Below are 115,343 nucleotides of genomic sequence, written 5' to 3'. Positions count from 1 at the left end.
AACCTTGTGCATGATAAGTTCCCGCCTTTTTGAGACTCTCTCATTATTGCTGGAAATAGGTCATGCATCCGCATGCACTATTTTCATAATGCAATGCTTAAACATATTGATTGATCAGACCAACAAAGATTGTGTAGGTACGATTCGCTTTTTATCCACTAGTGATTAGGCCTGCTTTTCGATTCGACGATCCACATATTCCATATAGCCACGCCCTTCAATTACGCGTTCTTTATAGACACCTTCATAAAAATATCCACCCACATAACCATCGCCAATCCCATAAAGCATAGGGGTATCGACTTCACCTTTTAAACGAATCTCAATCTGCCCTTCCATATTTTTTACAATCCATTGAAACTGATAAGGCAATTTGATAATACGTCCATCTTCAGCCACAGCTAAACGGGACTGATAACTCAATACTTCAAATTCGGCTATTAGTCTTAAATGGTCGCTCTCAAGATTTCTGAGAAAAGCCTTATTCACTACTATTTGTCCATCAAAATGGGTTTCATTGAGTAAAAGCTGCGTGTGTTTATCTAAAGAAATAATATGATAGGTACTAAAATCCAGTGGAATCTTTTGATTTGAAAGATGAGAGGAGGAATTGAATGCCGTACAAAAGGAATATTCAAAAGCGCATAAGCCTGAAATTTTTTGCATGTCACCCTGATAATGACAATAGCCTTCATAATGAGACAATAAACTAAAATGATCAAACATGGGCGTTTGAACAAACCATGAAACTTGATCTGCATTCTTTAACCGAATATCAAGCTTAAACTCAGACTGTCGTACCACGACATGATAATCTGGATACGCTCCTTCTATCGTGATGTCTTTGCCCACTTTAAAAAATGGATTACTGGCAGAAGACTGACTATTTTGTGGAGTCGAATAACTTTGGAAATGTCGGGCCATTTTTGCAGCCGTGCCGGCCACGATCATGGCATTGTCACCCAAATCGGTTTTTAAAAATGGATCAGACTCAACTGCGTCATTCCCCGATGAACTTATAATCGAAAGAAAAGTGAAAAAATGATGCGGTGCGGGTAAATCCGGGATAATAATTCCGTAACGGCTCCAGCCGCGCTGTTGAGCCCGATGTTTAGAGTCCAAAGCATATTCTTGAAATAAAGATTGTTTAGATGAGATAGCAGGTGTGTCCAGCACTTTATGTAAAGGCTTTATAAAACTCATTAATGCAGGCCATTGATTAAACATCTTATTGTTCTCTTTTTTAAGGTGATTTCCAATACGCTTGAAATCATCTTTATTCATTTTTTATACCTGCTTATAAAATACCTAGATTTGTTGGCAAACTTTTATTGAGAAAAATCTAATTTTTAGACAAAACATGACATTTTTAAATGGCACTCTCACAGCCTGTTCCAGCACGAACAAAAAAAGGAGCTCAAATTTGAACTCCTTTTTTTCAACTGTCAGACCAGTTCAGACTCAAACATTCGGCTGAACTTCTGTCGACATCACTTCTTTTTTCTTATATTTGAACACATACACCACCGCCAAAATAGCAAGCCAGATTGGAACAAGCACCACTGCTGGTCGCATATCAGGGGTTAAGCTCATGATCAGTAAAATACCGAAGATAAAACCGATGGTGAGATAATTACTCCAAGGACTAAAAATGCTTTTAAACTTGGTCATATGTTGCTGCTGTTGCATGGCTTTTCTAAATTTAAGATGCGTCCATGAAATCATTAACCAGTTCACCACCAAAGCTGCCACTACCAGCATCATTAAAAACTGGAATGCTTTGCCTGGCATCAAGTAATTCACCACCACACAAAGTGCTGTCACGGAAGCAGAAACAATAGCTGCTGCCATTGGAATCCCACGACGATTAACCTTTTGCAGGATTTTAGGTGCATTTCCCTGCATTGCCAAACCATGTAGCATACGGCTATTACAATAAATACAGCTGTTATAAACTGAAATCGCCGCAATCAGCACCACAAAGTTCAAAACATTTGCGACACCATGGCTATCCAAGGACTGGAAAATAAGAACAAAAGGACTACCACCTTCCGCCAACTGATTCCACGGAAATAAACACAGCAATACGCCAATCGCACCGATATAGAAAATCAGGATACGATAAACAATCTGGTTCACCGCTTTAGGAATGGTTTTATCTGGATTTTTGGTCTCAGCCGCAGTAATACCAATCAACTCAAGACCACCAAAAGCAAACATGATCACCGCCATCGCCATAATAAAACCATGCATGCCGTTTGGAAAAAAGCCACCGAATTGCCATAAGTTTGCAACACTCGCTTGCGGGCCTGCACTGCCAGAGATCAATAAATAAAGTCCAAAACCAATCATGCTCAGGATGGCAATAATCTTGATACAGGAGAATAAGAACTCAGATTCTCCAAAGAAGCGGACATTGACCAGATTGATCCCGTTAATCAGTAGAAAAAAGAATAAAGCCGTGATCCATGTGGGTAGCTCGGGCCACCAAAACTGCACAAAGGTACCAATCGCACTCAGTTCGGCCATACTGACCAGCACATAAAGCACCCAATAATTCCAGCCAGACATAAAGCCAGCCATTGGGCCCCAATATTTATTGGCAAAATAACTAAAGGAACCACTCACTGGTTCCTCGACCACCATTTCACCTAAATGGCGCATAATTAAAAAAGCAATGACACCTGCCAATGCATATCCAAGTAGAACCGACGGCCCCGCCAATTTAATGGTTTGCGAGATGCCTAAAAACAATCCTGTGCCTACCGCACCACCTAGCGCAATCAACTGAATATGCCGATTGGATAGACCTTGTTTTAACTCATGTTTATTGTCTACATCCATCACTTAACTCCAATGTGTGTGTCACATCCTGTACACCTTTATGCAGCGTTAGATCCGAAGCCAATTACTCGGCTTCGAACCTCATTCGCTTTCTTATCAATTTATAAATTTGAAGACTTTCCTGTCTTCTCAATGAACTAGAACGAAATCACTTTTTGATAGGGGATCTTTTGAGAACGCTGCTTGAGAATTTCATAGCCACGATCCCCATAGTCAAAGCGTGCAATCACCGAAGCAAACTTCTTCAGGCTCAATGGCGCATCCATTGCAGGAAGCTTTAATTCGATAAAAGTCAGACCATCAAACTGATGCATCATGTCCAAGGTCTGCTTAAGTTGGCCTGCTGTTTCAACCACACAGCTCTTATATTGATGTTTGCCATTAAAGACACCTGGGATTTCGGTATAGTGCCAGTTTTGAATATCGTTATAGGCTGCATTTTCCCCCATGATCAAACGTTCGATGGTATAACCGCCATTATTCAATAAGAAGATAATGGGTTTAAGCCCATGACGGATAATGGTTGAAAGTTCCTGTACGGTTAACTGGAACGAACCATCACCAATAAACAGAATCTGACGACGTTCTGGTGCAGCCAATAAACTGCCGAGTAAAGCTGGTAAGGTATAACCGATCGAACCCCAAAGTGGCTGGGCAATATATTTAGCTGTTGCAGGTAGCTTTAAGCCTGCCAAAGCTGAGTTCGAAGTACCGACCTCTCCGATAATGACATCATCTTCTTTAAGAAAATCAGCGACCGCATTCCAGAGAATGTCTTGACTGAGCTTTTGCTGTTCTGGAACATCGATGACTTGTGGTTGTTGTTTTTCTAGAATGGGTTTGATGAGTTTGCGTGGCGCAACTTTCTTATTCAGTTCAACCAAAAGTTGTCCAATCTCAATGCCTGGATAATCCTGACCGAAAATCGTCAAGGCATAGGGTTTGATTTCAATATAATTTTCGGTGGCGATCTGATGGGTAAATACGCCCGTGCCCACATCAGAAAAACGTACCCCAACACCAATCAGGCAGTCGGATTGCTCAATGGTACTACGAACATTCGGCTGGCTTGCGCCACCAACATACGTCCCCACATAACGTGGTGAACCTTCGTCCATAATATTTTTCGCGGTGAGCATGCTGGCAAAAGGAATCGAACATTTCTGCGATAAATCATTCAGCAATGAGGTCACCCCAAATACTGACGCTTCATTATCAATTAACAATGCTGGATTTTTAGCAGAACCAATCACTTCACACAGCTTCGCCACAGCACTTTGTAGCAGCTCAGGCTCAACCGCCGGATAAGACAAATCCAACGGGCGATCTGTCACTTCAATTTTGACGTGGGTAATATCTGAAGGCAGCTGGATATGAACTGGGCGACGATCAAGAAAACACTGACGTAACACACGATCAATTTCAAATGCAGCATTGGCAGGCGTTAAACGCGTCTGTGCCACAGTGAACTCTTTCATACAGTTCATGATATTGTCGTAATTACCATCCACCAATGTGTGATGTACCAAAGTGCCCTTCTGAACCACATGCAACGGTGGAATACCTGAGATATGCACCACAGGAACATTTTCGGCATAAGCCCCTGCAATACCATTAATCGCACTTAAATCGCCCACACCATAGGTAGTGGTCAAGGCTGCAAAACCGTTGATCCGTGCATAACCGTCTGCTGCATATGCAGCGTTTAATTCATTACAATTACCAATAAATTCGAGTTGTGAGTCCGCTTCAACTTGTTCGAGATAGGAAAGGTTAAAATCACCAGGTACGCCAAAGAGGTGCAGGATACCCATTTGCTTAAGACGAAGATTTAAAAAGTCACCAATTTCTATGAACATCACTCTATATCCTTTGAGGCCATTTTTATTCCATAGAAAAATAATATTTCATCTACCTTTTAGATTTCGTGCATAATGAAAACGCATTTTAATAAAAATACAATATTTGTGTATCATAAAAGGATTTTATGCAATGGATAAGTTCGACTGGCAAATCATTCAGGCATTACAAAAGAATGGACGGCTCACCAATCAGGAAGTGGGAGATTTAATCGGTTTATCTGCTTCTCAGTGTTCCAGACGACGGCAGCTACTGGAGCAAAAAGGCGTGATTCTAGGTTATGCTGCGCGCATTCACCAACAGGCTTTAGGTTTGGAGGTGACAGCGATGATCCATATTAATCTGCGCATCCATGAAGCCAAGTCACAACAAGCATTTCAGGATTTGATTGAGGCAGAAGACAATATTCAGGATGCCTTTTCAATTAGTGGCGATGCTGATTTTATTTTAAAAGTGGTAGCGGAAAATCTGGAACAGCTTTCCCAGTTTGTCACAGAGCGGCTGCTATCTTATGGTTTTATTGGACATATTAAATCTTACATTGTGTTAAAAAAAATCAAGGAACAGAATCATTTTATGAGTAAAGCCAAAAGCCATAGCTATCACCCTGCGACTTAAGTCGAGCGATAGCGAGCATCAATAAAAACAAAAAGGCGGATATCGAATCCGCCTTAAAATTATAAAAAACTTAAACTTTATTGATATGCAGCGTTTGCCCAATGGTATTTTCCATTAACCCTTCCATACCAAATTCGGCACCGACACCAGACATTTTCCAACCACCAAAAGGTGCATGCGGTACAATTTCAGCATGGGTATTAATCCAGACTGTGCCGCATTCAAGCTGCGCTGCATAGAATTGTGCTGCTTTCAGATCACTCGACCAGATGGATCCACCCAATCCAAATTCACTCGCATTGGCGCGCGCGATCGCATCATCAATGCTGGTATATTTGAGAATCGGCAACACTGGGCCAAACTGCTCTTCTTGTACGACGCGGCATGTTTCATCCAGTCCTGTGAGAATAGTCGGTGCAATAAAATAGCCCTGTTCAGGTAATGCTTGATCACCCGATAAAGCCTTCGCGCCCTGTGTAATCGCATCAGCAATCAAAGCTTTAACTTTCTGATATTGCATCTGGTTTTGTACTGGCCCAAAGGTGGTTTCAGATGCCATGCCATCACCAAGGATTTGTGCATTGGCAATCTCAGCAAGTTTTTGTGCTAAAGCATCATATTGGCTTTCATGTACATATAGACGTTTTAAGGCAGCACAGGTTTGCCCTGCATTTAAAAATGCGACATTAAAAATACGTTGGGCAATCTGGTCGAGATCTGAATCTGGTAATACGATACCCGCATCATTACCGCCAAGCTCTAGCGTTAAATGTTTTAAGGTCTTTACTGAACCAGACATAATATGTTGGCCAGTTTTGGTCGAACCAGTAAAAACAACCTTTTTTATGTCTGGATGGGTTGATAGTGCTTCACCTATTTCGCCATCACCAACCACTATCGAGATAACACCTGCTGGCACTTCTTGCTGAATGATTTCACACAGCTTTAAAGTGGCTAAAGGTGTAAATTCAGAAGGTTTATTGATGACCACATTACCTGCACGTAAAGCAGGCATGATATGCCAGACGGCAATCATCAGCGGCCAGTTCCACGGCGTGATTGAAGCAACCACACCTAAAGGTTGATACTGACGTTCAATACGTTTCTGCTCGCTATCTTCCAAGACATCCACGGGTAAGTCCAGACTTGCGGTATAACGTGTCCAGCCAATCGCACCCTGCACTTCCATTTGTGCCAATGCCAATGGCTTACCTTGTTCCAATACTACCAATTCAGCCAAAGTTTCAGCGTGCTTTTCTATACCATCGGCAATTTTGTTGAGTATATTTTTACGTTCTTCATGCGGACAACGCTGCCAGCTTTTAAATGCTTGCTTTGCCGCAGCGATCGCTTGATTCACCTGAGCAACAGAAGCTTTGGCACAACTTGCTGCAACCGTGCCTGTTGCAGGATTAATAATATCAAGTTCACCTTGTTCACCTAAACAAGATTGACCGTCAATAATAAGTTTAAATTCGTTTTGCATATTCAATTGTTGCATGCCTTGTTCCTTCTGTTCATTGTAATCATGATTTTTGTCTTATCGAACCTACGCTATAGGCCGTAAGTACAAAATGGATGACATCTATCCATCAAAATATTGAGCATCTATCACTACAATATGGAATTTGTGCACCACAGTTTATGCATAATTATTTCTGATTCAGATTCAAAATGCACAGTTTGTGCATAACAGCTACATTTCTCTACTGAGTTATCATAAAAAACCATCGTATCGGCTGTAGACATGATTGATATGAAAACGAGGCTCAATGAATATTCATGTGTCATATCAATAACAGCCTATCTCCAACCCTAACTGCATAATTTAAGTTCAGATCCAGTGTTCTAAAAGTAGCAACACATCATTCAATTAATTGAAATTTCTTAGAACGGCTGGCTTAGTTATATTCAACACAAATGAGCCAGAAGATAAGAAGATGAACAGCAAAGTGATCGCAAGCTTTAATCCTATAGATTTACCCGTGCATATGACTTTTTCAGAGCATGATTGGCAATTGCTTGCTCAGCACTGGTATCCGATTGCGCTCGCCCGTGATATTTCGGAACAACCAACGGCAGCCATGTTGCTCGATATGCCATTGGTCATCTACAAAATGGGAGATGAACTCATTGTTGCAAAAGATGTTTGCCCACATCGTGGGGTGCCGCTGAGCCTTGGGCATCATGACGGTCAAGGCATCGTCTGTCGCTATCACGGATTACGCTTTGGGCATGAAGGTAAATGCAACCGTATTCCAGCGCATCCACAGCATAAAATTTCTGATCGCTTCCATTTAAAAACATATGCTGCCACTGAAAAGTATGGACTGATCTGGTGCTGCTTAGCAGCTGGTCCTGATGATAAACCTGTCATTCCTGACATGCCGTACTGGGATGATTCAGACTATCAGCAACTGGTATGTCCGTTTGTAGATCTGAATTGTTTTGCTGGTCGTCAGTTAGAAGGATTTATTGATGTCGCTCATTTTGCTTGGGTCCATCCTGATACTTTTGGCGACCCTGACGATGTTGAAGTGCCAGACTATAGCACCACAGAAACCAGTTATGGATTCAGTGCGGATTATATCAGCAGTGTCGGTCGCTATCCGATCGGAACAGCGCAACGTGGGCAAGACAATTTTAACTGGCTCCGACATTTTGAAATCAGCCTGCCTTTTACTGCAACGCTCACCATCCATTTCCCAAATCAAAGCAAACAGGTGATCATGAATGCCGCGTCTCCCGTAAGCGCCAGACAAACTCGGCTATTTGCACCAATCTGCCGTAATTATGACAAAGACTTACCTGTTGAGGATGCCTATACCTTTAATTTGCAAATTTTTGAAGAAGATCGACTCATTGTCGAAACACAGAAACCTGAATATCTGCCTTTGGATTTATCGATGGAAGCTCACTTTCCCGCAGATCGTAGCTCAAGCATGTATCGCCGACTTCTAAGGAAAATGGGATTCAATCCAATGTTTGCAGCCTAATCCATGCTTAAATTTAATTTTAATCCGAAATAAAAAAGAGGCCCTGAATGGACCTCTTTTTTATTTCGATGTATCTGCCAGACTGAAATTAATCAATCGCTGGAACATAAGTTCCCGCAGCAATTGCATCTTTAATACGATCAGCTTCTGCAAGCACAAGTGCCAGCAAGTTCTGAACGTTTTCAAGCGTTGCAACTGGACTTAAAGTGGTCATTTTCAATGATTGAACATTACCAACTTTAGTCACACCAATATTCGCTTCACCACGTGCAAACAGTTCATCTGCAACGTTCTGGTTCAAGCTATCGATGAATTCAGCAGGATAACCTTCTGGTACTACACGGAACAGAACTGAAGCGAATTGTGGTTCAACCAGCAATTCCAAACCTGCTGTTGCTTTAATATAATCAGCAACTTCACGTGTTAATTTCACACCATGATCGATCATTGAACCATAAAGCTCTTCGCCTAATGCTTCAACGGTCATCCATAATTTCAATGCATCAAAACGACGAGTCGTTTGCAATGATTTAGATACAAGGTTAGGTACACCGTGTTCTTCATCATAAGCAGAGTTAAGATATTCTGCTTCATAATGCATAAAGCGATAGTTGGCTTCGTCTTTCAACAAGAAAGCGCCACAGCTAATGCTTTGGAAATAATGCTTATGGAAATCAAGCGTGATTGAGTCTGATAATTCAATACCATCTAGCATTGCACGATGGTCATTTGAAAGAATCAGTGCACCGCCCCAAGCTGCATCAATGTGCATCCATGAACCATACTTCGTGGTAATGTCACGGATTTTCTTGAGTGGATCAATCGCACCAGCATCTGTCGTACCCGCAGTTGCAACAACACACGCGACGATTTTGCCTTCAGCTTGAAGATGCGCCATGGTTTTTTCCAGTGCATCGACATCCATTTGTGCATTTTCATTCACAGGCACAGTCACAACAGACTGGAAGCCCATGCCCATCATCGCCATGTTCTTTTGCACAGAGAAGTGTGCATTTTCAGAACAGATGACTTTGACGTTTTTCATTGCATCTGCCGGGATGCCATCACGCTGAACAGACCATGGCTTGCCATTTTCGTCTTTCCAGTTTTTCGAGATGCACCAGTCACGTGCCAGTAATACACCCATCAGGTTTGATTGCGTACCACCAGAAGTGAACACACCCGCCTGACCTGCACCATAACCCACTTTTTGACGAAGCCAGTCAATTAACTGTACTTCCATCAAAGAACCCGCTGGGCTTTGATCCCATGAGTCCATTGATTGGTTGGTCGCATTGATCAACACTTCCGCAATCTGGCTCATCACCATGGTTGGGCAGTGTAAATGTGCAAGTGAATGTGGATGATGTACTTTCAAGCTTTTGTTGAGGAAAAGCTCAACCATACGTTGTAACGACTGCTGTACACCCAAGCCTTCTTTTGAAGGAGCAAAAGAGATTGCTTCGCGCAAATCCTTGATGCTGCCACCGGTGTACATTTTGTCATTTTGCAACCATGCTGAAACGGCATTTACCGCCTCGCCCATTGCTGACTGATAGTCAGCAATAGATTGAGCATCATTGCAGAGTAACGCTTTACGATGTTCTGCAAAATCAACCATGAATTAGCCTCGTACTGCTTTTAATGCTTCAGCAATCGCTTTCTTGAAGCGAGCAATCACTTCAACACATTCGTCTTGGTTGATGATTAACGGGCAAAGTAAACGAATCACTGTACCGTTACGACCACCCTTCTCAAGCAATAATTTATTGTTGAAACATGCGGCTTGAATCGCTGCTGCCAACTGAGCATCTGCAGGATGAGAACCCATATGATCAGCAGGTTTACGCTCATCAATGATCTCGATACCAATCATCAAGCCACGACCGCGCACATTACCGATACATGGGAATTCTTGCACAAGTTTTTTCAACTCAGCTTGTAAGAAATCACCACGCTCTTGCGCATTCTGAGCAAGGTTTTGCTCTTTGATCACTTGAAGTGATGCCAAACCTGTACCCATTGCAAGTTGGTTACCGCGGAATGTACCCGAGTGTGTACCTGGCTGCCATGCATCAAACTTACGTTTAATACCTAATACTGCAAGTGGTAAGCTACCACCAACCGCCTTAGACATCACCACAACATCAGGCTCGATTCCTGCATGTTCAAAAGCAAACATTTTGCCTGAACGTGCGAAACCAGCTTGAACTTCGTCCAAGATTAAAACGATGTTGTGCTTTTCAGTCACTTCACGGATTTTTTTCAACCATTTTACAGGTGCAGTCACAACACCACCTTCACCCTGAATCGCTTCAAGAATGACAGCAGCAGGCTTGGTTACACCGCTTTCAACATCTTCAATGAAGTTTTCAAAGTAGTATGTCAAAGCATCAACACCCGCTTCACCACCTAAACCAAGTGGGCAACGATATTCATGTGGGTATGGCATAAACTGAACGCCTGGCATTAAGCCATTCACAGCATTCTTCGCAGACAGGTTACCTGTCATTGCAAGCGCGCCGTGCGTCATACCATGGTAGCCACCAGAGAAACTAATCACTGAGCTACGACCCGTATAGGTTTTTGCTAATTTAATTGCTGCTTCTGTACCATCTGCACCTGTTGGGCCACAGAATTGTAAGCAATACTCTTCTTTACCGCCTGGCAAATAAGCCAGCAGCGCTTCAGTAAACGCATCTTTTAAAGGAGTCGTTAAGTCTAAAGTATGCAATGGCAAACCACTTGCCAATGTGTCTTGAATACTTTGAATCACCGCAGGATGATTATGGCCTAAAGCCAATGTTCCTGCCCCAGCTAAACAATCAAGGTACTCTGTACCTTCAACATCAGTAACCCAGCAGCCTTGTGCTTTCGCTATCGCTAACGGTAATTTACGTGGATAACTACGAACATTTGATTCCATCTGACTTTGGCGAGTCAGATAATATTCGTTGGTTGCATTAGCGGCAGGATTTACGGAAGTAACGCTCATATCGAATTACCATCTCTGATATGGGTGAAAGAAATAAGTCTGGTGACTTGCGGTCGTTTGACTCGGTGCTTTTTAGAATCTAGTGTAGACACTTGTTTATATCTTTCAACTAGGAGCGAGATGATACCTAATTTTGCAAGAAAATAAACACTTTTTATGCCTGACAGTCATCTAATCTTATTGAAAAAATGTATCATTCCAATAACTATGATGAATTATGATCATACTATGTGACAAGCGGAAGAAAGTAAGCTTTTTTAAATCCCACTTCCATTTTTAGATAAATGGTCAAATCAATCGATCTAATTAATTAATTTTTAAAGTTTTTCACTTTATTTTTCTGTTGCAAAACACTGCTAATCCCTTACAAAGTCACCACAAAATATGCAGAAGTTCACCATCAGTTCTTTTTAATATCAAATCTGTAAAAAATAAATTTTCAACATCAAATTCTAAGGAAAATTTTATGCGTACTTTAGCACTTGCTACATTGATGATCGGAGCTGCACTCAGCCCAACTCTTTTTGCTCATGAGACAGAGAATTTGAACTATAACATTGTAAATATTCAGGCAGATGCCTCACGTCAGGTCGCAAATGATGAAATGCGTGCCGTACTCTTTATTGAAAAAAGCAACAAACAACCTGCTGAACTATCAAACCAGATCAATCAACTGATGAATCAGGCGCAAGCAATTGCACGTAAATATAATCAGGTCAAGGTCGAAACAGGTACACAAAGCACCTACCCTGTTTATGACAATGACAGTAATAAGCTGAAAGAATGGCGTGCCCGTGCCGAGATCCAACTTGAAAGTAAAGACTTTAAAGCAGCGAGCCAATTGATCAGCGAGTTACAGCAAACCTTCCAAACGCAATCTATTAACTTTACCGTGTCTGATGAACAGCGTAAAAAAGTTGAAAATGAGCTGATGATTGAAGCATCGAAAAACTTCCAGCAACGTGCTCAAGCGATTACCCAAGCATGGAATAAAGGTCAATATAATCTGGTGAGCTTGAATCTCAATACCAGTAACTATTTCCCGCAACCGATGATGCGTGGTGGTGGTATGGCTAAGTTTGCGATGGCTGAAGCTGCACCTGCACAGGATATGGCTGCTGGTGAATCAAAAATTACCGTCAGCGCCAACGGTTCGATCCAGTTTAAATAATCTGTCTTTTCAGTAAAAACCGTGCTCAAGCACGGTTTTTTGTTGTTTGAAATAGCCAAAAATACCTTTAGCAAAAAAACAATGAACTTAACTCATCTCATAGTTATAAGTGATAATCGTTCTTATTTTATTTCTTTAAATAAGCGATTAAGATTCGGGGAAATTTACAGCATTTGCTCATCTTATGAAACCTGTCACCAATTCTGCTGCATCTAAGAAATTTCAGCCCTCAACCCTAAGCCTCACCATCGCTATTCTATGTAGTGGAGTTTCTCATACAACATTTGCCAATGAAGAATCCCCTGTTGAAACTCAAACACTTGCAACGATTTCTGTTAAAGCTCAAGGCAACTGGCTGGAAAATGCCAATGCAGAAAAGGTACAGCAACATGCAGGCGCACGCAGCATTATTGATCGTAAACGCTTGGATGAAATCGCAACCACTTCGATTCGTGATGCATTAAAACAAATTCCAGGAGTTCAAGTTCAGGACAGCAATGGTACAGGCGGCAGTGATGTTTCTTTAAATATTGGTGTGCGCGGCCTCACCTCTCGTTTATCGCCTCGCTCCACTGTGCTTATGGATGGTGTCCCGCTTTCTTTTGCACCTTATGGTCAACCACAATTATCTTTAGCCCCTGTGTCTATGGGTAATATTGAATCTGTAGATGTGGTTCGCGGCGCGGGTTCTGTTCGTTTTGGGCCACAAAACGTGGGTGGAATCATTAACTTCACAACACGTGCCATTCCACAAGAGTTTTCGGGCTCAGTGGGTTTAACCACTGAGTTTGCAACAGGAACTGACCAACTCAAATATACGCCTAATTTATTTATTGGTGGTACTTTAGATAATGGCTTAGGTTTGGCCTTACTCTATTCGGGTACCAAAGGTGATGGCTATCGTGAAGCCAATAATAAAATTGATATCGATGATGTCATGTTAAAAACTGCCTACCAATGGACCGATCAGGATGCAATTGCTGTCAATCTTCATCATTATGAAGGCCGTGGCGAAATGCCAGAAGGCTTAACTACAGCACAATTTGCCGACAATCCTTATCAATCGAATCAAAACCGTAATTATTTCGCCGGTCGTCGCTCTGATATTTCTGTCAAATATAGCCATAAAGATGAACTCAATAACTTTGAAGTCTTGGGCTATTACGTCGACTCTTTCCGTACTAGCGATTTAGAATCTATTTCAGATAATGGCACAAGTCGTATTAGCAACTCCCCTCGTGACTATAAATATTTTGGGATTGAGCCCCGCTATTCACGTGCCTATAGCTGGGGCAGCATGGATAACGAAGTCACTGTTGGCTATCGTTATTTACAAGAAGAAAGCTCTGAGTTTTCAGGACGTACAGATTCATACAATACCATTACAGGTACTCCAGGCGAACGTATTGCCAATACCACCAGTGAAGGTGGCACCAAAGCCCATGCAGTATATATTGACAACCGTTTTGGTATGGGCAATTGGGTCGTTACTCCGGGTGTTCGTTTCGAGTCGATTGATACTCATAATGATTTCACTGCCTATCAAAAAGGCGTTGCAATCAATACTGTTCATCCAAAAATCAGATCAGATGAATTTTTACCAAGTTTAGCGGTACTTTATAAAGCCAACGAAAACTGGAATATCTTTGCCAATGCAGGCGTTTCATTTGGTCCGCAACAATATAACCAGTTGGTCACCACCAGAACAATTGATGGTAACAATACTGCGGTTACGACATTGGATGGCTTACATCCAGAAAAATCTAAAAACTATGAAATCGGCACCAAGTACCTAGGCAATGGACTAAGTGCTGAATTGACTGTCTTCTATTTAGATTTCGATAAAGAATTGATGTTAGAGCGACCTGATAATATCGGGACAGGAATTTGGACAGATTTAGGTGCAACCAGTCATAAAGGCGTTGAGACTGGGATCAGCTATGATTTCGGACAACTTGCAGATGTACTGGAAGGTTTCAAAGTCTATGGTAACTATACCTTTACCAAAGCAACCTCCGAAGCAGGAAAATTTGAAGGTAAAGATCTTCCCTACTACTCACGCCATGTAGGCAATTTAGGTATGGCTTATCAAATAGACAACTGGTCGGTCAATGCCGATATGTTTGCCCAATCGAAACAACATGCCCCAGGTTCAGGTGATATTTATCAAATTGTAGAAACCGCGGATGGTCGTACAGGTGATATCCCAGGTTATTCAACCTTTGCGGTACGCGCGGGTTACAATTTTAGTAATCAGCTTAAAGGCTTAAAAGTTGCAGGCGGTATAAAGAACGTGTTTGATAAGCAATATTATACCCGTTCATCAGATTCAACGGGCGGTAAATATGTGGGTCAACCACGAACCATTTTCTTGCAAACCTCTTATGATTTCTAAATAAAAGAAAGCCGAACTTTTGAGTTCGGCTTTTTATTTGCACATGTCATCGCAAAGTTTTTTAATTACAGCAACGTAACTATTATTTATTCATTGCAAAATAATTTTCCAGTTCAGTCAAATCGGGCAGTTCATCAAATGCCACCCGCATTTCAGATGCTTTTGCCCAACTGACTGCCGAATTCTTACAAAAATTTAACTCAAGTTCAGGTGTAAATTCTTCGAGAATGAGCCCCAAAGGAATCCACATAATTTTTGGATTGATAGCCAGTGCATTAGGAACAGGTGAACCACACTGTTTGCAAAAACAACTGGTAAACCCAGTATCCTTGATATAGGTTTGAATGAATGGTTCGCCTTGCTGCCATTGAAATGATTGTGCTTGAACAAAAGTGGATGCATTCGATGCAGCCCCACTCTGCTTACGACAAAGACTACAATAACAACGATACATCATTTTGATATTTGTCACAGAAAACTGAAAGCTCACTGCCCCACACAGACAAGCCCCTGTAAATTGTATCTTCTGATGGTTTGCTCTCATCAATGATAATCCTGATTGTTGTTATCTGATTGAGCTTGACTCAAATGTTGTAATGAATCCCAAGCTGCTTGAGCCAAAGTCTCACGATACACTTTGGGATTAGTTACGACTTTTCCAGAGAGCCAAGCGCGGCAATAACTTTCAGTTGCACCAATCACCAAAGACATCATTAGCTCTGTTGGCACTGATTTTAATAAACTGGCATCAGCATAGTTAGAAATATAGCCAATGATGTTTTGATTTCTGAGTTTATTTTTGTTATTTAAGACTTGTCGATATTCACCCTGCCGTACATTCAGATGGGCAAACAAAAGAAATTGCGCAAACTTGGGCTGATCAGAGACCCAGTCGGTATAACTATAAATCAGCGCATAGAGTAGTCCTTTGAGTGATTTTGCTTCTTTTAAGTATTGGTCACGCAATAGTGCTTGATCATCCAACGCAGCAAACACCAGTGCTGCAATCACCCCTTCTTTATTCTTAAAATGATGATAAATCGCCCCCACGCTACTGTCAGATTTGTCACGAATCATTTCAATACTGGTGGTGTCCAAACCATATTCAAGAAAGCACGACAAAGCATCCTGCAAAATCTGTCGTTTTAATAAAGACCTGCGTTGTGGATATAAACGTTCTAATAATTGCTGAGCTGCCTGCATGCTTTCATCAAAATAACCAATAATCGGAACTATTGTGTATGACTTGACCATAGCTTGTAAACAGAATTATATTCTGTTTAAGAATTTAATTCTGTATCAGGACATTTAAAATGGCAAGCACCTTAGATTTATGGAATAAAGTATCGGTCTTACCTGCTGGTAAATGGACATTCACCCGAATGTTGTGCCTTAAAGCACCGTATTTCAGCAGTATCTCTCCCTTATTTGAGGAGCTAAAACCCAATTCCTGCAAAATTAGTATCAAGAAAAAACGGAACGTGTTGAATCATATTGGTACGGTACATGCGATCGCGATGTGTAATATGGCAGAACTTGCGGGTGGGACCATGACTGAAGTGACAGTACCCACAACCCATCGCTGGATTCCCAAAGACATGACGGTTAAATATTTAAAGAAGGCTGAAACCGATCTGATTGCGATTGCTAGCCCTGTTTATGAGCATTACGATTGGGACAAAGCTGGTGAATACTTGGTCAATGTTGATGTATTGGATCAACTCAATGAAAAAGTTTTCCACGCCACCATTACCATGTGGATTTCAAAAAAGAAGAAATAAAATAAGAAAGCCCTGACATTGATCAGGGCTTTGTTTTAACTGAACAGTTTACTTTTTAAATGGCAGTGCATATTTAAAAATACGCCCGACCACTTCACCAAACTGTTTCACAAAGCTGGCATTGTTATAATTCAAACCATACTTTTCACAGACTGCCTGTACTTTAGGTGCAACCTGACGGTAGCGGCGTGCAGGAATATCTGGGAATAAATGATGCTCAATCTGATGGCTCAAATGTCCCGTTAAAATATGAAAGGCTTCTGAACCCGTCAGGTTTGATGAACCGCGAATCTGGCGCATATACCAGTGTCCACGACTTTCATCCTGCAACACAGCTTTAGGGAACACCTCGACATCTTTGGTAAAATGTCCACAGAAAATAATACTGAAGGTCCAGACATTACGGATTCCGTTTGCCACCAAATTGCCTGTAAATACAGGAATCGCAGAAGGCCCTGCAATCAAAGGAAAGAACACATAGTCCTTAAACATTTGCTTGAGGATTTTCTTCTGTGCAGGCTGCCATTCACGTTTAAATTGCGCGATGGTTTTACGCTTATACAATACTTTGCCCAACTCCAGATTCTGGATCGCTACGCCCCACTGGAACAATAAGCTAAATGGCACAATATACATTGGTTGAATCAAGGTGAATTTAGACCAGCGTTGTTCTGGAAATAAACGGAATACCCCGTAGCCCACATCATCATCCATACCTTTAATATTGGTATAAGTATGGTGTTTGTAGTTATGGGTTTGGCGCCAGTTATCAGAAGTACCAACAGTGTCCCATTCATAGGTTTGACCATTGAATTTTGGATCATTCATCCAGTCATATTGACCGTGCATGACATTATGACCCAGCTCCATATTTTCCATGATCTTGGCAAAGCCGAGTAAGCCTGTGCCCACTAACCATGCTGGCGGAAACCAGCCCAGAAATAAGCAGGCACGACCCAACATGCTGCTATAACGAATCGTGGAATAGACACGGCGAATGTATTTCGCATCTTTCTCGCCAATATCGTCCAATACTTCTTGTTTAATTTGATCGAGTTCACGAGCAAACGCATCTAACTCGGCAGCAGTGAGATCACGATTTTTAGGATTTTTGAAAAATTCAATTTTAACAGGCATGTTCATAATCAATTTCTCTCTTATAGATCAATCACAAGATCAGACTGGGCTGAATTGACACAAATTTTTAGTAACTGAGCAGGTTCATTATTAGCCGCGCCATTCAATAGGTTTTTGGTCGCACCTTGCGCCTTGTTGCAGGCACATTTATTACAGATTCCCATCCGGCAACCGTGATTCGGTTTAATACCTTGATGCTCCAGACTGGAGAGAATCGACTGGCCTTTCGGAATCGCAATCGTCTTATTGGATTGCGTCAAGGTCACATTAATAAAACCCGTCTCAGTGCTATCTTCCGCAAACTGGCTCAAACTAAAGGCTTCTGTTTGCAGTGCTGCGGCATCTTTAAACAGGCTTTCCGCCGATGCTGCAAAACCTGATGGCCCGCATGCATAAACCGTGGTATCGCTCAACGTGGTGAATTGATCCACATGGCTTTGATTTAAACGCTGATCTTGTTCTTGGGTATAAAAAATCTGATAACTAAAATTAGAGAAGTTTTCTGACACTTCTTTCAGATATTCAACATAAGCTGCGTCTGCCTGAGTCTTGACCCAATACATCAATTGAACTGTATGTGTATTCAATTGTTTAGACTGGCACAAGGCTTCAATAAGACTCAGCATCGGCGTAATGCCGCTACCAGCTGCCAACAATAATAAATTAGGCGTATCAATGGCTTGTTGCATTTCACCATAAGGTTGTCCCAAACGGAGGACATGACCAGTTTGGCTGTGCTCAACCAACCACGAACTTACCAGACCTTGATCCACTCTTTTAACAGTTAAACATAAGTGATCTGCATCAATCTGCATCAGGCTATAAGTACGCTCGTAATGACGACCTTCAATCTCAACCGTTACAGGATGGTGCTGCCCTGCCATACCTCGTACCACATGACGGTTGCACTGTAAAATCAGGCTGACTGTATCCTTTGCCACATTTTGTTTTTTTACGATTTTGGCAAGTGGCTGATTGATTGACCACAATGGATTGATTTTCTGTAACCAAAAATTGGCGTCATGGCTGTTCATTACACTTTGAGCCAACGAATTAAATAGAGAATTTCTCTTTTCAATTGCTTGCATGAGCAGTTTTACTCTGGTTGTTTGCTAATTATTATACATATGTATATATATTTGTATATACACTCGTATAAGAATTTACATTTCACAAGTACAACGACAATCGCTATAATCCCGAGTAGCTTACTTATATATTGAAAATAATGGTTCATTCTTCTTTTTTACCGCTCGACCATGACACCGTAAACGAACAAGATGTCATTCCCATGAAATCTCCTGTACGTTCGGTGGGTAGGAAAGCAACGATTACAAAAGAAGAGTTGTTTCAAGCCACGCTGAATCTGATCGGCCCGCAAAAAAGTATCGCATCTCTCAGTTTACGTGAAATTGCACGTGAAGCTGGTATTGCACCAAACAGCTTTTATCGTCATTTCAAAGATATTGATGAACTGGCCATTGCATTGATTGATCAATCTGGTCTGGTACTTCGTCGCATTATTCGCGAAGCACGGTTACAGGCTTCCAAGCAGCAAAGCATTATTCGTAGTTCGGTTGAAGTGTTTATTCAACAACTGAATACCGACGAAGGCAATCTGAGTCTGTTATTGCGCGAAGGCTATACAGGTTCAACGTCATATAAAGCTGCAGTTGATCGCCAGCTTAATTTCTTCCAGCAAGAACTGCAAGAAGACCTAATCCGTTTAGAACGCTTAAATAACAGCAAAATCAGTCATGCTGATCTGGCTGCCAAAGCCATTACCCAACTGGTATTTAACATGGGTGCGAAAGTGATTGATCTACCTGTGGAGCAACGTACTGAAGTTGCGGAACAGACCATGGTGATGATCCGTATGATTTTAGAAGGCGCTCGTCATATTCATGAAACGGAAATTGATTAATTCTTTGCATCGCAATACGATAGATCTCAGCAAAATTATATTTTGTCTCTTAGCATAACAACTTAAATCAGGCATATAGATCATGAATCTACTGAATGACCGTCAAAGCATCATCGCCAGTTTTATCCTGATGTCTTTATTTTTAATGATGGTCATTCCCCTGCATTTACTGCCGAGTTTCTTTGCCGGATTTCTGGTTTTTGAAATTATTAACAGTTTAAGTTCAATTGTTGAAAAACATATTGATGGTCAACGTGCTCGTATTTTTATCAGTATTATTCTGGGGATATTGGCAACCGTGCTGATCGGCTTCTTTATTACCAGCCTGATCAGCTTTGTGATTTATGATCTCAAAGGTACAGGGCTAAATTCTTTCAATATTAAAATCGACCAGACCCTGATCAAGTTTCAGGCGGAGATGAGCCATTATTTGCCGGGCTATCTGCCACATAGTGTTGCCGATATCAAGAATCAGATCTTGTCCTTTATCAAAAACAATATTTCGATTGTTAAAAATACGGGCACCGATATTCTGCATAATCTGGCCACAATGGTGATCGGCTTAATTGTGGGTATTCTGGTATCGATTCAGAATTTTAAACAACATGCCCCGCAACCTGCATTTAAGGCAGCAATTCTGCATCGTATCCAGAAGCTTTCGGTTTCTTTTAAAAACGTTGTCTTTGCTCAGGTCAAGATTTCACTGATTAATACCGTGTTATTCATGATCTTTGTGTTTATTGTTCTGCCTCTATTCAATATCCACTTACCTTTTGCCAAAACCCTGACCATTCTGACCTTTATTTTTGGTCTACTCCCGATCATTGGTAACCTGATTTCAAATACCCTGATCATTATGGCAGGTTTGACTATTTCCTTGTCTGTGGCAGCGATTGCACTGGCCTATCTGGTGATTATTCACAAGCTTGAATATTTTATTAATGCCAAAATTATTGGTACCAAAATCAATGCCAGTGCATGGGAAGTATTATTGGCGATGCTGATTTTTGAAGCTATTTTTGGGCTGAGCGGTTTGATTGTTGCACCAATTTTCTATGCCTATATCAAACTGGAATGCAAAGACGCAGGCCTGATCTAAGCCATTTTTTTTACAAGTGAATACGCAGCGTAACAGATTAAATCATCATTTAATCTGAATCAAAACTTGCGTTTCTAAAAATAAAATTGATGATAACTAAACTTACAAAAGATTAGAAAACGAAAACACTCACTGCCCTATTCACGGCGTAAGCTAGAGATGAATTAGGCGGTTTTTTATTCACTACATTTCATCACATTATAATTGAATGAGGTAACTATGAGTTCTTCAGCAGCTAAAGCTTTAAAAGTATATACACGTAATAATTTAGATGATGCGATCAAAGAATCTACCGTAAAAATTTTAAATCAAATTCTTGCCAATCTTATTGATCTTTCGTTACTGACGAAACAGGCGCATTGGAATATGCGGGGTAGTAACTTTATTGCGGTGCATGAAATGTTAGACATGTTCCGTACTTCGCTGATCACACACTTGGACAATGTAGCTGAGCGTGCCGTACAGATCGGTGGAACAGCGTTGGGAACAACGCAATCTGTTGGCGAAAGTTCGCATCTTAAGCCTTATCCAGTGGCGATCCATGCGGTACAAGATCACTTAAAAGAACTGGCAGATCGTTATGGGGTGGTTGCCAACCATCTGCGTGATACCATTGATGAAATTCAGGATCCGATTTCAGAAGATATTCTGCATGCTGCACTCGAAGATCTGGATCAATATTTATGGTTTTTGGAAGCCAATATTGATCAAAAATAATCAAAAGTAGGCCATAAAAAAGAGGACGTTTTGTCCTCTTTTTTTATTTCTATCTCAATTATGGTTTAACCACAACCAACACCTGAATCGCTTCTGGAGTTACAGAAAGACCATCTAACAGGCCTAAACCTTCTTTCTGGAATTTCTGTAAACGCTCGATTTCATCTTCACGAATACTTGGGTTAAATTGCTTGAGATAAGTTAAACGGTCAATTTCATATTGCCATTTACCGCTGTAATGCTCTTTGGCTTGTTGCATCAACTCTGGTAATGATTCTTTAGCAATATCCAGCGCCTGTGCATAACGTGATTCAATCACTTCACGGCGTGCTTTCACCACCTGACGGCAGCTATTACCATCTAAATGATGCAAGTATGGACGTAAAATGCTTGGATCAATCTTGGCAGACAAGTCCTGACCATTTTCGCTGAGCAATACACGAATCAGTTGTTTCGGTAAGCTTGATGGCAGATTCAATGCTTTTGGCGCCACCACATCGACCTTAAACCAGACTTCTAATAACACTGAACCTTGTTTCAATGCATTCGATTTGAGTAAAGCAACATTGGTACTACCAAATGATTGCGTGCGGATCATCTCCATCACACTTTCAATAAATGGATGTTCCAGCGTCAGGTACTGTGCATCTTCACGGATTTGTGCCTGATCACGATAGAAGGTTGCTGTCATACCCTCTTCGTCTAGCGTCAAACCTTGAACCTGCATCTGATCAGTCGGCTTGATAATCACCGTACCGTTACTTTGCTCATCAAAATCGATATTGGTTGATGACATGAAACGCTTCACAAACATTGGCAAAGTGGTGTTGTCATCATAATCTTCAAGTGCTTGAACAATGCCCTGCGCAACCACTGGACGGCATGAATTGTACTCAAGCAAACGGTCACGGCCCGCCTGTAATTCAGCTTCCAATGCTTGACGTTGTACATTCACTTCTTCAAGTAAATCTTCAAAGGTCTGGCCTTGATCTGCGAGTAAGCAATCTTTCAGCTCAACAATAAAGTTCTCTTGTAGCGTTTGCGCCGTTGGAGAAATATTGCTGAAAATATTGAGTGCTTCGTTGTACCAGCGGAACATACGCTCTTGCGCGGTCCCCATGAGATAAGGCACATGGATCTGGATACGATTTTCCTGACCAATACGATCCAGACGACCAATACGCTGTTCGAGTACGTCAGGGTTTGCTGGCAAATCAAATAAAATCAAATCACTGGCAAACTGGAAGTTACGCCCTTCTGAACCAATCTCAGAACACAGCAGGATTTGTGCACCATAGCTGTCTTCTGCAAAGTATGCTGCCGCTTGGTCGCGCTCCAGCAAGCTCATGCCTTCATGGAACATCGCGGTACGAATACCTGCATGTAAACGCAATACATTTTCCAGCGCTTCGACGACAGGCCCACTACGTGCAATCAATAATACTTTTTTGTGTTTTAAGTCTTTACGCAAGACTTCCATCAACCAAGGCACACGCGGATCATTTTCCATCCATGCACCATCAAGCTGACCTTCTTCTGGCCACATCTGCTCGCGCATTTTGCCGTCCATTGACCAGTCTTCTGGCGCTGTTAATGGCGCTGGCTGACAATCACGGCCCGGGAAGCCTTGAATCGCTTCACGGGTATTACGGAACAGGATACGACCTGTACCATGACGGTCCAATAATTCATGAATTGCACGCATACGCTGTTCAGGCTGATCATCAATCCGATGACCCAATAAGCCTTCCAGTGCTGCAAGATGATCTTCTGTTAAAGCCTCATCTGACATCAACACTTCTGCAATTTTCGCAGTTTGCTGATATTGCTCTTCTTCATCAAGGAAACGGTCAAGGCTGCTAAAACGTTGCGGATCAAGCAAACGTAAACGCGCAAAATGACTTTCTACACCAAGTTGCTCTGGGGTTGCAGTGAGCAGCAACACACCGGCTGTCTGTTCTGCCAATTCTTCAACGAGGTCATAGCGATCATTGCCGCCTTCTTCCTCACTCCACATCAAGTGATGTGCTTCATCGACCACCAATAGATCAAAACCAGCTTCCATCGCCTGCTCACGCAAGTCATCATGATCAACCATCAGGTCAACGCTGGCAATAATACATTGTTCAGTCAAGAACGGATTTAAATCAGGATCATGTTCTTTGATCGATGCGGTACGAGTTAAATCAAATAGAGAGAATTGCAAATTGAAACGGCGACGCATTTCAATCATCCACTGATATTGCAGTGAATCAGGCACCAAGATCAGGATACGTTCTGAACGGCCTGTTTTAAGTTGCTGGTGGATAATCAAACCCGCTTCAATGGTTTTACCCAAGCCAACTTCATCAGCCAGTAAAACACGCGGCGCAAAACGCTTGCCGACTTCATGTGCAATATAAAGCTGATGCGGAATTAAACCGACACGCGCACCAAGAAATCCACGTAAAGGGCTGGTATGCATTTGCGCCTGCAATAACATGGCTTCAATACGCAGGTCATACCATTCTTTATAATCGACTTGGCTAGCTAACAAACGCTCTAAAGGTTTTGATAGCTGGATTTGCGCACCGATACGAGTTTCGTTCAGTGACTTGCGTTCTTGTTCGCCATTTTCCAGTGTACGAACCACATCATAGCGAAGGACGCCATGACGGTCTTCAATCGACTCAACAATCCACTTAAGGCCTTCTTGGTCTTGGACTTCATCATTTACATTGAAGATGATGCGAGATAAAGGCGCATTGTTGCGTGCATAGACACGAGTTTCATCACTTTTAGGGAATAAAATGCTGATAGAACGTTCATCTACATCAATAAGAACCCCTAAACCGAGTTCAGTTTCAGTATCTGATAACCAACGTTGACCAATAGCAAACTGCTGCAATTTTTCCACCTTTATCTCAAGTTAGCCCACATATTTTATGCCCTGACCCAAATAAAAGTTAAGGCATTTTATGTAGTTTTCAACGATGTATTTTGACACAAAGCATCATTAAATAGCGTGCATCACATCGTGTTTCATAAAAAAGTTTTTAGACTAAAACGGTACAAGACAATCAAATGTCAGTTGCGCACCTGTTTTAGGATGAGCGAAGCTTAATTGCATTGCATGTAAGCACAAACGCGCGTAAAGCTGCTGCTGTTCTGGTGTGGCATATAAGGTATCGCCCAGAATCGGATGACCTAAATATTGCATATGCACACGAAGCTGATGTGAACGCCCTGTAATCGGAATCAGTTGAACTCGGGTTACAGCTTGTCCTTGAATTTCTAAATGTTCAATCGCCTGCCATTCCGTTAATGCAGGTTTGTGATGAGTGGCATCAACAATATGCAATGGCGGACGGCTTGGATCATAAATCACTGGAATATCGACGGTGCCCTGACCTTCTAAATGGCCTGCAACCAAAGCTTGATAAATTTTTGAAGTTTGACGATCCTGAAACTGACGGGAAATCGTGCTCTGGCCAAATTTGGATAAGCCAAAGACCAAGATCCCTGAAGTGTCACGATCTAGACGATGAATCAGTAAGGTTTTAGGTTCTAGTTCTAATAGACGATTGATTAAACAATCTTGTAAATCTGGCGTTTTCCCAGGTACGGTGAGTAAGCCTGCTGGTTTATGGATGACCATAAAATCTTCATCACGATGAATCAAATGTTCACTTAGAAAATCACTCAAGGTAGCCTTCCAACGACTGGATGAAAACAAGCGGGCAATCATAAAAAGCTTGGCGCTGAATTACAATGCATGACACGTATTTTTACTATTTTTTTTCGTGTTTCTCTCGAATTTTCATCCAGATTCGAATTTAAATGCTGATTTAGACCTGTTGCTCTAGAAATTGTTGAATCGCATGCTGGGCAATTTCTGCATCTTGGAAAGATTGTACACCCGAAACACCAACAGCTCCGACAACCTGCCCTTGATAAACAATCGGCTCACCGCCTTCTAACATACCTTTTGCCGCATTGATGGTTAAAAAGCCGATTTTACCATCACGGATCATATCTTCGGATGCCTTGGTTGCTCTTCGACTGACCGCAGCAGATTGTGCTTTTTCCTGGCAAATCTCGGTTGATAATACCGATGCGCCATCCATACGCTTCATCATTAATAAAGTTCCACCGTCATCGACCACTGCGATACTGACATTAAAACCATGTGCTGTTGCATATTGTGATGCTGCATGAACCAGAATTTCTACATCAGCAGAAGTTAAATAATGTTTAGTTTTCATGTTTTACTCCATTCCTATGAGTTTCTTATATAAAGCTTGTTTAAACATATGATACAAGCGCTATCTTACAGCTTGCCTAAGCCAATACGTTCGCGCTTTGGGACAGCCAAAGACAAACGCCAAGATAGTGGATTATTCAAGCATATTTTACTTTGCGATACAGTAAAGATTCTTTATCTTTACTGCTATTCGTCGCTGAGGTTTATCGTAAAAATAGATGAAAACTCAATAAGATTTGGATTATGACTCAGCATTATTTTTAAATGAGTTAAAGTCGGCTTCTATTTAGATCAACCTAAACAGCAGCCATAAAAAAAGCCCGAATAAATCGGGCTTCTGTATCACATGCTTACTTCATTTCAGCAAAAGTTTCTTTGGCTGCCTGAATGGTATCTGCAATATCCTGATCTGAATGCATTGACGAAATAAAGCCTGCTTCAAATGCAGAAGGTGCAAGATAGACACCACGCTTTAACATGCCATGGAAGAATTTCTTAAATGCTTCAACGTCACAGGCCAACATTGAATCAAAGCTGGTAATGTCATCCTGATCCGTGAAATATAAACCAAACATGCCACCCACTTGCTGGGTCTTAAATGGAATCCCCGCTTCGTCTGCCGCAGTCTGTAAACCCGCAAGCAATTTGGCTAACTGTGCAGCCAGCTTGTCATAGAAACCTGGTTCACGTAAATGTTTGAACATTGCGATACCTGCACGCATTGCCAATGGGTTCCCTGACAATGTACCTGCTTGATAAACGCCACCTAAAGGTGCGATGCATTCCATGATTTCACGTTTACCGCCAAAAGCACCGACAGGTAAGCCAGCACCAATGATTTTACCCAACGTGGTCAAGTCAGGTTTAACGTTATAGACCGATTGAGCACCACCTAAAGCGACACGGAAACCAGTCATCACTTCATCAATAATGAAGACAGATTTATATTCATCACAAACATCACGGATCGCTTGCAAGAAACCATCGATTGGCGTCACCAGATTCATATTGCCTGCAACAGGCTCAATGATCACACCAGCAATCTCATGACCAAATTTGCTAAAGCATTCTTTTAACGCTTCGATGTTGTTATATGGGAGCGTTAAGGTATGTTTTGCAAAATCAGCAGGTACACCTTTTGAGGTTGGCTCACCTTCACCTAAAGTCAGCAAACCAGAACCCGCTTTTACTAACAATGAATCCGAATGACCGTGGTAGCAGCCTTCAAATTTTACAATCTTGTCACGGCCAGTATAACCACGTGCCAGACGAATCGCCGTCATGGTTGCTTCAGTACCTGAACTGGTCATACGCACCAATTCGATTGAAGGCATAATGTCGCAAATCGTATCGGCTAAAGTGGTTTCGTGCACAGTTGGTGCACCAAAACTTAAACCATCTTCTGCCGCAGTTTGTACCGCTTGAATAATATCTGGATGTGCATGACCTAAGATCATTGGGCCCCATGAACCAACATAGTCCACGTAACGCTTGCCATCAACATCCCACAAATATGCACCCTTTGCCTTTTCGATAAAGACAGGCGTACCGCCAACACCGTTAAATGCACGTACAGGTGAGTTAACACCACCTGGAATATGTTTATTTGCTTGTTTAAATAGCTGTTCTTGCTTTGGAGATAAACTCATATAAGGCTCAACCTAGAATCAAGGACAAGGAACGCTGTCGTTCCGAGAAACAATGAAAGCTCCGCAAAAGCGGATGCCTATAATTAGTCAAATAACGTTGCCCATGCAGTTACACGAGCAGGAATTTCGGCTGTTGATCGTCCTAATATATCACTAATTACCGCACAAAGGCTCGCCCCCGCCTCAATCACCACTTGAGAATTTTCCACAGTCAGACCACCAATTGCACAAATCGGTACAGCAAACTTTTGTTTCGCCTGTTTGATGACTTCGATACCGACATTGCCCGCTTCAGGTTTGGTTGAGGTGGCATAGACTGCACCAAACGCGACATAAGTTGCCCCATCGGCAATCGCCTTTTCAGCCAATTCCAGTGAGTTTAAGCAGGTACGGCCAATAATCACACCTTTCGGTAAACGTGCAGCAGCATCGCTTATTTCCCCATCGGACTGCCCCAGATGTACACCCAAACCAAATTGTTCAGCCAGCGCCAAATCATCATTAATGACGAAAGGAACCTGATGTTGTTCACACAGCGCTTTGATCTGCTCTACTTCATGTGGCTGTTCTGCTTTTTCTACTTTCTTACGACGATATTGCAGAATCGCAATCTGTCCTGTTGCCAAAGCAACATCTAGTTTTTCGAGTAAGAGCTGGATTGGGTCATCGTTGGTGATGAGGTAAAGACCGCGCATGAACGTTTCACTATAATTACATTAGCTTCAGGGTATATTTTCTTATCTAAAATATAAAGAGAGGGAGTGTATAAGTTCTTATGAAATGATCTATTCACCGAATGTGTTAAAGCAAATAAATAACGTTAGCTCATGGTGCTAATAGAAAACCATACACCACTAAGTTTTACACTATTGGAAAGTTAGAGGTTAAATTGAAATCTTTTAAGGATTAACTCAATAATAAAGCCCCCAACGGAGGCTTTAAAACTTAATTAATATCAATAGCTATGGCCATGATTCGTCACTAAACTGCCCACTACCAGCTAACTTTTATATACCTATTTCTTTGGCGGTTTATTTAAAAGTTGATCGACCAATTCATTAATTTTGGTTTCAGTACTACGCCATTTATTTAGAGCAAGACCACCATTTCCTTTCAACTTAAATGAAGCCTCAGAAACCTGTCTTCCATTTTGTAATAAATTAAATTGTGCAGAAACCATATAGGGTGCGAAATCCCATGATCTTAATGCCGTATAATGTAGTGTCGTTTGACAAAGACTCAGGTTGTCAGTGTCATTATACGTTTTTGCTTGAATGTTATATCTCGCAAAACTTCGTTCTACAACCTGATTAAAGTCTTTAATTATGACTTTGGGATTATTAATCACACAAACTTGACGGATAGATTCTGGATTAAAGCCAGTGGTATTATTCACTTGAATCGAGGTACATCCAGTTAAAGCTAACAAAGCCCCTAAAAATAAAAAATTCTTCATCATGTAAACCATTTGTTATTCAAGTCGCTTAAACTAACAAATCATTTATATAAAATCCATTCTAAATCAGATGCATTGGTCGATTTTATTATTATGTTTTTATTTAATTTCCCCTATCAAAAATAAAAAAGCCGCCAAAGCAGCTTTTTAAATATCAAATGAATTTTACGACTCAATTTTATCAAACTGACGATCGATCAAACTCAAACGACCACGGGTAATATCCGACAGCATCCGCCAATCTGAAATAAAACTATAAAGTGGTTGCTTAAAGCTGGCAGGCTTATTATGTTCAAAAAAGAAATGCCCAACCCACGCACAGGCATAACCTGAAACCAAACCATATACCGCATATTTGGCCTGACGCTTACGAATGGCTTTGCTAAAGAAATATAAACCGATTGAGCTACCTGCTGCATGCAAACGACGGCTGGCAATACTGCGGTGTTCAGTTAAATAAAAGCGATAAAATTCATCATAATTTTTAATCGGTAATGAAAATTCCACTGGCTGGGTGATATTGGCTGGTGCATTCATTTCTAGATCATCCTAATCCGGCAAGACTCTACACACGTTAATGCATTTTTTGTACAAAATAAAGTCATTGTGTACCCTGCTTGCATTCCTTAAAACAACTTTACAATAATTTTTCAGATCAACAGTTTATACTCATTTCTATATTTATCATTCTCGTTGGTCAGGAGTCATAACATCATGGAAATAGAGCTAAAATTTCAACTTCCTGAGTCTAAGAAAAAAAGTGTTTTACAGACCTTAAGCAAACAAAAAGCACAAAAAATTCAGTTACAAGCAAAATACTATGACACTGCTGACCGTTTGCTTGCTAAAAATTATGTGGCTATTCGCCTGCGTCAAGAAGGTGAGCATTGGGTGCAAACCTTTAAAGCTGCCAGTAAAAATCATTTACAACGTATCGAAGAAGATATCTATTTAGGAAAATGTACTCAAGAACCTGAGCTTGATCTGTCCCTCTATAAACATAATCAAACCGTTCAAACTGTACTACGTGATATTTTAGGCGAAGCGCCAGCCGAGCTACAATTACAATTCCAGACCAATGTACAACGTACTTTTCATGTGTTTGAATTTGAAGGTTCTCAAATTGAGGTCTGTCTGGATGATGGTGAAATCCGAACTCCAACTGACCACGCCAGAATCTGTGAAGTCGAATTTGAGTTAAAACAAGGTTCAGCACAAGAGTTGATTGATTTTGCCAAAACCTGGGTAGATAAATACCAGCTCTGGCTTGATGTGCGCAGTAAAGCTGAACGCGGCAATTTACTGGCCCAAGGCAAAGTCGTCTCTGCTGCTACCAAAGCGAAATCACTGAATTTGGATAAAGATGTCAGTGCTGGACAGGCTATCAAACAGATTATCGAAAATACGCTCAATCATATCCTACCCAATGCCGCTGCAATCGCTGATGGAGTAGCAGAAGCCGACCATATTCACCAGGCTCGTGTTGGTTTACGCCGTTTGCGTTCAGCTTTAAAGCATTTTTCCAATTGGTCGGTACACATTGATCCGAGTTGGGAAAGTCATTTGGCGGAGATTTTTAGAGCTTTAGGACAATCACGTGATAATGATGCCATTCAAGATTCAGTCATTCCCTTAGTCAAACAAGTCTGTGATTTTGATTTTCCCTTCCCTGAAAATGTCGACGCAAATATTGCTGAATTATTGAGTGACAGCAAAACAACCCAACTGTTTTTATCCTTATTCAGCTTTAGCTATAGTGATCAACAATCAAAATCCAAACTCTCTAAACAAGCTGCCAAAAGCCTAACTAAGCTGTATCAAAAGATTCTTAAAGATGCAGCTCAATTTTCTAAGTTAGAAGTCGAGCAACAACACCGTACCCGTAAGCGCGTTAAACAATTGCGTTATTGCATCGACTTTATTGCAGGGATTTACCCAGAAAAACAGGTTCAGCAATTTTTTAATAAGCTACAGCCGATTCAGGAATACTTGGGTTTCTATAATGATCTATTTGTGGCTGAGCAGATCTTTGAGCAACAAGCTGCTGAGCATCCGCAATTTTTATTTGCTTTAGGTTGGGTTAAGGCACAGCAACCGCATGTTGCGAAGAAAGCGGCAAAGAAACTACAGGGTTTATCAACTAAAGATATTTTTTGGGATGAGGAGCGATAGCTCCGCAAGGGAAAACCATCTTAAATCCCTATCGTGCTGGCGGCATGGATACCGCCACAAATAATCTACGCCCTACAGAATGGATACTCGGAAACGTCATCAGCAACCTGCGTGTTATAAGCAAAGTAATATTTCTGCGATACATTTTAATAAATCCAAGAAACAGACAGGTTTTGCTGATGACAATGGCTTTGCCTACTTTGTCCGAAAACAAAGTAGGAAATCGCCTATGCGAAAACATCCAAACTTTATATAGCACTTGTGGCTGTGCTGTTATTTTTTAATAAAAATTAGTGTTTTAAACTATTTATTCCCCTTAAATCACTTACCGATACTTTCCAAAAATCTTCCACGTTCCATTATCTGCAATCGGATCACTATAGCTATCATTACGCTGCTTACGTGGCTTATCCCGTACATCCACCAATTTAAAATGTGGCTCAACACTGAGAATCATGCCATTCATATAAAAACGGGTACGGGTATATTCACTCTGCCCATGTTGAAATACGTAAGTCCGTAAATCGATAAATTCGCGATGTGCAACTAAAGCAGCAGTGTCATCACTCCCCAACCACTCTTGCATGGCAAAAATCTGATCCGTTTCAAACTGCCCGCATTTTTCCAATAAGGCCGCGACACCACGAAAGGTTTTCGATTCTTTAGCGCGGGTTTTATTAATCCGAATTCGATCTACATGAAAGAAAAATAGCGGCAGATTTAAATGGCTAGGCAAATGAATCGCATCCACCACTTCATCTTCCATAAAAGGCTGGCACAATTGCTGTGCCCTCTCAATCAAAGGCTGCCATTGTCGGTAATATTCATCAACCTCATCCTTTAGACCATAATAAATCGGCAAGCCCTCAACATGCTCTAAAGATTGCGGTGGATAGATATGCTGGCGTAGTAAGGCAATATCCGTTTTCAGGCTTTGAATCGCGATCGCATCTTGCATAGTGATTATTCTAATTGCTTAGGCTATTTTAGATTAAGGCAAAGGTTTAGTTTCGACAAGGCTTTGTCTATAATAATGTGTCTTTACTTGTCGCTGGAAAATCTCATGTCTCAAAAAATTAACGCTACCGATGTGACGGAAGAAGAAGCTTTAAATGCCGTATTTTTTGAGCGCGCCGATGAATTTATCAAACTCGCTAATGATTTTTGCCGCCCACCAAAAGGTCAACAAGCTAAACCAGAAGAGTTACGTGCCCAAGTAAGCGCAGCCATGTTATTTGCCACTGCCCGTTTTAACACCTGGGTTGCAGCCAATAACTTTAAAGATGGCGAAGAAATGCGTGAGGCAAAAGAACAAGTGATGTCTTATCTGCTACAACAGTTCCAAATGATGCTGGAAGATAATTTTGATGAATATTGCGAACAGTTCGAAAACTATTTACGCTTCCGCAAAAATGAAGATTTTCATGCACACAAACATGATCATTAATGATTAATGCAAAAAAGAAAGCCACCTGATCGGTGGCTTTCTTTTTGTTTGCTTATTTCAAGTTTTGAGGCTGACCATACTGATCTGCCATTACTTCGACAAACTGATCAAGTTTAATGTATTTCTTGATTGCTGCATTCACATCTTCTTTGGTCAATTTGGCAAGTTCCTGATCACGTTCAGCGCGATCCAGCAAGGTTTTGTTGCGCTCTAACTGACCTGTCAACATGCCATGAATATTACGTTCATCTTCCAAAGCTGTGACGCGTTTTTTCATGATGTCTGCTTTCGCCGCTTCAACTTCCTGCTCAGTCACGCCTTTGCTTAACAGCTCATTCAAGACTTTATGTACCGATTGCGATACTTGCGCCGAACGTCCAGAAGTATAGTTTGCAGTAACACTTAACGTACCATCATTGATATCTGGATCTAAGTCCAAACCACTGCCAAAACCATAGACCAAGGCATTTTTCTCACGTAACTCTTGTGCCAAACGCGATGAAAGCTGCGAGTTACCCAAAATATGGCTCAAGATAATTAACGCTGGTGCATCTGCATGATAAGAACCGACTGGCAGCGCCAACACACTTTGGTAACTACCAAATTCACGCTGTTCCGATAAAGCATTCACTTTCTGTGCTTTATAAACCGTATATTGACCTGTTACTTTGGTATAAGGCTGTTTTGCTTTCCAAGAGCCAAATGCTTTTTGTAAGGTTTTTTGCATTTTTTTGGCATCAAAATCACCCGTCACTGCAATCTGTGCATGATCAGTCACAAAGAATTGATCATAGAATTGCTTCACTTGCGGTTGAGTCACATCACTGATCTGTTTTTTCGTGAAATCAGGTTCGAAGTGATAACGCAAATCGCCGGGTTGATAGATTTCCAGAATTTTAGAGAGCGTCATCGAAGCCACAACTGCAGGCTCGGTATAAGGACGATCGAGTACAGATAAACTTTGATTTTTGGCAAGATCAAATTCTGTTTGTGAGAATTTTGGCTGCTTCAATACATCGACAATAAAATTAAAGAAGTCTTCAAACTTGTCTTTTTTCGCCTGAACCACGATGGTAAAACCATTGCCATTTGAGCTAACAGATGCACCACCACTAGCAGCAATTGCTTTATCGGTAATTTCTTGCAAAGTATGCTTTTCTGAACCACGCAACATCAGGTAACTGGTTAAATCCAGCGTTACACCTTTACCAAATAACGCTTTTTCATCACCAAAATCCAGACTAATCGTGGCATAGGTTTTATCGTCACGGGTTGCAGTTGGGAATAAAGCATAGCGAATGCCATTCTTCAACTCACCACGCTGGATCTTCTGCTCATTTTTCTGCAATTGCTGAGCAGACTGTGCCATAAACTGGGTCACTTCCTGCTTATAGACATTCGGATCTTTTAAAGGTTCAGGCTGTTCATTGCTTTGATCTAAAGTTTTTGGCTTCTCTTCAGCCTTCAAAGTCATCGCTTTCTTTTGATCTTCTGGCGTTGGCAAAATATCACCAGAAATACGATGTGAAGCGGTTAAAAACGCTTTGAGCGTTTCATTGGTATCTTTTAGCTTTAATGCTTGAACTGTCTTTAAATCCTTGAAATATTGATCCCATTGTCCCTGAGAAGATACAGCGTAGTCACTGAGACGTGAACCTAAAGCCACCGCATCATTGGCAATGGTATCAGCCGTATTCTGGGTAATATTCTTAATGCGCTGTAATTCGGCCTCGGTAAATGGCTGGCTATTTTCCACGCCAGTTTTCAAGGCATCATCAACTTTTTTGGGATCATGGCTTGGTGCATAAACTGCGCCCATAAACACCACGTTAAAGTCCTGATCTAACCATGTCGCAGATTGAACTGCGGTACTGATGCCTGTCTCGACCATATTTTTATATAAAGGCCCGCTAGGCTGCATGGTATAGAGAGAAGGTGCGAGTGCCAGAATCGGTTGTAATTCGGTATTTTTTCCATTCATATAAATATGGAATTTGGCCAGATCACTGCCCTTTTTCACGGTAAATTGACGTTGTTCAATCTTACTCGCATCAAGAACTGGCACTTTCACCTGAGCAGGTACGGCGCGTGCAGGAATTGGACTGAAATACTGATCAATCTTATTTAATACTTCGGTTTTATCAAATTTACCAGAAATGACCATGACCGCATTATTCGGCGCATACCAGGTCTTATAGAACTGATTCAGTTCATTCAACTGAATTGATTTTAATTCGGGTAAGTCACCAATCGGTAAACGACCTAAATACTGGTTGCCATATGCGGCTTTCCACACCTGATCTATTAAAACTGCAAACGGCTGATCCATACGGATTTCACGTTCACGTTTTACGATTTCAATTTCAGAGGGAACAAATTTTTCTTGCAACACCAATTTATCCATACGCTCAGATTCGAGATACAGAATTTCATTCAGTGCATTTTTTTCAGGACGAACAATGTTTAAGTATTTGGTTGAGTAATAATCCGTACTGGCATTGGTCATCAAGGTATATTGATCTAAACGGCGCTGAAACTCTTCACCTTTAACGTTTTGAGTCCCTTTAAAAGCCAAGTGTTCTAATAGATGTGCCAGCCCGCCTTTACCTTTTGGGTCATTCAGTGAGCCCGTCAGGTAAACTGTATTTACATAGACTTTATTTTCTTTATCGTTTGGCGCAAGAATAACTCTGAAACCATTATCTAATTTATATTCTTCAATATTTTTTTCACTTTTTACGAGCACTGTCTGAGACCAAGACGTCGCACTCAACCCAATCAAACAAAGCGAGAGAGTAAGCTGCTTAAAGCGCATTAACATAATTTATCCAAGTATTTATGGTGATTTAAATCATACAGACAAGCTATGGTAGAGAATGATTCGCATTTTTAATAGTTACGTTTTGAAAAAAGCTGTTTATTTAAACAGCTTTTATCTTTGTTTTTGCACAATTTAAGCTAAAAATCAGATTGCCAGTTCAGCCTGCATATACAATTTTGCATAACCTGAAATTTCGATCCGTTCATCAGATACAATCACACAGTCTAAAATTCCACCGCGTGCTGACGCCTGAAAAGCCACGAGTCGCGTCTGGTTCAACTTCTCGGCCCATAGCGGCACAATCGCAGTATGAATAGAACCTGTTACAGGGTCTTCATCAATCCCAATTGCAGGTGCAAAGTAACGAGAAACACAATCAAATTTCCCCTCACCTCGCGCTGTAATCGCTACATCAGGTTGAGAGGCTGTAATCGCTGTCCTGACTTTACCTAAGCGTTTTAATACTTCCAGATTAGGTTGTTCATCCAATACATCCTGTACCGTTTCATATTCAATAATATAAGCTTGAGGATTGCAATAGACGGCTTTGAATGGTTTTGACAACCCTTCACGTAGTTCTGACGGGTAGTCAGACACTTGCTCTGCTCTACGAATCGGGAAGTTCATTTTGATTTTTCCATCAGCATCTTGGCTAACGATAAAAATACCCAGATCACGTACATGAAATTGAATCGTTGTTGCTTGAGTAAAATCCTTAAAAAGTACAAAAGCACTGGCTAAGGTGGCATGCCCACAAAAAGCAACTTCTTCTAAAGGTGAAAACCAGCGAATCTCGTAATTACTCTCATCAATTGTCTTTACAAAAGCAGTCTCGGAAAGATTATTTTCCATTGCAATATTCTGCATCAACTGCTGTTCCAACCATTCATCTACTACGATAACGGCTGCTGGATTTCCTTTAAATAATTCTTGGGTAAAAGCATCAACTTGATACATCTTCATGGCATAACGCTCGCTCTATTTTTCCATCATTTTGAACATCTGCTTGATAAATGATAGATACAGATTTTTCTAAATTTACGATACACCCATTATTTTGTCTTAATAAGCTACTAAATGCCTAAAAAACAAACCAAAATCAGCATCCGCTTGCTAACAGATCAGGTAAAAAGTCCAATGATTTAGCATAATTCAAAATAAGCCATACATAATATTCACAAACAAAAATTCACAGCTCTCTATGGTAGTACGCAGATGAAACTAGCGAGAAAAGAAATGCGTATTCCTGTTAATGCCATTGTATTTGAAGACTTTGAAACCCTCGATATTATGGGGCCTGTCGAATTATTCGGTTTGCTGCAAGAACATTATCAAGTGCAATTTTATAGCCTGAATGGTGGACTGATCTCCAACAAACATGGTGTCATACTGCAAACACAGCCATTTAAAGACATGACCGTCAATCAACACAGTATTTTGTTGGTTCCAGGCGGAATTGTCACCTTTGATTTAATCCAGAATCAGCCACTTCTAGATCAATTAAAAACGCTTGCGCTGCACAGTGGACATGTACTGACCATTTGCACAGGAAGTTCTTTGCTGGCTGCGACGGGTGTACTAGATGGCGTTCAGGCGACTTCCAATAAAATGGCGTTTGAGTTTGTGCAAAAACTCAATGATAAAGTGCGCTGGCAAGCTCAGGCACGCTGGGTAATTGATGGGAAATTTTACACCTCATCGGGTGTAAGTGCTGGTATGGATATGACCCTTGCTTTTATTCGTGATACACAAGGCGAAAAAATGGCGCAACTTTGTGCCGAAGAAGCTGAATATATCTGGAATTGTAATCCTGAAATTGATCACTTCTGTAAAGTAAAAGCGGACTGATCAAGCGTAGTTTATGAAGATTTACCTGTTATCACTTGCAGTAGGTATATTGGTCGGTGTGTTGTATTACGTTTTAGATGTCAAAGCGCCTGCACCGCCAATTGTTGCTTTACTGGGTTTATTGGGCATCGTAATTGGTGAGCAATTCATCCCTTTTATTCGACTTTATTTCTCTTAAAGCAGCAATTTTTATTCAATCTCCCCAAACATGAGTGGCTCAAAACCACTCATTTTGAGCAAAAAATCATTCAACGATCCTAGTCAATTCGGACATCAAAACCTAAATTTTCTGCAATCATTAAAGTTTGATCAAGGTTAATAATCGCCTCTTTAATTTGAGTCTCTTTCGGATCTAATGCACTCAAATCACTGCCTCTTAAATCACACTCGGTAAAATCTGCGCTGTGCAACCATGCACCCGATAAGTCGCTCTCTCGAACTGAACTTCCATGACATCGTGCCCCTGTCAAATCGGCCTCTCTTAAACGCGTTCGAAGAAAAGAAGCTTTTTCTAAATCAGCACCCGGCAATCCAACAAAAGCCCAGTCACTGTCTTCGACCCGCATATGATGAAACTGGCAATCACTAAACATGCTGCCCACAAACTTACAGTCAGTAAATTTACTATCAAAGAAATTACAGAAGGCAAAGGTACAATTGATAAAAGCACTACTTTGATGAGTTGAACCATTGAAGCGTGCACGGCGAAAAGTACATTCATTAAATACTGCACCAGTGCTGTGAGCCTCAGACATGTCTAAATCGACAAATAAAGTACGCTCATATTTTTGGTTACTGAGTACTTGCTCATACCAATCTAAACTGGCAATGCTGTCTGTCGTTTTAGGTGCAGCTTCACCATATTTTCTTTCAGCCATGATGCTCAATTTTTTATTTTAGAAGATTTAAAAATATGCCATGCATTCAGATTTGTACATGCTTTTTTCATCACATCTTTCATGCTTGATCACATAAAAAGAGCGGAAAAAACCGCTCTTCTTGTGAAAACAAATTATCAATCTTCCATGTGCTCAATAATAGCTTGTGCGAACTCTGAACAGCGTAGCAAAGTTGCATTTGACATGAGACGTTCAAAATCATAGGTCACAGTTTTAGCAGAGATCGCACCTGAAATCCCCGTAATAATTAAATCTGCAGCTTCTGTCCAGCCCATATCACGCAGCATCATTTCCGCAGATAAAATAATCGAACCGGGATTCACTTTATCCTGTCCTGCATATTTGGGTGCTGTGCCATGCGTTGCTTCATATACGGCAATTGCACCACCAATATTGGCACCTGGTGCAATGCCAATCCCTCCCACTTCGGCTGCAAGTGCATCGGAAATATAGTCGCCATTTAGGTTCAGTGTGGCAATGACAGAATAATCTGCTGGACGCATTAAAATTTGCTGTAAGAATGCATCAGCAATCACATCTTTAATAATGATATCTTTGCCTGTTTTTGGATTTTTAATTTTTACCCAAGGCCCGCCATCCAGCAACTGTCCACCAAAACGTTCCATCGCAAGTTCATAGCCCCACTCTTTAAACGCACCTTCGGTGTATTTCATGATGTTGCCTTTGTGAACCAAGGTCACAGAAGGTTTATCGTTATCAATCGCGAACTGAATCGCTTTACGAACTAAACGCTGAGAACCTTCTTTAGACACGGGTTTAATCCCGATTCCACACTCTTTCGGAAAACGAATATTGGTTACACCCATTTCTTCCTGTAGGAATTTAATCACTTTTCTCGCTTCAGGAGAGTCCGCTTTCCATTCAATCCCCGCATAGATATCTTCCGAGTTTTCACGGAAGATCACCATATCGGTCAGTTCAGGATGTTGTACCGGAGAAGGCACACCTTTAAACCAGCGGACTGGACGCACACAGACATATAAATCAAGTTCCTGACGCAATGCGACATTTAAAGAACGAATTCCACCACCTACAGGTGTGGTTAAAGGGCCTTTTATTGATATAATAAACTCGCGTAAAGCATCAAAAGTTTCTTCGGGCATATAGCTGCCGTAAATTTTGTCTGCTTTCTCACCGCAGTAGACTTCCATCCATTCGATCGAACGTTTGCCACCATAAGCTTTTAGCACGGCGGCATCTACTACTGCTTTCATTGCTGGTGTAATATCCACACCAATACCATCACCTTCAATAAAAGGAATGATCGGACGATTTGGAACATTCAGTGACAGGTCTGCATTTACTGTGATTTTGTCTCCGTCTGCAGGAACCACGATCTTCTGATAACCCATTTTGCAGGTTCTCCCTCATGTATTTAATGATTATGTCTATGCCTTCTATGGCATGCTTTTCGTTTTTTATTACATGAAACAGTTTAGTTCAAAACTGGTTTTTTTGAGATTTATACGGGAAATAACAACATTTTCCCATTAAATAAAAACCTTTATTGTTATGATGCCGCCCATAGCCAAAGCAGTATACAGATATGAAAATAGTCGTATTTAATAAACCTTATGACGTTTTGTCACAGTTCCGTGAGGATTCCGCTCACCTCACCTTTTCTCACTTTATCCATGATCCTGATTTACGTCTTGCGGGCCGACTTGATCTCGACTCAGAAGGCTTAACCTTCCTGACGGATCACGGCGGTCTGAATCAATACATTACCAATCCAGCCAATAAGAAATTTAAAACCTATCTTGCGCAAGTCGATGGCGATGTAACAGAAGAAGCATTAGAGCAACTTCGCAAAGGTGTAGAACTGGCTGATGGTATGACTTTACCGGCAAAAGCGCTGAAAGTAGATCAACCAGAATGGTTATGGGAACGTGATCCACCAGTACGTTACCGCGCCAATATCCCGACCAGCTGGATTGAACTACAAATTTGTGAAGGTCGTAACCGTCAGGTGCGTCGTATGACTGCTGCTGTGGGTTTCCCAACATTACGTTTGATTCGTACTAAAATCGGTGCAATCGATCTGATTCGTCTAGGCTTACAACCTGGTGAGCAAACTGAAATTGAACCGTTACTTTATCCTGATTTTAAAGACCTACCTGAAGATAAACCTTATCGCTCTCGCTCTTATGTGAAAAAACCAGGTGGCACGGGCGGTAAGCCTATGCACCAGAAGAAGAAAGAAGGTGATAAAAAAGACGGTGACAAGAAAAAATCAGGCTCCAAGCGTATCTGGCAAATGGATGAAAGCGAAAAGCCACGTCGTAAGACCAATGGTACGACGCGTCCAAACACCAAAGCACCACGCGGTCGTAGCCGTAATGGTCGTTAATCTTTAGAGATTATTTTAAAGCCCACGGAAGTGGGCTTTTTTTATGGGAATCATCTGAATTCTCATACACAAAAAAGCCGATGCTTTCACATCGGCTTTTTACTACCAACAAAACTGTCAGTAATATTTAAACTTAAGCTGTTTCAAGTGTTGCATTAAGCGTAGCACTTGGACGCATTACTGCGTTTACTTTTGCAGGATCAATTGCATAGTAACCACCGATATCAGCAGATTGACCTTGTACTTGAGCAAGCTCAGCAACGATCTTCTCTTCATTTTCAGCAAGTGCTTTTGCAAGAGGCGCAAACTTCGCTTTTAACTCAGCATCTTCGTCTTGAGCAGCCAATGCTTGAGCCCAGTACAATGCCAAGTAGTAGTGACTACCGCGGTTATCAAGCTCACCTGTACGACGTGATGGAGACTTGTCATTATCAAGAAGTTTACCTGTTGCCTGATCAAGTGTCTTCGCAAGCAATTTCGCACGGTTATTGTCTTCTTTAAGACCAAGCTCTTCTAAAGAAACAGCTAACGCAAGGAACTCACCAAGAGAATCCCAACGTAAGTGGTTTTCTTCTACCAACTGCTGAACATGTTTCGGCGCTGAACCACCCGCACCTGTTTCATACATGCCGCCACCCGCCATTAACGGCACGATTGACAACATTTTCGCTGAAGTACCCAATTCCATGATCGGGAACAAGTCAGTTAAGTAATCACGTAAGATGTTACCAGTCACAGAAATTGTATCTAAACCACGTGCTACACGCTCAAGCGTATAACGCATTGCACGTACTTGTGACATGATCTGGATATCAAGACCTGCTGTGTCATGATCTTTCAAGTATTTTTCAACTTTCTTGATCAATTCATTTTCGTGTGGACGGTATGGGTCTAACCAGAAGATTGCTGGCATGCCAGAGTTACGTGCACGTGTTACTGCAAGTTTCACCCAGTCACGAATCGGTGCGTCTTTCACCTGACACATACGCCAGATGTCGCCTTCTTCCACATTTTGGCTCATCAACACTTCGCCAGTGTCTAGATCTGTGATGTTGGCAACGCCTGCTTCTGAAATTTCGAAAGTCTTGTCGTGTGAACCGTATTCTTCTGCTTTCTGCGCCATCAAACCAACGTTAGGTACAGTACCCATGGTACGTGGGTCGAAATTACCATTCCACTTACAGAAATTGATCATTTCCTGATAAATACGCGCGAAAGTTGATTCAGGCATAACTGCTTTACAGTCGTAAGGTTTGCCGTCAGCACCCCACATTTTACCGCCACCACGGATCATTGCAGGCATAGATGCATCTACAATCACATCATTTGGTGAGTGGAAGTTCGTGATGCCTTTTGCAGAATCAACCATTGCAAGTGCAGGACGGTGTTCTTGGCAAGCATGTAAATCTTCGATAATTTCTTCACGAAGTGAAGTCGGTAAAGTTTCGATCTTCTCGTAAAGACCCGCCATACCGTTATTTACGTTGATGCCTAACTCGTCAAATAATTTGCCGTGTTTTTCGAAAGCATCTTTGTAGTAAATTTTCACACAGTGACCGAATACGATCGGGTGTGATACTTTCATCATGGTTGCTTTTACGTGTAATGAGAACAGGATGCCCGCTTCACGACAGTCTTCAAGTTCTTTCTCATAGAAATCGCAAAGCGCTTTCTTGCTCATGAACATTGAATCGATGATTTCACCATCCTGAAGTGCAACTTTTGGCTTAAGCACAATCGTTTCACCAGACTTAGTGATGAGCTCCATTTTCACATTACGCGCACGGTCTAAAGTCATTGATTTTTCACCGTGGTAGAAGTCGCCTTCATCCATGTGAGAAACGTGAGTTTGTGACCATTGTTTCCACTCGCTCATTGAGTGCGGGTGTTTTTTCGCATAGTTTTTCACAGCAGCTGGTGCACGGCGGTCAGAGTTACCTTCACGCAATACTGGGTTTACTGCTGAACCAAGGCATTTACCATAACGCGCCTTAAGTTCTTTCTCTTCTTCAGTTGCTGGATTTTCTGGATAATCAGGAATCGCATAGCCCTTCGACTGGAGCTCTTTGATACATGCGGTTAACTGAGCAACAGAAGCACTGATGTTTGGAAGTTTAATGATGTTTGTATCTGGGTCTTGCGTAAGACGACCTAACTCCGCAAGGTTGTTGTTTACCTTTTGTTCATCTTTAAGGTAATCTGAAAATTCTGCAAGTACACGTGCTGCAACTGAGATATCACTTTTCACAATATCGATGCCAGCAGGCTTGGTAAAGGTCTCAATGATCGGTAGCAATGAATAGGTCGCCAATAACGGCGCCTCATCAGTCAGTGTATAAATGATTTTTGACTTTCCACCAGCCATATATAGCCCCTTGTGTTGGATTGAGTTATGGAAAACTGCGCTTGTGGCCCAGTTCCTAGAACCGATTTGCTTAAAACAAACTTGAGAGTATCAGTCTTCATAGCATACTAGTCAACGCCCTATCCCGTGATAACGACATTTCGCTAAAAAATACTACAATTTTATATAATAGATACTGTTAGTTCATATAATTTGGGCCAAATGTTGCCTTTTCAACTACCAAAGCGTTAGCGAGCTGAAAATGCCCAGCAAACTGATCATTTAGCAAACAAATAGGTGTTTACCTACAAATGTGCCTTATTTTGTCAGAATTTTATGAAACTTAGGTTAATTCTTTAGTGGTAGTCTCAACGTAAATGCAACACCTGCTGTCTGATTTTCAACTTCAGTACAACCACCATGCAGTTGCATGATGGATTGAACAATCGCGAGTCCCAGCCCACCTGTTTGTGCTCTGTTATGTCGACTCTCATCAATTTGATAAAAACGGTCAAAGAGATAAGGCAAATGTTTTTCTTCAATCCAGATGTCATGCGTCACAATACGAATCACACAATCAGTCTGTTCCCGTTTTACCTCTAAAGTAATTCGTCCCTTTTCTACACCATAGACAACCGCGTTACTGATTAAATTCGCAATCGCACGCTGGATAAGGGCTTCATTCACTCTCAAATTCATTTCATCAGGAAGTTGAAGCATCAAGCTCATCTGCCGTTCTTCGATCAGATAATCAAAATAATCCGTCACATCCCGAATCAATTGCACGATATCTACGCTGCTTTTCTCAAGCCCTGCTTCCGTATATTCAGAACGTGCAATAAATAGCATGCTCTCAATCATTTTGGTCAGTCTTTCGTACTCTTCCAAGTGCGAATACAGGAGATTTTCCAGTTCCTCAATTTGACGAGGTTGAGACAGCAAAATCTGTGTTTGGCCCATCAAATTATTGAGCGGCGTTCTCAATTCATGCGCAATATCTTCAGAAAACTGTGCCAGCTTTTGATAATCCTGCTGAATTTTATCCAGCATCTCATTCATTGCATTGCTGAGTTGCTGTACCTCGGTATTTGTGGTCTCGATCTGAATACGCTGATTGAGTTTTTGCACGTTGATTTTACTGGTTTCTGCAATCAATGCCCGCATCGAACGGAACATGTAATGCCCGACCATAAAACCCAATAAACTCGATAATAGAATGCCCAGCCCAGTATAAAAGGCGATTTTCCAAAAATATTGCTTCAGGGTTTGATTCGCGGCATACCATTGTTGACCTGCAATCAATTGATAATGCTGATCGCCATGTTGTACCGATTGAAATGCAAGCCGTGTCGTTGGCTGTTCAGGGCTATTATTGGTAAACTGGATTTTACTGGAATAATTTAAGCTCGGGATTTTGATGTTTAACGGATTGATTCGAATCAGGTCTTTACCGGCTTCTTTGACAATAAAAATACTGTCCTCATGCCCAACCATATTTTCATAAAGTTTAGGGTATTTGCCCAAGATCTGAACGGTATAAGCATCTGTCAAAAACACTTCCATGCGCTTGATCCGTGCGGCAAGTGCTTTGTCTTGCTGGATATAGACCATTTCACGAAAACTTTGATAAGACAATGTCCCAATACTGATAAAAACCACACATGAAATCAGGCTAAACGCGATTCTCAAACGCGAAGCCAAAGACAATCTATTCATCAGCATGGTCTTCTTTTAAATCAACTTTATAGCCCATTCCCCGAACTGTATAAATCAGCTTGGGAGAAAAATGGTCGTCAATCTTTGCACGTAGACGACGTATCGCGACATCGACCACATTGGTGTCGGTATCAAAGTTAATATTCCAGACCATAGAGGCAATTTGCGTGCGGGTTAACACCTCACCACGATGCTGTATCAACAATTGCAACAGCACAAACTCTTTAGCAGTTAAATCAATTTTAATCTCTGCACGATGGACTTCCCGACTTAAACGATTCAGGCTGAGATTGGCAATGCTATAAATTTCTTGTTCAATCTTGGGAACACGACGTAATAAACTTTTGATTCGCGCCAATAATTCGATATATGAAAATGGCTTAACCAGATAGTCATCTGCTCCCAATTCCAGACCTTTCACTCGATCCATGACCTGATCTTTAGCCGTGAGCATGAGCACAGGGATTTTTGAAAATGTACGGAGCGTCTGCAACACTTGCCAGCCATCCAGTTTCGGCAACATCACATCCAGAATTAATAAATCAAAAGCTTCATCTTGCAACCGTGACAAAGCCTCCATGCCATCTTTTGCGATCGCACTGGTATAGCCTGATTCATTTAATCCTTTTGCCAAAAACTGCGCAATTTTGGATTCATCTTCGACAATTAAAATATGCATTCCACATCTTAACCTTTTTTATTCAGCGCAAAGATTACAAATCGGTAATTCAATTGTCATCATGAGCAGATGCATTTCTTCCTACCATATGCTGAGGAAATAAAGATTTTTATCACCAAACACTCCTTCACGAATTTTGGAAAATTGCATATGGACAAAGGATTTACCCGCTTCGCTATTGGCTCTGTTTTACTTGTGACTGGCTCATTAAGCTATGCTCAAGATGCTGCTCTTTCTGGCTATTATCTCTCAGCAAAAGTCGCGGCAGCCCAACTCAAAGCTGACAATATGGAAACCAGCTTACGCCCAGGGATTGGCAAATTTGTCTCAGGTGACGATCAAAAAGATTTAACCAATGCATCACTGGGGTTCGGTTATGACTTTGGCAATGGCTGGCGTACCGAAGGAGAATATACCTTTAAAAATGATGCAGAATTTACCAGCGGTTCAACCAACTTTCCAACCAGTCTTAACCATCATAAAGTCGAGACGCAGCGCCTGATGCTGAATGCTTATCGTGATTTTGAAGTCATGCAAAATGTCGCCGTATACGGCAATCTCGGATTAGGTGTTGCACGTACAGAATCTTCAGGCTGGCAAGGTAACGCCTCTCGCCAATATCTTTCAAATACCGAAACCCAACTGGTGTATAGCGTAGGTGCGGGTGCGAGTTATAAAGCAATTGATAACCTAAACCTTGATTTGGGCTACCGTTATGTCGACTTGGGTAAAGCTGATAGCGGTTTAAATAACTTTACCAATGCACGTAACTTGCAAGATGAGCAGATGAAAGCACATCTTTATTCAAGTGAGTTCTATCTCGGTGCAAGATACTCATTCTAAATTTGAAAGGCACCGATCAGCAGTGCCTTTTTTGCGCTCTTATCCCATGTATTGCCCTCACAACATCTGATGGCAATACATACCAAAATATTAATCAAGAAAGGTGGAATATTGCGATGTATAAAAATCTATTCGCCATCGCCGCACTATCGGCTTCAAACAGCTTGTTTGCAGCAGCATCCAATCCATTGAGTGTGCATGTTCTCAATCAGCAAAATGGTCTACCTGCTACTGATGTCACCGTTGTGCTCGAAGCACAACAAAAAAACCAGTGGGTAAAAATCAATCAGGCCAAAACTGATCAGAATGGACGAATTACTGCGCTTTATCCGACGCAACAACAATTAAAATCAGGTGTTTATAAAGTGACGTTTAAAACAGGTGACTGGTATAAAGCGCAAAAGCAAAGTAGTTTTTTTCCTGAAATTCCAGTTATTTTTGAAGTTGACGGCACTTTACCGCACTATCATATTCCATTACTGCTCAGCCCTTATGGTTATTCGACTTATCGTGGTAGCTAATAAAAAGGACGCTTGTCGCGTCCTTTTTATCTATTCTTAACCCTTCAACCAGCGATCAACTTTTTGCTGGTCTTCGACTTTTAATTCAACCGTGGTCAATTCACTTTCACCCGCTTGAAGTTCAAATTGTAAAAGCTCATCACGACGGAATGCATAGACCGTAAATGTGCCTTGTTGTTTTGCATACTTGGCTAAAAGCTTCTCGGAAGCCTTCACACCATTAATCGCAAGGATCACATCATTTGCAGATAAACCTGCTTGAGCGGCTGCGCTATCACGACGCACTTGCTGTACCACCACGCCTTCTGCTTTATCTACCACTTTCAAACCAAAAGCCAAAGCCTTGTCATTTTTAAGCGTATAACTCAATCCAAACTCTGGGAACAACTGATCGAGTGGTAATTCATCGGTGGTGTTGATCAAGTGGTTGATTTGCTCAATCCAGTTATCACCTGTCAGCTCATTACATAATTCAAAAATGGTTCGTTCATTAACCTGAATACCTTGTTGTGTATTTTCATATAAACGACGCATTAAGGCATCCAGATTTGAACCACGTAAACGTAAGCCCAAATCTAAACAAAGTGCCACTAAACTGCCTTTGTTATAGTAACTGGTGCCTGCATTATTTGAGTTTTCATCCTGACGGTAGAACTTGATCCAAGCATCAAAACTCGACTCTGAAACCGATTGAATTAAACGGCCCGGATTCTGCAAATAACGGTCAAGCTGTGCTTTTAGGAGATCCAGATAAGACTTCTGTGAAATCACACCGCTGCGCAATAAAATCAGGTCATCATAATAAGAGGTAAAACCCTCAAAGATCCACAATAAGCTGGTATATCCCTCTTTATGTAAATCATAATTGGCAAAGTTTTCAGGGCGAATAAATTTGACTAACCATGAGTGGAAATACTCATGGCTACATAAACCCAAGAAACGTTGATAATCTTTAGAAGGTTCTTCGGCTTCATCTGCTTTTGGCAAATCGTCGCGCGGTGTAATCAGGCTGGTGCTATTACAATGTTCCAGACCACCATAACTATTTCCAGTCGCCATGGTCATAAAGGTATAGTTCTGGAATGGCGCTGAACCGAACATATCAATTTCAGTCTGACAGATCTTTTTAATATCTGCCTCTAAACGGCCCATATTGGTCGTGTGGTTGCCCGAAATCACAAACTCATGAGGAATCCCGTTCGCATCAAAGCTGAATCGGCTCTGCTCTGCCAGTTCAAACGGACTATCAATCAATTGATCATAGTTGTCTGCTTTTAGAGTAAAGCGTCCTTTGACTAGACTCTTACTTGGTAAACCTGTTGCGATCTGGAAATGCTTTAATTCATCTGGCAGGAAAATTTCAACTTCACAAGGTGCATGTTCCTGATCTTGCAGACCCAAACAGATACATGCGGGATTAACATAGAAACGGGTCTGATCGACATAGGCACCACGCACCGATAAATCATAGGCATAAACGTCATATTCAACAGTAATCAGTTCATGATCGGTATTGAATAAACGCCAGCGATTCTTCTCGGTTTTTTTAATATTCAGTAAACGCCCTGCTTCATCAGAGGCTTTCACCGACTCAATATGCTTGGAAAATTCCCGAATCAGATAGCTTCCAGGAATCCAGGTTGGTAACCACAACTCTTGATTGGGATTGGCTAGAAAACGTAAGGTGACATGAATCAGGTGCTGGCGATAATCGTCGAACTCAATTTGATAGTGCAACATAATTTCTAATCATGAAAATAGGAACGGTTTCACACAGCTTAGCATTTTTTTACAAAGTCATGCGCAGATGTCATAATTGTCAGCAAAAGTTGCTGGATTCTTCAACAAAAAAGTCATAGCATTCTCCTCTCACATTTAAGGCCACTGGATCGGCAATACAAGGTATGCACGTGAAATTTCTCCTCTCTCTCTTTACGTTGTTTAGTCTCGTTTGTGCAAATCTCGCACATGCAAACTTACTGAACATTGCCCCTGAAACAGTTGAAGCTGAAGCATGGTCAATCATCGATGCCCAGTCTGGACAAATCATTGCTGAACATAACAGCCATGTTCAGCGCGCCCCAGCTTCACTCACCAAAATGATGGTGGCTTATATCGCTTTAAAAGAGATTGAAGCAGGTAAATTACGTAAAGAAGAAGTCCTGACTGCAACGCCTGTAGTCAGCACAGTGATGTGGGATGAATCACAAATGTACTTAAAAGCAGGTGAACAGATTTCTGTTGATCAGCTTTTAGCAGGTCTGATCGTAATGTCTGCCAATGATGCTGCTGTGACGCTTGCTGAAAAAATTTCTGGCAGCGTGCCACAATTCGTCGCGCGGATGAATCAGGAAGCACAGGCATTGGGAATGAAGGATACGCATTTCAGCAATCCAGCTGGGATCACCATGACCGACCATTACTCTACAGCTGCCGACCTGAGCCTGTTAGCCAAAGCCATTGTGAAAGAAACGCCTGAATATTTGTATTATTCAAAAATGCCAAGCTTTAGCTACAACCAGCGTTTTCACCATGCCACTAACCTTGCCTTGAAAATGGATCCGACATCCGACGGTCTGAAAACAGGTTATACCAAGGCGGCGGGCTATAACCTTGCCCTGACAGCTGAACGTCCAACATTCAATCCGCATGTCGAGAAACGTCGTCTGATTGTGGTGGTATTGGGAACACCAAGTGCAGTAAAACGTGCAGAAGTTGCACATAAACTGATGAATCTGGCCTATACCTATACCCGCGATGAAGAAGTGATTCCAAAGCAGAGACTAATTGCAGAATTGCCTGTGATTAAATCAACCTTGAAAATGTTTAAAGTCGAAACTCAGCAACCGACAATTGTGACCACATCGTTATATGGTCAATCTACTCCGATTGATTTGAATAGCTTTGATCTACTTACCCAACGTATTCATCTGATTGATGCAAACCAACAAGTCACGACTGTTGAGCCGCTTCAAACCACCAATACTCGTATCAATATTGAACTGAATGAACAGCATTTGACTGCACCTTTGACTCAGGCAATGAATCTGGCAACAATTTCGATCTATCAAAATAACCAGTTGATTCGCAGCTTACAGATTGAAAATGATGTACAGATTGAAGAAGCCAATATTTTCCAGAAAATTATGATCTGGTTCTCAAATCTGTTTTCATTCTTTTCGACCAGTGATAGCAAAACTGCCAAACTTTATCCTTTAAATCAAGGATAAAAAACCTACTATTTTTATCAAGATTAAACATACATTATTGAAAAAAGGATGGCATAATCCAGCCATCCTTTCACAAAAATAATTAGGTTAATCATGAGCAAAACCTTACATCATATCGTGATTGTGGGCGGTGGCGCAGGTGGTTTGGAACTTGCGACACAGCTAGGTGAACGTTTTGGCAGACGAGAGAAAGCCCGAATAACCCTAGTCGATCAAAATCTCACACACATATGGAAACCTCTCCTCCACGAAATCGCAGCTGGCTCGCTGAATCCTCACGAAGAACAAACCAATTATTTTGCCCATGCAGAAAAACATCATTTTGAGTTCGTGCTCGGCACACTTGTTGATGTGAATAAAGATCAAAAACAAATTAACCTTTCTCCCCCGCAGCTTTCTAAAGAACACACCCCACAAACTCAAACACTCAGCTACGACACTCTAGTACTGGCCGTGGGTTCTGTTTCAAATGACTTTGGTACAGAAGGTGTGCGTGAACACTGTCATTTTCTGGATAGCCGTCAACAAGCCGATATTTTCCAGCAGGATTTATTTCACCTCTATATCGAGGCACAAAATCAGTCAAATGAGCGAGCTTTGAATATTGGCATCGTCGGGGCTGGTGCAACAGGTGTTGAACTGGCAGCAGAGTTGATAGAAACCACCAAGAACTTCTATCGCTATGGATTAAAGAAAATTAATCCGAAGCAAGTCAAAATCACTCTCATTGAAGCCTCTGACCGCATCTTACCTGCCCTAAATGAAAAAACAGCAGCGCATAGCGCCAAGCAGCTCAAGAAAATGGGGATTGAGATTCTGACTCAGCATAAAGTCCAGAAAGTCGATGAAACCAATGTCTATTTCAGTAATGGAAATGTCATTCACTCAGATATTACGGTGTGGGCGGCAGGTGTTAAAGCGCCGAAAGTTTTAGAGTCATTTACTGATTTTAAACGGGATAAGATCAATCGCCTGATGGTATACGCGACCCTGCAAACCTATTCTGATCCGAATGTTTTTGCTTTTGGTGATTGTGCAAATTGTCAGTTAGATGCACGCCAGCCACCGTTAGGCCCACGTGCACAAGTGGCGAGTCAGCAAGCAACCTTCCTGGTCGATGCAATGGCTGCACGTTTATCAGGTTCTCCACAACCGATGTTCACATTTAATGACAAAGGTTCACTGGTTTCACTGAGTCGTAATCAGGCGGTAGGAGAATTGTTAGGCGATGTTAGCGTACAAGGCTTCATTGCCAAAACCATGTATGTTTCACTTTATCGAATGCATCAGGCCAATATTCATGGTTACACCCAAGCAGGCATGCTCACCATGAAAGATTTCCTGACGCGTCGTGTCCGTCCAAAAATTAAACTTTATTGAGTTGAAATTTGATATTTCGTCTCAATATTTAACTAAATCGTTTCAAAAAGTGGAAAATAGTCAACAAAAACTGTTTTTCACTTTATGATATACAGCTAAAACTATTGATGACATGGATTCAAAACATGACTGCTATTGCAAATAACCACGTGGTTTCATTCCACTACACTTTAACAAACGCTGAGGGTGAAACACTTGATCAATCTCAAGGTGAACCACTTGCATATTTGCACGGCGCGGGCAACATCATTCCTGGTTTAGAAAATGCACTTACAGGTAAAACTGTTGGCGAAAAATTCACTGTAAACGTTCCAGCTGCTGAAGGTTATGGCGAATACAACCCTGAACTTGTTCAAGAAGTTCCAGCTCAAATGTTCCAAGGCGTGGACAACATCCAGCCTGGTATGCAATTCCAAGCTCAAACTGATGACGGCGTACAAATCGTAACTGTTAAAGCGATTGAAGGCGACAACATCATCGTTGATGCGAACTTCCCGCTTGCTGGTCAAGACCTTACTTTTGAAGTAGAAATCGTTGAAATCCGTGATGCTTCTCAAGAAGAATTAGATCACGGTCACGTTCACGGTGCAGGTGGTCACCACCACTAATTCATTTTTGAATTAGATGGAAAAAGCAAAGCTTCGGCTTTGCTTTTTTATTACCGCTACTTTTATAAAATAAAAAAATCGCTTATGGTCATGTCAATTTCTTTAAAATAAACAGAATTATGTCAACTGCTTATCAACTGATTTGGTTTCGCCAAGATTTGAGAATTCAGGATCATGCTGCGCTTTGGCATGCGACTCAGGCTGGCCCCACCATTGCCGTCGTCATTTTATCTCCTGAACAATGGCAATTACACGATGATGCAGCGATTAAAACTGAATTCTATCTCAGACAACTGCAAAGCTTAAAAGACGAACTTACGAATCTGAATATTCCCTTGCTGGTACACACAATTCCGCTCTGGAAAGATGTACCTGAGTATTTCGTAAATTTAATGCAGCAACTGCCGATTCAAGATGTATATGCCAATATTGAACTGGGGGTAAATGAATTAAAACGCGATCAAGCTGTACAAAAACTGTTAAATCAGCAAGCTAAGGAACTGGTGCTTTTTCATGATCGCACCTTATTTCCTGTCGGCTCGATCCGTAACCAGTCCAATTTACCCTATCAGGTTTTTGGCGCGTTTAAAAAGACCTGTTATCAGCGTTTACAACCTGCACTACCGCAATGTTATCCAACACCTGCTCCCCAACAAGCAATAACGGATTTAAAGTCGAGCTCACAAACCGATCTCGAGACACTGCAACTTAAATATAAACAACAGATCAAACATACGCAGGATCTTGAATGGCAGATCGGCGAAGCCTATGCCTTGAAGCAACTTGACCAGTTTGTTGAGGAACAGCTCAATGAATACACCACTGGACGGGACTTCCCTGCACGCTCTGGCACCAGTCAGCTTTCAGCCTACTTAAATATCGGGATCATTTCGATTCGCCAGTGTCTTCAAGCGCTATTCAGACAACAGCAGGGCCATTTTGAAATTCAATCCGATGGACAACAAAGCTGGTTAGACGAATTGTTGTGGCGGGAATTTTACCAACATATTCTGTTTGATTTTCCCCGTGTCTCACGGCATTTACCCTTTAAGCAATCGACTCAGAATATCCCTTGGCGTGATGACCCAGCCGCTTTAGAAAAATGGCAGCAGGGTCAGACCGGCATTCCGATCATTGATGCAGGCATGCGACAAATGTTGGCAACAGGCTGGATGCATAATCGGGTAAGAATGATCTGCGCCATGTTCCTGAGCAAAAACCTGCTGATTGATTGGCGTAAAGGTGAGCAATGGTTTATGCAGCATCTGATTGATGGCGATCTTGCAGCCAACAATGGCGGATGGCAATGGTGTGCTTCGACAGGCACAGATTCCGTACCTTATTTCCGGATATTTAATCCGATTAGCCAATCACAAAAGTTCGATCCTGAGGGGGAATACATTCGAAAATGGGTTCCTGAGCTGGCCCAAATTGATAAAAAAATAATTCATGAACCTTATACAAAAAACCATTCTTTAACATTAGATTATCCGCATCCAATGGTCGATTTAAAGCTCAGTCGTACCCGTGCAATTGAAGCGTTTAAAGCCCATTTATCTTAGTTACATAAAATAAAATTTATTTAAAATACAAAGCTTTTCAACAAACAGTTAGACAGACTATACTGTATGTTACTGTTTATAAAATTATTTTACACAATCCATAACAGAAAGTTTATCGTCAAAACCGTAAAATAATGTTACCTTCATCACAAAAGACATTTATTAAAACTAAAAAATTATGCAGAAAAATCCGGCTTCAGCACTCGTCTTGTGGATTATCTCAGCCCATGTTTTTATGGGCATCGTCGCGTATGAGTGGTTACCAGCAAGTTATCGTGGCAGTTGGGTTTTCCTTCTCATCCTTTTGATTGCGGGCGCATTTTTAAATGTCGGTCTGGCCATCATCCTTGGGTTAATCACCTTCATTGGGGTTGCAGTTTACTTCCTGCTCGACTTAGCCAATCAAACTTATGTCGAGCGTCAGCTGCTGTTATTGTTTGTACTGCCCATCACTCCGATTTTTTTAAGCGCCATTCGTCACAATATCCAGAATGCACTGAAAACCTTCCGCGCAATTCAAAGTTATGATCGTAATTACCAACATGATATTTTGCCGCTAACTGCGTTAAAACACTTTCAGGGCGAGTTAAAGAAGCTGCTTAAACTCACGCAAAAAGATCATTACAAGATTATTACCACCCAGATCGACAATACCGTACTGATTCGGGAAATGCTTGGTGAAGATATCTGGAAAGAAACTCAGAATAAAATTATGGCGATTCTCTCGACCGAAAGAGATAGCGTCATTTACCATTTTATTAATGAAGAGCTGAGCCAGATTAAGAGTATCGTCATTCATGAACCTGTGATTGAAGAAAATCAGACCTATCCTGTATTTATTCAACAGCTTCAGGAACTTACTGTATTAAAGCTCAAAATTGAACAACATACTGAATATTTGAGCCCTCAAGATCAAGAGGTGCCTTAATGTCAGTACTGCTTAACATTTGTGGTTTGCTGGTGAGTACTACAAATTTTCCAGATACCACCATACAAGAGTTCTATCAGCAGTATTATCACTGTTCGATCCAGCCTGCGCAAAATCAGGTCGCTTCTCAGACCGAATTACCCAGAAATATAGCAGCCCTGTTCCCCCAACCAGCCACATGGTGGCCCGTGTTTACCTCAGATCAGCTTGAATCTGAAAGTTTTAAACGGCTCATTGATAAGGGAATAAAACCCGGCGTTATCCTGCCCAATGAATATTTTAGTGCCATCAAATATTATAAAATCAAAAAAGCGGTGGATGAAGGTGCAATTCCTGTTGCCTTTTACCAAATGCAACATTCGAAATATTTTGCTGCCAAAGCCACCTTTTCAACAGCATTGGGATTAAGACCCCTCGCCGCCCTGATTGAAACTGGCTGGGATGAAAACCTGATTTCACAACCTGCGGGCAGCTATATCATCCAGTCAGATAGCCCGAATGAGCTACGTATCCCTGCGCGTAAAATTCAACATCATCAACATTATTTTTATCAGGCCATTAAAGATCCATCACAAGCATCGGGTTATCAGGTGGTGATTAACCCTCCAGCAGATATGCCTGTCAATAATATTGAATATCCACATCTGGGCATTTCATGGGACATTAATAATATTCAATACACCAGTACAGCAGACGGTGTAGAAACCAATATTTTTGGTTATTTACTGATTGCATTGAGTACAGTCGTGATTCCACTAGACTATGTCTACTCAGCACAGTATCCAAGTTTGCTCAGTACCTTTGGTAGCTCTATTTCCTGGATCTCATTATTACTTGGCGGCGGATTGCTCCTGATTTTGATCATTTCCATCATTCGCAGGAGAAGAATAAATGCCCGCAATTGATATTCTTTTCCTGTTCGGTTTTCTGGGCATCTGGATCCCTCAAGCCTTCTGGGCATGGCTCAGTTATCAAGCCTGGAAATATTCGAAAAATGCAGCCAAAGAACTGGAAAATATGCCTGTTCCAGAACACTGGCCTGTATTAAGTGTCTTAATTCCAGCCTATAACGAAGGTGTGGTCATTGAAGATACCTTACATGCCATTGCGCAACAGGATTATCCTGCCCATGCTTATGAAGTTTTACTGATTAATGACGGTTCCAAAGACAATACTTTAGAAATTGCGGAACGCATGGCAGAGATTTACCCTTGCATTAAAATCGTCAATGTACCCAAAGGAATGGGGGGAAAAGGAAAATCGCGCACACTGAATAATGGTTTGCCGCATGCCAAGGGTGAATTAATTGTGGTCTATGATGCAGACAGTACGCCCGAACCCGACTGTGTGCGTTTATTGGCACAAACATTATTGGCAGATAAAAAACTGGTTGCCGTCAACGGTAAAGTACGCACGCGTAACTGGCGTGACAGTATTCTGACCCGTTTCATTGCGATTGAGTTTATTTTCTTTCAATGGATTTTCCAAGGTGGACGCTGGCAGCGTTTCGAGCTTTCTACCCTGATGGGAACCAATTATGTGATCTGGCGTGATGCGCTGGAAACACTGGGTGGTTTTGACGAAAAATCTCTGGTCGATGATACCGAGATGAGTTTCCGAATTTTTCTGGGTCAACGCCGCATTAAATGGGTACCTTATGCCGTCGGCTGGCAACAAGATCCACCATCATTAAGTGTCTTTGTTAAGCAACGTTCCCGTTGGACGCAAGGAAACTTTTACGTCACCAGTAAATATTTACCGATTGCGTTAAGAAAACCGTTCCCGATCGGGATCGAAATTTTTAACAATATTATGTGTTATGTCCTGTTTGTGCCCGCACTGATCTGGAGTCACATTACTTTAACCCTTGGTTTACTGGGTATTGCCGGGATCACTGTTCCTGGCCCATTTACCTTACTTTGGGGCTTATCGTTCTGTCTATACGTCGCACAAATGTGGTTTACCTTATCCCTAGAAAGAGCCAAACCTCAACTATATTTCTTCTCGGTTTTATCTTATGTCACCTATTCACAGGTCTTTCTATTTATCGTGTTTAAAGCTGCCTACGACATGCTGAAAAATAAGATACAGGGAAATTCATTGCAGTGGTACAAAACTGAGCGCAGCAAGGAGAAAAAATAAATGAAAAAGAATCCATTACATCATCAGATTTTTAAAATACTGGTCGCAAGTGCAGCGCTTTCCTTGCCCGTGTTGAGTTCTGCTGACACACTGAATACCTGGACATTTGATAATATCAATACCTCCAACAAATACACGATTGAACCGCATTTCTTTTATGTGGGTAAAGGCTCAGAATGGCAAAATATCCAATTTACCAGTGAATATTCGACTGAACATTTCACCACTTTACTGGTGAAATTTGATGACAAACTGATTTATAACACCACTTTGAATGGTGATGGAACGCTGAACTTTAATATACCAGCGACCACGAGTGGTTTTCACCGCTTAGATTTCATCTTGCAACAATACTCGCCAACCACATCACCTGCGGCTGATCGCACCACCTTCTGTAGTGAAGATGTGGATCAGGTGACTTATCTTAGTAATTCAAAAATTGATTACCAGCGCCATCGGCCAATTTATCGTTTAAAAGATTTACCTGATGCCTTGTTTAACCCACAAGTGGTGCGCCCTACGCCATTCGTTGGGGTCTTAAAATACAATCGAGCCAATATCAATGAAGCCTCTATGCTGGGGCGTTTAATCAGTGCATGGGGCTCAGTCACCCCGATCCAGTGGTATGAACAAAATGCACCAGAGAATCAGCCAGCCAACTTTTTTATTGAAATTGCAAAATCTGCAACGCCTTTACCCAACGGTACTTTAGTTCAAATCAGTGCTGAGAATGAGGTTCCGACGTTACGTATTCAATATGACAATCCGGAAAAGCTGGTCTCCGCTATTAACGGTTTATTAAATCCAAATTATTTACAGCAGCTCGATACCTCATCCACCTATCTGCCGAATAAACTGGCAGCACCTGCTTGGGCACAGATCAAGCAAATCAAAACCCTTGCAGACTTAGGGATCAGCGATTTCCGTTTAAATCAGGCTGAAAAGAATCTATTCTTAAACTTTCCTGCGGTCTGGCAACCGACCGATATTCTACAAGGACAAATTGCATTACGTGTCCAAAGTGGATTACTCGAAGGCTCAAACATTACCACATGGATTGATGGTGGCTTAGCAGGTAGCTTAAAAACGGCAGAGCTAGATTCTGATCCAGTGAACCGACAATTTAACTATTTTGCTAAAACCATTTCCAATAACACCAACTTTAGCCTCAAGCTGGAAAACTCGGTCATTGTAAACTCACAATGTCTGCCAACTGCCAAAGGTTCACTCTGGATTGATACGCAAAAATCGACCGTGAAACTGCCGCACAAGCTCAAAAATGGGGTTGCTTCACTTTCCATGAGTTTTGCCACACATCCAACCATTGCGATTGATGAAAATCCGGGCAGTCTGGAAATTGCCATGACCATGAGTCAGGTGGCTAAAAAAATGCTGATGACCAATGATCCGATTCCTTTGAATCTGGTCAAGTTTGATCCAGCTAAACCTGAACTTTTAAATGTGCAAGTCAACCCGAATATATATCGTCAACAGGTATTGATGCATAAAGATATTCTTTATGCTCCAGCAACTGCACGTGGTTTTCTGGTAAGTTTCCATGACCAACGTTTCAATGTCATCACAGACTCGATTGCGGGCGCGCAGAACTTCACCAAGCTTTGGGATAAAATCCAGACAAATATTCCAAATAATGCCAGCAAAATCTTGGTGGCAGAAAATGGGCAAGTGTTTATTTTACAAAAAATTATTGTAGGTAACCAGAAAGCCCCTTTAGTCCAGCAGTCATCATTCTTTATCTTGGTTGTTATAATCTCTGCTATCATGATTCTTGCAATTTTGCTCTGGTACTGGCGTAAACGACCGAATGCTAAAAATAAGGCAGATTAAATTTATACTTTTAAAAATTATTACGTTATCCGCCTTATTCAGTTTAGGGGGTTGCATGCACTTCTTTCAGGCAGACGTGCAACCTCCCCAAATTGAAGGAATTTTTTGGCAACCCGATTTAGCCACCACTCCACCTTCAGGTAATTGGAATTTACTTGGTGTTTCAACCTTTGTCCCGCAGTGGTCCACTGTACAATCCAAAGCCTGGTTCGATCATGACATGGGTTTTGAAAAATGGGATAAAACCCTCAACTTAAAACAGCTCAATCAGCAACCGTGGTCTCAACAAATCATTTTGGGGCTGGCGGGTGAATATGATGAAAAGCTTGCCCGTTCAAATGTTCTACAACTGGCAGAAAACTCGAAACAGATTATTGAGAGAACCAAATCAATTCCATTAAAAGGTTATTACTTTCCTGTTGAAGCAGATCCCACATGGTTAGGTGTAGGTGTATTGGCACAAGCTTTAGCGACCTTACCTCAACCCGTCTGGGTCAGTATTTACAGTGCTGAGCAGTCTCCTGAACATCTGGATTCTTGGCTGAAAAGCTGGTTACCTCACAATACCCATGTATTTTTTCAAGATGGCGTCGGTGTAGGAACCCGCTCTCCCCAGCAGGCAAAAATTATTCTGGAAGATCTTCAAAAAGAGTTCGGTAAAGATAAGGTCGTGATTGTTTTAGAAGCTTTCCGTCCAGTAAAAGCAGGCCATTTCCGCTCAGCTTATCCGTGGGAAGTGATTGAGCAGCTTAAAGCCTATGAAGGACAGAAAGTTTATATTTTTGATGGCCCGCATTATATGAACCGTATCACCGTTTATGCCGTGGCTTTATGGTATAAACTGAAATACGGCTCAACTACCTGACCCTATTTATAATTTATAAGTGCGATTAGAAGCTCTTATAAAATACCAATTCAGTGCGCGTGTTATTATAGGTATCTGTTCCATCAGCTAAAGCATCTTTGAAATAACGTCCATATAAACGCTCAACACGTAGCTTTACTGGAACATAGTTAAAAGGCTGCCATGCAACACCCGCACCATATTCAAATAAGTTATTGTAATTTTCACCTTCTGAATCGGCCAAAGTATGTAGCTTGCCATAAGCTTGTACGGTACCCGCTTCACCACGATAGACATTAAAACCAGAGCGCAATCGTAAATCCGCAATAACGTTATAGTCTTCTCGTGAATAGCTTGCGACATTACCGTATAAATCAGTGAAATAATCATTCCAGATGGTACGTTGTTCCACCGCAGGATTGGCATACCATTCCTGATATCCCGTTACACCACCGACCACACTTTCACGGAACTTATCTCGATTACGATCAATCAGATCATAGCTGCCACCCACTTCTAAATAGGCACGAACAGGAATCGATAGCCAAGGCTGATAATTTGCACCAACACCGACGGTTACTGCATTTTCGTCGATAATCTCAGGACGTACCCCACCTTTCGATTTGGTATCACGGTTCAGGTTCACAAAGCCATATACCTGCGCCCGACCATTATCCAGATTTTTACCATATCGCATTTTCAATGGGAAAATGAAATCGTCATAACGCGACTCATAAGAAGGCGCAAAGTAGACATCTTTAAAAGTTGATGGTACGGCTGAAGCACTGAGATTCTGAACCGCTTGTTGTGCCTTGCTCGCCATTTCTGGATCAGATGAAGCCGATAAATCTTTAAAGATCACCAACGCTTCTTTATTTCTTTTTTGCTGGTTGAGTAAATACGCTTCCTGCAATTTCAGTTGTTCATCCTGCGGTGCAAGCTGTTCTGCTTTACGCACACTCTGGATCGCTTCATTTTGCTTGTTCAAACGGATTTGTAAATAGGTCAGACTCTTCCAGACTTTAATATCTTGTGGCGTGAGTTGCCCCAATTCAATCAGGATTTTTTCAGCTTCTTCTGGCTGGCTTTGTTCAATTTTATAAAATTTATCCCAACGGTCATAAATCGGATTACCGGGTTTATATGCCGCATCCCCTTCTTTCACAAAATCAGGCTCAGCACTCACCGCCTGTTGTACAGGTACGATTAGACCTAAAAGTAATAGTGTATGACTCAGCAGCTTATTTTTGGAATTGTTCATCGCAAATCTCAACTAAAAATATTCACAATATGGTCTATGGCAAGAAGGCTTAATTAGCATTTAAAATGTTAAATTGTTCACATATTATAACTAAATCATCATTATGCTATCGTTAAAATAAGTTAATTTATAATAGATTAAGTTTATGAATCATCAATAGAATTTTACAAGCAATTGAACTGTTATAGAACTAGACGCGGACAAATTAAATTGATTTAAAAGAGCAAAATTATGTCTTTTTCACAACATGCAGAACCACATGTGATACAACGTTCAGGCTGGCTCCGTGCGGCTGTATTAGGTGCCAATGATGGCATTATTTCTGTTACCAGCCTGCTTATGGGGATGGCAGCCAGTGGTGCAAGTTCTCACACCTTATTGATTACCTGTATCGCTGGGCTAATCTCGGGCGCAACGTCTATGGCCGCAGGTGAATATATCTCGGTCAAGTCTCAAGAAGATATTGAAAAATCGGACCTGAGATTTGAAGCACGTGAACTGGAAAAAAATCCGCATGCCGAATTAACAGAACTGACCCAAATCTATATCTCACGTGGTTTAAATCCTGAACTTGCTCATGAAGTTGCCAAACAGCTCACTGCACATGATGCACTTGGTGCGCATGCACGAGATGAAATCGGCATTCATGAAAATACTGCCGCCAATCCTGTTCAGGCAGCGCTGTCTTCTGCCGCCTCTTTCTCTTGTGGTGCAGCCTTACCTATGTTGGCAATCTTGCTCAGTCCAGATACATGGATCGCACGGGCTGTGTTAATTACAGGAATTATTTCACTGGCTTTATTGGGTGCATTGTCGAGTTACTTTGCGCATACCTCCATGCTTAAAGGCAGCCTGCGCATTACCATATGGGGCATCTTGGCAATGGTATTTTCCAGCTGGGTGGGTTCCTTATTTAATGTGACTCCGATTTAGGCCAATATGCTGTCATTTTGAAAATAGCGTCTATATTCAATAATTAAATAGCGATTATTATTTGCAAGCCTTTTTGTTTTTACGTTAAGGTGATTAAAAATGCAGTGAGTCATCCACCATGTCAATTTTAGAATTATTAGAAATAAAACATCCGATTTTACTTGCGCCGATGGCTGGGGTTTCTACACCTGAACTTGCTGCTCAAGTATCGAATCAAGGTGCATTCGGTTCTTTAGGCCTCGGTGCCAATACGCCTGAAGCAGCCAAAGCACAAATCTTAAAGACACAAGAACTGACTGATCACCCCTTTCAGGTGAACTTCTTTTGTCATCAATCAGAACAGCTCAACCCTGAAACTGCCCAACAATGGATTGAGTATCTTCGTCCCCAATTTGAAAAATTTTCTGTAGAAGCCCCAACCCAGCTCAACTGTATTTATCCCAGCTTTTTAGACAATGATGACTTTCTCAATGTGGTGCTGGAAACACGTCCCAAAGCAGTCAGTTTTCATTTTGGTATCCCACACCCGCATCAGATTCAGGCTTTAAAACAAGCTGGCATCATGACCATGGTGTCTGCAACCAATTTACTTGAAGCTCAAGCGATTGAAGCGGCAGGTATTGATATTATTATCGCGCAAGGCATTGAGGCGGGTGGGCATCGCGGGATTTTCAATCAGCATTTTGATGCTGCGATTAAAACCATTGATCTGGTGCAACTCATTACAAAACACTGCAACCTCCCCGTAATTGCAGCAGGCGGCATCATGAATGGTGAACATGCCAAAGACATGCTCAAACACGGCGCTGCAGCAGTACAATTAGGCACAGCGTTTGTACAATGTAAAAGTTCCAGTGCCAATGCCACCTACCGCAAGGCATTATTTAATCAAACCATCACGCAGATTAGTGCCAGTCTTTCAGGCCGACCCGCACGTGGTTTAATTGGCACGTGGCATACACAGATCGACGCTCCAAATCGTCCTCACGTGCCTGCCTATCCATATACCTATGATCTGGCAAAGCAACTGATGAGTATCGCCAGTGCGCAAAATGATTTTAGTTATGGTGCTTTCTGGGCAGGGAGCAATGTCAGTCAAATTCGAGAGCTGGAAGCAGCCGATTTAGTCAATCAACTGGTACTGGAAATAAAAACCAATTAAATTTTGCGCGTAAAAAAGCCGACCATAATCAGTCGGCCTTTTGGTAGATCACTTTATTTAATCGCCTCAAGTAAAGTGTGTTGGGCATTATGTGGTGCTTCACCTTCCATCGGTCGCGCACGTTCCCATACTCCATCCCCTTGTAGCAACCAGGCTTGCTGATTGTCTTTGAGGTAATTCAATAAACCCAGTTGGTAAATACGCTTTTTCAAGGCTGGATCTTCAATTGGGAAACACGCTTCAACACGGTTAAACAGATTACGATCCATCCAGTCAGCGCTTGAACCGTATATACGTGGGTTACCATTATTGCTGAAATAATAAACCCGTGTATGTTCAAGGAAACGTCCAACGATCGAACGCACACGAATATTTTCTGACAAGTTTGGTAAGCCCGGACGTAAACAGCAAATTGAACGAATAATCAGGTCAACCTGCACGCCCGCTTGCGAAGCTTCATACAGTTTATTAATCAGTTGAACTTCCGTTAAGGCATTCACTTTAATAATAATTTGTGCAGGTTTACCTGCTTTAGCATTGGCAATTTCGTCATCAATATAATTGATCAACTGGGCATGCAAGGTGAATGGCGCATGAAGCAACTTCTTCGGCTTCGCCATTTTGCCCATACCCGTCAATTCCTGAAAGATACGATGTACATCTTCACACAGGTCTTTATCGGTAGTCATGAGGCCATAATCGGTATAAATACGGGCGTTGGTGGCGTGGTAGTTCCCCGTGCCTAAATGCACATAACGCACCAGTTTATTATTTTCACGGCGTACCACCAGAATCATTTTGGCATGCGTTTTATAACCCACGATACCATATACCACCACGGCGCCTGCTTCTTGCAGTACATTCGCCACTTCAATATTGGATTCTTCATCAAAACGGGCACGCAACTCAATCACTGCCGTGACTTCCTTACCATTACGTGCAGCTTCGGCAAGCACTTGCACGATTTCTGAATCGGCCCCACTACGATAAAGCGTTTGTTTGATAGCCAGCACTTGCGGATCACGTGCAGCTTCACGCAACAACTGAATCACAGGCGCAAAAGATTCAAATGGATGATGTAATAAAATGTCCTGTTTCTGCATTGCTGCAAAAATACTTTCAGACTTTTTAAAAGCTTTTGGAATCACAGGTGTATGTGAGTCATAACGTAAATGCGGACGTTTGAAATTTGATAATAAACGCGCCAAATTTACAGGTCCATCTACGCGATAGAGTTGTTCTTCATTTAGATCAAACTCATTGAGCAAATATTCATAAATGTGCTTTGGACAGTTATGGGTTACTTCCAGACGTACTGCACGGCCAAAACGACGAGAACTCAACTCACCTTTTAACGCTTTTGCCAGATCTTCAACATCTTCGTTTAGCGCTAAATCGGCATTACGGGTGACACGGAATTGATAGCAGCCTGTTGCGGTCATACCAGGGAACAGATCAGAGATATGTTCATGGATAATTGCCGAGAGCATGACATGGTGTTCTTTACCATCGGTTAATTCATCTGGCAAACGCACTACACGCGGTAATGAACGCGGTGCAGGGACAACCGCTAAATCAATCTGACGACCAAAGGCATCTTTCCCTTCTAAGGTCACAATAAAGTTCAGGCTTTTATTCACCAATCGTGGAAATGGATGCGCAGGATCCAGACTGATTGGTGTAAGCACAGGTGCCACCTGTTCATGAAAATATTTCTTGATCCATGCCGATTGTGCAGGCGTCAATTCACCACGACGTAAGAAGCAAATATCTTCTTCACGTAATTTCGGCAAAATCTCTTCATTTAAAATTCGGTACTGATGTTCAATTGCCGCATGTGTTGTTTTTGAAATTTGTTCTAAAACCTGCTTTGGCGTCAAACCATCTGGAGTGCGGCTTTCATTACCCAACGTCAGTTGTTCCATCATTCCCGCAACACGGATCTCAAAGAATTCGTCCAGATTACGTGAAAAGATCAGAAGGAAGTTCATCCGCTCTAATAATGGATGAAGTGGATCGACAGCCTGTTCCAGTACGCGTAGATGAAAATCGAGAATCGAAAGCTCTCGATTTATATAACGATCGTTGTAACTGTATTCTATTGGCGTTGTTGTCGTCACTGCAGTATTCATACCCAACCTTGTTGCTTTATCATTCATCAAGTGATGATTTAAGTATGCTGCAAAATTATGTCAATTTGGTAAAAAAGCCCAAAATATTGGGCTTTTTTTTGAAATTTGGCGAATTACTGCGGAAGTTGTATCCCATTCATATATTTTAAGATCACCCGCTTGCGATATTGCAACTTACGGTCATTGCGGTTGTCTTGATAATACTTTGGATTTGGCAACAGAGCGGCTAAAAATGCAGCTTCTTCTCGGGTGAGACTTTTAGAACTTTTGCCATAATAAAATTGAGCTGCTGCCTCAACGCCATAGATGTTTTGACCAAACTCAACAGAGTTCATATAAACTTCCAGAATACGTCGTTTTGACCACATCCGCTCCATCATCCATGTCGCTACAGCTTCCTGCCCCTTGCGGATGAAAGAACGTTTATTATAAAGAAATAGATTTTTTGCCAACTGTTGTGAAACCGTTGAACCACCCGCGACCAGTTCACCTTTTTTGCTATTACGCTCCAGTGCAAACTGGATCCCCGCCCAGTCAAAGCCATGATGATGAATAAACTTGGCATCTTCGCCCGCTAAAATTGCGCGTTTGAAGTTATCACTAATATTGTCATAGTCACGCCATTCCTGCTTGATCGGTTTAAAGTCGGTAAAGTAATCCCAACGCATAAACATGGTCGTATTCACTGGATGGGTTCGCCACCAGACCAAACTACTAAAAATCCAGAGCTGGATCAGTAGAATGACGCCAATAATCAACATTACTGCGCGTGCTAAAAAGGCTTTCATTAAAGTGCATCACTCCATCATGCAATGAATTCATGCTAAGCTATTTTTTATATCAATAACTAGCGTAAACATATGACTGAAACGACTCCACCACAAATCAATCAAAAATTGCAAATACAAACATGGTGGTTTACTGCATTGTTAATCGCAGTCAATGTCGGATTATTTGGCTGGCAAATTCTTTCAGGGGTGAATATTACCGACCTTGCCCCTGTTGATGCAATCGCTTGGGGAGCAGATTTTACACCGCTCACCTTTACTGGGCAGGCAGAACGCTTGTTCACCAGTATGTTTTTTCACTTTGGCCTGATCCATTTAATGTTAAATATGTGGGCGCTGTATATCTTTGGCAGTGTGGCAGAACAATTATTTGGTCGAAGCTATTATATCGGTTTGTATTTTCTGGCTGGCCTCATGGGCAGTGTCTTGTCCAGTTATCTGAGCATCCGTGATGGCTACGAACTTTTACAACATTTTGATCCGAAATTACTCCCGCATATCAGTGCAGGCGCCTCGGGTGCCGTGATGGGGCTGGGTGCAGCACTCACCGTCATTTCCCTGTTTCCACCTTTGCCACAGCAACGCTTCTTGCTGGATAAAAAATCATTATTAATGATTATGGCGATTAACCTTGTCTTCGGTTTTACCGTTTCAGGGATTAATAATGCCGCACATATTGGTGGCATGATCATGGGTGCATTGCTGGCCGTGACATGGTATTTCAGCCAGAAAACGCCAAGAAATGCACTGGCTCAAGTCATTGCCTTAATGATTGGTGCCTTACTGCTCAGCGCATTCTATTTTTATTGCACAGAATTAAGCACAGGACTCAATCCACTCTGGAATGAAATCCTGCGTCAAAACCAGCTTACTTTCTAAGACTGGTTCATTTCTCTTAAACTTTGTAAGGGCGGAATATCGCATAAGTAACTCAAGCGATAGCGCCCGATCAAGGTACAAATCAGCATCATGCTTAACGGCAAAATCAACCAGATCTCAGCATGCCACTGAATGGCCATTTGCATCTTGTAACTGGCAATCGCGCTGATCACCTCTGCAAACAGACAGGCCACGACACCCGCCAACAAGCCGATAAAGCCAATCTCAAGACTGAGCATACGTTTTAATTTATTCTTGGCAACGCCAAAAGAGCGTAATAGAGCCACCTCTTTACGGCGTTCATCCATCAGTACATTTAAACAGGCAATCAGTACCAGTACACCCGATAAACCGACCAGCATGGCTAGAACCGTGACAATCTGCACCAGTACATTGACCAGACGTTTCACCTCTTCCAGAATACGCCCGACATCAATAAATACCGTGTTGGAAAATTGCTGAATCAATTGCACCATTTTCGGCTGATCCGCTGGCGGCACATAGAAGCTTCCTAAATAACTGCCCGCATTCTCATCCATAGTTTTGGGTGAAAAAATAAAGAAGAAATTAGGACTAAAACTTTCCCATTCCACGCTACGCAGATTGATGACGGTCGCATTCATTGGCCCTTCGGGTAAGCTAAAACTGAGTTGATCCCCAATCTTGATCCCGAGTTCAGTGGCCAGTTTTGCTTCCACAGACACCTGCCCGATCTGGGTAAAATGGGAACTGCCCTGCGTAATCACATTATCTTTCGGATACACTGCGGCTTGAGTCAGATTCAATTCACGACGCAACGAATTATTTTGTTTTACCAGTTCTGCTGCAAAAGGCTGACCATTTTTGGCCACCAGTCGGCCCCGAATATTCGGATAAAGCGGAGTGGACTGCCATTTATTTTGCTCAAGCTGCTGTTTCAACTGAGGCATATCAAACGGCGGTAGGCCATAAACAAACTGATTCGGTGTCCCTTCTGGCAATTGTTGCTGCCAACGCTCCAATAAATCTGTTCTTAATACACTCAATACCGTAATCAAGCTCAGGCCCAAAGCGAGGGCTGTAATCTGTAAAGCAGTTTGATGTGGAATCCGTACATAGGCTGATACAGGATGTTTGAGCTGTTTAATCGCTTTTAACAACAACCAGATCACGGCAAAAAGTGTCGCACACAAAATCAAGATCGCGGCTAAGACCCATAGGCTTAACTGTAAATTATCACTGAGCACCAAACTAAAAATCACCAGACTGGCAATACCGACTGCAAACATGGCGAAATACGACTTACGTGAACGCTCCTGCTGACGGATCACACGAATCGGCGGTGTATTTAATAGCTCCCAGATACTTGGCAAGATAAAACCAATCAGCACCATCACACTGGTAAAAATGGCGACAGGCAAGGCAAACAGCAAATCAGCCAGCGCAAAGCTTAATTGTAATTGTGGAATCAGCTGCAACATCAACTGCAATAAACCATAACCTAATGCAATACCGATCAGACTACCCAGCACAATCGATAAAGCACTGACAATTCCAAGCAAGGCCAGATAAGCCAGCAAAATCTGTCTCTTACTTGCCCCCAGACAGCGCATCAGGGCAATATGGTCCTGATTCTGTTGCACATAACGTTGACTGGTCAATGCTATCGCAATACCACACAGCAAAATGGTTAACAAATTGGCAAGCTGTAAAAAAGTATCCAGATTTTCAATCGGTTTCATTAAGCGCGTATTGGATTGGCTGGCATCGCGTAACTTCAATGAACCTTGTTCGCCCTCACCCAACTGCTGATCATTGGGTTGATCGAGCGTCTGTTCATGCTGTGTTTGCTGCCTGAAGATATTTTTAAATGCCTTGATCTGTTCAGGCGGCCCTGCCATCAATAACCGATATTCAATCCGGCTACCCACTTGAACGGCATTGGTTTTGGCAATATCTGCCTGATGGATAATCACTGTCGGCGAAAATCCTGAAAAGCCAAGCTCCTGATTAGAATCATGTTCAATGATCCCCGTCACTTTAAACTGTCCATCCGCAATCGCAACCTGATCCCCTACTTTCGCCTGTAGAAGATCAGCTGCACGAGGACTCAGCCAGACCTGTCCAGTTTGAATGCCTTGTGGCTTGGGCTGAATTTCCAGTTCCCCCCGTAATGGAAAATGCGCATCAACGGCTTTCACATTGACCATCACAAACTGATCCGAGGTATGTGCCATCGAACTAAACACAGTCACAGCGGCCTGTTGCAAATCCAGTTTTTTGGCTTGCTGTAACCATTCAGTCTGAATTGGATCTTGATCGTATAACACCAGATCCGCAGCCAACATTTCAGCGGCCTGTAACGTCACGGCATTTTGTACTTGGGTATTACTGAACTTGAGTGCTGTGGTGGCACTAATTGCTAAAGAAAGTGCAATGATTAATAAATATAACCCACCCGTACGAAAACTTTGCAGCAACAGCGGCTTGAGAACTGAACTCATAAGCCCACCTCAAGCTTTACAATTTCCTGAATCTGACCATCAGCCAGTTTGACATGACGTTGACATAAAGCAGCCAGATTCTGATCATGCGTCACCAGAACCAAAGTTGTTCCTAATTCTTTATTAAGCTCAAATAATAGCTGTTCAATTTCTTCAGCCGTTTGCCCATCCAGATTACCCGTGGGTTCATCGGCAAAAATAATTTTTGGCTCTGCAATCAATGCTCTGGCAATCGCAACACGCTGCTGCTCCCCACCAGAAAGCACTTTCGGTGTTTGCTGGGCCTGACGTACCAGCCCAACTCGCTCTAACCATGCCAATGCTTTTTGTTCTGCTTGCTTGAAATTAAAGTCAGGTTGTAAGCGTAATGGCAACATGACATTTTCCAGTGCACTGAGCTGCGGCAATAGCTGAAAAGACTGAAATACAAAGCCGATATTTTCCAGACGAACCTGCGCGCGCTGTTCTTCCGACAAACTATGCACCGCCTGTCCACACACCCATAACTCCCCAGCACTGGGACGATCAAGTGTTGCCAGAATACCCAACAAGGTCGATTTTCCTGAACCTGACCGACCTGTAATGGCAATCTGTTCACCTTGATAAATTTCCAAATTGATATCTTTTAAAATCGTTAAACTTTGCTGATTAATTTGAATATTTTGTGTAACTTTTTGGGCAGAAATAATCGGTTGTGGCATGATGTCACGTATCCTTTAGGACAAATTTGAAGTGCAATGCAAATATCTAAAGTTATCTTGTCAGTATCTAAAACGCTTGCAATGATCAGTGTCTGTTTGATCCCGACACTGGTTTCAGCAAAGACTATTTTGATTTTGGGTGATAGCCTGAGCGCAGGTTATGGCATAGATGCAAAACAAGGTTGGGTTCACTTATTACAACAACGTTTAGACCAACAGTATCCGAAACAGCACAAGGTGGTCAATGCAAGTGTCAGTGGAGAAACCACCAGTGGTGCGCTGGCAAGACTGCCAAAATTATTGCAAACCTATCGGCCAGAAGTGGTGGTGATTGAACTGGGTGGCAATGATGGCTTACGCGGTCAGCCTCCACAAATGATTCAAAAAAATCTTGCCCAACTGGTGCAGCTGAGTCAGAAGCAGAAAGCCCATGTTTTACTGTTTGGGATGAAAATACCGCCTAACTACGGCACAGCCTATAGCAAGGCTTTTGAAAATAATTACAAGGTGATCAGCCAGCAATATAAAGTGAAATTACTGCCTTTCTTTCTTGAAGGTGTCGCGGGACAAAAACACTTGATCCAGAACGATCAGATTCATCCAAATGCGAAAGCACAGCCAATGATGCTGAATCTGGCTTATCCTTATATTAAAGGCGCGTTATAAACTGCGCCTTCCACTCAATAGACGATTTCAACTGATCTTTTTCTTAAAATAAACCACACGTTCGGTTTCCTGAAAACCCAGCGCGCGATGCATGGCATGACTGATCGTATTATCAATTGCTGCATCTGAAGCAAATTCGGTACAGGAAAATTGCTTTGCCCAGTCTTCTACTTGCTGTACCAAAGTGGTAGCAACACCTGAACGTCGATATTCAGGCAAGACATAAATGCCTTCCAGAAAAGCCACAGGTGAGGTTTGTGTACCATTTACATATTCATATCGAATAGACGCTTCTAGCATGGCAATTGCTTGCTGCTGATCGTTATAGCTTAATAATTGCAAAGTATGTGGTTGTTCGAGTAGCTGCCGCATTTCCAGTAAATGTGCATCTTCATCATCAGGCCAGAGTAATATTCTTAATTGCAGCCAGTCGGCCAATAACGGCTCGGTTACAGGCATGATTTTCATATCGATTCTGCCCTTTTGCTTCACTTATATTTCTAATTCAATAAAAAATTTAAATTTATGCTTCAAACAGCGAAATTAAGGCGAGTTAAAACTCGCCCTGATTCTTAGAAATCAAAAAAAGAAACTTCACCTGTTTCTAGCGAATATTCTGCACCTACGACAATCATTTTGCCCTTTTCAATCAGGCTTTCCAGCACAGCAGAGCCATGACGGAGCTGATTCACAGAAGCAAATACATTTGAACGTACCGCATGCGCAGACAATTTTTTCAAATCATTTTTGAGTTCGGTTTGCATCAAGATTTCAACCGACGGACGGACACGGTTTACGATTGACATTAAATTCGATGAAGGCGGCTGATCAGGGTTCATCAAGGTATCAATCGTGGCTTGAATCGCACCACAATGACTATGACCCAGTACCACCACAACAGCACAATCATAACGCTCTGCTGCAAATTCAACACTGCCGACCTGTGAAGGCGCCACAATATTGCCTGCCACACGAATCACGAACAAGTCACCCAAGCCTTGGTCAAAAACCATTTCAGCAGGTACACGTGAATCAGAACAGCCTAAAACAATTGCAAAAGGATTTTGATCACTTGCCATCTCGGCACGTTCTTGGTGAGATAACAATCTTTGTTGAACTGCCTCTCCTTTTACAAAACGGGCATTACCAGCTTTTAAACGTTCTAATGCTTCTTGTGCGGTGAGCATGTGTGTATCCATGTGTGATTGACCTAAGGCAACAGTTTAATGTGCGCCCGTTTGAAAGTCACTGACAAAAATAAGAACGATCAGCATACTTGCTAATCTTTTGAACCGTAAAATAGCGGAAAATTGCTGATTTCATTGGCAAGAATTTCCATACATCTGTAGATTATGCAAATGACTCGCGTCGTCTCTTCCTCAATAATCAATTGGTTTAAAAATAGATCAAGGATTGAACAACGATGATAAATACCCGACTTACCCAACCTTTTCGTAAGGCTCTTGGCGCTGCTTTGCTGGTGTGTAGCTTAAGTACACTAGCAGTGAGTACAACTCAAGCTGCCGAAATAGAAATGAATTTTCAAAACCTGTTGCAACAAGAGCGTGCATGGGCTGGCTTACAAACCAAGACCTTAAAAGTAGGTGACATCACTTGGTCGTATAGTGAAGGCGGTCAAGCGGGTAAGCCAATCGTCATTTTAATTCATGGTCTTGCAGGCAGTCGTGACAACTGGAACCGTGTTGCCCGCGCCCTCACGGCAAACTACCACGTCATCATTCCTGACTTACCAGCCAGTGGTGAAACATTAGTACCTAAAGATTTTGACTATTCTGTTCCGAATGTCACAGAGAAATTACGCCGTTTTGTAGAAGCTGCCAATCTGACAGGCCCAGCGCATGTTGCCGGTCATTCACTGGGTGGTTCTATTGCCATGCTCTATGCAGGCCAATATCCTTTTGAAACCAAAAGTCTTTTCCTGATTGATGCGGCAGGCGTCTATAAGGCAGCGACCACGCCTTATTTAAAAGATCCCAATCAGGTGAAAAACATGATTGTGAGCAAGAAAGGAGATTTCAATTTCCTCATGCAACAAGCCATGTTTACTCCGCCATTCATTCCAAAAGAAATTGCTCAGGCACAAGAAAAAATGATGATTGGTCAGGTTGAGCAAACCCAGAAAATGGTCGATCAGGTGATTGCCTTAAATAAGCTCTATACGCCTGATTCATTTGCCTTGCTGGCAAGATCAATTGATGCACCGACTCTAATTTTATGGGGTAAGCAAGATAAAATCGTCAATGTTGAAGTCGTCCCTGAATTAAAAGCATTACTAAAAAATGCCCAGACACCTGTCATTCTGGACAATGTCGGTCATATGCCGATTCTAGAAGCAGATCAACTGGTGGTTCAGCAATATCTACCTTTCCTCAGCAAGATTCAGGCACAAAAGCCTGCTGCGGCTCCAGCGCAATAAACTTAATTTAGCGATTTGAGAATATATGTCTAAACATCCAATGATAGAACAACTGATTGATGCACAGCTCGACTTTCTTGAATATGAGTTTGCACAACCAGACACCATTCAATCGGAATTTAAACAGTTCTATCATTGGTTGCGTTTACAGCCGTTACAACAGATCTGGTCTTTTGAACAGATTTTCAACCTGATCGAAAAACAGATTCTTGCGACACCCGCAAGTGCATTTCTGGTTGAGCAGATTGCAGAACATATTCGTTTTGCCCTGATTCACCCGATTAATGACCAGACCACAATTGAAGATGTTATTCCTGTTCTTACCGTAGATTCGATTGCCCAGTATGTTGCCAGTAAAAGTGGACACCGCCAGCGTTTAATTAAAACCGTGGTGAATAATCCCGCGTTCTCAGCATTGATTACCCAGTTAATCCAGCACTCGATTCAGGATTATCTGGATAATTCAGTCATGTCGAAACGCGTCCCAGGTGTCGGACATTTTATGAAAATGGGCAAATCTGTTTTAGAAACAGTAACGGATTCCAATCTGAATGAAACCATTGCGCATTATTTACAAAAGAATATTTTAAAAATCAGTCAAATGAGTGAAAGAGTGCTGAATCAGCATTTTAATGATGACAAGCTCTATCATTTTCAGGCCAATCTCTGGCATAAAATTAAAGTCATGCCCTTATCGGTATTGCGTAATTATGTAGAAGTACAGGACTTACCAAAAACCGTCGAGATGGGGCATGAGATTTGGGATCATATTCGTCAAACACCGTATCTAAAACAACAAGTACATGATGATGTGTATGCATGGTACGCACGTAATCAGGAACGGAGTTTCGATCTTTTATTGCGTGATCTGAATATTGATGAAGCCCTAATTGAAAATGAACTCAGCCATTTACTTGCGCCTGTACTGCAACAGGTGATCGAAACGGGTTATTTGCGTGAGCGTGCTCGCGTATATTTAGAGAAGTTTTATTATTCGGAACAAGTGGCGCATATCTTAAAAGTAGAAGGATAAGGCTTTGCAACCCTACCCTTCAATTTCAATTGATGTCTTAGAAACTATAAGTCACACCAAGATTATAACGGCGACCATCTAACACATAGTTATAGGTCGCAGTATCAATCTCTTTATCAAATAGATTGTAGATCCCTGCGGCAACTGCAATATTTTGCGTTGGCTTATAATTTACCCCCACATCTACCATCGTATAAGCAGGTTTACCTTTTGCCATAGCAGTACGGCTTAAGTAATCCGATGTCTTACTACGGTAATTCACACGTCCCCAGCTTGAGAACTGATCGTTAATTTCCCAGTCTGCGGTTGTATTGAACATATGTTTAGGCATTTCATTTAAAGGCTTGCCTTTATTCGCGCCACTCTTTTGTTCAGTATCCGTGAAGGTGTAATTCGCACTCAAGTTCACATTTGGTAAGACTTTCCAGCCAAATGTTGCTTCTGCACCACGCATATTGGCTTTATCAACATTCTCACGCAGGCTCACAAAGTCAAACTTCTCCCCCAACCAGTCACAGCCCATTGACCCAGATGCCCCCTGACAGGTTCTGATTTCAGTGATCTTGTCTTTAAACTCACTATTGAATAGCGTAAGGCCCGCAGTCAGGTTATCTAAATTGTCCCAGTTAAAGGACATTTCATAGTTCACACTTTTTTCAGGTTTTAAATCAGGATTACCGACAATCACACCTTTACTTTGTCCACCACCAGTTGCCTGTCCCCATTCAGCAACGGTCGCACGCAGTGCTGGTGTTTTATAACCAGTTGAAACACCACCTTTAATGACCCAATTATCATTTAAGCCCCATACTCCGTACACTTTCGGGCTCCAGTGATCACCAAATTTTTCATCTTTATCTAAACGTAGTGAACTGGTTAAAGTGAAGTCATCGACAATATTCCATGCATTTTCAGCGAATAATGCCCAGCTATAACGGTCAAGATTGGAAACAGGTTTCGCTCCACCGACACTTAACTGGTTACCTTTGTCATCTAATTCTTCTTTGAGGTACATCCCGCCAAAACTCAGACTCTGACGACCAAAGTTAATTTTATTGATGGTATTAAATGTTGTATTGGTCGCTTCCATATTACGTGACGGGTTTTCGTTTTCTTCCCGCTGAATATAAGAATGTGTTTCTACCGCACCAATTTTGCCACGATGCGTCAAACTATACTCTGTACGATAGTAATCTGTGAGTGAGTTTGCTGGTGGGTTTCTGCCCGTTTGTATGGGTGAAATACTCTTACCAACAGTTGCATCACGGTTTTGAATCGAACGTTGATATTCCAGATCAATGGTGTGATCATCATTTGGAGTCAGACTAAAGGCAGCTCCGCCTGCACGAATTTTTTGCTTACTATAGCCACCATAGATTTCATCTTCATCACGTTGAGAATATAGGCCATTGGCTTTAAATGATAAAAGATTGGCAATTAAAGGCCCAGCAATGTAAGCATTAGTTTGATATTGATTACCTGAGTCAGAATTTTCCTGCAACGTGGTATCAAGCTTGATGGAACCCGTCCATTCAGTTACATTTTTCTTGGTAATAATGTTGATGACACCGCCCATTGCATCTGAACCATATAAGCCAGACATTGGTCCACGGATCACTTCAATACGTTCAATGGCGCCAATATTCGGTAACCAGCCTTGTTCAATACCCGAGTTGTCGCTATTTGGGCGTACCGAACGTGTATTTACTTTTTTGCCATCGACCATAATGACCGTATACGCACTGCCCATGCCGCGGATACTGATATCACTTGAACTACCGCCCCCTGTTACGACCACGCCAGGTACATCTTTTAAAGCATCGGTTACATCCCGATATGCTTTTTTATTAATTTCTTCTTGTGTGAGCACAGATATAGATGCTGCTGCTTTTTTAATGTCCTGTTCAAATCCACTTGCTGTAATAACAATCTTTTCCAGTTGTACAGCCTCTTTATTCGCTTGAATTTCTGCTGCGTGTGCAAGCGCCATCATACCGCCCAATACGGAAATAGTGAGGAGTGATTGACGTGCTATTTTGTTGGACATATTCCCACCCGATTCAGAGATATCTTAAAGATTGCTTAAAATTTATGGGAATTCTAACAAAAAACAAATAAAACTCAATACAAATGATAATTATTATTATTTATAAATTCATTTTTCATTCACATTTTTTGCTTATCAGTTTAGGAAAACAAGTTTAACTTTTTAATATATGGTAAAGAAAATAAATCATAACCAACTAATTTTATTTAAAAATAATATTAAATTCTTATATAAAAAATATGAAGATTAAGCTTACACGATTTTGTCATTCTTATTACAATCATCAAATGAATAAAGATATTCAAATTTTTGGGCATTTTATGCTTTAGATGATCTCTTTAAAATTATGATACTTTTCTAGTATTTTTATTATTATTTCATCCATTCGTTGCTTGAGCAAGTTGAAAAGATCTACAGATGTATAGACTCTGTTTCAACTTGCTTACAGCATCGTTACTTAAGCTGGAATTTGCTGGGTAATGCAGTGAATATTTCCACCACCCAGTAAGATTTCTCGCGCTGGTACTCCTGTGATGAGATAGTCTGGATACATCTGCTGGAACAATGCTTTTACCTGTTCATCGGTACGTTCATCCAATAATGGGAAAATAATCTGCTGATTACTAATCAGATAGTTCACATAAGAACCCGCCAAACGATTTCCTTCAAAACGTTCAATCGCATTGCCCTTATCAACATCAACCGTCTCATTTCCACTGGCATAGAGTGGGCCCGGTGATGGTAACTTCCATACTATCAATTGACGACCTTTCGCATCTTTCGTATTTTCAAGCACTTTCAATGCGGCTTGTGAACGTGCGTATTGCGGATCATCGATATCATCTGTCCAGTGCAATGCAACTTCACCCGGACGAACGAAACAGCACATATTGTCAACATGCCCATCGGTTTCATCATTAAATACCCCTTGAGGCAGCCAGATAAAAGTCGTTACCCCGAGACATTCTTGCAGAATGTTTTCAATCTGAGTATGAGACAGATGTGAATTTCGATTTGGATTGAGCAAGCATTCTGCTGTAGTCAATAACGTCCCTTCTCCATCGACATGAATTGCCCCGCCCTCTAAGATCAGCGGCGTCGAGTACGTCTCAATGCCATGTTGAGCAGCAATTTTGCCTGCAATCAGTTGATCTTGATCCCATGGGAAATACAATCCACCATTTTCCCCACCCCATGCATTAAACACCCAATTAATGGCTTTTTTCTGACCTTGCGCATTTTTGACAATGGTTGGACCCGTATCGCGTGTCCATGCATCATCACTTTCAATTTCAACCAAAGTCACCTGTGCAGGCATAACCTGACGTGCTTTTTCCATTTCAGCTTGAGGAACCGCCATAAATACTGGCGTTTTCTGAGCAATTGCAGCCGCAACCTGTGCAAAAGCCTGTTGTGCAGGCGCACCATTTCCACGCCAGTTATCTGTACGATAAGGCCAGATCATCCATACAGCTTCTTGTGTAGACCACTCGCCGGGCATGCTAAAACCTTGCTGATTTGGGGTTGTCGCATTCTGTTCCATATATTTTGTCTCCATATTTTCAAATTTTTAGAAATCAAATCTTCAATTATCAAATCAATTGATTAAAACGGTTTAAGTCGTGGCCCCGAACGAAAGTGGCTGTTTGCGGATACGCTTATAAAGCAACAGTAAAACGCCAGCCAATAACCACACGCCACCAAATTCCAGCGCTGATTTTTCCAGATGTACCCACAAACCTAATAAGCACAGCACCGACGCCAGTGGTAGCAATAGATTGAAGAAAATATTTTTTAAACCTGCGCGCTCTTTACGTATCACAAAGAATTTCATGAATACAGAAAAGTTCACCATAGTGAAGGCAATCAAGGCACCAAAACTCACCAGACTCACCACGGTTGCCAAATCAACAGTAATCGCTAACAGAGAAATCAAGCCGACGAAGAAAATCGAATATAACGGCGTACCTAATCTGTGATTCACATAACCGAATATTTTTTGGTTAAACACACCATCACGTCCCATGATGTAAAGCAAACGCGAAGCGCTGGCATGAGAAGCCAAACCAGAGGCAAATGCATTCATGATCTGTACGGTAAGTAAAGCTGACTGGAAAAATACGCCCCCGACAAAGAGTGCAATTTCAGGTAAGGCTTCATCTGGATTTTTAAACTGTTCCAATGTCGGAAAGGACAATTGAACAAACCAGGAAACCGTAATAAAAATAAGGCCGCCTAATAATGTTGTGAGCATAATTGCCCGAGGAATGGTCTTGGTCGGATTGCGGCTTTCATGGGCTAAGGTCGATACCGCATCAAAGCCTAAATAAGAGAAACACACCAATGACACGCCTGTCAGTAAGGTTAGATATTCAGGATTGCCATTAAATAATGGTGTCATTGTCGCTAGGCTTTGATAACCTTGCGAATGCCCCATCCCTGTGACTACCAGAAAAATAAATACCAGCATCATTGAAATCGTGGCTGCGATAAAAATAAAGCTAAAATTCGCCAGAATATTGATACGAAAGCTATTGATCAACGTAATGATCCCGACCATGATCACCACCCATGTGGTATAGGCAATGTCAGGCATCAATGCATGGAGATAAAAGGACGCGAGTAAAACATTAACCAGCGGAATAAGTAGATAATCAATAAGCGAACACCAGCCCACAAAAAAACCCGCTGTCTTGCCGCATGTTTCAGTGGTGTAGGTATACGCTGACCCTGATTTTGGTGTCAGTTTACTAAAGCGTGCATAGCTAAATGCCGTCAATAGCATTGCAAACAAGGCCAAGATATAAGCCAGAGGAACCCGCCCCTCAGTGACTCTTGAAATAATACCAAAGGTATCAAATACGGTTGCTGGAGCCATATAAGCCACACCAATGACAACGACTTGCCATAGTGAGAGCCCTTTTCGTTTGTTTTCGCTTTCCATGCACGTTTCTCCTGCATCAATGCAAATATTTTCGCAGTGCTTTTTTATTCATCTTGGATGGTGCTATTGAACAGAGAAGTCCCTTTCCCAATTCAACCAGCAGTTGGCAAAATTAAAGCGTAATCACGTTTTCTTCGAGATAACTTTGCATCCCCGACTGCCCTAGTTCTCGCCCAATGCCACTCTTTTTGAATCCGCCCCATAACGAACCGGGTTGAATCATTTGATGGGAATTAATCCAGATATGACCAGAGCGAAGTCGCTTGGCAATTTTTTTACCATGCTCCAAAGACCCTGTGATAATGGTTGCAGCCAGACCAAACTCCGAGTCATTGGCAAGGCGAATGGCTTCTTCTTCAGTTTCAAAGCTTCGACAGCAAATCACAGGGCCAAAGATTTCCTCTTTCCACAATCGGCTTTCTGTCGGAACATTGACAAAAACATGCGGCTGAATGAAAAAGCCTTTTTCAGGTACAGCAATTTGCTCAAAATCAATTAAAGTTTGGAGTTTTTCGTCTTTCGCAATACTTAAATACTCACGAACTTTCTGGAATTGCTTTTGTGTCGTCATCGGCCCCATTGCAAATGGACCGCTCAGATCTGAACCCAAAATGATCGATTCCACCGCAGCTTTAAACTTCTGGTAAAAGCGTTCGGCAATCGATTGATGCACCAGTAAACGTGAGGTCGCAGAACACATTTGACCACTGTTATAGAACATGCCGCCGAGTGCTTTATCGACTGCTTCATCCAGATCTGCATCTTCAAGAATAAGGATCGGCGATTTTCCGCCTAGCTCTAATGTGACGCGTTTAACCGAACGGGCTGCGGCCTGCATCACATGAATGCCTACCTCTGTGCTACCAGTGAAAGAGACTTTATTCACCTCTGGATGTGTCACCAAATGCTGCGCTGCAACTGCATCTCCCAAAATCAGGTTAAATACACCCTGAGGAAACTGGATCTGATCCAAGAGCTGAGTAAATGCATATTCAGGCAAAGGCACCAACTCGGAAGGTTTAAAGATGAGCGTGCAACCTGCGGCAAGGGCCGGTGCGATTTTCCATGCGCTGGTGATTAACGGGAAATTCCACGGCGTAATTAAAGCAACCACACCGACGGGATTTTGCTGATGCGTCAGTTCAATACCACCGTCACATTCAGTCACCTGACTAAACGCAAAGCTTTTAACTAGATTGGCATAATAGCGGTAACACTTAATGCTGTTGTCGACATCGACTTGTGCTTGTTCCGAAGATTTACCATTGTTACGGTGGGAAAGTTCAATCAAGGTGTTTTTTGCTGCTTCAATCGCATCGGCAATTTTATTTAACCAATTCGCGCGTTCTTCAGGGCTTGTCAAACTCCAGCTTTCGAGTGCCTTTTGTGCAGCAGCCACGGCAGCATCTACATCTTGTGGGGAAGCCGTAGTAAATCGGATTAATTCCTCTTCACTGCCTGGGTTGACCACCGTAATCTGGGATGTTCCTGTCGTATTTTCCCATTTTCCATTGATATAATTCTTCATCTGCTTGCTCTCATACGGGTACTAAAGCGTATTCATCGTGACTGCCCACAGGATTTCAGCCTGCTTCATGTCAGTCATGTCCGCTTTATTCCTCATTCATTCCATCGACATCATCTGTTGTTCTCCCGCTATTTCTATCGATCAGCGAGACTCAACTCGCCCCGCGAGGCAAGTTGATTTTTCATTGGGAAACAAAGAGATTCGGCTTATAAATGACCTTCAGCTTTTAATTCCTGAATCGTATTCTGAATCGCATGACGTAAGGTTTTCACAGCAAAGTCAATTTGATCACGTGTCAAGATCAATGGTGGAGACAAGACATTCATGTGCCCCACTGGACGAACAATCAAACCGAGTTTTTGGCAATGGTTCGCAATACGTTTACCGACGCCAACAGAACGGTCAAATAGTTCTTTGGTTTCTTTATTACGTAAGTTTTCGATACACATCATGAATTTTTTGCCGCGTACTTCACCGACAATTTCCAGATCGGCAAGCGTCTTTAATTGCTCTTCAAAGTAAACGCCCATGTCTTGAACATGTTCACAAATCTTTTCTTTTTCCAGAATTTCAATATTCTTCAGTGCTGCCACACAACTCACTGGATGGCCTGAATAGGTAAAGCCATGCGTAAGCAAACCACCTTCATGATGCGGCTTGCTGATGGCGTCATAAATCTCATCAGAAATAATGGTTGCACCTAAAGGTAAGTAGCCTGAAGAAAGCCCTTTTGCACAGGTAATAATGTCAGGAACAATGCCAAACACGGCTTCTGAAGCAAACATATGACCTAAGCGACCAAATGCAGTGACCACCTCATCAGACACATACAGAACATTGTATTTCTTACATACAGCCAAAGTTTTGGCATGGTAGCCTTCTGGTGGAACAATCACCCCGCCTGCACCCATGATTGGCTCGGCAAAGAAAGCAGCTACATTATCTGGGCCAAGTTTCAGAATCGTATCTTCCAGTTCCTGAACCTTTTCATTACAGAAATCTTCCATCGACTGTGATGCAGGCTTACGGTATGGATTTGGGCATGACACATGATGAACCAGTTCGTTGTGAATTTCGAAACCGACATGATCGGCTTCAATTCCCGTCAAGGTCATACTGATGTAGGTACTACCGTGATAAGCATCTTTACGGGCAATCAATTTTTTCTTGGACGGCTTACCAATCTGATAGAAATAGTGGTGAATTAAACGTACCGCCGTATCATTCGCCACCGAACCGCCACAACCATAAAACACATGATTCAGATTACCCGGTGCCAACTCAGCAAGTTTAGCGGCCAACTTGGCTGCTGGTGCTGTGGTTTGATGACCAAAAGGCGAAAAGTAAGGTAATTCCATGATCTGTTCAGCAACAGCATCCGCAATTTCTTTACGACCATAACCGACATTGACACACCACAGGCCGCCAATACCATCTAGATATTTATTGCCTTGTGCATCATACACATAGACATTTTCACCTTTAGACATAATTAAAGAACCTTCGTCTTTAAATGTCGAAAAATCTGTCCACGGGTGAATCACATGATCCTTATCTTTTTGCCAGATATCCTGAATATCTACTTCTACTGGTAATTTTGAGTTCATCTTCTATCCATCCATCTTTATTGCAATGCTCCATTCCAGCAGCATGCATGTCTTACACATTGTTAATTTGTTGATAATTAAACTGTTGCTGTATTTTTTTGAGCGACTTGTGCGGCTGACTGTGCGTCATAATTTAAAATGGCATTCAGCAGCACATCGGCACCTTGAGCGGCATCTTGCATATAAATATCTTCTGCCTCGTTATGGCTTAAACCATCTATACAAGGGATAAAGATCATGGTCGTTGGACAATGTTTTGCGATATTGATTGCATCATGTCCTGCACCACTCACGATTGTCTGGTTGCTATATCCCAAACTGTTTACCGCTTCTTGAACTGTTGCAACGCAAGTCGAATCAAAATAAGTCGCTGGACTCAGCCAATGTTGAGATACGCGAACTTCCAGATCTCGTTCCATCGCTAGACGAGATAAGATTGCTGTTGTTTCGATTTCCATTGCTTTCAGTGCTGCATCATCTGGATGACGTAGATCAATGGTCCACTGAATCTGTCCTGGAATCGTATTTCGTGATGAATTGGCGACCTGCATTTCGCCAAATGTCACCAAGCCTTGTGGGAATTTCTCAAGAATGCATTTTTCAATCGCAACAATCATTTCTGCCGTGCCGACCATAGTATCTTTACGCATATTCATCGGAGTCGTACCAGCATGCGCAGCTTTACCTTGGGTTTCGACATCTAACCAGAGAATGGCTTGACCACCTGTCACCACACCAATAGAGATCTGGTTTCTTTCCAGTACTGGTCCTTGTTCAATATGCGCTTCGTAATAAGCCTGAAATGGACGAGCCAGCGGGTAATCGCCCAATTGCCCTGTACGAACCAGCTCCGAATAAACAGAAATACCGTTTTTATCCGTGGTGTCATAAACTTGCTGTTTAGGTAATACGCCAGCGAATGCTGCTGAACCCATCATTGCAGGAGTGAAACGTGCACCCTCTTCATTCATCCACACCACCAATTCAAGTGGATGGTCAGTAACAATATTCTGTTCTTCTAAGCGCTGTAACACTTCCATGCCAGCCAGCACACCATAAATTCCGTCAAAACGACCACCCTTTGGCTGGGTATCTAAATGGCTGCCCATAGCGATAGGTAATGCGGTTTGGTTTTGCCCTGAACGGCGCAAAATCAGGTTACCAACTTCATCATAATGAATAGAAAGATTAATCTGCTTCGCCCACTCAAGCAGTAAAGCCCGGCCTGAAATATCTTCATCCGTGAGCGCCAATCGTGTATTTCCGCCTTTCGTGGTCGCACCGATCTTCGCCATATCCATGAGCATCTGCCACAAGCGCTCTGCATTCACTCTCATTGTTTTAACATCCCTTTTATCGATATATTTTAAATATCACTTTATTCACGCTACTTTGATTAATTCTTCAATTAAAAACGAGTGCCAATTCTTCCCAAAAAACAGGTACCAATTTAAGTATGAATGAATAAAAAACAATTCCTTTTGTTTTTCAAACAAATAAACAGAACATTAAACTAATCTTATTTTTAGAAAAATCAATTTATTTTTATTAATTTTTTGAGTCTTTTCTCGCACCACCCAAACCCGAACACAAAACAGCCAAAATGTTTTATATACAAAACATTTTGGCTGCATACCCACCTTACCATATTTTAAATACAAATAATTGCACACTAATGAATAGCATCTTATTTAATAATACAAAGCTTTATTTTTAAATTAAAAAAGTTTAGTTAAACTAAAAACCACCGTCTTATCCGCACTTGGTAGGTCTTTATTAACATTTGCATTGGCATAATAAAGATCAAAGATAAAATCCTGATAGTTAAAATCCAGCCCTATTTTATAATCATAAAAGTGATTTTTCTCATCAGTTCCCCAAAGCACGGCATAGGCATTTTCATTTGCGAACTGATTATAGGCCACTTGAGTATATATATTCCATTGATCCGCGACTGGATAACGATAGCCAGCCTCATAACGCAGCATTTTACCTGTTTCAAAGGTATAATCAGGCGTGTAATAAAAAGACAGGTTGAGCTCATCCTTAGCATTGAGTAAATTTGAAGTCATCAATCCAATTGAGTATTCCTCAAAATCTACACGAGGTAGCGTCTTATCTTCATCAGGATAGTTCACATCCAGATATTGCAGATTCAGCTTTAGATCATTATTTATTTGATAATTATAGCCAATATAATAATCCAGCTCTAAACTACTTCCTATATCTAGCTGAATATTTGATGCAAACAGTTGCGTATAAAACCCAGAGTCATGATCGAGTCTTAATATTCCCTGAACAGCAGGTTTTCCTTTGGTTTGCGTCGTCCCTCGCCAATAATATTCTGTTAAAAATGCAAGCGAACCACTGACTAAAAAACTATCATTATTCTCACCCTGATCATGATCAGTTGATTTTGCATTTACTGGTGATATTAACATAGATGCAATTACAGCTAAAATCCATTTTTTATTGATCATTCATTTATTCCATTAGCATATGATTATTTTGAATCTTGATTATGTTGTGCACATTTTATAAATCGAGAACCAATTTTCAAAAATTCAGAAGAGCCATTTATTATTTTATTTAAAATACAACCAATCAAATAAAAGTAAAAAAAGAAAGCCTTCAGACTTTCTTTTTTAAATACACTTATTTATTTTTACTTAATTTGCCATTATAAACCTGTTTTCCAGCAAACCAGGTTTCGGCAACTTTCCAGTCCTTAATGTCTTTGTTGAGTGGTGTTTTTAAAGCATCCTGCAAGACCACAAAATCAGCCCATTTCCCGACACTGATACTGCCAATCTCATCGCCCCACCCTGCGATATTTGCAGGTGCTTGGGTATAGGCATATAAAGCTTCATCCAGACTCAAAGCGTTGTCGCTATAACGGGTTTTACCCTGATACTCACGAAATACCACATCGCTGAGCTGCAACATTGGATTTTCAGATGCCGTTGGCCAGTCACTTCCCAATACCATGGTAGCGCCGCTACTGAGCAAAGATTGCCAAGCATAACTATATGGCATACGCGCCTTACCCAGACGGGATTCCTGATAATTACCTGTAATGGCATGATCAGGCTGCATCGAAGCCACAACACCTAACTCTGCAAAACGTGGAATAGCGTCTTTAGATAGAACCTCAATATGTTCAATTCGATTGGCAAATTGGCGATGTTTAGGACTGTTTTCAATCGCATTCAGGGCCATATCCACACTCTTATCACCAATCGCATGAATCGCGACAGGGAACCCAACTTCATTGGCATTTTTCACTGAATTATTCAGATCTACCTGTGACGTAATTGGGGCAATATTAAAATGATGACGATCTGCATATGGCTCATTTAATGCAGCGGTATAATTCATCAATGTGCCATCGACAAAATATTTCATATACGCAAAGCGGAACTGCGGCCCTTTTTTCCACTGCTGTTCTTTTTGTATAAATTGCTGATTCAGTTCATCGCGTTGCTTCGCATAACGTTGAAAATCAGCGGGCGTTACCTGATCATCACCCGCCATTAATCCAAAGCGGATACGCATTGGTAATTCCTGTTTCGACTCCAGCAAAGCAGGATAAACCGTATCTAACTCAGTCCACATATCATGTACAGAGGTAATGCCTAAGCTATTAAAATGCGCAATGATCTTTTCAATGACTGGCAGTGCCGCTTTTCCTGACAGTAAGGCACTGGTATATTTAGGGTTCCCTAGAATCAGTTGAGTACCCGCAGTTTCTTTGAAAATCCCTGTCGGCTCACCTGTCTGCGGATCTTTGACAATCTCACCACCTTCTGGTGATTTGGTATTTTTATCAATCCCCAGCACTTGCATCGCCTTGGTATTGACCCAGACCGTGTGATAATCAATGTCCTGTAACACCACAGGACGATCTGGAGCAATCGCATCCAGCTCCTGACGGGTTGGCATATGGTCATCTTTCAGGCCCGTGATGTCCCAGCGTCCTCCCACTAACCAAGCGCCTTTCGGTAATTCTTTATCTCTTTTGGCAATTAATTTAAGCCATTCCTGACGATCCGTGATTCCGAATAGATCAACACCGTCCCATAATTCCAGACCGCCCAACAAATGGGTATGCGCATCGGTTAATCCTGGGAGAACTGTTTTACCTTTTACATCGATAACTTGTGTCTGCTTGGTCGCCATATTCTGGATATAGGTATTATTGCCGACAGCCACAAACTTTCCATCTTTCACGGCAAATGCCTGTGCTTTTGGCTTGGCGGGATTCGAGGTCCGAACATCGGCATTTAACACAATCACATCCACTTGTGGGGTTTTCGCATAACTGGCCAAGCTCATGACAGCGATACTGATGCCTAACACTAATTTCTTATTCATAAATCCCTTACGTCCTTATCCAAACTTATTTTTTGTTCATTTTTATTCTCTTTGCTTTCTTTATAAAACCTAGAACCAATTTAGCTAAAAATGCAGGAACCATTTCCATTCAATTCCTCAATAGATTGAACATGCCACCTCTAGTTACAACCAAAAAAAATCAATAAATTTAAATATATGGACCAAAAAACCATTATTTTCTACCATAAATAATTAAGCTATCGTCAGATAACTTAGAAACGATAAACAATAAAAAAAGCCCTCGAAAGGACTTTTTAAACTACAGTAGATGTCTAGCGATTATTTAAAATACGCGCCTTCTGCCTGTGTATGATCCGTTTGATCCACAACACGCTGTAACTCTGGTACATGCTGTCTTAATGTGGTTTCTACGCCTTGCTTTAAAGTTACATCAATCGCAGAACAACCTTGGCATCCACCACCAAATTTCAATACAGCAGTCAAACCATGCTCTGGGCTATCCTGTACTTCAACCAGACTACAGTTACCGCCATGACCTGCTAGACCAGGGTTAATTTCTGATTGCAATACATAAGTAATGCGTTCTTCAATCGATGCATCCGGGCCAACACGTGGCACTTTCGAGTTCGGTGCACGGAACGTTAATTGACCACCAAAACGATCTTTGTTGTAGTCAATTACCGCATCAACCAGATACGGAATTGATGGCGCATCCACATACGCAGGAAAATCTGGATAATCCTGTTTATAGTCTGTTGGCACCACTTCGTCAGGTGCACTATATGCCATACAACATTCAGCACGTGGAGTACCTGGATTCTCTACAAAAACACGAACGCCAATCCCTGGTGTATTTTGCTTTGCTAATAAATCACCTAAGTACTCTTGTGCAGAAGGAGTAATTAAAAGGTTTGGAATTTCTTCTGCGACAGCAGTGTTGGTGTTCTCAGTCGACATAACAATAATCCTCAAGCTGATGTCGTTATATTAACCGAAGATGGAGGGTAATTAAAAAAATTCAACCATTTTTGTAGGAATTCTATGCAAGATCATTGTTTATTAAGTTTTTAATGGCATTATTGCTTAGACTCTGATCAATTTAAAATATTTATGTTACATCTACCCTTTGGGCACACTGTGACCCTGATCATTATTACAGTTGCAATTTCCTTATTGGCCTTCTCTAATCAGGCAGTGATGAATCGTCTGATTTTCTGGCCTCCTGCCATGCAACGTGGGCAATATGACCGTTTTATCACGCATGGTTTTATTCATGCCGATGGTACACATCTCCTATTCAATATGATCACGCTGTTTTTCTTTGGCAATATCATTGAAAGTTTTTATCGTCAGTTTTTTTATGACATGGGCTTTGTCTTATTTTATCTGGGTGGCTTAATCGTTGCGATCTTACCCAGCTACCTAAAACATCGTCATGATGCACAGTGGGCCAGTCTAGGAGCCTCAGGCGCCGTGTCAGCGGTGCTATTCGCCTATATTCTGTTCCAGCCTTGGAATCTGATTTTTGTCTTTTTCATTCCTGTGCCTGCGATTATTTTTGCAATTTTATATGTCGCATATAGCATCTGGTCGGGCAAACGTGGCAATACCAATATCAACCACAGTGCGCATCTTTGGGGAGCCGCCTATGGTGTGGTCGTGACCATCATTCTGGAACCTCGCGTTGTCCCACATTTCCTGAATCAGTTGACCAAGCTTCCTTTTTAAATCCATTCACGATTTGCCCCAGTTCTGGGGCTTTTCTTTTTTTAAGATTAACAATCAAATTTTAATTATTTTTATCATAAAAATCATCTCTCTAAACTCGACTGCATTATTTTAACGGATTAAGTCGATTCTCATGCCTCGTAAAAGTCTTCTCACCACCTTGTCGATTGCTCTTTTTAGCCTTTCGATTTCAGCGTGCAGTAATGATGATTCAAAAGAATCCAATACTGTGGTTGAAACCAAGAAACAGCCCAATATTTTATTCATCATGGCCGATGACTTAGGCTATTCAGACTTAGGTGCGTTTGGCGGAGAAATTCACACCCCGAATATTGATGCACTGACGCAAGAAGGCCGCATTTTAACCGACTACCATACAGCGCCAACTTGTTCTCCAACCCGTTCGCAATTGATTTCTGGTACTGACCATCATTTGGCAGGAATTGGGGCAATGGCTGAGCTGACGCCTGCACATTTAAAAGGCCAGCCTGGTTATGAAGGTTATTTGAATGAACGTTCACTTTCGATTGCTGAAGTCTTAAAAGACAATGGCTATCGTACTTATATCAGTGGCAAATGGCACTTAGGTTTGACACCTGAAACCAACGCACATGCCAAAGGATTCGATCATTCATTTACCCTATTACAAGGCTTGGACTTGCATTTCAAACAAGCGCCGAGTGCCTATAAACGCAATGCAACCTATACAGAAGATGGCAAAGAAGTGCCTATTTCATCTTTACCTGATGATTTCTTCTCGACCAACTATTTCACCGACAAGCTGATCAGTTATTTAGAATCTGGCAAAGATTCAGGTAAACCATTCTTTGCTTATGCGGCTTACACCGCGCCGCATTGGCCTTTACAAGCGCCTGCCGAATATCGAGACCGTTATCGTGGTGTCTACGATGCGGGTTATAATGTGATTCGTGATGCGCGTATTGCTCGCCAGAAACAGTTGGGCTTGATCCCAGCCAACTTCACTGCAGCTGAACCCATTGCCACGCAAAATGCACCACAAAAATATGGCAAATGGAATGAGCTTTCAGCAGAGCAAAAAGCGCTGGAAGCACGCAGAATGGAAATCTATGCAGGCATGGTGGAAAATCTGGATGCCAATATTGGGCGGGTCATTCAATATCTCAAACGCAATAATTTATATGACAATACGCTCATTTTCTTTGTTTCAGATAATGGCGCAGAAGGTTTTATCCGCGGCAACTATGGCACTGAATCTGGCTTTGATAACAGCGTCAATAACGTGGGTACATCGAGTTCTTATCATTATGTGGGGCCACGTTGGGCAGAAGTGAGTGCTGCGCCATTCCACTTATGGAAGGATACGGCGGGTGAAGGTGCAACCACTGCCCCAGCAATTGTGAAACTCCCTTATCAAACCAAAGCACAAAGCACTCATCATGGTTTTGCTTCCGTGCTGGATGTGTTCCCGACAGTTTTAGATTACGCCAATATTGCCGTGCCACAAGGCCAATATAAAGGTCGCCAGATTAATACCCCAAGTGGCTATTCATGGAAATCGGTACTTGAAAATAAAGCTCAGGCCATTCGTCCCGTTAACTTTAGCTTTGCCGATGAATTACATGGCAGTAAATATGCACGTCAGGGTGACTGGAAAATTGCCTTACAAGGTAAAGCTGAGCTGGGTACAGGCACTTGGGAACTCTACAACCTGAAAAATGATCGTGGTGAAACCCAAAATCTGGCTCAAACTAATCCTGCAAAACTGCAAGAACTGGTAGATGTGTATAACAAATACACCCAGCAAAATGGGGTCAAGGAATACAATCTTCAATGAAACTAAGTCCCCTTCTCGTTTCCCTCTGTAGCCTGTCCCTTGTGGCAGGTTGCAGTAGAGTTGGGCCAGAAGTAAAGCCATCTCAACAACACCCAACAAGTCAACCAGCATTGTTGGGCTCTTTATCACGATGCCAGAGCTACTCTGGCCTGCCCGATGCATGGCAAAAACATAAAACTGCGGGGATGGTCTGGATTCCTAAAGGCTCATTTCCACTGGGTTCCAATCAGGCCTATCCAGATGAACTCAATTTTGGTGCAAAGGAACGTCAAGTGGATGGCTTCTGGATCGATCAAACTGAGGTCACGGTTGCCCAGTTTTCCAGTTTTGTCAAAGCTACGGGCTATATCACAGATGCAGAAAAACAAAAGCAGGCAGCCGTATTTTCTCCAGATGCTAACCTGCCTAATCAATGGTGGCAGTTAAAGGCTGATTACACATGGAAAACGCCAAATGGCCCGTCGGGTCAAGCGGCTCTGCCCTCTGAACCAGTCCGTTATGTCACCAAAAATGATGCAGAACATTATGCAGTCTGGTTGGGGCACGATTTACCCTCTGAACAGGAATGGGAGTATGCCGCCAAGGCGGGTTCAAAAAATGATACTCCGCTTCATCAGGCACCACAGGATGCCCATCAACATCCGCAAGCCAATTATTGGCAAGGGGAATTTCCACTTAAAAATACAGTTGAAGATCATTTTGAAGGCGTTGCCCCTGTCGGCTGTTATGCAGCCAATGCATTTCAGTTATACGATATGATCGGGAATGTCTGGGAATGGACGTCTTCTGTCTATCATGGTGCGCATGATCAACATATGGGAAATTATACGGATCTGCGCCAACAAAATAGCGCGACCACGCAATATGTACTTAAAGGCGGTTCTTTTTTATGTGCTTCTAATTTCTGTGCACGTTATCGCAATAGCAGTCGTTATCCTCAGGAGTTTGATCTGGCGGCAACGCATGTCGGGTTTAGAACCGTGTTAAGGTCTCAATAGTGATATGAATCTCATTTAAAAATTTTCAGTCCCGTTCTGGTAAAAACGAACCGATCGTTTTAAAGTGATATTCAAAGCAATAAAAATACGGGACGGAATCATGAAAAAAATATCACTCTACCTTTGTCTGTTATTCACATTCAGTCTATCCGCTTGTGCGGTACATACGCCACATGGCAGTGTTGTGGTTGATCCAGAGGGTTATCACGATGGTCATGGTGACTTTTGCCCACCAGGACAGGCCAAAAAAGGCCGTTGCTAAATTTAATCTTGCCTAAATCTGTGATGGGTTTAGGCAATTCATTTTGTTCTGTCGTACCTGAATGGCTTAACTCATCTTTTGATTGCATAAAAAGTTACATTTTTTCTGATTGATAATTTTATTTTGGTAAAACCCATATAGACTATATGGAAATAGATTTTGTTCTTTGCTGGACGCTTTAAATGAATCAAACCCAATCTCATGCTGTACTAGACATCCTGAACAAGGTTCAGCATGCTGATGACTGGATGATTTTCCTCGAAGAGCTTAACCATCATTTTGACTTTCAGGCAGCACAACTTCTTGCAGTTGATCTCGAGGTGCAGGCACTCTCATTCAGTGTGCATCATGGCGTTAATCTTGATCCTCATCAACTTGAACAAGCGGCTCTACAACAACTTCGTTTAGCCTTTGATGATGACCCACAATTAAAAAAATTATTGGCAGCACCAATCACAGGCTGGATGCATTGCAGCCAACATTTTACGGAACAGGACATTGTTCAGACACAAGTCTATCAACAGATTTTACAACCACTCAATTTACGTTTTTGCTCAGCACTTCAGGTTATTTATGATCATAAAGTCTGTGTGATTCTGGCCTTTCTGACCAGTCCTGATCGTGGTGCATTAAGTTGCTCTGAACTCCAACCGATTTATGAAATCTTGCCTCAGATCCAGCAGAAGCTTCAACAGTATCGCCATCATTTTGAATATTCCACCATGACCTTGCTTGGATCACAATTGATCCAGAAAATGAATCAGCCAATTGCGATTATTAATCTCAACGGCGATATTCTGGAAATGAATGGAGAGGCAGAAAAGTTTATCGAAAATAATGCGCACATCCAGATTGAACAGCGTCGCTTCTTTTTCAAAGCACATCAACAGCAAAAATTTGAACAGCACCTGCTTGAATTAGAACGTCTGCATAATACCTATTCAGACGTAGCATATGCTGAACGAAGTCAGGTGATGCACTTAGATCATCAGCTCTTTTTAACACTGGATCTGCTCTGCCCCGAAAAAACCCATAAGATTTTCGGTTTACGCCCAGTATTATTGGCAACATTTTCAGGGCTTCAGCATCAGCCTAAATATCAGAAAGACAGATGTAGACAGCTTTTTATGTTCACCCCCGTAGAACATAAAATATGCGAGCAACTGCTTAAGGGCAAAACCACCAAAGAAATTGCTCTTTTATATGAAATTCAGGCCGATACCGTGAAAAAGCACCTGCAAGCTATTTTCAAAAAGACCAAAACACATCGACAAAGTGAACTGATCCAGTTGCTGATGCAATTACTCTAAGTTTTAAGATAGGCAGCGTTATGCAATCTCTGCTGGGAACGCAATCACCTGATCAATCTTGACCTGATTCATCGCAACCATCAACAAACGGTCGATACCTAACGCAATCCCTGAACATTCAGGCATATTCGGCAAAGCTGCCAATAAATATTGATCGGTTGGAATGATGGCTAAACCCTGCTGTGCGCGCTCTGCATTATCAGCTTCAAAGCGGGAGGCCAACACATCTGCATCCAGCAATTCATCATAGGCATTTGCCAGTTCCAGACCTTCGATATAGACCTCAAAACGCGCTGCGACCAGTTCGCCCTCTTCATCCTGTTTCACTTTTGCCAATGAAGCCATTTCAGGTGGAAAATCGGTTAAAAATACGGGCGCATCGAAGCCCAAACTTGGTTCAACAAAGTGCGAAAACAACAGGTCCATATACCCCAGACGATCATCACCTAAATCAAGGTTTAAACCGACACGATGAGCAGTATCTTTGAGTTGTTTTAAGGTTGCCTGCAACGGATTAATATCCAGACGATCCTGAAAGGCATGCTTATAACTGAGAATCACTGGACGAATTTCACCGAAACGATGTGCTAAGCATGTTTCTAACAATTCCGCAGTTTCATGCATCAGTGCCTTTAGATCCAGACCCGGACGATACCATTCCAGCATGGTAAATTCACTGTTGTGCTTACGCCCATGCTCATCATCACGGAATACTTTACAGATTTGATAGATTGGCCCACTACCACTGGCCAATAAGCGTTTCATTGGAAACTCGGGTGAGGTCTGTAAATATTGCGTATTTAATTTGCCATGAATATGACGCTGTACCTGCACTGAAGCCAAATGCACATCGGTGACACCTGCCTGAGATAGGACTGGGGTTTCCACTTCAAGTACTTCACGTTCAGCAAAAAACTGGCGGATTTTCTGATACATCGCTGCACGCGCTTTTAATGCTTCAATGGAGCACGTTGGCTGATAGTTTTTCATCATCTGGCTCATGCTTTTGGCCCACCATGTGCAGCCCATTCACGGCGCAAAGGATAATTTTTTCGGAGTAAATCAAATGCAGTTTGCTCAACCTTGCCATCCTGAACACAAGCACGGAGTTGCTGATCGTCCGCAGCAATATCATAAATCTGCGTGAGATGCTGTTTAAGCGCAGCTTTTAAATCCTGCTCAAAGTATTGTGGTACTTGTGGCAACTGGCTCTCAAAACGTTTTGTCACTTCATAAGCAAATGTCTGGCAAAAAGCCTCATAGATCATCTGCGTACCTCTGGCCTTACCTTCCAGACTGTAACCCGCAATATGCGGCGTCGCTAATGCCAATAGATCCAGTAATTGTTCAGAAATTTCTGGCTCGAACTCAAATACATCCAGCACTACTTGACGTTTGGTTGTTGCAATATCCGCCATCAAGGCAGCTTGCTCAACCACAGGCCCACGCGCACTATTGATTAAAAAAGCGGATGGTTTCATTGCAGCAAATGCAGTCACATCAAATAAATGCTGGGTTGGATAATCGCCAGACACAGTGAGTGGTACATGAATTGAGATGGCATCGGCGCGTTTTAGCAACGCATCAAAGCAAACATTTTCAATCCCTGCAAGTTGCACATAAGGATCATAACCGATCACATTCCAGCCCAATAGCTGCGCCATCACCGCCAGTCGGCTACCCACATTGCCAAGACCCACAATTGCTAAAGTGAAGTCCTTATTTTTCTCTAATAAATCAGCATTTAAATGTAGCAAGGCAGTAATCACATATTCTGCCACCGCTTTTGCATTACAACCCGGTGCATTGCTCCAAGCAATGTTTTGTTGTTCTAAAGCCTGAATATCTAGATGATCAGTTCCAATCGTGGCACTGCCAACAAATTTAATTTTAGTCTGATCAACTAATGCATGGTTCACTTTGGTCACCGAACGTACCAAGAGTGCGTCTGCATCCTGTACATCGTGATGCGTCAAGGTACGTCCTGCCCGATGCTGTATTTCTGCAAATTCCGCAAAGAAATAATCGGTAAATGCCAAATTTTCATCTGCGATAATTTTCATGCAGAATTTTCCCTCAATAGACCTGTGCTTATTATCCTTAGCCTGATCTGAATTGACAATTCATAAATACAACTATGATGAGATTCGCTGGCAGAAAACTGTCGTGATTGGTACATGCATGCGACATATTGCCAATTTACTGCAACATGTTTGGATTTATACTTAAGCTTTCTCCAGTCACTCCAAATCGCAATGACACCCTACTCTCCTTATAAAGGCAAAAATGGCCTCAAACGGATTTTAAATGCAACGGGCTATTCACTGGCAGGCTTTAAAGCGGCGTTTAGTCATGAAGCAGCGTTTAGACAAGTCATTTTGCTCAATGTTATCCTCATCCCGCTGAGCTTTTTTGTGCATGTCTCGGCTTTGGAACAAGCCTTAATGGTCGCGGTATGTCTGTTGGCGATTATTGTGGAATTATTCAATTCAGCCATTGAAGCCGTTGTTGACCGCATTTCACTTGAGAAACATGAGCTGTCTAAAAATGCCAAAGATATGGGTAGCGCCGCGCAATTTGTTTCTTTAGCGATTATCTTTTTCACTTGGACAATTATTTTATTTAAATAAACATTCAATATTTTGCAGATAAAAAAATCCCTGCATATGCAGGGATTTTTTTGATCTAGACGTAGATGTAATTACATCATGCCGCCCATACCACCCATACCGCCCATATCTGGTGCAGCTGGTTTGTCTTCTGGGATGTCAGTAATCATGCATTCAGTTGTCAGCATCAAACCAGCAACAGAAGCTGCGTGTTCAAGTGCAGAACGCGTTACTTTAGCAGGATCAAGGATACCCATTTCTAACATGTCGCCATATTCGCCAGTAGCAGCGTTATAACCGAAGTTACCTTCACCCGCTTTAACTGCATTAATCACAACAGAAGGCTCATCGCCTGCATTTGAAACGATTTGACGAAGTGGCGCTTCGATCGCACGACGTAAAATGTTGATACCTGCTGTTTGATCTTCGTTAGCGCCTTTTAAGCCATCTAACACATTTACAGCGCGTACTAATGCAACACCACCACCAGCAACAACACCTTCTTCAACGGCTGCGCGAGTTGCGTGAAGTGCGTCATCTACACGGTCTTTCTTCTCTTTCATTTCAACTTCAGTTGCTGCACCAATTTTGATGACTGCAACACCGCCTGCTAATTTAGCAACGCGTTCTTGAAGTTTTTCTTTGTCATATTCAGAAGTAGATTCTTCGATTTGCGCACGGATCTGTTGAACACGTTCAGCGATTTGTGCAGCATTACCCGCGCCATCAACGATCACAGTGTTTTCTTTAGATACTGTGATTTTGTGCGCAGTACCCAAATCTTGAAGAGAAGCTTGCTCTAAAGACATACCGACTTCTTCAGAAATAACAGTCGCGCCAGTCAAGATCGCGATGTCTTGAAGCATTGCTTTACGACGGTCACCAAAACCAGGTGCTTTAACAGCACATACTTTGATAATACCGCGCATGTTGTTCACAACAAGTGTTGCAAGCGCTTCGCCTTCCACATCTTCAGCGATGATAAGAAGTGGTTTACCTGTTTTAGCAACAGCTTCTAATACAGTAATCAATTCACGGATATTGCTGATTTTTTTATCAACAAGAAGGATGAATGGATTTTCAAGTTCAGCAGTAAGCGTATCTTGCTTGTTCGCGAAGTATGGAGAGATATAACCACGGTCGAACTGCATACCTTCTACAACGTCTAAAGCGTCTTCGAAGCCAGAACCTTCTTCTACAGTGATAACACCTTCTTTACCTACTTTTTCCATCGCTTGAGCGATAAGTTTACCCACAGTTGTATCAGAGTTCGCAGAGATTGAACCTACTTGTTCAATTGCTTTGAAATCATCAGCAGGTTTTGCGTTGGTACGGATATTTTCAACAACTGTTTTTACAGCGATGTCGATACCACGTTTTAAATCCATTGGGTTCATACCAGCAGTCACTGATTTGATCCCTTCATTTAAAATTGCTTGAGCAAGTACAGTTGCAGTTGTTGTACCGTCACCCGCGATGTCATTTGTTTTAGAAGAAACTTCACGAACAAGTTGAGCACCCATGTTTTCAAACTTGTCTTTCAAAGAAATTTCTTTTGCAACAGTCACACCGTCTTTAGTGATGTGTGGCGCACCGAAAGAACGGTCAATGACAACGTTACGGCCTTTAGGACCTAAAGTTACTTTTACAGCATCTGCAAGTACGTTAACGCCTGCAATCATTTTTGAGCGAGCTGAATCACCAAATTTTACGTCTTTAGCTGACATGTTAAACTCCGAATCTTTTTAAATACTGAATCTGATAATAAATTTGAGTTATGTGTCGATTAGCCTTCAAGCACAGCTAAGATATCTGACTCTTTCATAATCAAGAGTTCTTCACCACTTACTTTTACCGTTGTACCTGCATAAGTACCGAACAATACTTTGTCGCCAACTTTAACGTCTAAAGCACGAACGCCGTTGTCAGTGATCTGACCATTCCCCACTGCAATTACTTCACCTTGAGATGGTTTTTCAGCAGCAGAACCTGGAAGTAAAATACCACCAGCCGTTTTAGTTTCTTCTTCTACGCGACGAATCACAACACGATCATGTAATGGACGAATGTTGCTCATAGTTAACTCCATCAGACTTAGTCTTATTGATTAATGTGTGTCACCAGTTCGTGGCAACACATATAAAATTTTGGTATGCCACTTTTTTGGGGATGAAAAAAATGGCTTCAAGGGGAAAATGAAAAAAAATTCTATTTATAGATGTTTTTTTAATCACAATAATAAAGTTATGCCGAATTAAACAACATTTTGTGATTTCACAAATGTTTTAGCAGATTCGTCAAACCAGTAATGCGCTATCAGACCATCATCCGAAATCACATTAAAACTATTTGATAATCCAAAACGTAAACGCTTGGATGTGGCGGTTCCTGCATGAATATCCAGAATCGGATGATCAAATCCTAAATGAAAAATCTGATTGAGATCGTGTACTGCCACTTTATGTAAGTGACCATGCAAAAGACCGAACAAACCTGTTTTGCCCCATTGTTCTAAAGCAATTTTTCCCAATACGGGGCAGTCCTTATCGCCATGGTCATTTGGAAAGGTATAAAAAGGTTGATGGAATACCACGATTTTTATTTTATTGGCTGGCGCACTGTTCAACCGCGCATAAGTTTCATGAATCTGCTCCAGTGAAACGTGTCCTCGGGTGTGATATCGCCGCCGAATACTGTTTACACCTACTAAATAGAAATGTTCAGTCTCCAAAGTGGTTTCCATGCGACCGAAAAAAGCCTGATAACGCACAAAAGGAGAAAAAAAACGGTTCCAGACGTGATAAAGCGGAATGTCATGATTACCAGGCACCACCAGATAAGGAATCGACAGTGCATCCAGAAATTGACGGCAGGCATAAAACTGCTTAATACGCGCACGTTGTGTCAGATCACCACTCACCACCACAGCTTCTGGACGATGCTGCTGACAAAACGCCTTGATCGCGTCAATACAAGCTTCACGCTCTGTTCCAAAATGCAGATCAGACAGATGTAATAACATTAGGAACCATCACTTTTAACGCAGATTTTTCGACTGCAAATTTTAATGGAGTTTGCATCTCCTTCAACTCTCCATCTAACGCAACTGTTAACTGTGGTTTTTTACACTCAACCAGTATATGTTCAGCACAGAATGAATAGACCCCTGAAGCCTGATCGATTTTCCCCTGAATCAATTTCCATAACATTTGCAATAAACTGAAACGGTCACTTTTAGCCACCACCACGCCAGCCAGTTTGCCATTGGCAGCACATTCCGCAATTCTTAATTTCATGTCGCTGAGTTGCAACTGATTATTACCAAAGAAAATCAATGGCGTTGCGACTGGATATTTTTCCCCATCTACGCTCACGGAAAGCTTTAAGGATTTATGCTCACGCAGTAATACATCTAGCGCAGAGGTATAAGCATTTAAAGGAAGCCGTCCAAAGTGCTGATTAAAACGTTCCCGTTTTTTAATAAATAAAGGATATAGCCCAAGACTGGCATTATTTAAGTAAATTTGATCATTGATCGTGGCAATATGGACTTTTTGAATCGCGCCAGTTGCAATCACTTCTGCCGCCTCAAAAACATCTAGCGGGATATTCAAGACGCGGGCGACATAATTAAAAGTACCCAACGGAATAATGCCCATCGGAATATCGGTATGCATCAACTTTTTTGCTACCGCATTTAAAGTACCATCTCCTCCCGCTGCCACCACAACGCCACGCGACTCAGTCTGTTGATGTCGAGCCAGCACCGTTCTCATCATGGCATCAAAATCAGTTTGAGAACTCAGCTCAAAAACCTGAATTTCGAATCCATATTGCGTCCAGAAAGTCATGAGACGCTCATATTCTTCATCTTGTTGTGCTGCATGAAAACCTGATTTTTGATTATAAATAATAGACAAAGGCTTTACATCGGGGGCCATAATTTTCAACCTTAAAGAAGATTACAGGCTTATTTTTGTTTACAAAATCAACAAATAATAGCTTGTTTATGTAAATTTTGAATGAGCTTCATTCATATAATCAATAACAATTCTCAAGAAATTTTAAAATATACTAAATAATTGTTTTTATTAAAAATTTATAACAAAAATAACATATATAAAAAAACAAAATAGCAAAATATAAAATGATTAAATTAAACAAAAACAATACTTTAAAAACAAAAGTGGATTCCATGCTTTAGACCCCACCCTATTCTTTAGTCTTATATTTTTTATGATTTTATGCTTTAATACAGCCACTTTTTTTACTTCATCTGTCTTACTGTCATCCAGTAGATAGAACTTGTACGTTGTACACACTTTAAAAAGGCATCACCATGACCCAAGTGAACGCACCAGAATTCGTTCGTCACCCTAAGCTAATTGCATGGGTGGAAGAAATTGCAAAATTAACCAAACCAGCAAATATCGAATGGTGTGACGGAAGCGAAGAGGAATATCAACGTCTAATGGACTTGATGATCGCTAACGGCACCATGCAAAAGCTCAACCAAGAAAAACATCCTGGTTCTTATCTTGCAAATTCTGATCCTTCTGACGTTGCTCGTGTTGAAGACCGCACTTATATCTGTTCACAAAATGAAGAAGATGCTGGCGCAACAAATAACTGGGTTGCACCTGCGGAAATGCGCGCAAAATTAAATGGATTATTTGACGGCGCAATGGAAGGCCGTACCATGTATGTGGTTCCCTTCTCGATGGGTCCTTTAGGAAGCCACATTGCTCACATCGGTATCGAATTAACAGATTCTCCTTACGTTGCTGTCAGCATGACAAAAATGGCACGTATGGGCAAAGCAGTTTATGACGTGTTAGGCACAGATGGCGAATTCATCCCATGTGTACACACGGTTGCTGCACCGCTTAAAGATGGTCAAAAAGATGTTGCTTGGCCATGCAACAACGAAAAATATATCGTTCACTATCCAGAAACTCGTGAAATCTGGTCTTACGGTTCTGGTTACGGCGGTAATGCTTTACTTGGTAAAAAGTGCTTAGCATTACGTATTGCTTCTGCAATGGGTCGTGAACAAGGCTGGTTAGCTGAACACATGCTTATTTTAGGCGTGACCAATCCACAAGGTGAAAAACACTACATCGCAGCTGCATTCCCTTCTGCTTGTGGTAAAACTAACTTTGCAATGTTGATTCCACCAGCTGGCTATGAAGGCTGGAAGATTGAGACTGTAGGTGACGATATTGCTTGGATCAAACCAGGTGAAGATGGTCGCTTATACGCAATCAACCCTGAAGCTGGTTTCTTCGGTGTTGCACCGGGTACAAATACCAAAACCAACCCGAACTGTATCGCAACGATGCATAAAGATGTTATCTATACCAACGTTGCAGTGACTAAAGACGGCGAAGTATGGTGGGAAGGTCTAACTAAAGAAGTTCCAGCTGATCTAATCACTTGGAAAGGCCAACCATACGTTGAAGGCGAAAAAGCTGCGCATCCAAACTCACGCTTTACCGTTTCTGCGGGTCAATGCCCTTCGATTGATGCTGACTGGGAAAATCCAGCGGGTGTACCAATCTCTGCGTTTATCTTCGGCGGTCGTCGTGCAGACACAGTGCCTTTAGTATCTGAAGCATTTGACTGGGTTGATGGCGTTTATAAAGCTGCAACTATGGGTTCTGAAACAACTGCTGCGGCTGTTGGTCAACAAGGTATCGTTCGTCGCGACCCATTCGCAATGCTTCCATTTGCTGGTTATAACATGGCTGATTACTTCGGTCACTGGTTACAACTAGGTAAAGAAGTTGGCGCGAAAGCTGAAGCTGCTGGTAACAAATTACCAAAAATCTTCAACGTGAACTGGTTCCGTCGTGACGCTGAAGGCAACTTCGTATGGCCTGGTTTTGGTCAAAACATGCGTGTTCTTGAGTGGATCATCGATCGTTGTGAAGGCCGCGCTGAAGCGACTGAGACACCAATCGGTTATGTTCCAACTTACGAACAATTGAACTGGACTGGTATTGAGTTCTCTAAAGAACAATTCAACACAGTAACAGCGCAAGATAAAGACCAGTGGATCAAAGAACTTGAAAGCCACACCGAGCTATTTACTAAACTTGGTGATCGCTTACCTCAAGCACTTAAAGATCGTCAAAATGAATTATTAGCAGCTGTTAAATCTGCTTAATTTCTTTCGTTTCCCTCTTTAAAAGGGGATTCAAAGAGAATAAAAAGGTCGCTTAGGCGGCCTTTTTTAATGGCTTTTCGAAATTTTCTATCAATCCCCTGCTTAGCTCTAACTATTCCCATTAAGCTTTAGACAAAATAAATTGCAAAGTTAACGAATATTAACAATAATTGTAATAATAATATTTCTCATTTACATGGTTGTAGGCATGAGTTCTTCTCCGCTGTTCAAACGCACCCCTCTCTTTTTAGCAATCTCTACATTAGTCAGTATCAGCTCATATAGCCATGCACTTGATGAAGGATCGCAACAACTCCCAACAATTAAAGTTCAAGCTACTCAGGATGATAGTACCAGCGAAAAAACCAAAGCTTACACCATTAAAAATAGCTCAAGTGCAACCAAGCTCAACATTGAAGCCAAAGAAGTTCCTCAAACCATTAATGTTGTCACACGTCAACAAATTGATGATTTTGGCCTTACCAGCTCCCGTGACATTTTAAATAATACGCCAGGCGTTATCGTCAATTCATCTGAAACCGAACGCTCTGTGTATATGGCACGTGGTTTTGAGATTTCGAACATTCTGGTCGATGGCGTAGGCTTTCCTGCAAGCGCATGGAATTATAATGACACCAATCCAGATAGTTTCTTTTATGATCGCATTGAAGTCATTAAAGGTGCAGATGCATTAACCAATGCCTTTGGTGACCCGAGCGCAACCATTAACTATATTCGCAAACGCCCAACTAAAGAGTTTCAAGCCAATGCAGGACTAAGCTATGGCTCTTGGGACACCCAACGCTACGAAGCAGATGCTTCTGGTAGCCTCACACCAAGTGGCAATATTCGTGGTCGTCTTGCTGGCTTTGAACAAACAGGTGACTCACATTTAGATCGCTATTCTTCCGAAAAAAATGGGATTGCAGGGGTTTTAGAGGCTGATCTTACGGATAGCACCCTACTTACAGTGGGTGCCAGCCAAGAAAAAACCAAACCAAATGCCAACAACTGGGGGGCTTTACCCCTCATGGATTCCTCAGGGAAACAGATCACTTATGATCGTTCTTACAATCCAAACCCAGACTGGGCATATTGGGACAACACCTCTCGAAATGCCTTCATTGAATTAAAACAAAAATTTCTGGAAACATGGTCGGCTAATCTTAGCTATAACTACAATGAAAAAGAGCGTCAAAGCCAATTACTCTACTATTATGGCTATCCTAAAGCGGATGGCTCAGATGTAGATCTGACAGCTTGGGGCGGAACAGAACATAATAAATTGCAAACTGCCGATTTTAACCTACAGGGTAAATTCGATCTTTTAGGCCGCGAACATGAAGCAATTGTGGGATACACTTTTTCTCAAAGCGAACAAAAGGATAAGCAAAAATCTGGAACAATCCTCGACAGTAATATCGGAACATGTACTCGTGGTACAGCCCCAAATAGCTATCCAACACAATGTACAACTGGCTGGGCAAGCTGGACACCAAACAACGTAACATGGAGTGCCTTAACGGATGCTGCGGATTACACCCAACGCAACCAATCCGTTTATGCTGCAACACGCCTACATTTGACCAATGACCTCAAACTCACATTGGGTGCGAACTATGTTCAAGCCAAGAGTGAAGGCTCAAGTTATAGCTCACCAATGAATTATGATGAAAGCAAGGTATCACCATATGCGGGTATTACTTATAACTTTACCCCTGAATATACAGGTTATATGAGTTATACCTCAATTTTCCGCCCACAAACTTCAGTGGATCAAACAACAGGAAAAGTAGCCGATCCAATCGAAGGTAAAAGCTACGAAATCGGCGTAAAAAGTGCATGGTTAGACAATAAACTAACAGGCACACTTGCGGTGTTTAGAACTGAAGAAAATAATTATCCTCTCAGACCGACAGATAGCCACCCGCTCAACCGTACGTCAGCAATCAGCGACTTACGTTCACAAGGCGTAGAAGTTGGCTTAGCTGGACAATTAACAGATCAAGTCAATGTTTCTCTCGGCTATACCCAATTTAGCCTGCAAGATCTGAAAAATGGTGGCGCAGCACGAACCTACAATCCAACCCAAAGCTTTAATCTGTTAACCACCTACTCGCCTACCCAGCTGCCAAAACTGAAAGTTGGTGCAGGTCTAAAATGGCAAAGCAAAATCACACGCTTTGATCCAAGCTACAACACTTATCTCAAACAAAGTGATTACGCCTTGCTTAACTTAATGGCGAGTTATGAAGTCAGTCCAAACTTTAGCATTCAAGCCAATGCCGATAACGTCACCGATAAAAAATACCTGAACAGCTTCACTGATGGACAGGCATTCTACGGAGAACCAGCAAATTACACCGTCGCCCTGAAATTTAAATACTAATAAAAAAAGCCCTCTAAATCAGAGGGCTTTTTTTATGAAAAGACTTAAGCGGCAACAGTTGTATGTGGTTTATTTGCCAAATACGCATCTAAACTTTCAATCTCGCTTTGCGCAAAGTTTAGACCAAGTTTAGAACGTCTCCATAAAACATCCTGACTGTTGCTTACCCACTCAAAAGCACATAAGTAGTCAACTTCTTTTGCATACAAGCCTTGACCAAAATGCTGTCCAAGCTGCTCAACCGAAGTTGCATCACCCAAAATATTCCAGATGCGCGAACCATATGCAGATGCCCAACGTTTTGCTAAAGCTTCAGAAGCATCAGTAATTTGTGCGCGTATTTCTTTTGCCAGCTGTTCAGCCGACTCCATATTTTCACCACCCGGTAAAGCTTCTGTTGCAGTCCAGCTACCCTTCATTTCAGGGAAGAATGGTTTTAACTGCTGCATAGCAGACTCAGCCAACTTACGATAAGTTGTTAATTTACCGCCAAATACTGAAAGTAATGGTGCTTGATCATCCGACTCTTTAGACAGTGCTAAGGTATAGTCACGGGTAATTGCAGATGGATTATCAGACTCATCATCACACAATGGACGAACACCCGCAAAAGTCGACACAATGTCAGCTTGCGTTAACTGATTTTTAAAGTGTGCATTGCTCACTTTGATCAGATAATCGGTCTCTTCCTGTGTAATTTTCACTTGTGCAGGATCACCTTGATACTCACGGTCTGTCGTTCCAATCATGGTGTACTGATCCAGATATGGAATAGCAAAGACGATACGACGGTCATCATTTTGCATAATAAATGCTTTTTCGCCTTCATACAGTTTCGGCACGATGATGTGACTACCCTGAATCAAACGGATACCGTATGGTGATTTAAGCTGTAAATCCTGCTTGATAAACTGCGCCACCCAAGGACCAGCAGCATTCACCAAAGCTTTTGCTTTAATCTGGAATTGACCTTTTTCATTTTCTAGAACAACGACCCAATACTGCCCTTCACGTTGTGCTGATAAACAACGGGTACGTGTCACAATATCTGCACCTTTTTCACGGGCATGCATTGCATTGAGCACAACCAGACGAGCGTCATCGACAGCACAATCTGAATACTCAAAACCACGGGTAATCGCCGCATTTAAAGGGCTGTCTTCTTTAAAATAGACATTGTTTGAACCCAATAATTTTTCACGCTTACCAAGATGATCGTAGAAGAATAGACCTGTACGAATTAACCAAGCTGGACGCAAATGCGGACGATGCGGCATGATAAAGCGCATAGGACGAATAATATGCGGTGCTTTTGCTAGCAATACCTCACGTTCAGCTAAGGCTTCACGTACCAAGCGAAACTCTTTATGTTCAAGGTAGCGTAGACCACCATGAATGAGCTTACTACTTGCAGAAGATGTATGGCTCGCCAAATCATCTTTTTCGCACAAGAAGACAGACAAACCACGTCCTGATGCATCAGCTGCGATACCAACACCGTTGATACCACCACCAATCACAGCAAGATCATAAATTTTGTCATTTAACTGAGGAGAGGTTTGCATAAATCACCGAAAATGTTCATTATTGTTCAATTACGAACATTTAAACATGTTAAATGAAAATAAACAATAAAAAATGAGCGCAAAAAACCCAATTTCTAAACATTTTTAGATAAATGGTCAAAAATGAAAAGCAAGACAATGCAAAGATGAAAACGATGAAAAGCTAATGTTTATAAGAGAATCAGGATTATTTTAATAAAGTGCTCTTGAGCCAAAAGCCTTTAGCTCAAGAAAAGTAACAATTTTTCGGAAATGAAGATTTATTTTGCAATAATCAAACCAACATCCAGTTCCTGAATGGTTTTCATAAAGGCATCATTCGGCTGCTGATCGGTAAAAATACAATCCACCTGCTTCAGTGAGCCTAAGCGAATCATGGCATTACGACCAAATTTACTACTATCGGCAGCAAGAAAAACCTGACGTGCGCTGGAAACGATTTCTTGAGAAACGCAAACTTCCTGAAAATCGAAATCCAGTAAAGTCCCATCCTCTTCGATTCCACTGATCCCAACCAGTGCATAATCCGCTTTGAACTGTTTAAAAAAGTCCGCAGTCGCCTGTCCAATTACCCCACCATCTGGGCGAACACGACCACTGGCAATCAGAACTTCAAAGTCTTCTTTGGTACTGAGGATTTTCGCAACATTAAGGTTATTGGTAATAATCCGCAAACCAGTATGATTTAACAATGCATGCGCAATTGCTTCGGTTGTGGTACCAATATTAATGAATAATGAAGCATGATCTGGAACGGCTGCAGCGACAGCGGCTGCAATCGTTCTTTTTTCTTCCAGCATATGGCCGACACGCATCGTATATTCAGTGTTCTCTACACTTGAATCATGCGCTGCGCCACCATGGTAACGACGTAATAACCCTTCATCCGCCAATTGATTAATATCACGACGGATGGTTTGCGGGGTAACATCAAAATGTTGAGCAAGCTCCTCAATACTGATATAGCCACGTTCTCTCACTAACTCGAGGGTTTTCTGTTGGCGCAATATCAAGCTCATGCTCATCCATCCTGTATTATTTTTTACGTCTTACTCAATCTGGTTATTTTAGCTTAATCTTCCGCCCAATCACGAGTACGTCCGACTGCTTTTAACCAACCTTTATACAGTTTTTCAGTCACTTCCTGACCGCATTCTGGTGTAAAGGTATTTTCAATGGTCATTCTACTTTTTAATTCGTTCAAGTCAGACCAGAAACCGACGGCCAGACCCGCAAGGAAGGCTGCGCCCATACCCGTTGTTTCTTTCATTGCTGGACGTTCTACCGAAGTGCCCATAATGTCTGCTTGAAACTGCATCAAGAAGTTATTTGCAGTTACACCACCATCCACACGTAAGGTACGTAACTTTTCACCCGAATCCTGTTGCATGGCATCCAGTACATCACGTGTCTGATACGCAATCGATTCCAAGGTCGCACGGATAATGTGTTCAATACTCACACCACGGGTAATACCCAAAATCGCACCACGTGCAGTCGGATCCCAATACGGTGCACCCAAGCCAGTAAAGGCAGGCACAACATAGACCCCATTGCTATCTTTTACTTTGGTTGCATAATATTCAGAATCATGTGAGTCATTAATAGCTTTCAGCTCGTCACGTAACCACTGTACACATGAGCCACCATTAAATACCGCACCTTCCAATGCATAGTTCACTTCACCACGCGCACCACATGCAATCGTGGTCAACAAACCGTGATCTGACTGAACAATACGTTTACCTGTATTCATGAGCAAGAAACAGCCCGTACCGTAGGTATTTTTTGCCTGACCAACTTCAACACACATTTGACCAAACAAGGCTGCCTGTTGATCACCCGCGATCCCGGCAATTGGAATTCCAATTTCCTGACCACTAATCGTGTGGGTATAACCATAAACTTCAGAAGAACTACGCACTTCTGGCAACATTGCTTTCGGAATGTTTAATGCTTCAAGTAGCTTGTCATCCCACTCCAATGTTTCAATGTTGAATAACATGGTGCGTGATGCATTGGTGTAATCAGTCACATGGACTTGACCATTGGTCAGTTTCCACAATAACCAAGTATCAACTGTACCAAATAACAGTTCGCCACGTTCTGCGCGCTCACGACTTCCCTCAACACGATCAAGAATCCACTTAATTTTTGTTGCCGAGAAATATGGATCAATCACCAAGCCCGTCACTTTACGCACGTAGTCTTGCCAACCATCCTGACAAAGCTGATTACAAATCTCATTGCTTTGACGGCTTTGCCATACAATTGCATTGTAGATAGGTTTACCTGTCTGCTTATCCCAGATGACCGTTGTTTCGCGTTGGTTAGTGATCCCAATCGCTGCAATCTGATCACTTGAAATGCTTGCCTGCGCTAAAGCTTCTACCCATACTGCGCTTTGCGTCGCCCAGATTTCCATAGGATCATGCTCAACCCAACCTGGTTGTGGGTAAATTTGCGTAAATTCACGCTGAGCAATACTGATGACATTCGCATCGTGATCCAATACGATTGCACGTGAACTCGTTGTACCTTGGTCAAATGCAACCACGTATTTTTTTTGACTATCTGTAGAGATCATGACATACCTATCCAGACTTGCTTGTGTATAGTGCAATAAATTAAATGCCCGTTAAAAAACGGGCTCTAGATACTGCAAAAAAGCAATGACTTCTGTATTAAATAAAAACTTGGCAGATTATATGCAAAATTGTTCGAAAACGAAAATTCTTTCTTTAACTTTGAACATAAAAACGATGAATAGCCCGTGTTTTAAAGATAACTCACAATAAAAAACTGTTTTTATGCGATACTAAAAGCAGAAATAACAGGACCATTGATATGAAAAAAACGAATTTATTCTTTCTTGTAAGCGGTACTCTTCTTATTGCAGCCTGTCAAAGCAGTCCACATCAATATAATGGTGTGACTGGCTATCAAATTGAAAATAAAACAACAACTTCGGCGACGATTGCTTATACACTTGCCGCTCACAGCAATCGTGATATTGACGAGAAAAAGTTACAACACGCTTGTAAGCAAGTGTTAGGTGCAGAAAAAAACTACAAAATTTCAGTGCTTAGCGTTAATGAAATTATGAATCCGACACAGCAAGAACAATACGGCGTCAAACTCGGTAACAGTCGCGCAACTTTTGGTCTATCGAACTCGCCAGACTTAAATAATAGCGAAGGTTATGCGACCCGTCAGGCACTTGAAACACGTCCAACTACATTAAAAGTTGTACGTTACACCTGTTCTTGATCAGGCTGATTGTGAAAAAAAGGACGTATTCAGCTCAGAATACGTCCTTTTTTTATCGTTTTAGAACATCGTGAATAGAGAGATCTTTATCAAATACAGATTTTGCAAAAGGACATAAAGGAATGACTTTCACCTGACGCTGCCTGACGAATGCGATTAATTCATGTAGAAGCTTGTGTCCAACACCTTGACCACGAAATTGATCGCTGACATCCGTGTGGTCAATAATTAACATGCTATCTCCTGCCCATGTATATGCCATTTCTCCCGCTAGCACGCCATCTTCCAGCAGCTTGAATGAGCCATGTTTACCATCATCAGTTTGTTCAATTCCCATGTGCACTCCTCATCTTGTTATTCAATCCAGTCGCAAAATTTCATTTTTTTAACTTCAATGTTTTAACATGGGCGTTAACCCTGCTTTGTTAAAATTTTATATTTATTTATGAGGCAATCGTGGTCATCCTTAACCACAATCACTTTTATTTAGTACGATAAAAACTCACATTTCGGAATTCTTTGGATTCATCCAGATCAGGCCACGTTGTGGCACTACGTTCGTCAATTTTTAGATATTGAGGATGGCTAAAATTCTTCACCCGACTATCTGCCACCCACACTTCTGGTGCAAATTTCAAGAATTCATCTAAAAAGAAACGATTACATTGATCATAGAGTACATCGGCTGCTAGCAGCACATCGACTTGCTCTGCTTGATATAAATCATCCAGATATTCCAGTTCAACATCATTCAATAGTGCATTTTCACGACATGATGCCAAACTGACAGGATCAATATCACAGCAAATCACTCGTTTTGCGCCCGCCATTTTTGCTGCAATGGCGACCACACCAGATCCAGCGCCAAAGTCCAGCACCACTTTATCTTTGACATGGTGCGGCTCTGCCAATAACCATTGCGCCATTGCCAGTCCAGATGCCCAACAAAAAATCCAGTACGGTGTTTCATTCCAGATTCTTCGGATCACTTCATCATCTAAACGATCTGTTGGAAATACAGGTGGAATTAACCAGAGTGAAATCGGTGTTTCAGGCAGTTGCTGTGCCAGCAAATCCGTGTTTGGAATCACTTCATGCAATGCTTTAAGCAATTGGTCAGGGGCTTTGGCAAATTGAAAAGTACAACTCATATTTGTTTAATTCTAAAAAAACCCCTCTTAGCGAGGGGTTAATAATGCTTATCCTAATGCTTTTTCAGCAGCTTCTACGGTTTGACGAATTAATGTGGTAATGGTCATTGGACCTACCCCACCTGGTACTGGTGTATAAGCAGACGCAACTTCTTCGATGCCGACCAACTGGATATCACCTACACCACCACCATCACGTGGATGGAAACCAGCATCAACGACAACTGCACCTTGCTTGATCCAGTCTTTTTGAATTAATTCAGCTTTACCCACTGCACCCACAATAATATCTGCCTGTTTTACAAGATCAGAAAGATTTTGTGTACGTGAATGGCAAATGGTCACAGTTGCATTGGCTTGTAATAGCATCATTGCCATTGGTTTACCCAAAATCGCTGAACGGCCCACCACTACAGCATGTTTACCTGCGATTTCAATATTGTTTTCTTTTAGAATCGTCATGATGCCCGCTGGTGTTGCAGAACCATATGCTGCTTCGCCCATTGCCATACGACCAAAACCAAGACAAGTCACACCATCCACATCTTTTTCTAATGAAATCGCATCAAAACACGCTCTTTCATCAATTTGTTCAGGCACTGGATGTTGTAACAAGATCCCGTGAACATCTGGATTGGCATTTAATTTTTCAATTTCAGCCAAAAGCTGTTCAGTTGTGGTTTCTTTTGGAAGTTCAACTTTAAGAGAATCCATACCGACACGGCGGCAAGCATTTCCCTTCATACGCACGTAAGTTGCAGATGCACCATCATCGCCAACCAGAATGGTGGCCAAGATTGGGGTACGTCCCGATTTTGCTTTTAATGCTTCTACACGTACCAACAAATCCGTTTCAATTTGTTTTGCTAATGCACGACCGTCTAAAACCAATGCCACAGCGCATCTCCAAAGTGGGTATGAATGAATTGGGTAAATAATACATGATAATTTGACCAATATTCTTTTAGATGTTGTTTTTATGTGCATATTCGCGATAAACACTATTGTTTTTTTTTTAAAGATTGCTAATATGTGCATCACCAAGAGATGGCGGGGTGGCAGAGTGGTCATGCAGCGGACTGCAACTCCGTGTACGCCGGTTCGATTCCGACCTCCGCCTCCATTGGTAAAGCCCGAGTGGTGAAATCGGTAGACACAGGGGATTTAAAATCCCCCGCCCACAAAGCGTGCCAGTTCGAGTCTGGCCTCGGGCACCATTTTTCAGCTAATGAAATTATGGTGCAAATAAAAATCCAGCGTAAGCTGGTTTTTTTATGCCTGAAATTTGGGTCACAAGAAAAAAAGCCAAGCACGATAGCTTGGCCTTTGCTACTTTTAAATTTATGCCACCTGTTGAGCAGTTTTCATTGGCAATAAATTTTTATCCAGACTTAACTGATAGCCACGGCTTTGATCAATCGCATATACAGGTTTTTTGATTGAATCCAGATAAATCCATTGGGATTGGACTTGTGTCTCATCAAACTGAACCATCAAATACCCTCTCTGATTCAAATTGCAATAATTCAATTCATCAATTAATGTATTAAAAGCAAATTCGAATTGCTGTAACTGCGCCAAAGGAATATTCAGATACTTTTCCAAACCCGGTGAAGATACCGAACTGGTGGCAAGCTCTACGCCGACAAATGCCCCATCTTTGCTATATAGATTAGAAGACCATGCATTGTGCGTATCACCTGCCAGCACCACGACTTTTTTCTTTAATTGCGCCAAAGTACCATACAGAATTTCACGCTCTGCAAAATAACCATCCCATGCATCAAGGTTATAAGGTGCGACAGTTAACACACGTGCTTTTTCTTGTGCGGTTAGCGTCGGATCACCTTTCTGCAAACGGATTTTCAAGGTAATCAGCTCAGTAATCTGCGCATTCATTTTTTCCAAAGTTTCATCACTCGGATTTCCCGAAGTAATTTCTGCCAACGCAAACAGTAACTCAGCAGGTACCAGCATTTTGGTCATAAGAATTTGCTGACCCAAGACATTCCATGTCGCTGTTGATTGCTGTAATTTTCCAAGCAACCAGTCTCGTTGGGTATAACCCATCAAAGTACGTGCGGGATTGGTTAAATCAGCCTGAAACTTGGCAATATCCAGTCCTGTAGCTGTCAGATAGTCGTCATAATCAAGTTGTTCATCACGCGCAATAATACGGGTATCTAACATGGTTAACTGAACCAAATTACCGAAATCGAATTGGCGATAAATCTTGGTATGTTGATCATCAACTGGACGAATCGGCATCCATTCAAAATAAGCCTGTAATGCGGCAAGTTTACGCTCTAAGAAAGGCCCTTCATCTGGCTGATGATTTTCCGCACCCTCTCGCCATGTATCATTGGCTAACTCATGGTCATCCCAAATCACAATAAAGGGATGACGTTGATGTGCTGCCTGCAAATCCAGATCTTCACGATAGAGTGCATAACGCTTGCGATAATCATCCAGCTTGATAATTTCCTTATCATTATCTGCGGGTAATGTCCGTCCCAGCTCCTTCGCTTCTTCCGTGGCATAGCCAGTGGCACCATATTCATAAATATAGTCCCCCAGATGGATGATCACATCGACATTTTGCTTGGCCATTTCACGATAGACATAAAAATAGCCTGCTGGATAATTCGAGCATGAACACACTGCGAAACTGACTTTAGAGGTGCTGGTGGGCAAAGTTTTGGTTCGTCCGACTGGAGAAATTTTATCTCCAAAGATAAAACGATAGAAATAACTTTGATCTGGAATCAACCCTGTCGCATCGACCTTCACGGTAAAATCTTGCGATGCAGCCGTTGTCACCTTATCCGTTTTTACGATCTGCTTAAATTGGTCATCCAGTGCAATTTGCCAAGTGACTTGCAAACGTGCACTGCTGTCATTGGGTGTCAAACGCGTCCATAAGATCACACGATCTTTCAACGGATCACCACTGGCAACCCCATGTTCAAAATTGACTTTTAAAGTTGAAGATTCCTGATCAGAGCTATCATTACACCCTGTGAAGCCAACCGATAAAGATAACGCGCCGAAACCGAATAAACTTTTTTGAATGAGTTCCCGCCGAGAAATTTTTGCTGTCATGTGATAGCTACCTTTACTTTTATTCGTTTAAATAAATGGGTAAAGTTAATTTGCCAACATGAAGCTTTGATCTCAGTTTAATGAAATAATCATGAAAAGAAGCCTTTGCCGTTTATTTTTTATCAGATAACTGCATGAATCGCTTGAAAAGAAAGCAAATAGTGAGTTTTACTCTTGCCAAGTTTTAAAGTGTCCTCTATTATTGCGCACATGCCCGAGTGGTGAAATCGGTAGACACAGGGGATTTAAAATCCCCCGCCCACAAAGCGTGCCAGTTCGAGTCTGGCCTCGGGCACCATTTTTCAACTAATGAAATATGGTGCAAATAAAAATCCAGCGTAAGCTGGTTTTTTTATGCCTGAAATTTAACACTACAAAATAAAAATGCCCGAGCAAAAGACTCAGGCATTCGATATAAAACAATAATGATTATTCCACCCGAATAATTTTACCATTCTCATCATGATGAACAACACTCACTTTCTGCTGACGTCCGGCCTGAATTTCTTGCTCAGGGAGCTCAAAATAACGTGCGTAGTCAGGCAGTGTCTTTTCCACCACATGTTTTTGATGCACACGTTTGGCAGGCAACAATCCCCAAAGCAATAACGCAACTGCACACATAAATAAGGCAGTTACACCGTGCTCAAGACCATCACTAAATGCCGACATCAAACGCTGGGCAATATGGGTCTTTTGTAATTCAACCAACACCCACACCAAAATAAATGGACGCCATAATAATAGCCAGGCTGCCCACATCATTGCGGTTGTTGTTGTCGAAAAATAACGTTTGTGCCATGGGAGCTGGCGACGTACATCAATAATCAAACTGTCTGCTTTCATTGCTTTTTCTCAGCAAAAATGAATCTTTGCGATTCAACGAATTCCACGATCTGGGCTAATCCAACGGGCACGCTTTTCATCATTACGCAACAGGACCTTTGGAAAGGCGACGATTGTAGCAGTAATCGTGATCAACCAAAACACAAATGGGTACCAAATCATCCAATAATAATTTTTCCCTAAGTTTGGTTCATAACGACTATCCATCCATTTGCTTAAAGCAAACTGAATTAAACAGGTTGCCCCCAATAAAATTCCACTACCATACGGTAAAAATGGTGAGCTGACGATAGCCAGTGCCGGTATTGCAAAAATAAAATGCAATAACCAGATCACAGCCATAATAAGCATCAAATATGACCAAATGAGTGTCAAACACAGCTCAAACATCAAAGGCCATAAAAAATTTAATTTTGGTTTCAGGAATACATCAATATTCTTGACCAGCACCTGTGCCCCACCCATGGCCCAACGCAAGCGCTGCTTCCATAGACCATTGAAGGTTTCAGGCATTAAAATCCACACCAGTGCATTTGGCTCAAAACGTACATCCCAGCCTGCACGTTGCAGTTTCCATGTGATATCAATGTCTTCAGTCAACATGTTCGGTGACCAATAATCCACTTGATGCACAGCACTTTTACGGAATGCGGTAATCACACCAGATACTGTAAATAAACGGCCAAAAGTACGCTGAGCACGCTTGATCATACCGACAATCGAAGAAAACTCCCCAACCTGAATCCGTCCAAGCAATGTTGAACGGGTCCGGATACGTGGGTTGCCTGTTACAGCCGCAACCGTTGGATCTTCCAGAAAGTGTCGCATCATCCATTTTGCGGCATGTGGATCCAGCAAGGCATCGCCATCAATCCCGATCAGGAATTCAGCATCAGTCATCAAACTGCCCGCTTGCAGTCCCATTGCCTTACCCTGATTTTGTGCTAAATGCACCACACGCAATTTGTCATACTGTGTCGCTAAGCGATCCAGTACTTCCCCTGTATTATCAGAACTACCATCATTAATTGCGATGACTTCAAAGTTTGGATAATCCAGTTTCAGTGCATGGCTAATGGTTTCTTCGGCATTGTCCCCTTCATTAAAACAGGGTACCAATACCGCAACTTTTGGGTATTCAGGCAAAGTGGCGGGTTGCTGATAAGGCGGATCCTGACGCTCTTTCCAGTAGAAAATGATTGCTCCGACCATCCACAAATACGACATAAATAAGGGATAGTAAAAAACAAACTTAATGGCGTATGACCACAATAAAGCAATCCAACTCATCTCATTACTCCACTATGGTACTAATTGAGATGATTTTAGACTAAAAGCCTTATGCATTGTTTCTACATCTGGATGTCCTTTGATCGGATCATCAGGATAATAGGCAATATGCATCGCACCTTGCTCATATAAAGACTTGATTGTCGCTGACATCTCTTCAGAAGGCACCTTTTCATTGTTGCGCCAGTTAATGGCCTGCAACTCCATGACCGTCTTTTTAATGCCATTTGGATATTTTTTCACGCGATTTAAAATATCACTGTAGAACTTTGCTGGATTCTCAGATTGTTCCATATAAGGCATCGCCATGATTGCAGTGAAATCATAACGGTTGATCGATTGCTCTAAGGATTGGGCATACCAGTTTTCCGCATACGGATTTAACGCCACTTGTGCATATAGATTACGAGCAGTAACGAGGAAAGGTTGATATTGACGCACCTCTCCTGCCAGCTCCATCGCAAAATCATCTAAATAACGCGTCTTATACGCTGTCCATTTTTGCAAATCAGCATCATTATCACGAATTTTTGCCAAATCGGTCGGCAAGCCTTGTTTTGCATAAGCAGCTAAAGCTTCTGGGCTGGCATCTTCATAGTCAGACAAGGTCACATCATCATGGAACAACAAACCATCAAACGGCGTCGATTTTGCCAAATCCTGATAAATTTCCTTAATGGTTTGACGTGCTTCTGGCGAGAATGGGCTGAGACGGATATAACCCATATTCAAATGGTCACCTTCTTTTGCCTGCTGGGTTTCAACCAGATCTTTAGATACAGGATCCGTTTTT

General features: G+C 41.8%; 98 protein-coding genes and 3 tRNA genes (2 of these 101 only partly in view). 43 read left to right on the top strand and 58 right to left on the bottom strand.

All coding sequences use genetic code 11. The annotated features are described in order from the left end of the window. Window positions 1-33, top strand: partial view of an SRPBCC family protein gene (locus tag IEV36_RS06405; protein WP_005258942.1) — the 3' portion only. 417 nt of this gene lie to the left of the window's left edge; only the last 33 of its 450 coding nucleotides appear in the window; its start codon lies off the left edge, out of view; it ends in the stop codon at window positions 31-33. A gap of 132 nt (window positions 34-165) precedes the next feature. Here IEV36_RS06405 and IEV36_RS06400 read toward each other — a convergent pair whose 3' ends face one another. From IEV36_RS06400 to IEV36_RS06390, 3 genes are all read right to left on the bottom strand, one after another. After that, entirely contained in the window at window positions 166-1,284 is a 1,119-nt protein-coding gene (locus tag IEV36_RS06400) for a DUF6670 family protein (protein WP_005258943.1), read from the bottom strand. A 177-nt stretch (window positions 1,285-1,461) separates the two neighbouring features. Next, window positions 1,462-2,844, bottom strand: coding sequence for an amino acid permease (locus IEV36_RS06395; protein WP_005258944.1), 1,383 nt, complete (start codon window positions 2,842-2,844; stop codon window positions 1,462-1,464). Between the two features lie 137 nt (window positions 2,845-2,981). Next, complete coding sequence (locus IEV36_RS06390; protein WP_005258945.1) at window positions 2,982-4,703, bottom strand: alpha-keto acid decarboxylase family protein; 1,722 nt, start codon at window positions 4,701-4,703, stop codon at window positions 2,982-2,984. A gap of 133 nt (window positions 4,704-4,836) precedes the next feature. On the opposite strand from IEV36_RS06390, the gene IEV36_RS06385 reads away from it, so the two are divergent. Further along, on the top strand, window positions 4,837-5,322 hold the full coding sequence (locus IEV36_RS06385; protein WP_004770243.1) for an Lrp/AsnC family transcriptional regulator: 486 nt from the start codon (window positions 4,837-4,839) through the stop codon (window positions 5,320-5,322). A gap of 70 nt (window positions 5,323-5,392) precedes the next feature. Here IEV36_RS06385 and IEV36_RS06380 read toward each other — a convergent pair whose 3' ends face one another. After that, a complete protein-coding gene (locus IEV36_RS06380) occupies window positions 5,393-6,823 on the bottom strand; it encodes an aldehyde dehydrogenase family protein (RefSeq protein WP_005258946.1) in 1,431 nt (476 codons plus the stop codon). A gap of 439 nt (window positions 6,824-7,262) precedes the next feature. Here IEV36_RS06380 and IEV36_RS06375 point away from each other — a divergent pair, with 439 nt between their 5' ends. Next, a complete protein-coding gene (locus IEV36_RS06375) occupies window positions 7,263-8,318 on the top strand; it encodes a Rieske 2Fe-2S domain-containing protein (RefSeq protein ID WP_005258948.1) in 1,056 nt (351 codons plus the stop codon). A gap of 88 nt (window positions 8,319-8,406) precedes the next feature. On the opposite strand, the gene IEV36_RS06370 is transcribed toward IEV36_RS06375, so the two are convergent. Both IEV36_RS06370 and IEV36_RS06365 read right to left on the bottom strand, forming a co-directional pair. Beyond that, window positions 8,407-9,939 carry a pyridoxal phosphate-dependent decarboxylase family protein gene (locus IEV36_RS06370; RefSeq protein WP_005258950.1) on the bottom strand — a complete coding sequence of 511 codons (1,533 nt, stop codon included), beginning with the start codon at window positions 9,937-9,939 and terminating at the stop codon, window positions 8,407-8,409. A gap of 3 nt (window positions 9,940-9,942) precedes the next feature. Continuing rightward, window positions 9,943-11,313 (bottom strand): diaminobutyrate--2-oxoglutarate transaminase, encoded by a 1,371-nt coding sequence (locus IEV36_RS06365; protein ID WP_005258952.1) that lies wholly within the window; start codon window positions 11,311-11,313, stop codon window positions 9,943-9,945. Between the two features lie 466 nt (window positions 11,314-11,779). Here IEV36_RS06365 and IEV36_RS06360 point away from each other — a divergent pair, with 466 nt between their 5' ends. Continuing rightward, a complete protein-coding gene (locus IEV36_RS06360; protein ID WP_005258954.1) occupies window positions 11,780-12,484 on the top strand; it encodes an SIMPL domain-containing protein in 705 nt (234 codons plus the stop codon). A 184-nt stretch (window positions 12,485-12,668) separates the two neighbouring features. Next, window positions 12,669-14,879, top strand: a complete 2,211-nt coding sequence (locus IEV36_RS06355; protein ID WP_005258956.1) for a TonB-dependent receptor family protein — start codon at window positions 12,669-12,671, stop codon at window positions 14,877-14,879. 82 nt (window positions 14,880-14,961) lie between these two features. Here the strand turns inward: IEV36_RS06355 and IEV36_RS06350 are convergent, their stop codons facing one another. Further along, window positions 14,962-15,423 carry a GFA family protein gene (locus IEV36_RS06350; RefSeq protein WP_005258958.1) on the bottom strand — a complete coding sequence of 154 codons (462 nt, stop codon included), beginning with the start codon at window positions 15,421-15,423 and terminating at the stop codon, window positions 14,962-14,964. Beyond that, window positions 15,423-16,082 (bottom strand): TetR/AcrR family transcriptional regulator, encoded by a 660-nt coding sequence (locus IEV36_RS06345; RefSeq protein WP_032863955.1) that lies wholly within the window; start codon window positions 16,080-16,082, stop codon window positions 15,423-15,425. The genes IEV36_RS06350 and IEV36_RS06345 overlap by 1 nt, the downstream gene beginning before the upstream one ends. 110 nt (window positions 16,083-16,192) lie before the next feature. Here IEV36_RS06345 and IEV36_RS06340 point away from each other — a divergent pair, with 110 nt between their 5' ends. After that, window positions 16,193-16,660, top strand: a complete 468-nt coding sequence (locus tag IEV36_RS06340; protein WP_005258961.1) for a hotdog fold domain-containing protein — start codon at window positions 16,193-16,195, stop codon at window positions 16,658-16,660. Window positions 16,661-16,708: 48 nt separating this feature from the next. Here IEV36_RS06340 and IEV36_RS06335 read toward each other — a convergent pair whose 3' ends face one another. Together IEV36_RS06335 and IEV36_RS06330 are read right to left on the bottom strand one after the other, a co-directional pair. After that, the gene (locus tag IEV36_RS06335; RefSeq protein ID WP_004770259.1) at window positions 16,709-17,803 is read right to left on the bottom strand and encodes a fatty acid desaturase family protein; all 1,095 of its coding nucleotides are present in this window, start codon (window positions 17,801-17,803) and stop codon (window positions 16,709-16,711) included. A gap of 14 nt (window positions 17,804-17,817) precedes the next feature. Further along, the gene (locus tag IEV36_RS06330; RefSeq protein WP_005258964.1) at window positions 17,818-18,885 is read right to left on the bottom strand and encodes a ferredoxin reductase; all 1,068 of its coding nucleotides are present in this window, start codon (window positions 18,883-18,885) and stop codon (window positions 17,818-17,820) included. 140 nt (window positions 18,886-19,025) lie between these two features. Here IEV36_RS06330 and fabR point away from each other — a divergent pair, with 140 nt between their 5' ends. The 3 genes from fabR (at window position 19,026) to dps (ending at window position 21,537) form a co-directional block, all read left to right on the top strand. Continuing rightward, window positions 19,026-19,721: an HTH-type transcriptional repressor FabR gene (fabR, locus tag IEV36_RS06325; RefSeq protein WP_005258967.1), complete on the top strand. Its 696-nt coding sequence runs from the start codon at window positions 19,026-19,028 to the stop codon at window positions 19,719-19,721. 82 nt (window positions 19,722-19,803) lie between these two features. Further along, window positions 19,804-20,820 (top strand): AI-2E family transporter, encoded by a 1,017-nt coding sequence (locus IEV36_RS06320; RefSeq protein WP_004770263.1) that lies wholly within the window; start codon window positions 19,804-19,806, stop codon window positions 20,818-20,820. A 219-nt stretch (window positions 20,821-21,039) separates the two neighbouring features. After that, window positions 21,040-21,537: a DNA starvation/stationary phase protection protein Dps gene (gene dps, locus IEV36_RS06315; RefSeq protein ID WP_005258969.1), complete on the top strand. Its 498-nt coding sequence runs from the start codon at window positions 21,040-21,042 to the stop codon at window positions 21,535-21,537. Between the two features lie 58 nt (window positions 21,538-21,595). Here the strand turns inward: dps and rapA are convergent, their stop codons facing one another. The 7 genes from rapA to IEV36_RS06280 form a co-directional block, all read right to left on the bottom strand. Then, window positions 21,596-24,433 carry an RNA polymerase-associated protein RapA gene (gene rapA, locus IEV36_RS06310; protein ID WP_004770266.1) on the bottom strand — a complete coding sequence of 946 codons (2,838 nt, stop codon included), beginning with the start codon at window positions 24,431-24,433 and terminating at the stop codon, window positions 21,596-21,598. Between the two features lie 144 nt (window positions 24,434-24,577). Beyond that, window positions 24,578-25,222 carry an RluA family pseudouridine synthase gene (locus IEV36_RS06305; RefSeq protein WP_171067994.1) on the bottom strand — a complete coding sequence of 215 codons (645 nt, stop codon included), beginning with the start codon at window positions 25,220-25,222 and terminating at the stop codon, window positions 24,578-24,580. Window positions 25,223-25,364: 142 nt separating this feature from the next. Further along, window positions 25,365-25,781: a GlcG/HbpS family heme-binding protein gene (locus IEV36_RS06300; protein WP_005258973.1), complete on the bottom strand. Its 417-nt coding sequence runs from the start codon at window positions 25,779-25,781 to the stop codon at window positions 25,365-25,367. A 349-nt stretch (window positions 25,782-26,130) separates the two neighbouring features. Then, window positions 26,131-27,429 carry a glutamate-1-semialdehyde 2,1-aminomutase gene (gene hemL, locus IEV36_RS06295; protein ID WP_005258975.1) on the bottom strand — a complete coding sequence of 433 codons (1,299 nt, stop codon included), beginning with the start codon at window positions 27,427-27,429 and terminating at the stop codon, window positions 26,131-26,133. 83 nt (window positions 27,430-27,512) lie between these two features. Further along, window positions 27,513-28,124 carry a thiamine phosphate synthase gene (thiE, locus tag IEV36_RS06290; protein ID WP_005258976.1) on the bottom strand — a complete coding sequence of 204 codons (612 nt, stop codon included), beginning with the start codon at window positions 28,122-28,124 and terminating at the stop codon, window positions 27,513-27,515. Between the two features lie 320 nt (window positions 28,125-28,444). Continuing rightward, window positions 28,445-28,885, bottom strand: coding sequence for an Sbal_3080 family lipoprotein (locus IEV36_RS06285; RefSeq protein ID WP_032864091.1), 441 nt, complete (start codon window positions 28,883-28,885; stop codon window positions 28,445-28,447). Window positions 28,886-29,050: 165 nt separating this feature from the next. Then, window positions 29,051-29,422, bottom strand: a complete 372-nt coding sequence (locus tag IEV36_RS06280) for an Mpo1-like protein (RefSeq protein WP_004770275.1) — start codon at window positions 29,420-29,422, stop codon at window positions 29,051-29,053. Between the two features lie 177 nt (window positions 29,423-29,599). Between IEV36_RS06280 and IEV36_RS06275 the strand changes: the two genes are divergently transcribed. Further along, the gene (locus tag IEV36_RS06275; protein WP_005258978.1) at window positions 29,600-31,057 is read left to right on the top strand and encodes a CYTH and CHAD domain-containing protein; all 1,458 of its coding nucleotides are present in this window, start codon (window positions 29,600-29,602) and stop codon (window positions 31,055-31,057) included. A gap of 325 nt (window positions 31,058-31,382) precedes the next feature. Here IEV36_RS06275 and IEV36_RS06270 read toward each other — a convergent pair whose 3' ends face one another. Continuing rightward, complete coding sequence (locus IEV36_RS06270) at window positions 31,383-32,015, bottom strand: hypothetical protein (protein WP_005258979.1); 633 nt, start codon at window positions 32,013-32,015, stop codon at window positions 31,383-31,385. Between the two features lie 105 nt (window positions 32,016-32,120). Between IEV36_RS06270 and IEV36_RS06265 the strand changes: the two genes are divergently transcribed. After that, window positions 32,121-32,504, top strand: a complete 384-nt coding sequence (locus IEV36_RS06265; RefSeq protein ID WP_005258980.1) for a DUF3144 domain-containing protein — start codon at window positions 32,121-32,123, stop codon at window positions 32,502-32,504. A gap of 52 nt (window positions 32,505-32,556) precedes the next feature. Here the strand turns inward: IEV36_RS06265 and IEV36_RS06260 are convergent, their stop codons facing one another. Further along, window positions 32,557-35,325 (bottom strand): M16 family metallopeptidase, encoded by a 2,769-nt coding sequence (locus tag IEV36_RS06260; RefSeq protein ID WP_005258981.1) that lies wholly within the window; start codon window positions 35,323-35,325, stop codon window positions 32,557-32,559. 144 nt (window positions 35,326-35,469) lie between these two features. Continuing rightward, a complete protein-coding gene (locus IEV36_RS06255; RefSeq protein ID WP_005258983.1) occupies window positions 35,470-36,288 on the bottom strand; it encodes a PhzF family phenazine biosynthesis protein in 819 nt (272 codons plus the stop codon). Window positions 36,289-36,561: 273 nt separating this feature from the next. Here IEV36_RS06255 and IEV36_RS06250 point away from each other — a divergent pair, with 273 nt between their 5' ends. Next, window positions 36,562-37,173 (top strand): DJ-1/PfpI family protein, encoded by a 612-nt coding sequence (locus tag IEV36_RS06250; RefSeq protein WP_005258986.1) that lies wholly within the window; start codon window positions 36,562-36,564, stop codon window positions 37,171-37,173. A gap of 13 nt (window positions 37,174-37,186) precedes the next feature. After that, on the top strand, window positions 37,187-37,351 hold the full coding sequence (locus tag IEV36_RS06245; RefSeq protein WP_081402415.1) for a DUF1427 family protein: 165 nt from the start codon (window positions 37,187-37,189) through the stop codon (window positions 37,349-37,351). A gap of 79 nt (window positions 37,352-37,430) precedes the next feature. Here the strand turns inward: IEV36_RS06245 and IEV36_RS06240 are convergent, their stop codons facing one another. Both IEV36_RS06240 and icd read right to left on the bottom strand, forming a co-directional pair. Continuing rightward, entirely contained in the window at window positions 37,431-38,051 is a 621-nt protein-coding gene (locus IEV36_RS06240) for a pentapeptide repeat-containing protein (protein WP_005258991.1), read from the bottom strand. 137 nt (window positions 38,052-38,188) lie between these two features. Further along, window positions 38,189-39,445 carry an NADP-dependent isocitrate dehydrogenase gene (gene icd / locus IEV36_RS06235; RefSeq protein WP_004770287.1) on the bottom strand — a complete coding sequence of 419 codons (1,257 nt, stop codon included), beginning with the start codon at window positions 39,443-39,445 and terminating at the stop codon, window positions 38,189-38,191. A 194-nt stretch (window positions 39,446-39,639) separates the two neighbouring features. On the opposite strand from icd, the gene IEV36_RS06230 reads away from it, so the two are divergent. Next, window positions 39,640-40,443 (top strand): pseudouridine synthase, encoded by an 804-nt coding sequence (locus IEV36_RS06230; protein ID WP_005258993.1) that lies wholly within the window; start codon window positions 39,640-39,642, stop codon window positions 40,441-40,443. A 133-nt stretch (window positions 40,444-40,576) separates the two neighbouring features. On the opposite strand, the gene IEV36_RS06225 is transcribed toward IEV36_RS06230, so the two are convergent. From IEV36_RS06225 to IEV36_RS06215, 3 genes are all read right to left on the bottom strand, one after another. Then, window positions 40,577-42,808: an NADP-dependent isocitrate dehydrogenase gene (locus tag IEV36_RS06225; RefSeq protein ID WP_005258995.1), complete on the bottom strand. Its 2,232-nt coding sequence runs from the start codon at window positions 42,806-42,808 to the stop codon at window positions 40,577-40,579. Between the two features lie 327 nt (window positions 42,809-43,135). Then, window positions 43,136-44,503, bottom strand: a complete 1,368-nt coding sequence (locus tag IEV36_RS06220) for a heavy metal sensor histidine kinase (protein ID WP_005258996.1) — start codon at window positions 44,501-44,503, stop codon at window positions 43,136-43,138. Then, complete coding sequence (locus IEV36_RS06215; RefSeq protein WP_005258997.1) at window positions 44,496-45,182, bottom strand: heavy metal response regulator transcription factor; 687 nt, start codon at window positions 45,180-45,182, stop codon at window positions 44,496-44,498. Before IEV36_RS06215 ends, IEV36_RS06220 begins: the two co-directional genes overlap by 8 nt. Window positions 45,183-45,332: 150 nt before the next feature. Here IEV36_RS06215 and IEV36_RS06210 point away from each other — a divergent pair, with 150 nt between their 5' ends. Further along, window positions 45,333-46,025 carry an outer membrane protein gene (locus IEV36_RS06210; protein ID WP_005258998.1) on the top strand — a complete coding sequence of 231 codons (693 nt, stop codon included), beginning with the start codon at window positions 45,333-45,335 and terminating at the stop codon, window positions 46,023-46,025. Window positions 46,026-46,141: 116 nt separating this feature from the next. Further along, complete coding sequence (gene uraH, locus IEV36_RS06205) at window positions 46,142-46,546, top strand: hydroxyisourate hydrolase (protein WP_005258999.1); 405 nt, start codon at window positions 46,142-46,144, stop codon at window positions 46,544-46,546. A gap of 36 nt (window positions 46,547-46,582) precedes the next feature. On the opposite strand, the gene IEV36_RS06200 is transcribed toward uraH, so the two are convergent. Then, window positions 46,583-48,286: a M61 family metallopeptidase gene (locus IEV36_RS06200; protein WP_005259000.1), complete on the bottom strand. Its 1,704-nt coding sequence runs from the start codon at window positions 48,284-48,286 to the stop codon at window positions 46,583-46,585. 170 nt (window positions 48,287-48,456) lie between these two features. Here IEV36_RS06200 and IEV36_RS06195 point away from each other — a divergent pair, with 170 nt between their 5' ends. The 9 genes from IEV36_RS06195 (at window position 48,457) to IEV36_RS06155 (ending at window position 59,109) form a co-directional block, all read left to right on the top strand. Next, window positions 48,457-49,776 carry a D-alanyl-D-alanine carboxypeptidase PBP6B gene (locus IEV36_RS06195; protein ID WP_032864093.1) on the top strand — a complete coding sequence of 440 codons (1,320 nt, stop codon included), beginning with the start codon at window positions 48,457-48,459 and terminating at the stop codon, window positions 49,774-49,776. 93 nt (window positions 49,777-49,869) lie between these two features. Continuing rightward, window positions 49,870-51,156, top strand: a complete 1,287-nt coding sequence (locus IEV36_RS06190) for an NAD(P)/FAD-dependent oxidoreductase (RefSeq protein ID WP_005259002.1) — start codon at window positions 49,870-49,872, stop codon at window positions 51,154-51,156. 125 nt (window positions 51,157-51,281) lie between these two features. Beyond that, window positions 51,282-51,764 carry an FKBP-type peptidyl-prolyl cis-trans isomerase gene (locus tag IEV36_RS06185; protein WP_004770302.1) on the top strand — a complete coding sequence of 161 codons (483 nt, stop codon included), beginning with the start codon at window positions 51,282-51,284 and terminating at the stop codon, window positions 51,762-51,764. A 119-nt stretch (window positions 51,765-51,883) separates the two neighbouring features. Beyond that, complete coding sequence (locus IEV36_RS06180; protein ID WP_005259003.1) at window positions 51,884-53,326, top strand: cryptochrome/photolyase family protein; 1,443 nt, start codon at window positions 51,884-51,886, stop codon at window positions 53,324-53,326. Window positions 53,327-53,504: 178 nt separating this feature from the next. Beyond that, window positions 53,505-54,254: a hypothetical protein gene (locus tag IEV36_RS06175; RefSeq protein ID WP_004770304.1), complete on the top strand. Its 750-nt coding sequence runs from the start codon at window positions 53,505-53,507 to the stop codon at window positions 54,252-54,254. Further along, entirely contained in the window at window positions 54,254-55,159 is a 906-nt protein-coding gene (locus IEV36_RS06170) for a hypothetical protein (protein ID WP_005259011.1), read from the top strand. The genes IEV36_RS06175 and IEV36_RS06170 overlap by 1 nt, the downstream gene beginning before the upstream one ends. After that, the gene (locus IEV36_RS06165) at window positions 55,146-56,396 is read left to right on the top strand and encodes a glycosyltransferase family 2 protein (protein WP_004770306.1); all 1,251 of its coding nucleotides are present in this window, start codon (window positions 55,146-55,148) and stop codon (window positions 56,394-56,396) included. Before IEV36_RS06170 ends, IEV36_RS06165 begins: the two co-directional genes overlap by 14 nt. Continuing rightward, window positions 56,397-58,244, top strand: coding sequence for a hypothetical protein (locus tag IEV36_RS06160; protein ID WP_005259013.1), 1,848 nt, complete (start codon window positions 56,397-56,399; stop codon window positions 58,242-58,244). Continuing rightward, the gene (locus IEV36_RS06155) at window positions 58,222-59,109 is read left to right on the top strand and encodes an alpha-amylase family protein (protein WP_171067995.1); all 888 of its coding nucleotides are present in this window, start codon (window positions 58,222-58,224) and stop codon (window positions 59,107-59,109) included. The genes IEV36_RS06160 and IEV36_RS06155 overlap by 23 nt, the downstream gene beginning before the upstream one ends. A gap of 25 nt (window positions 59,110-59,134) precedes the next feature. Here the strand turns inward: IEV36_RS06155 and IEV36_RS06150 are convergent, their stop codons facing one another. Further along, window positions 59,135-60,349, bottom strand: coding sequence for a tetratricopeptide repeat protein (locus IEV36_RS06150; protein WP_005259017.1), 1,215 nt, complete (start codon window positions 60,347-60,349; stop codon window positions 59,135-59,137). Window positions 60,350-60,580: 231 nt separating this feature from the next. Between IEV36_RS06150 and IEV36_RS06145 the strand changes: the two genes are divergently transcribed. Then, window positions 60,581-61,282: a VIT1/CCC1 transporter family protein gene (locus tag IEV36_RS06145; protein ID WP_005259019.1), complete on the top strand. Its 702-nt coding sequence runs from the start codon at window positions 60,581-60,583 to the stop codon at window positions 61,280-61,282. A 118-nt stretch (window positions 61,283-61,400) separates the two neighbouring features. Beyond that, on the top strand, window positions 61,401-62,444 hold the full coding sequence (locus tag IEV36_RS06140; protein WP_005259028.1) for an NAD(P)H-dependent flavin oxidoreductase: 1,044 nt from the start codon (window positions 61,401-61,403) through the stop codon (window positions 62,442-62,444). Window positions 62,445-62,497: 53 nt separating this feature from the next. On the opposite strand, the gene ppk1 is transcribed toward IEV36_RS06140, so the two are convergent. Both ppk1 and mtgA read right to left on the bottom strand, forming a co-directional pair. Continuing rightward, window positions 62,498-64,576, bottom strand: coding sequence for a polyphosphate kinase 1 (ppk1, locus tag IEV36_RS06135; RefSeq protein ID WP_005259029.1), 2,079 nt, complete (start codon window positions 64,574-64,576; stop codon window positions 62,498-62,500). A 113-nt stretch (window positions 64,577-64,689) separates the two neighbouring features. Next, complete coding sequence (mtgA, locus tag IEV36_RS06130; RefSeq protein WP_005259031.1) at window positions 64,690-65,364, bottom strand: monofunctional biosynthetic peptidoglycan transglycosylase; 675 nt, start codon at window positions 65,362-65,364, stop codon at window positions 64,690-64,692. Window positions 65,365-65,436: 72 nt separating this feature from the next. Here mtgA and IEV36_RS06125 point away from each other — a divergent pair, with 72 nt between their 5' ends. Further along, window positions 65,437-66,243 carry a rhomboid family intramembrane serine protease gene (locus IEV36_RS06125; protein ID WP_005259033.1) on the top strand — a complete coding sequence of 269 codons (807 nt, stop codon included), beginning with the start codon at window positions 65,437-65,439 and terminating at the stop codon, window positions 66,241-66,243. Here the strand turns inward: IEV36_RS06125 and IEV36_RS06120 are convergent. Together IEV36_RS06120 and IEV36_RS06115 are read right to left on the bottom strand one after the other, a co-directional pair. Continuing rightward, complete coding sequence (locus IEV36_RS06120; protein ID WP_005259039.1) at window positions 66,240-68,726, bottom strand: ABC transporter permease; 2,487 nt, start codon at window positions 68,724-68,726, stop codon at window positions 66,240-66,242. The two genes, IEV36_RS06125 and IEV36_RS06120, sit on opposite strands and share 4 nt — an antisense overlap. Further along, a complete protein-coding gene (locus tag IEV36_RS06115) occupies window positions 68,723-69,427 on the bottom strand; it encodes an ABC transporter ATP-binding protein (RefSeq protein ID WP_005259040.1) in 705 nt (234 codons plus the stop codon). Before IEV36_RS06115 ends, IEV36_RS06120 begins: the two co-directional genes overlap by 4 nt. 42 nt (window positions 69,428-69,469) lie before the next feature. On the opposite strand from IEV36_RS06115, the gene IEV36_RS06110 reads away from it, so the two are divergent. Further along, window positions 69,470-70,093: an arylesterase gene (locus IEV36_RS06110; RefSeq protein ID WP_171066973.1), complete on the top strand. Its 624-nt coding sequence runs from the start codon at window positions 69,470-69,472 to the stop codon at window positions 70,091-70,093. Between the two features lie 27 nt (window positions 70,094-70,120). On the opposite strand, the gene aac(6')-I is transcribed toward IEV36_RS06110, so the two are convergent. After that, on the bottom strand, window positions 70,121-70,561 hold the full coding sequence (gene aac(6')-I, locus IEV36_RS06105; RefSeq protein WP_005259042.1) for an AAC(6')-Ighjkrstuvwx family aminoglycoside N-acetyltransferase: 441 nt from the start codon (window positions 70,559-70,561) through the stop codon (window positions 70,121-70,123). Window positions 70,562-70,665: 104 nt separating this feature from the next. Then, window positions 70,666-71,280: a carbonic anhydrase gene (locus IEV36_RS06100; RefSeq protein ID WP_032810306.1), complete on the bottom strand. Its 615-nt coding sequence runs from the start codon at window positions 71,278-71,280 to the stop codon at window positions 70,666-70,668. 236 nt (window positions 71,281-71,516) lie between these two features. Between IEV36_RS06100 and IEV36_RS06095 the strand changes: the two genes are divergently transcribed. Both IEV36_RS06095 and IEV36_RS06090 read left to right on the top strand, forming a co-directional pair. Then, window positions 71,517-72,530, top strand: a complete 1,014-nt coding sequence (locus IEV36_RS06095) for an alpha/beta fold hydrolase (RefSeq protein ID WP_005259043.1) — start codon at window positions 71,517-71,519, stop codon at window positions 72,528-72,530. Between the two features lie 25 nt (window positions 72,531-72,555). Further along, window positions 72,556-73,563 carry a hypothetical protein gene (locus IEV36_RS06090; protein WP_005259044.1) on the top strand — a complete coding sequence of 336 codons (1,008 nt, stop codon included), beginning with the start codon at window positions 72,556-72,558 and terminating at the stop codon, window positions 73,561-73,563. A gap of 37 nt (window positions 73,564-73,600) precedes the next feature. On the opposite strand, the gene IEV36_RS06085 is transcribed toward IEV36_RS06090, so the two are convergent. The 9 genes from IEV36_RS06085 to nfuA all read right to left on the bottom strand — a co-directional run bounded on the left by IEV36_RS06085 (window position 73,601) and on the right by nfuA (window position 87,002). Further along, window positions 73,601-75,610 (bottom strand): ligand-gated channel protein, encoded by a 2,010-nt coding sequence (locus tag IEV36_RS06085; RefSeq protein WP_005259045.1) that lies wholly within the window; start codon window positions 75,608-75,610, stop codon window positions 73,601-73,603. A gap of 457 nt (window positions 75,611-76,067) precedes the next feature. After that, a complete protein-coding gene (gene aguA / locus IEV36_RS06080; protein ID WP_005259046.1) occupies window positions 76,068-77,153 on the bottom strand; it encodes an agmatine deiminase in 1,086 nt (361 codons plus the stop codon). Between the two features lie 72 nt (window positions 77,154-77,225). Further along, the gene (locus tag IEV36_RS06075; protein WP_004770331.1) at window positions 77,226-78,554 is read right to left on the bottom strand and encodes an APC family permease; all 1,329 of its coding nucleotides are present in this window, start codon (window positions 78,552-78,554) and stop codon (window positions 77,226-77,228) included. 112 nt (window positions 78,555-78,666) lie between these two features. After that, window positions 78,667-80,082 (bottom strand): aldehyde dehydrogenase family protein, encoded by a 1,416-nt coding sequence (locus tag IEV36_RS06070; protein ID WP_005259047.1) that lies wholly within the window; start codon window positions 80,080-80,082, stop codon window positions 78,667-78,669. Between the two features lie 206 nt (window positions 80,083-80,288). Then, window positions 80,289-81,689: an aminotransferase gene (locus IEV36_RS06065; protein ID WP_004770335.1), complete on the bottom strand. Its 1,401-nt coding sequence runs from the start codon at window positions 81,687-81,689 to the stop codon at window positions 80,289-80,291. 77 nt (window positions 81,690-81,766) lie between these two features. Further along, window positions 81,767-83,026 (bottom strand): Zn-dependent hydrolase, encoded by a 1,260-nt coding sequence (locus tag IEV36_RS06060; protein WP_005259050.1) that lies wholly within the window; start codon window positions 83,024-83,026, stop codon window positions 81,767-81,769. Window positions 83,027-83,407: 381 nt separating this feature from the next. Further along, window positions 83,408-84,169, bottom strand: a complete 762-nt coding sequence (locus tag IEV36_RS06055) for a TorF family putative porin (RefSeq protein ID WP_005259051.1) — start codon at window positions 84,167-84,169, stop codon at window positions 83,408-83,410. Between the two features lie 175 nt (window positions 84,170-84,344). Continuing rightward, a complete protein-coding gene (locus IEV36_RS06050) occupies window positions 84,345-86,063 on the bottom strand; it encodes an amidohydrolase (RefSeq protein WP_005259053.1) in 1,719 nt (572 codons plus the stop codon). Window positions 86,064-86,363: 300 nt separating this feature from the next. Continuing rightward, window positions 86,364-87,002 carry a Fe-S biogenesis protein NfuA gene (gene nfuA, locus IEV36_RS06045; protein WP_004770341.1) on the bottom strand — a complete coding sequence of 213 codons (639 nt, stop codon included), beginning with the start codon at window positions 87,000-87,002 and terminating at the stop codon, window positions 86,364-86,366. 153 nt (window positions 87,003-87,155) lie between these two features. On the opposite strand from nfuA, the gene IEV36_RS06040 reads away from it, so the two are divergent. From IEV36_RS06040 to IEV36_RS06020, 5 genes are all read left to right on the top strand, one after another. Beyond that, window positions 87,156-87,773, top strand: a complete 618-nt coding sequence (locus IEV36_RS06040; RefSeq protein WP_004770342.1) for a rhomboid family intramembrane serine protease — start codon at window positions 87,156-87,158, stop codon at window positions 87,771-87,773. Between the two features lie 133 nt (window positions 87,774-87,906). Further along, entirely contained in the window at window positions 87,907-89,589 is a 1,683-nt protein-coding gene (locus IEV36_RS06035; protein WP_005259055.1) for an arylsulfatase, read from the top strand. Next, complete coding sequence (locus IEV36_RS06030) at window positions 89,586-90,587, top strand: SUMF1/EgtB/PvdO family nonheme iron enzyme (RefSeq protein ID WP_005259057.1); 1,002 nt, start codon at window positions 89,586-89,588, stop codon at window positions 90,585-90,587. The genes IEV36_RS06035 and IEV36_RS06030 overlap by 4 nt, the downstream gene beginning before the upstream one ends. A 100-nt stretch (window positions 90,588-90,687) precedes the next feature. After that, window positions 90,688-90,849 (top strand): hypothetical protein, encoded by a 162-nt coding sequence (locus IEV36_RS06025; RefSeq protein ID WP_004770345.1) that lies wholly within the window; start codon window positions 90,688-90,690, stop codon window positions 90,847-90,849. A gap of 182 nt (window positions 90,850-91,031) precedes the next feature. Then, entirely contained in the window at window positions 91,032-92,159 is a 1,128-nt protein-coding gene (locus tag IEV36_RS06020; RefSeq protein ID WP_005259061.1) for a helix-turn-helix transcriptional regulator, read from the top strand. A gap of 18 nt (window positions 92,160-92,177) precedes the next feature. Here IEV36_RS06020 and epmA read toward each other — a convergent pair whose 3' ends face one another. Both epmA and IEV36_RS06010 read right to left on the bottom strand, forming a co-directional pair. Continuing rightward, complete coding sequence (epmA, locus tag IEV36_RS06015; protein ID WP_171068047.1) at window positions 92,178-93,152, bottom strand: EF-P lysine aminoacylase EpmA; 975 nt, start codon at window positions 93,150-93,152, stop codon at window positions 92,178-92,180. 5 nt (window positions 93,153-93,157) lie between these two features. Then, window positions 93,158-94,222 carry a 4-phosphoerythronate dehydrogenase gene (locus tag IEV36_RS06010; RefSeq protein ID WP_005259065.1) on the bottom strand — a complete coding sequence of 355 codons (1,065 nt, stop codon included), beginning with the start codon at window positions 94,220-94,222 and terminating at the stop codon, window positions 93,158-93,160. Window positions 94,223-94,414: 192 nt separating this feature from the next. Here IEV36_RS06010 and IEV36_RS06005 point away from each other — a divergent pair, with 192 nt between their 5' ends. Continuing rightward, a complete protein-coding gene (locus tag IEV36_RS06005; RefSeq protein WP_004770353.1) occupies window positions 94,415-94,789 on the top strand; it encodes a diacylglycerol kinase in 375 nt (124 codons plus the stop codon). A gap of 71 nt (window positions 94,790-94,860) precedes the next feature. On the opposite strand, the gene groL is transcribed toward IEV36_RS06005, so the two are convergent. The 4 genes from groL to IEV36_RS05985 all read right to left on the bottom strand — a co-directional run bounded on the left by groL (window position 94,861) and on the right by IEV36_RS05985 (window position 98,709). Beyond that, window positions 94,861-96,495, bottom strand: a complete 1,635-nt coding sequence (gene groL / locus IEV36_RS06000; protein WP_004770360.1) for a chaperonin GroEL — start codon at window positions 96,493-96,495, stop codon at window positions 94,861-94,863. A 59-nt stretch (window positions 96,496-96,554) separates the two neighbouring features. Next, a complete protein-coding gene (locus IEV36_RS05995) occupies window positions 96,555-96,845 on the bottom strand; it encodes a co-chaperone GroES (RefSeq protein ID WP_004652030.1) in 291 nt (96 codons plus the stop codon). Window positions 96,846-97,022: 177 nt separating this feature from the next. After that, window positions 97,023-97,790: a metallophosphoesterase family protein gene (locus IEV36_RS05990; RefSeq protein ID WP_005259070.1), complete on the bottom strand. Its 768-nt coding sequence runs from the start codon at window positions 97,788-97,790 to the stop codon at window positions 97,023-97,025. Beyond that, window positions 97,771-98,709 carry a diacylglycerol/lipid kinase family protein gene (locus IEV36_RS05985; protein WP_005259072.1) on the bottom strand — a complete coding sequence of 313 codons (939 nt, stop codon included), beginning with the start codon at window positions 98,707-98,709 and terminating at the stop codon, window positions 97,771-97,773. Before IEV36_RS05985 ends, IEV36_RS05990 begins: the two co-directional genes overlap by 20 nt. A 398-nt stretch (window positions 98,710-99,107) precedes the next feature. On the opposite strand from IEV36_RS05985, the gene IEV36_RS05980 reads away from it, so the two are divergent. Together IEV36_RS05980 and IEV36_RS05975 are read left to right on the top strand one after the other, a co-directional pair. Then, entirely contained in the window at window positions 99,108-100,937 is a 1,830-nt protein-coding gene (locus IEV36_RS05980) for a phosphoenolpyruvate carboxykinase (GTP) (RefSeq protein WP_005259074.1), read from the top strand. 196 nt (window positions 100,938-101,133) lie between these two features. After that, a complete protein-coding gene (locus IEV36_RS05975; RefSeq protein ID WP_005259078.1) occupies window positions 101,134-103,326 on the top strand; it encodes a TonB-dependent siderophore receptor in 2,193 nt (730 codons plus the stop codon). Between the two features lie 44 nt (window positions 103,327-103,370). Here IEV36_RS05975 and glpD read toward each other — a convergent pair whose 3' ends face one another. From glpD to glpK, 3 genes are all read right to left on the bottom strand, one after another. Beyond that, window positions 103,371-104,891 (bottom strand): glycerol-3-phosphate dehydrogenase, encoded by a 1,521-nt coding sequence (gene glpD, locus IEV36_RS05970; protein ID WP_005259080.1) that lies wholly within the window; start codon window positions 104,889-104,891, stop codon window positions 103,371-103,373. Between the two features lie 260 nt (window positions 104,892-105,151). Continuing rightward, complete coding sequence (locus IEV36_RS05965) at window positions 105,152-105,910, bottom strand: DeoR family transcriptional regulator (RefSeq protein WP_004770366.1); 759 nt, start codon at window positions 105,908-105,910, stop codon at window positions 105,152-105,154. Window positions 105,911-105,963: 53 nt separating this feature from the next. Further along, window positions 105,964-107,478 (bottom strand): glycerol kinase GlpK, encoded by a 1,515-nt coding sequence (gene glpK / locus IEV36_RS05960; protein WP_005259085.1) that lies wholly within the window; start codon window positions 107,476-107,478, stop codon window positions 105,964-105,966. A gap of 260 nt (window positions 107,479-107,738) precedes the next feature. On the opposite strand from glpK, the gene IEV36_RS05955 reads away from it, so the two are divergent. Further along, window positions 107,739-108,161, top strand: a complete 423-nt coding sequence (locus tag IEV36_RS05955; protein ID WP_004770368.1) for a hypothetical protein — start codon at window positions 107,739-107,741, stop codon at window positions 108,159-108,161. Window positions 108,162-108,213: 52 nt separating this feature from the next. Here IEV36_RS05955 and IEV36_RS05950 read toward each other — a convergent pair whose 3' ends face one another. From IEV36_RS05950 to folD, 3 genes are all read right to left on the bottom strand, one after another. Then, window positions 108,214-108,498 carry a GNAT family N-acetyltransferase gene (locus IEV36_RS05950; RefSeq protein ID WP_005259087.1) on the bottom strand — a complete coding sequence of 95 codons (285 nt, stop codon included), beginning with the start codon at window positions 108,496-108,498 and terminating at the stop codon, window positions 108,214-108,216. Between the two features lie 145 nt (window positions 108,499-108,643). Beyond that, window positions 108,644-109,312 carry a class I SAM-dependent methyltransferase gene (locus IEV36_RS05945; RefSeq protein WP_005259089.1) on the bottom strand — a complete coding sequence of 223 codons (669 nt, stop codon included), beginning with the start codon at window positions 109,310-109,312 and terminating at the stop codon, window positions 108,644-108,646. Window positions 109,313-109,360: 48 nt separating this feature from the next. Beyond that, window positions 109,361-110,209 (bottom strand): bifunctional methylenetetrahydrofolate dehydrogenase/methenyltetrahydrofolate cyclohydrolase FolD, encoded by an 849-nt coding sequence (gene folD / locus IEV36_RS05940; RefSeq protein WP_005259091.1) that lies wholly within the window; start codon window positions 110,207-110,209, stop codon window positions 109,361-109,363. 152 nt (window positions 110,210-110,361) lie between these two features. Here folD and IEV36_RS05935 point away from each other — a divergent pair. Together IEV36_RS05935 and IEV36_RS05930 are read left to right on the top strand one after the other, a co-directional pair. After that, window positions 110,362-110,435: transfer RNA gene (locus IEV36_RS05935), tRNA-Cys, on the top strand. Window positions 110,436-110,443: 8 nt separating this feature from the next. Further along, a tRNA-Leu gene (locus tag IEV36_RS05930) sits at window positions 110,444-110,529 on the top strand. Window positions 110,530-110,653: 124 nt separating this feature from the next. Here IEV36_RS05930 and IEV36_RS05925 read toward each other — a convergent pair. Beyond that, window positions 110,654-112,414: an alkaline phosphatase D family protein gene (locus IEV36_RS05925; protein ID WP_005259092.1), complete on the bottom strand. Its 1,761-nt coding sequence runs from the start codon at window positions 112,412-112,414 to the stop codon at window positions 110,654-110,656. Window positions 112,415-112,626: 212 nt separating this feature from the next. Here IEV36_RS05925 and IEV36_RS05920 point away from each other — a divergent pair. Further along, window positions 112,627-112,712: transfer RNA gene (locus IEV36_RS05920), tRNA-Leu, on the top strand. Window positions 112,713-112,843: 131 nt separating this feature from the next. On the opposite strand, the gene pgaD is transcribed toward IEV36_RS05920, so the two are convergent. The 3 genes in view from pgaD to pgaB are tightly spaced (at most 33 nt apart) and all read right to left on the bottom strand, a layout consistent with a single transcriptional unit that may run on beyond the window. Further along, window positions 112,844-113,260: a poly-beta-1,6-N-acetyl-D-glucosamine biosynthesis protein PgaD gene (gene pgaD, locus IEV36_RS05915; protein WP_005259094.1), complete on the bottom strand. Its 417-nt coding sequence runs from the start codon at window positions 113,258-113,260 to the stop codon at window positions 112,844-112,846. Between the two features lie 33 nt (window positions 113,261-113,293). After that, window positions 113,294-114,550 (bottom strand): poly-beta-1,6-N-acetyl-D-glucosamine synthase, encoded by a 1,257-nt coding sequence (gene pgaC, locus IEV36_RS05910; protein WP_005259095.1) that lies wholly within the window; start codon window positions 114,548-114,550, stop codon window positions 113,294-113,296. A 12-nt stretch (window positions 114,551-114,562) separates the two neighbouring features. Next, window positions 114,563-115,343, bottom strand: partial view of a poly-beta-1,6-N-acetyl-D-glucosamine N-deacetylase PgaB gene (pgaB, locus tag IEV36_RS05905; RefSeq protein WP_004770377.1) — the end only. The gene runs 1,217 nt beyond the window's last position; 781 of the gene's 1,998 nt are visible here — the last part of the coding sequence; the start codon falls outside the window, past its right edge; it ends in the stop codon at window positions 114,563-114,565.

Origin of the sequence: Acinetobacter vivianii (assembly GCF_014635885.1) — a bacterium.
GTDB classification, from domain to species: Bacteria; Pseudomonadota; Gammaproteobacteria; order Pseudomonadales; family Moraxellaceae; genus Acinetobacter; species Acinetobacter vivianii.
This window is presented reverse-complemented; position numbering and strand designations above follow the sequence as displayed.

What these genes read in the sequence shown, in the direction of transcription:
- IEV36_RS06400 (WP_005258943.1), bottom strand. Translation starts at nt 1,284, where the DNA reads ATGAATAAAGATGATTTCAAGCGTATTGGAAATCACCTTAAAAAAGAG.
- IEV36_RS06395 (WP_005258944.1), bottom strand. Translation starts at nt 2,844, where the DNA reads ATGGATGTAGACAATAAACATGAGTTAAAACAAGGTCTATCCAATCGG.
- IEV36_RS06390 (WP_005258945.1), bottom strand. Translation starts at nt 4,703, where the DNA reads ATGTTCATAGAAATTGGTGACTTTTTAAATCTTCGTCTTAAGCAAATG.
- IEV36_RS06385 (WP_004770243.1), top strand. Translation starts at nt 4,837, where the DNA reads ATGGATAAGTTCGACTGGCAAATCATTCAGGCATTACAAAAGAATGGA.
- IEV36_RS06380 (WP_005258946.1), bottom strand. Translation starts at nt 6,823, where the DNA reads ATGCAACAATTGAATATGCAAAACGAATTTAAACTTATTATTGACGGT.
- IEV36_RS06375 (WP_005258948.1), top strand. Translation starts at nt 7,263, where the DNA reads ATGAACAGCAAAGTGATCGCAAGCTTTAATCCTATAGATTTACCCGTG.
- IEV36_RS06370 (WP_005258950.1), bottom strand. Translation starts at nt 9,939, where the DNA reads ATGGTTGATTTTGCAGAACATCGTAAAGCGTTACTCTGCAATGATGCT.
- IEV36_RS06365 (WP_005258952.1), bottom strand. Translation starts at nt 11,313, where the DNA reads ATGAGCGTTACTTCCGTAAATCCTGCCGCTAATGCAACCAACGAATAT.
- IEV36_RS06360 (WP_005258954.1), top strand. Translation starts at nt 11,780, where the DNA reads ATGCGTACTTTAGCACTTGCTACATTGATGATCGGAGCTGCACTCAGC.
- IEV36_RS06355 (WP_005258956.1), top strand. Translation starts at nt 12,669, where the DNA reads ATGAAACCTGTCACCAATTCTGCTGCATCTAAGAAATTTCAGCCCTCA.
- IEV36_RS06350 (WP_005258958.1), bottom strand. Translation starts at nt 15,423, where the DNA reads ATGAGAGCAAACCATCAGAAGATACAATTTACAGGGGCTTGTCTGTGT.
- IEV36_RS06345 (WP_032863955.1), bottom strand. Translation starts at nt 16,082, where the DNA reads ATGCAGGCAGCTCAGCAATTATTAGAACGTTTATATCCACAACGCAGG.
- IEV36_RS06340 (WP_005258961.1), top strand. Translation starts at nt 16,193, where the DNA reads ATGGCAAGCACCTTAGATTTATGGAATAAAGTATCGGTCTTACCTGCT.
- IEV36_RS06335 (WP_004770259.1), bottom strand. Translation starts at nt 17,803, where the DNA reads ATGAACATGCCTGTTAAAATTGAATTTTTCAAAAATCCTAAAAATCGT.
- IEV36_RS06330 (WP_005258964.1), bottom strand. Translation starts at nt 18,885, where the DNA reads ATGCAAGCAATTGAAAAGAGAAATTCTCTATTTAATTCGTTGGCTCAA.
- fabR (WP_005258967.1), top strand. Translation starts at nt 19,026, where the DNA reads ATGGTTCATTCTTCTTTTTTACCGCTCGACCATGACACCGTAAACGAA.
- IEV36_RS06320 (WP_004770263.1), top strand. Translation starts at nt 19,804, where the DNA reads ATGAATCTACTGAATGACCGTCAAAGCATCATCGCCAGTTTTATCCTG.
- dps (WP_005258969.1), top strand. Translation starts at nt 21,040, where the DNA reads ATGAGTTCTTCAGCAGCTAAAGCTTTAAAAGTATATACACGTAATAAT.
- IEV36_RS06300 (WP_005258973.1), bottom strand. Translation starts at nt 25,781, where the DNA reads ATGAAAACTAAACATTATTTAACTTCTGCTGATGTAGAAATTCTGGTT.
- hemL (WP_005258975.1), bottom strand. Translation starts at nt 27,429, where the DNA reads ATGAGTTTATCTCCAAAGCAAGAACAGCTATTTAAACAAGCAAATAAA.
- thiE (WP_005258976.1), bottom strand. Translation starts at nt 28,124, where the DNA reads ATGCGCGGTCTTTACCTCATCACCAACGATGACCCAATCCAGCTCTTA.
- IEV36_RS06285 (WP_032864091.1), bottom strand. Translation starts at nt 28,885, where the DNA reads ATGAAGAATTTTTTATTTTTAGGGGCTTTGTTAGCTTTAACTGGATGT.
- IEV36_RS06280 (WP_004770275.1), bottom strand. Translation starts at nt 29,422, where the DNA reads ATGAATGCACCAGCCAATATCACCCAGCCAGTGGAATTTTCATTACCG.
- IEV36_RS06275 (WP_005258978.1), top strand. Translation starts at nt 29,600, where the DNA reads ATGGAAATAGAGCTAAAATTTCAACTTCCTGAGTCTAAGAAAAAAAGT.
- IEV36_RS06270 (WP_005258979.1), bottom strand. Translation starts at nt 32,015, where the DNA reads ATGCAAGATGCGATCGCGATTCAAAGCCTGAAAACGGATATTGCCTTA.
- IEV36_RS06265 (WP_005258980.1), top strand. Translation starts at nt 32,121, where the DNA reads ATGTCTCAAAAAATTAACGCTACCGATGTGACGGAAGAAGAAGCTTTA.
- IEV36_RS06260 (WP_005258981.1), bottom strand. Translation starts at nt 35,325, where the DNA reads ATGTTAATGCGCTTTAAGCAGCTTACTCTCTCGCTTTGTTTGATTGGG.
- IEV36_RS06255 (WP_005258983.1), bottom strand. Translation starts at nt 36,288, where the DNA reads ATGAAGATGTATCAAGTTGATGCTTTTACCCAAGAATTATTTAAAGGA.
- IEV36_RS06250 (WP_005258986.1), top strand. Translation starts at nt 36,562, where the DNA reads ATGCGTATTCCTGTTAATGCCATTGTATTTGAAGACTTTGAAACCCTC.
- IEV36_RS06245 (WP_081402415.1), top strand. Translation starts at nt 37,187, where the DNA reads ATGAAGATTTACCTGTTATCACTTGCAGTAGGTATATTGGTCGGTGTG.
- IEV36_RS06240 (WP_005258991.1), bottom strand. Translation starts at nt 38,051, where the DNA reads ATGGCTGAAAGAAAATATGGTGAAGCTGCACCTAAAACGACAGACAGC.
- icd (WP_004770287.1), bottom strand. Translation starts at nt 39,445, where the DNA reads ATGGGTTATCAGAAGATCGTGGTTCCTGCAGACGGAGACAAAATCACA.
- IEV36_RS06230 (WP_005258993.1), top strand. Translation starts at nt 39,640, where the DNA reads ATGAAAATAGTCGTATTTAATAAACCTTATGACGTTTTGTCACAGTTC.
- IEV36_RS06225 (WP_005258995.1), bottom strand. Translation starts at nt 42,808, where the DNA reads ATGGCTGGTGGAAAGTCAAAAATCATTTATACACTGACTGATGAGGCG.
- IEV36_RS06220 (WP_005258996.1), bottom strand. Translation starts at nt 44,503, where the DNA reads ATGAATAGATTGTCTTTGGCTTCGCGTTTGAGAATCGCGTTTAGCCTG.
- IEV36_RS06215 (WP_005258997.1), bottom strand. Translation starts at nt 45,182, where the DNA reads ATGCATATTTTAATTGTCGAAGATGAATCCAAAATTGCGCAGTTTTTG.
- IEV36_RS06210 (WP_005258998.1), top strand. Translation starts at nt 45,333, where the DNA reads ATGGACAAAGGATTTACCCGCTTCGCTATTGGCTCTGTTTTACTTGTG.
- uraH (WP_005258999.1), top strand. Translation starts at nt 46,142, where the DNA reads ATGTATAAAAATCTATTCGCCATCGCCGCACTATCGGCTTCAAACAGC.
- IEV36_RS06200 (WP_005259000.1), bottom strand. Translation starts at nt 48,286, where the DNA reads ATGTTGCACTATCAAATTGAGTTCGACGATTATCGCCAGCACCTGATT.
- IEV36_RS06190 (WP_005259002.1), top strand. Translation starts at nt 49,870, where the DNA reads ATGAGCAAAACCTTACATCATATCGTGATTGTGGGCGGTGGCGCAGGT.
- IEV36_RS06185 (WP_004770302.1), top strand. Translation starts at nt 51,282, where the DNA reads ATGACTGCTATTGCAAATAACCACGTGGTTTCATTCCACTACACTTTA.
- IEV36_RS06180 (WP_005259003.1), top strand. Translation starts at nt 51,884, where the DNA reads ATGTCAACTGCTTATCAACTGATTTGGTTTCGCCAAGATTTGAGAATT.
- IEV36_RS06175 (WP_004770304.1), top strand. Translation starts at nt 53,505, where the DNA reads ATGCAGAAAAATCCGGCTTCAGCACTCGTCTTGTGGATTATCTCAGCC.
- IEV36_RS06170 (WP_005259011.1), top strand. Translation starts at nt 54,254, where the DNA reads ATGTCAGTACTGCTTAACATTTGTGGTTTGCTGGTGAGTACTACAAAT.
- IEV36_RS06165 (WP_004770306.1), top strand. Translation starts at nt 55,146, where the DNA reads ATGCCCGCAATTGATATTCTTTTCCTGTTCGGTTTTCTGGGCATCTGG.
- IEV36_RS06160 (WP_005259013.1), top strand. Translation starts at nt 56,397, where the DNA reads ATGAAAAAGAATCCATTACATCATCAGATTTTTAAAATACTGGTCGCA.
- IEV36_RS06155 (WP_171067995.1), top strand. Translation starts at nt 58,222, where the DNA reads ATGCTAAAAATAAGGCAGATTAAATTTATACTTTTAAAAATTATTACG.
- IEV36_RS06150 (WP_005259017.1), bottom strand. Translation starts at nt 60,349, where the DNA reads ATGAACAATTCCAAAAATAAGCTGCTGAGTCATACACTATTACTTTTA.
- IEV36_RS06145 (WP_005259019.1), top strand. Translation starts at nt 60,581, where the DNA reads ATGTCTTTTTCACAACATGCAGAACCACATGTGATACAACGTTCAGGC.
- IEV36_RS06140 (WP_005259028.1), top strand. Translation starts at nt 61,401, where the DNA reads ATGTCAATTTTAGAATTATTAGAAATAAAACATCCGATTTTACTTGCG.
- ppk1 (WP_005259029.1), bottom strand. Translation starts at nt 64,576, where the DNA reads ATGAATACTGCAGTGACGACAACAACGCCAATAGAATACAGTTACAAC.
- mtgA (WP_005259031.1), bottom strand. Translation starts at nt 65,364, where the DNA reads ATGAAAGCCTTTTTAGCACGCGCAGTAATGTTGATTATTGGCGTCATT.
- IEV36_RS06125 (WP_005259033.1), top strand. Translation starts at nt 65,437, where the DNA reads ATGACTGAAACGACTCCACCACAAATCAATCAAAAATTGCAAATACAA.
- IEV36_RS06120 (WP_005259039.1), bottom strand. Translation starts at nt 68,726, where the DNA reads ATGAGTTCAGTTCTCAAGCCGCTGTTGCTGCAAAGTTTTCGTACGGGT.
- IEV36_RS06115 (WP_005259040.1), bottom strand. Translation starts at nt 69,427, where the DNA reads ATGCCACAACCGATTATTTCTGCCCAAAAAGTTACACAAAATATTCAA.
- IEV36_RS06100 (WP_032810306.1), bottom strand. Translation starts at nt 71,280, where the DNA reads ATGCTCACCGCACAAGAAGCATTAGAACGTTTAAAAGCTGGTAATGCC.
- IEV36_RS06095 (WP_005259043.1), top strand. Translation starts at nt 71,517, where the DNA reads ATGATAAATACCCGACTTACCCAACCTTTTCGTAAGGCTCTTGGCGCT.
- IEV36_RS06090 (WP_005259044.1), top strand. Translation starts at nt 72,556, where the DNA reads ATGTCTAAACATCCAATGATAGAACAACTGATTGATGCACAGCTCGAC.
- IEV36_RS06085 (WP_005259045.1), bottom strand. Translation starts at nt 75,610, where the DNA reads ATGTCCAACAAAATAGCACGTCAATCACTCCTCACTATTTCCGTATTG.
- aguA (WP_005259046.1), bottom strand. Translation starts at nt 77,153, where the DNA reads ATGGAACAGAATGCGACAACCCCAAATCAGCAAGGTTTTAGCATGCCC.
- IEV36_RS06075 (WP_004770331.1), bottom strand. Translation starts at nt 78,554, where the DNA reads ATGGAAAGCGAAAACAAACGAAAAGGGCTCTCACTATGGCAAGTCGTT.
- IEV36_RS06070 (WP_005259047.1), bottom strand. Translation starts at nt 80,082, where the DNA reads ATGAAGAATTATATCAATGGAAAATGGGAAAATACGACAGGAACATCC.
- IEV36_RS06065 (WP_004770335.1), bottom strand. Translation starts at nt 81,689, where the DNA reads ATGAACTCAAAATTACCAGTAGAAGTAGATATTCAGGATATCTGGCAA.
- IEV36_RS06060 (WP_005259050.1), bottom strand. Translation starts at nt 83,026, where the DNA reads ATGAGAGTGAATGCAGAGCGCTTGTGGCAGATGCTCATGGATATGGCG.
- IEV36_RS06055 (WP_005259051.1), bottom strand. Translation starts at nt 84,169, where the DNA reads ATGATCAATAAAAAATGGATTTTAGCTGTAATTGCATCTATGTTAATA.
- IEV36_RS06050 (WP_005259053.1), bottom strand. Translation starts at nt 86,063, where the DNA reads ATGAATAAGAAATTAGTGTTAGGCATCAGTATCGCTGTCATGAGCTTG.
- nfuA (WP_004770341.1), bottom strand. Translation starts at nt 87,002, where the DNA reads ATGTCGACTGAGAACACCAACACTGCTGTCGCAGAAGAAATTCCAAAC.
- IEV36_RS06040 (WP_004770342.1), top strand. Translation starts at nt 87,156, where the DNA reads ATGTTACATCTACCCTTTGGGCACACTGTGACCCTGATCATTATTACA.
- IEV36_RS06035 (WP_005259055.1), top strand. Translation starts at nt 87,907, where the DNA reads ATGCCTCGTAAAAGTCTTCTCACCACCTTGTCGATTGCTCTTTTTAGC.
- IEV36_RS06030 (WP_005259057.1), top strand. Translation starts at nt 89,586, where the DNA reads ATGAAACTAAGTCCCCTTCTCGTTTCCCTCTGTAGCCTGTCCCTTGTG.
- IEV36_RS06025 (WP_004770345.1), top strand. Translation starts at nt 90,688, where the DNA reads ATGAAAAAAATATCACTCTACCTTTGTCTGTTATTCACATTCAGTCTA.
- IEV36_RS06020 (WP_005259061.1), top strand. Translation starts at nt 91,032, where the DNA reads ATGAATCAAACCCAATCTCATGCTGTACTAGACATCCTGAACAAGGTT.
- epmA (WP_171068047.1), bottom strand. Translation starts at nt 93,152, where the DNA reads ATGATGAAAAACTATCAGCCAACGTGCTCCATTGAAGCATTAAAAGCG.
- IEV36_RS06010 (WP_005259065.1), bottom strand. Translation starts at nt 94,222, where the DNA reads ATGAAAATTATCGCAGATGAAAATTTGGCATTTACCGATTATTTCTTT.
- IEV36_RS06005 (WP_004770353.1), top strand. Translation starts at nt 94,415, where the DNA reads ATGACACCCTACTCTCCTTATAAAGGCAAAAATGGCCTCAAACGGATT.
- groL (WP_004770360.1), bottom strand. Translation starts at nt 96,495, where the DNA reads ATGTCAGCTAAAGACGTAAAATTTGGTGATTCAGCTCGCTCAAAAATG.
- IEV36_RS05995 (WP_004652030.1), bottom strand. Translation starts at nt 96,845, where the DNA reads ATGAGCAACATTCGTCCATTACATGATCGTGTTGTGATTCGTCGCGTA.
- IEV36_RS05990 (WP_005259070.1), bottom strand. Translation starts at nt 97,790, where the DNA reads ATGTTATTACATCTGTCTGATCTGCATTTTGGAACAGAGCGTGAAGCT.
- IEV36_RS05985 (WP_005259072.1), bottom strand. Translation starts at nt 98,709, where the DNA reads ATGGCCCCCGATGTAAAGCCTTTGTCTATTATTTATAATCAAAAATCA.
- IEV36_RS05980 (WP_005259074.1), top strand. Translation starts at nt 99,108, where the DNA reads ATGACCCAAGTGAACGCACCAGAATTCGTTCGTCACCCTAAGCTAATT.
- IEV36_RS05975 (WP_005259078.1), top strand. Translation starts at nt 101,134, where the DNA reads ATGGTTGTAGGCATGAGTTCTTCTCCGCTGTTCAAACGCACCCCTCTC.
- glpD (WP_005259080.1), bottom strand. Translation starts at nt 104,891, where the DNA reads ATGCAAACCTCTCCTCAGTTAAATGACAAAATTTATGATCTTGCTGTG.
- IEV36_RS05965 (WP_004770366.1), bottom strand. Translation starts at nt 105,910, where the DNA reads ATGAGCTTGATATTGCGCCAACAGAAAACCCTCGAGTTAGTGAGAGAA.
- glpK (WP_005259085.1), bottom strand. Translation starts at nt 107,478, where the DNA reads ATGATCTCTACAGATAGTCAAAAAAAATACGTGGTTGCATTTGACCAA.
- IEV36_RS05955 (WP_004770368.1), top strand. Translation starts at nt 107,739, where the DNA reads ATGAAAAAAACGAATTTATTCTTTCTTGTAAGCGGTACTCTTCTTATT.
- IEV36_RS05950 (WP_005259087.1), bottom strand. Translation starts at nt 108,498, where the DNA reads ATGGGAATTGAACAAACTGATGATGGTAAACATGGCTCATTCAAGCTG.
- IEV36_RS05945 (WP_005259089.1), bottom strand. Translation starts at nt 109,312, where the DNA reads ATGAGTTGTACTTTTCAATTTGCCAAAGCCCCTGACCAATTGCTTAAA.
- IEV36_RS05925 (WP_005259092.1), bottom strand. Translation starts at nt 112,414, where the DNA reads ATGACAGCAAAAATTTCTCGGCGGGAACTCATTCAAAAAAGTTTATTC.
- pgaD (WP_005259094.1), bottom strand. Translation starts at nt 113,260, where the DNA reads ATGAAAGCAGACAGTTTGATTATTGATGTACGTCGCCAGCTCCCATGG.
- pgaC (WP_005259095.1), bottom strand. Translation starts at nt 114,550, where the DNA reads ATGAGTTGGATTGCTTTATTGTGGTCATACGCCATTAAGTTTGTTTTT.